The organism is uncultured Tenacibaculum sp. (assembly GCF_947504135.1).
Lineage (GTDB): Bacteria > Bacteroidota > Bacteroidia > Flavobacteriales > Flavobacteriaceae > Polaribacter.
The window spans coordinates 115,343-228,956 of the sequence record NZ_CANNGG010000005.1 but is presented as its reverse complement, the minus strand read 5'-3'; the positions used below and the strand labels follow the sequence as shown (position 1 = coordinate 228,956).

Annotated in this window: 117 protein-coding genes and 2 tRNA genes (1 of these 119 only partly in view); 56 read left to right on the top strand and 63 right to left on the bottom strand. The window is 32.1% G+C overall.

Annotation, left to right across the window (positions count from 1 at the left end):
• Position 1: 1 nt before the first annotated feature.
• Positions 2 to 75, bottom strand: a tRNA-Asn gene (locus Q0663_RS11850).
• 271 nt (positions 76 to 346) lie between these two features.
• Between Q0663_RS11850 and Q0663_RS11845 the strand changes: the two genes are divergently transcribed.
• The 4 genes from Q0663_RS11845 (at position 347) to Q0663_RS11830 (ending at position 6,108) form a co-directional block, all read left to right on the top strand.
• Positions 347 to 3,073: a 2-oxoglutarate dehydrogenase E1 component gene (locus Q0663_RS11845; protein WP_299011285.1), complete on the top strand. Its 2,727-nt coding sequence runs from the start codon at positions 347 to 349 to the stop codon at positions 3,071 to 3,073.
• 117 nt (positions 3,074 to 3,190) lie between these two features.
• Positions 3,191 to 4,399 (top strand): 2-oxoglutarate dehydrogenase complex dihydrolipoyllysine-residue succinyltransferase, encoded by a 1,209-nt coding sequence (gene odhB / locus Q0663_RS11840; RefSeq protein ID WP_299011283.1) that lies wholly within the window; start codon positions 3,191 to 3,193, stop codon positions 4,397 to 4,399.
• 143 nt (positions 4,400 to 4,542) lie between these two features.
• Positions 4,543 to 5,208 carry a hypothetical protein gene (locus tag Q0663_RS11835; protein WP_299011281.1) on the top strand — a complete coding sequence of 222 codons (666 nt, stop codon included), beginning with the start codon at positions 4,543 to 4,545 and terminating at the stop codon, positions 5,206 to 5,208.
• Between the two features lie 528 nt (positions 5,209 to 5,736).
• Entirely contained in the window at positions 5,737 to 6,108 is a 372-nt protein-coding gene (locus tag Q0663_RS11830) for a VOC family protein (RefSeq protein ID WP_299011279.1), read from the top strand.
• Between the two features lie 59 nt (positions 6,109 to 6,167).
• On the opposite strand, the gene Q0663_RS11825 is transcribed toward Q0663_RS11830, so the two are convergent.
• From Q0663_RS11825 to Q0663_RS11795, 7 genes are all read right to left on the bottom strand, one after another.
• Complete coding sequence (locus Q0663_RS11825; RefSeq protein ID WP_299011277.1) at positions 6,168 to 6,371, bottom strand: hypothetical protein; 204 nt, start codon at positions 6,369 to 6,371, stop codon at positions 6,168 to 6,170.
• A 36-nt stretch (positions 6,372 to 6,407) separates the two neighbouring features.
• On the bottom strand, positions 6,408 to 7,721 hold the full coding sequence (gene sufD, locus Q0663_RS11820; RefSeq protein ID WP_299011275.1) for a Fe-S cluster assembly protein SufD: 1,314 nt from the start codon (positions 7,719 to 7,721) through the stop codon (positions 6,408 to 6,410).
• A gap of 97 nt (positions 7,722 to 7,818) precedes the next feature.
• The gene (gene sufC / locus Q0663_RS11815; protein ID WP_299011273.1) at positions 7,819 to 8,571 is read right to left on the bottom strand and encodes a Fe-S cluster assembly ATPase SufC; all 753 of its coding nucleotides are present in this window, start codon (positions 8,569 to 8,571) and stop codon (positions 7,819 to 7,821) included.
• Positions 8,572 to 8,647: 76 nt separating this feature from the next.
• Positions 8,648 to 10,096 carry a Fe-S cluster assembly protein SufB gene (sufB, locus tag Q0663_RS11810; protein ID WP_299011271.1) on the bottom strand — a complete coding sequence of 483 codons (1,449 nt, stop codon included), beginning with the start codon at positions 10,094 to 10,096 and terminating at the stop codon, positions 8,648 to 8,650.
• A gap of 40 nt (positions 10,097 to 10,136) precedes the next feature.
• Positions 10,137 to 10,487, bottom strand: a complete 351-nt coding sequence (locus Q0663_RS11805) for a four helix bundle protein (protein ID WP_299011269.1) — start codon at positions 10,485 to 10,487, stop codon at positions 10,137 to 10,139.
• A 40-nt stretch (positions 10,488 to 10,527) separates the two neighbouring features.
• Positions 10,528 to 10,857, bottom strand: a complete 330-nt coding sequence (locus Q0663_RS11800; RefSeq protein WP_299011266.1) for an iron-sulfur cluster assembly accessory protein — start codon at positions 10,855 to 10,857, stop codon at positions 10,528 to 10,530.
• Positions 10,858 to 11,069: 212 nt separating this feature from the next.
• Positions 11,070 to 11,828: an MbnP family protein gene (locus Q0663_RS11795; protein ID WP_299011264.1), complete on the bottom strand. Its 759-nt coding sequence runs from the start codon at positions 11,826 to 11,828 to the stop codon at positions 11,070 to 11,072.
• A gap of 206 nt (positions 11,829 to 12,034) precedes the next feature.
• Here Q0663_RS11795 and thiL point away from each other — a divergent pair, with 206 nt between their 5' ends.
• From thiL to Q0663_RS11750, 9 genes are all read left to right on the top strand, one after another.
• Positions 12,035 to 13,084 carry a thiamine-phosphate kinase gene (thiL, locus tag Q0663_RS11790; RefSeq protein ID WP_299011262.1) on the top strand — a complete coding sequence of 350 codons (1,050 nt, stop codon included), beginning with the start codon at positions 12,035 to 12,037 and terminating at the stop codon, positions 13,082 to 13,084.
• Between the two features lie 157 nt (positions 13,085 to 13,241).
• Positions 13,242 to 13,712: a peptidoglycan-binding protein LysM gene (lysM, locus tag Q0663_RS11785; RefSeq protein WP_299011260.1), complete on the top strand. Its 471-nt coding sequence runs from the start codon at positions 13,242 to 13,244 to the stop codon at positions 13,710 to 13,712.
• A 154-nt stretch (positions 13,713 to 13,866) separates the two neighbouring features.
• On the top strand, positions 13,867 to 14,766 hold the full coding sequence (locus Q0663_RS11780) for a DMT family transporter (protein WP_299011258.1): 900 nt from the start codon (positions 13,867 to 13,869) through the stop codon (positions 14,764 to 14,766).
• A gap of 31 nt (positions 14,767 to 14,797) precedes the next feature.
• Positions 14,798 to 15,664, top strand: a complete 867-nt coding sequence (locus Q0663_RS11775) for a YicC/YloC family endoribonuclease (RefSeq protein ID WP_299011256.1) — start codon at positions 14,798 to 14,800, stop codon at positions 15,662 to 15,664.
• Positions 15,665 to 15,666: 2 nt separating this feature from the next.
• Positions 15,667 to 16,269 (top strand): guanylate kinase, encoded by a 603-nt coding sequence (gene gmk, locus Q0663_RS11770; protein WP_299011252.1) that lies wholly within the window; start codon positions 15,667 to 15,669, stop codon positions 16,267 to 16,269.
• 24 nt (positions 16,270 to 16,293) lie between these two features.
• The gene (gene nadD / locus Q0663_RS11765; protein WP_299011250.1) at positions 16,294 to 16,878 is read left to right on the top strand and encodes a nicotinate (nicotinamide) nucleotide adenylyltransferase; all 585 of its coding nucleotides are present in this window, start codon (positions 16,294 to 16,296) and stop codon (positions 16,876 to 16,878) included.
• Between the two features lie 48 nt (positions 16,879 to 16,926).
• The gene (locus Q0663_RS11760; RefSeq protein WP_299011248.1) at positions 16,927 to 17,790 is read left to right on the top strand and encodes a M23 family metallopeptidase; all 864 of its coding nucleotides are present in this window, start codon (positions 16,927 to 16,929) and stop codon (positions 17,788 to 17,790) included.
• Positions 17,791 to 17,805: 15 nt separating this feature from the next.
• A complete protein-coding gene (locus Q0663_RS11755; RefSeq protein WP_299011246.1) occupies positions 17,806 to 19,302 on the top strand; it encodes a GH3 auxin-responsive promoter family protein in 1,497 nt (498 codons plus the stop codon).
• A gap of 9 nt (positions 19,303 to 19,311) precedes the next feature.
• Positions 19,312 to 19,869: an MOSC domain-containing protein gene (locus Q0663_RS11750; protein WP_299011244.1), complete on the top strand. Its 558-nt coding sequence runs from the start codon at positions 19,312 to 19,314 to the stop codon at positions 19,867 to 19,869.
• A 3-nt stretch (positions 19,870 to 19,872) separates the two neighbouring features.
• Here the strand turns inward: Q0663_RS11750 and Q0663_RS11745 are convergent, their stop codons facing one another.
• The 4 genes from Q0663_RS11745 to Q0663_RS11730 all read right to left on the bottom strand — a co-directional run bounded on the left by Q0663_RS11745 (position 19,873) and on the right by Q0663_RS11730 (position 22,971).
• A complete protein-coding gene (locus tag Q0663_RS11745) occupies positions 19,873 to 21,435 on the bottom strand; it encodes a S41 family peptidase (protein WP_299011243.1) in 1,563 nt (520 codons plus the stop codon).
• Entirely contained in the window at positions 21,422 to 21,853 is a 432-nt protein-coding gene (locus tag Q0663_RS11740; protein ID WP_047789925.1) for a dCMP deaminase family protein, read from the bottom strand. The genes Q0663_RS11745 and Q0663_RS11740 overlap by 14 nt, the downstream gene beginning before the upstream one ends.
• 65 nt (positions 21,854 to 21,918) lie before the next feature.
• Positions 21,919 to 22,500: a HupE/UreJ family protein gene (locus Q0663_RS11735; RefSeq protein ID WP_047789926.1), complete on the bottom strand. Its 582-nt coding sequence runs from the start codon at positions 22,498 to 22,500 to the stop codon at positions 21,919 to 21,921.
• A gap of 9 nt (positions 22,501 to 22,509) precedes the next feature.
• A complete protein-coding gene (locus tag Q0663_RS11730) occupies positions 22,510 to 22,971 on the bottom strand; it encodes an Lrp/AsnC ligand binding domain-containing protein (protein WP_047789927.1) in 462 nt (153 codons plus the stop codon).
• Positions 22,972 to 23,033: 62 nt separating this feature from the next.
• On the opposite strand from Q0663_RS11730, the gene Q0663_RS11725 reads away from it, so the two are divergent.
• Both Q0663_RS11725 and Q0663_RS11720 read left to right on the top strand, forming a co-directional pair.
• Positions 23,034 to 24,290, top strand: coding sequence for a Y-family DNA polymerase (locus Q0663_RS11725; RefSeq protein ID WP_299011237.1), 1,257 nt, complete (start codon positions 23,034 to 23,036; stop codon positions 24,288 to 24,290).
• Positions 24,291 to 24,315: 25 nt separating this feature from the next.
• On the top strand, positions 24,316 to 24,774 hold the full coding sequence (locus tag Q0663_RS11720; protein ID WP_299011235.1) for a LexA family transcriptional regulator: 459 nt from the start codon (positions 24,316 to 24,318) through the stop codon (positions 24,772 to 24,774).
• Positions 24,775 to 24,942: 168 nt separating this feature from the next.
• Here Q0663_RS11720 and Q0663_RS11715 read toward each other — a convergent pair whose 3' ends face one another.
• Entirely contained in the window at positions 24,943 to 25,353 is a 411-nt protein-coding gene (locus tag Q0663_RS11715) for a BrxA/BrxB family bacilliredoxin (RefSeq protein WP_028892207.1), read from the bottom strand.
• Between the two features lie 114 nt (positions 25,354 to 25,467).
• On the opposite strand from Q0663_RS11715, the gene Q0663_RS11710 reads away from it, so the two are divergent.
• The 6 genes from Q0663_RS11710 (at position 25,468) to Q0663_RS11685 (ending at position 32,219) form a co-directional block, all read left to right on the top strand.
• Positions 25,468 to 26,226, top strand: coding sequence for a TerB family tellurite resistance protein (locus Q0663_RS11710; RefSeq protein ID WP_299011231.1), 759 nt, complete (start codon positions 25,468 to 25,470; stop codon positions 26,224 to 26,226).
• Between the two features lie 123 nt (positions 26,227 to 26,349).
• Positions 26,350 to 29,757: an isoleucine--tRNA ligase gene (ileS, locus tag Q0663_RS11705; protein ID WP_299011229.1), complete on the top strand. Its 3,408-nt coding sequence runs from the start codon at positions 26,350 to 26,352 to the stop codon at positions 29,755 to 29,757.
• A gap of 4 nt (positions 29,758 to 29,761) precedes the next feature.
• A complete protein-coding gene (locus Q0663_RS11700) occupies positions 29,762 to 30,139 on the top strand; it encodes a TraR/DksA C4-type zinc finger protein (RefSeq protein ID WP_028892210.1) in 378 nt (125 codons plus the stop codon).
• A 46-nt stretch (positions 30,140 to 30,185) separates the two neighbouring features.
• Entirely contained in the window at positions 30,186 to 30,833 is a 648-nt protein-coding gene (locus Q0663_RS11695; RefSeq protein WP_299011228.1) for a hypothetical protein, read from the top strand.
• A gap of 143 nt (positions 30,834 to 30,976) precedes the next feature.
• Entirely contained in the window at positions 30,977 to 31,570 is a 594-nt protein-coding gene (locus Q0663_RS11690; protein ID WP_299011226.1) for a lipoprotein signal peptidase, read from the top strand.
• 46 nt (positions 31,571 to 31,616) lie between these two features.
• On the top strand, positions 31,617 to 32,219 hold the full coding sequence (locus tag Q0663_RS11685) for a DUF4230 domain-containing protein (RefSeq protein WP_299011224.1): 603 nt from the start codon (positions 31,617 to 31,619) through the stop codon (positions 32,217 to 32,219).
• Here Q0663_RS11685 and Q0663_RS11680 read toward each other — a convergent pair.
• Together Q0663_RS11680 and Q0663_RS11675 are read right to left on the bottom strand one after the other, a co-directional pair.
• Positions 32,216 to 32,629: a DUF6691 family protein gene (locus tag Q0663_RS11680; RefSeq protein WP_299011222.1), complete on the bottom strand. Its 414-nt coding sequence runs from the start codon at positions 32,627 to 32,629 to the stop codon at positions 32,216 to 32,218. The genes Q0663_RS11685 and Q0663_RS11680 overlap by 4 nt on opposite strands.
• Before the next feature lies 1 nt (position 32,630).
• Entirely contained in the window at positions 32,631 to 33,191 is a 561-nt protein-coding gene (locus Q0663_RS11675; RefSeq protein ID WP_299011220.1) for a YeeE/YedE thiosulfate transporter family protein, read from the bottom strand.
• 161 nt (positions 33,192 to 33,352) lie between these two features.
• On the opposite strand from Q0663_RS11675, the gene Q0663_RS11670 reads away from it, so the two are divergent.
• Complete coding sequence (locus tag Q0663_RS11670; RefSeq protein WP_299011218.1) at positions 33,353 to 34,345, top strand: Stealth CR1 domain-containing protein; 993 nt, start codon at positions 33,353 to 33,355, stop codon at positions 34,343 to 34,345.
• A 59-nt stretch (positions 34,346 to 34,404) separates the two neighbouring features.
• On the opposite strand, the gene accC is transcribed toward Q0663_RS11670, so the two are convergent.
• From accC to pdxA, 6 genes are all read right to left on the bottom strand, one after another.
• The gene (accC, locus tag Q0663_RS11665) at positions 34,405 to 35,751 is read right to left on the bottom strand and encodes an acetyl-CoA carboxylase biotin carboxylase subunit (protein ID WP_299011216.1); all 1,347 of its coding nucleotides are present in this window, start codon (positions 35,749 to 35,751) and stop codon (positions 34,405 to 34,407) included.
• Positions 35,752 to 35,840: 89 nt separating this feature from the next.
• Complete coding sequence (accB, locus tag Q0663_RS11660; protein ID WP_299011213.1) at positions 35,841 to 36,323, bottom strand: acetyl-CoA carboxylase biotin carboxyl carrier protein; 483 nt, start codon at positions 36,321 to 36,323, stop codon at positions 35,841 to 35,843.
• A 24-nt stretch (positions 36,324 to 36,347) separates the two neighbouring features.
• Positions 36,348 to 37,343 carry a beta-ketoacyl-ACP synthase III gene (locus Q0663_RS11655; protein ID WP_299011212.1) on the bottom strand — a complete coding sequence of 332 codons (996 nt, stop codon included), beginning with the start codon at positions 37,341 to 37,343 and terminating at the stop codon, positions 36,348 to 36,350.
• A gap of 150 nt (positions 37,344 to 37,493) precedes the next feature.
• On the bottom strand, positions 37,494 to 37,688 hold the full coding sequence (gene rpmF / locus Q0663_RS11650; protein ID WP_047789948.1) for a 50S ribosomal protein L32: 195 nt from the start codon (positions 37,686 to 37,688) through the stop codon (positions 37,494 to 37,496).
• Positions 37,689 to 37,696: 8 nt separating this feature from the next.
• Positions 37,697 to 38,233: a DUF177 domain-containing protein gene (locus Q0663_RS11645; RefSeq protein WP_299011210.1), complete on the bottom strand. Its 537-nt coding sequence runs from the start codon at positions 38,231 to 38,233 to the stop codon at positions 37,697 to 37,699.
• A 74-nt stretch (positions 38,234 to 38,307) separates the two neighbouring features.
• Complete coding sequence (gene pdxA / locus Q0663_RS11640; RefSeq protein WP_299011208.1) at positions 38,308 to 39,342, bottom strand: 4-hydroxythreonine-4-phosphate dehydrogenase PdxA; 1,035 nt, start codon at positions 39,340 to 39,342, stop codon at positions 38,308 to 38,310.
• Between the two features lie 63 nt (positions 39,343 to 39,405).
• On the opposite strand from pdxA, the gene Q0663_RS11635 reads away from it, so the two are divergent.
• From Q0663_RS11635 to Q0663_RS11615, 5 genes are all read left to right on the top strand, one after another.
• On the top strand, positions 39,406 to 39,993 hold the full coding sequence (locus Q0663_RS11635; protein ID WP_299011206.1) for a riboflavin synthase: 588 nt from the start codon (positions 39,406 to 39,408) through the stop codon (positions 39,991 to 39,993).
• 139 nt (positions 39,994 to 40,132) lie between these two features.
• Entirely contained in the window at positions 40,133 to 40,519 is a 387-nt protein-coding gene (locus Q0663_RS11630; protein WP_299011204.1) for a hypothetical protein, read from the top strand.
• Positions 40,520 to 40,543: 24 nt separating this feature from the next.
• Positions 40,544 to 41,386 (top strand): restriction endonuclease, encoded by an 843-nt coding sequence (locus Q0663_RS11625; protein WP_299011292.1) that lies wholly within the window; start codon positions 40,544 to 40,546, stop codon positions 41,384 to 41,386.
• Positions 41,387 to 41,397: 11 nt separating this feature from the next.
• Positions 41,398 to 42,771 carry an MBL fold metallo-hydrolase gene (locus tag Q0663_RS11620; protein WP_299011290.1) on the top strand — a complete coding sequence of 458 codons (1,374 nt, stop codon included), beginning with the start codon at positions 41,398 to 41,400 and terminating at the stop codon, positions 42,769 to 42,771.
• Between the two features lie 31 nt (positions 42,772 to 42,802).
• Positions 42,803 to 43,105 (top strand): hypothetical protein, encoded by a 303-nt coding sequence (locus Q0663_RS11615; RefSeq protein WP_299011202.1) that lies wholly within the window; start codon positions 42,803 to 42,805, stop codon positions 43,103 to 43,105.
• A 147-nt stretch (positions 43,106 to 43,252) separates the two neighbouring features.
• Here Q0663_RS11615 and Q0663_RS11610 read toward each other — a convergent pair whose 3' ends face one another.
• The 3 genes from Q0663_RS11610 to Q0663_RS11600 are packed head-to-tail and all read right to left on the bottom strand — an operon-like array spanning position 43,253 to position 46,925.
• Complete coding sequence (locus tag Q0663_RS11610) at positions 43,253 to 44,119, bottom strand: universal stress protein (protein ID WP_299011200.1); 867 nt, start codon at positions 44,117 to 44,119, stop codon at positions 43,253 to 43,255.
• A gap of 3 nt (positions 44,120 to 44,122) precedes the next feature.
• Positions 44,123 to 45,739 (bottom strand): BCCT family transporter, encoded by a 1,617-nt coding sequence (locus Q0663_RS11605; protein WP_299011198.1) that lies wholly within the window; start codon positions 45,737 to 45,739, stop codon positions 44,123 to 44,125.
• Between the two features lie 28 nt (positions 45,740 to 45,767).
• Positions 45,768 to 46,925, bottom strand: a complete 1,158-nt coding sequence (locus Q0663_RS11600) for a hypothetical protein (RefSeq protein WP_299011196.1) — start codon at positions 46,923 to 46,925, stop codon at positions 45,768 to 45,770.
• 381 nt (positions 46,926 to 47,306) lie between these two features.
• On the opposite strand from Q0663_RS11600, the gene Q0663_RS11595 reads away from it, so the two are divergent.
• Positions 47,307 to 48,749 carry a PAS domain S-box protein gene (locus Q0663_RS11595; RefSeq protein WP_299011194.1) on the top strand — a complete coding sequence of 481 codons (1,443 nt, stop codon included), beginning with the start codon at positions 47,307 to 47,309 and terminating at the stop codon, positions 48,747 to 48,749.
• 349 nt (positions 48,750 to 49,098) lie between these two features.
• Here Q0663_RS11595 and Q0663_RS11590 read toward each other — a convergent pair whose 3' ends face one another.
• From Q0663_RS11590 to Q0663_RS11535, 12 genes are all read right to left on the bottom strand, one after another.
• A complete protein-coding gene (locus Q0663_RS11590) occupies positions 49,099 to 49,746 on the bottom strand; it encodes a response regulator transcription factor (protein WP_299011192.1) in 648 nt (215 codons plus the stop codon).
• Complete coding sequence (locus tag Q0663_RS11585; RefSeq protein WP_299011190.1) at positions 49,743 to 51,602, bottom strand: tetratricopeptide repeat-containing sensor histidine kinase; 1,860 nt, start codon at positions 51,600 to 51,602, stop codon at positions 49,743 to 49,745. Before Q0663_RS11585 ends, Q0663_RS11590 begins: the two co-directional genes overlap by 4 nt.
• A gap of 374 nt (positions 51,603 to 51,976) precedes the next feature.
• Entirely contained in the window at positions 51,977 to 53,023 is a 1,047-nt protein-coding gene (locus Q0663_RS11580; protein WP_299011189.1) for a hypothetical protein, read from the bottom strand.
• Positions 53,024 to 53,033: 10 nt separating this feature from the next.
• Positions 53,034 to 54,050: a hypothetical protein gene (locus Q0663_RS11575; protein ID WP_299011187.1), complete on the bottom strand. Its 1,017-nt coding sequence runs from the start codon at positions 54,048 to 54,050 to the stop codon at positions 53,034 to 53,036.
• 12 nt (positions 54,051 to 54,062) lie between these two features.
• Positions 54,063 to 55,088, bottom strand: a complete 1,026-nt coding sequence (locus Q0663_RS11570) for a hypothetical protein (RefSeq protein ID WP_299011185.1) — start codon at positions 55,086 to 55,088, stop codon at positions 54,063 to 54,065.
• Positions 55,089 to 55,215: 127 nt separating this feature from the next.
• Entirely contained in the window at positions 55,216 to 57,294 is a 2,079-nt protein-coding gene (locus tag Q0663_RS11565) for a hypothetical protein (protein WP_299011183.1), read from the bottom strand.
• Positions 57,295 to 57,309: 15 nt separating this feature from the next.
• Positions 57,310 to 58,272 (bottom strand): hypothetical protein, encoded by a 963-nt coding sequence (locus tag Q0663_RS11560; protein ID WP_299011181.1) that lies wholly within the window; start codon positions 58,270 to 58,272, stop codon positions 57,310 to 57,312.
• Positions 58,273 to 58,282: 10 nt separating this feature from the next.
• Positions 58,283 to 59,125, bottom strand: coding sequence for a hypothetical protein (locus Q0663_RS11555; protein WP_299011179.1), 843 nt, complete (start codon positions 59,123 to 59,125; stop codon positions 58,283 to 58,285).
• A 68-nt stretch (positions 59,126 to 59,193) separates the two neighbouring features.
• A complete protein-coding gene (locus Q0663_RS11550) occupies positions 59,194 to 59,829 on the bottom strand; it encodes a hypothetical protein (RefSeq protein ID WP_299011177.1) in 636 nt (211 codons plus the stop codon).
• 94 nt (positions 59,830 to 59,923) lie between these two features.
• Positions 59,924 to 61,609, bottom strand: a complete 1,686-nt coding sequence (locus Q0663_RS11545; protein WP_299011174.1) for a hypothetical protein — start codon at positions 61,607 to 61,609, stop codon at positions 59,924 to 59,926.
• Between the two features lie 262 nt (positions 61,610 to 61,871).
• The gene (locus tag Q0663_RS11540) at positions 61,872 to 62,021 is read right to left on the bottom strand and encodes a hypothetical protein (protein ID WP_299011172.1); all 150 of its coding nucleotides are present in this window, start codon (positions 62,019 to 62,021) and stop codon (positions 61,872 to 61,874) included.
• A 253-nt stretch (positions 62,022 to 62,274) separates the two neighbouring features.
• A complete protein-coding gene (locus tag Q0663_RS11535) occupies positions 62,275 to 63,399 on the bottom strand; it encodes a hypothetical protein (RefSeq protein ID WP_299011171.1) in 1,125 nt (374 codons plus the stop codon).
• A 462-nt stretch (positions 63,400 to 63,861) separates the two neighbouring features.
• Between Q0663_RS11535 and Q0663_RS11530 the strand changes: the two genes are divergently transcribed.
• A complete protein-coding gene (locus tag Q0663_RS11530) occupies positions 63,862 to 64,182 on the top strand; it encodes a hypothetical protein (RefSeq protein ID WP_299011168.1) in 321 nt (106 codons plus the stop codon).
• A 179-nt stretch (positions 64,183 to 64,361) separates the two neighbouring features.
• Here the strand turns inward: Q0663_RS11530 and Q0663_RS11525 are convergent.
• A tRNA-Ile gene (locus tag Q0663_RS11525) sits at positions 64,362 to 64,435 on the bottom strand.
• A gap of 53 nt (positions 64,436 to 64,488) precedes the next feature.
• Positions 64,489 to 65,460 carry a polyprenyl synthetase family protein gene (locus Q0663_RS11520; RefSeq protein WP_299011166.1) on the bottom strand — a complete coding sequence of 324 codons (972 nt, stop codon included), beginning with the start codon at positions 65,458 to 65,460 and terminating at the stop codon, positions 64,489 to 64,491.
• 127 nt (positions 65,461 to 65,587) lie between these two features.
• Here Q0663_RS11520 and Q0663_RS11515 point away from each other — a divergent pair, with 127 nt between their 5' ends.
• The 5 genes from Q0663_RS11515 (at position 65,588) to Q0663_RS11495 (ending at position 72,774) form a co-directional block, all read left to right on the top strand.
• The gene (locus tag Q0663_RS11515; protein WP_299011164.1) at positions 65,588 to 66,196 is read left to right on the top strand and encodes a TetR/AcrR family transcriptional regulator; all 609 of its coding nucleotides are present in this window, start codon (positions 65,588 to 65,590) and stop codon (positions 66,194 to 66,196) included.
• A gap of 5 nt (positions 66,197 to 66,201) precedes the next feature.
• On the top strand, positions 66,202 to 67,563 hold the full coding sequence (locus Q0663_RS11510; RefSeq protein WP_299011162.1) for a TolC family protein: 1,362 nt from the start codon (positions 66,202 to 66,204) through the stop codon (positions 67,561 to 67,563).
• Positions 67,563 to 68,747: an efflux RND transporter periplasmic adaptor subunit gene (locus Q0663_RS11505; protein ID WP_299011160.1), complete on the top strand. Its 1,185-nt coding sequence runs from the start codon at positions 67,563 to 67,565 to the stop codon at positions 68,745 to 68,747. Before Q0663_RS11510 ends, Q0663_RS11505 begins: the two co-directional genes overlap by 1 nt.
• Before the next feature lie 21 nt (positions 68,748 to 68,768).
• The gene (locus Q0663_RS11500; protein ID WP_299011158.1) at positions 68,769 to 72,233 is read left to right on the top strand and encodes an efflux RND transporter permease subunit; all 3,465 of its coding nucleotides are present in this window, start codon (positions 68,769 to 68,771) and stop codon (positions 72,231 to 72,233) included.
• 70 nt (positions 72,234 to 72,303) lie between these two features.
• The gene (locus Q0663_RS11495) at positions 72,304 to 72,774 is read left to right on the top strand and encodes a regulatory protein RecX (RefSeq protein WP_299011156.1); all 471 of its coding nucleotides are present in this window, start codon (positions 72,304 to 72,306) and stop codon (positions 72,772 to 72,774) included.
• On the opposite strand, the gene Q0663_RS11490 is transcribed toward Q0663_RS11495, so the two are convergent.
• Positions 72,761 to 73,285, bottom strand: coding sequence for a hypothetical protein (locus Q0663_RS11490; RefSeq protein ID WP_299011154.1), 525 nt, complete (start codon positions 73,283 to 73,285; stop codon positions 72,761 to 72,763). The genes Q0663_RS11495 and Q0663_RS11490 overlap by 14 nt on opposite strands.
• 183 nt (positions 73,286 to 73,468) lie before the next feature.
• Here Q0663_RS11490 and Q0663_RS11485 point away from each other — a divergent pair, with 183 nt between their 5' ends.
• From Q0663_RS11485 to Q0663_RS11475, 3 genes are all read left to right on the top strand, one after another.
• Entirely contained in the window at positions 73,469 to 74,434 is a 966-nt protein-coding gene (locus Q0663_RS11485; RefSeq protein ID WP_299011152.1) for an NAD-dependent epimerase/dehydratase family protein, read from the top strand.
• A gap of 110 nt (positions 74,435 to 74,544) precedes the next feature.
• Positions 74,545 to 75,135 (top strand): thioredoxin family protein, encoded by a 591-nt coding sequence (locus Q0663_RS11480; RefSeq protein ID WP_299011150.1) that lies wholly within the window; start codon positions 74,545 to 74,547, stop codon positions 75,133 to 75,135.
• Positions 75,136 to 75,224: 89 nt separating this feature from the next.
• Positions 75,225 to 75,704, top strand: coding sequence for an ABC transporter ATPase (locus tag Q0663_RS11475; protein WP_299011148.1), 480 nt, complete (start codon positions 75,225 to 75,227; stop codon positions 75,702 to 75,704).
• Here Q0663_RS11475 and truB read toward each other — a convergent pair.
• Genes truB through mce form a run of 5 tightly spaced genes read right to left on the bottom strand, consistent with a single transcriptional unit; the run spans position 75,699 to position 78,775 of the window.
• Entirely contained in the window at positions 75,699 to 76,382 is a 684-nt protein-coding gene (gene truB, locus Q0663_RS11470) for a tRNA pseudouridine(55) synthase TruB (RefSeq protein ID WP_299011146.1), read from the bottom strand. The genes Q0663_RS11475 and truB overlap by 6 nt on opposite strands.
• On the bottom strand, positions 76,383 to 77,177 hold the full coding sequence (locus tag Q0663_RS11465; RefSeq protein ID WP_299011145.1) for an undecaprenyl-diphosphate phosphatase: 795 nt from the start codon (positions 77,175 to 77,177) through the stop codon (positions 76,383 to 76,385).
• A gap of 2 nt (positions 77,178 to 77,179) precedes the next feature.
• The gene (locus Q0663_RS11460; protein ID WP_274633365.1) at positions 77,180 to 77,422 is read right to left on the bottom strand and encodes a DUF3098 domain-containing protein; all 243 of its coding nucleotides are present in this window, start codon (positions 77,420 to 77,422) and stop codon (positions 77,180 to 77,182) included.
• A gap of 11 nt (positions 77,423 to 77,433) precedes the next feature.
• On the bottom strand, positions 77,434 to 78,312 hold the full coding sequence (locus Q0663_RS11455) for a permease-like cell division protein FtsX (protein ID WP_299011142.1): 879 nt from the start codon (positions 78,310 to 78,312) through the stop codon (positions 77,434 to 77,436).
• 58 nt (positions 78,313 to 78,370) lie between these two features.
• Positions 78,371 to 78,775: a methylmalonyl-CoA epimerase gene (gene mce / locus Q0663_RS11450; RefSeq protein WP_299011140.1), complete on the bottom strand. Its 405-nt coding sequence runs from the start codon at positions 78,773 to 78,775 to the stop codon at positions 78,371 to 78,373.
• Positions 78,776 to 79,007: 232 nt separating this feature from the next.
• Between mce and Q0663_RS11445 the strand changes: the two genes are divergently transcribed.
• The 6 genes from Q0663_RS11445 (at position 79,008) to Q0663_RS11420 (ending at position 83,403) form a co-directional block, all read left to right on the top strand.
• Complete coding sequence (locus tag Q0663_RS11445) at positions 79,008 to 79,664, top strand: hypothetical protein (protein WP_274633362.1); 657 nt, start codon at positions 79,008 to 79,010, stop codon at positions 79,662 to 79,664.
• Positions 79,665 to 79,798: 134 nt separating this feature from the next.
• Positions 79,799 to 80,314, top strand: coding sequence for a hypothetical protein (locus tag Q0663_RS11440; protein ID WP_299011138.1), 516 nt, complete (start codon positions 79,799 to 79,801; stop codon positions 80,312 to 80,314).
• Positions 80,290 to 81,045, top strand: coding sequence for an ATP-binding protein (locus Q0663_RS11435; RefSeq protein ID WP_299011136.1), 756 nt, complete (start codon positions 80,290 to 80,292; stop codon positions 81,043 to 81,045). Before Q0663_RS11440 ends, Q0663_RS11435 begins: the two co-directional genes overlap by 25 nt.
• A gap of 54 nt (positions 81,046 to 81,099) precedes the next feature.
• The gene (locus Q0663_RS11430) at positions 81,100 to 81,744 is read left to right on the top strand and encodes a response regulator transcription factor (RefSeq protein WP_299011135.1); all 645 of its coding nucleotides are present in this window, start codon (positions 81,100 to 81,102) and stop codon (positions 81,742 to 81,744) included.
• A gap of 21 nt (positions 81,745 to 81,765) precedes the next feature.
• The gene (gene rbfA / locus Q0663_RS11425) at positions 81,766 to 82,161 is read left to right on the top strand and encodes a 30S ribosome-binding factor RbfA (protein WP_274633358.1); all 396 of its coding nucleotides are present in this window, start codon (positions 81,766 to 81,768) and stop codon (positions 82,159 to 82,161) included.
• 39 nt (positions 82,162 to 82,200) lie between these two features.
• Entirely contained in the window at positions 82,201 to 83,403 is a 1,203-nt protein-coding gene (locus Q0663_RS11420; protein ID WP_299011133.1) for an ABC transporter permease, read from the top strand.
• 8 nt (positions 83,404 to 83,411) lie between these two features.
• Here Q0663_RS11420 and dusB read toward each other — a convergent pair whose 3' ends face one another.
• Positions 83,412 to 84,413: a tRNA dihydrouridine synthase DusB gene (gene dusB / locus Q0663_RS11415; protein WP_047789981.1), complete on the bottom strand. Its 1,002-nt coding sequence runs from the start codon at positions 84,411 to 84,413 to the stop codon at positions 83,412 to 83,414.
• Between the two features lie 65 nt (positions 84,414 to 84,478).
• On the opposite strand from dusB, the gene Q0663_RS11410 reads away from it, so the two are divergent.
• The 4 genes from Q0663_RS11410 to lepA all read left to right on the top strand — a co-directional run bounded on the left by Q0663_RS11410 (position 84,479) and on the right by lepA (position 88,775).
• A complete protein-coding gene (locus Q0663_RS11410; protein ID WP_299011128.1) occupies positions 84,479 to 85,231 on the top strand; it encodes a prolipoprotein diacylglyceryl transferase in 753 nt (250 codons plus the stop codon).
• Entirely contained in the window at positions 85,212 to 86,603 is a 1,392-nt protein-coding gene (locus tag Q0663_RS11405) for a radical SAM protein (protein ID WP_299011126.1), read from the top strand. The genes Q0663_RS11410 and Q0663_RS11405 overlap by 20 nt, the downstream gene beginning before the upstream one ends.
• Before the next feature lie 10 nt (positions 86,604 to 86,613).
• Positions 86,614 to 86,811: a hypothetical protein gene (locus tag Q0663_RS11400; RefSeq protein ID WP_073182094.1), complete on the top strand. Its 198-nt coding sequence runs from the start codon at positions 86,614 to 86,616 to the stop codon at positions 86,809 to 86,811.
• A gap of 167 nt (positions 86,812 to 86,978) precedes the next feature.
• Entirely contained in the window at positions 86,979 to 88,775 is a 1,797-nt protein-coding gene (lepA, locus tag Q0663_RS11395) for a translation elongation factor 4 (protein WP_047789984.1), read from the top strand.
• Positions 88,776 to 88,889: 114 nt separating this feature from the next.
• Here lepA and Q0663_RS11390 read toward each other — a convergent pair whose 3' ends face one another.
• Positions 88,890 to 89,588: a zinc metallopeptidase gene (locus tag Q0663_RS11390; RefSeq protein ID WP_299011122.1), complete on the bottom strand. Its 699-nt coding sequence runs from the start codon at positions 89,586 to 89,588 to the stop codon at positions 88,890 to 88,892.
• Between the two features lie 94 nt (positions 89,589 to 89,682).
• Here Q0663_RS11390 and Q0663_RS11385 point away from each other — a divergent pair, with 94 nt between their 5' ends.
• From Q0663_RS11385 to Q0663_RS11360, 6 genes are all read left to right on the top strand, one after another.
• Positions 89,683 to 90,714 (top strand): asparaginase, encoded by a 1,032-nt coding sequence (locus Q0663_RS11385; protein WP_299011120.1) that lies wholly within the window; start codon positions 89,683 to 89,685, stop codon positions 90,712 to 90,714.
• 253 nt (positions 90,715 to 90,967) lie between these two features.
• Positions 90,968 to 91,696, top strand: a complete 729-nt coding sequence (locus tag Q0663_RS11380) for a MotA/TolQ/ExbB proton channel family protein (protein ID WP_073182089.1) — start codon at positions 90,968 to 90,970, stop codon at positions 91,694 to 91,696.
• 7 nt (positions 91,697 to 91,703) lie between these two features.
• A complete protein-coding gene (locus Q0663_RS11375; protein ID WP_299011116.1) occupies positions 91,704 to 92,147 on the top strand; it encodes a hypothetical protein in 444 nt (147 codons plus the stop codon).
• A gap of 6 nt (positions 92,148 to 92,153) precedes the next feature.
• Positions 92,154 to 92,780: a biopolymer transporter ExbD gene (locus tag Q0663_RS11370; RefSeq protein ID WP_299011114.1), complete on the top strand. Its 627-nt coding sequence runs from the start codon at positions 92,154 to 92,156 to the stop codon at positions 92,778 to 92,780.
• Positions 92,781 to 92,798: 18 nt separating this feature from the next.
• On the top strand, positions 92,799 to 93,269 hold the full coding sequence (locus Q0663_RS11365; RefSeq protein ID WP_299011111.1) for a biopolymer transporter ExbD: 471 nt from the start codon (positions 92,799 to 92,801) through the stop codon (positions 93,267 to 93,269).
• Between the two features lie 89 nt (positions 93,270 to 93,358).
• Positions 93,359 to 94,027, top strand: coding sequence for a porin family protein (locus Q0663_RS11360; RefSeq protein WP_299011109.1), 669 nt, complete (start codon positions 93,359 to 93,361; stop codon positions 94,025 to 94,027).
• Here Q0663_RS11360 and Q0663_RS11355 read toward each other — a convergent pair.
• The 11 genes from Q0663_RS11355 to Q0663_RS11305 form a co-directional block, all read right to left on the bottom strand.
• The gene (locus Q0663_RS11355) at positions 94,022 to 94,621 is read right to left on the bottom strand and encodes a hypothetical protein (RefSeq protein WP_299011107.1); all 600 of its coding nucleotides are present in this window, start codon (positions 94,619 to 94,621) and stop codon (positions 94,022 to 94,024) included. The two genes, Q0663_RS11360 and Q0663_RS11355, sit on opposite strands and share 6 nt — an antisense overlap.
• On the bottom strand, positions 94,621 to 96,084 hold the full coding sequence (gene rpoN / locus Q0663_RS11350) for an RNA polymerase factor sigma-54 (protein WP_299011105.1): 1,464 nt from the start codon (positions 96,082 to 96,084) through the stop codon (positions 94,621 to 94,623). Before rpoN ends, Q0663_RS11355 begins: the two co-directional genes overlap by 1 nt.
• 83 nt (positions 96,085 to 96,167) lie before the next feature.
• Positions 96,168 to 97,601: an asparagine--tRNA ligase gene (gene asnS, locus Q0663_RS11345; protein WP_299011103.1), complete on the bottom strand. Its 1,434-nt coding sequence runs from the start codon at positions 97,599 to 97,601 to the stop codon at positions 96,168 to 96,170.
• 171 nt (positions 97,602 to 97,772) lie between these two features.
• Positions 97,773 to 100,139, bottom strand: coding sequence for an efflux RND transporter permease subunit (locus Q0663_RS11340; protein ID WP_299011101.1), 2,367 nt, complete (start codon positions 100,137 to 100,139; stop codon positions 97,773 to 97,775).
• 94 nt (positions 100,140 to 100,233) lie between these two features.
• On the bottom strand, positions 100,234 to 100,788 hold the full coding sequence (gene frr, locus Q0663_RS11335; protein ID WP_299011099.1) for a ribosome recycling factor: 555 nt from the start codon (positions 100,786 to 100,788) through the stop codon (positions 100,234 to 100,236).
• Between the two features lie 47 nt (positions 100,789 to 100,835).
• On the bottom strand, positions 100,836 to 101,546 hold the full coding sequence (pyrH, locus tag Q0663_RS11330; protein WP_299011097.1) for a UMP kinase: 711 nt from the start codon (positions 101,544 to 101,546) through the stop codon (positions 100,836 to 100,838).
• 266 nt (positions 101,547 to 101,812) lie between these two features.
• Positions 101,813 to 102,781: a translation elongation factor Ts gene (tsf, locus tag Q0663_RS11325; protein WP_239178107.1), complete on the bottom strand. Its 969-nt coding sequence runs from the start codon at positions 102,779 to 102,781 to the stop codon at positions 101,813 to 101,815.
• Between the two features lie 86 nt (positions 102,782 to 102,867).
• Positions 102,868 to 103,614: a 30S ribosomal protein S2 gene (gene rpsB / locus Q0663_RS11320; RefSeq protein WP_299011088.1), complete on the bottom strand. Its 747-nt coding sequence runs from the start codon at positions 103,612 to 103,614 to the stop codon at positions 102,868 to 102,870.
• 142 nt (positions 103,615 to 103,756) lie between these two features.
• Positions 103,757 to 104,143: a 30S ribosomal protein S9 gene (gene rpsI / locus Q0663_RS11315; RefSeq protein ID WP_028892298.1), complete on the bottom strand. Its 387-nt coding sequence runs from the start codon at positions 104,141 to 104,143 to the stop codon at positions 103,757 to 103,759.
• Positions 104,144 to 104,145: 2 nt separating this feature from the next.
• On the bottom strand, positions 104,146 to 104,601 hold the full coding sequence (rplM, locus tag Q0663_RS11310) for a 50S ribosomal protein L13 (protein ID WP_299011078.1): 456 nt from the start codon (positions 104,599 to 104,601) through the stop codon (positions 104,146 to 104,148).
• A gap of 191 nt (positions 104,602 to 104,792) precedes the next feature.
• A complete protein-coding gene (locus tag Q0663_RS11305) occupies positions 104,793 to 105,641 on the bottom strand; it encodes an OmpA family protein (RefSeq protein WP_299011075.1) in 849 nt (282 codons plus the stop codon).
• Positions 105,642 to 105,775: 134 nt separating this feature from the next.
• Between Q0663_RS11305 and Q0663_RS11300 the strand changes: the two genes are divergently transcribed.
• Positions 105,776 to 106,747, top strand: coding sequence for an FAD:protein FMN transferase (locus tag Q0663_RS11300; RefSeq protein ID WP_299011071.1), 972 nt, complete (start codon positions 105,776 to 105,778; stop codon positions 106,745 to 106,747).
• Here Q0663_RS11300 and Q0663_RS11295 read toward each other — a convergent pair.
• The 4 genes from Q0663_RS11295 to gpmI are packed head-to-tail and all read right to left on the bottom strand — an operon-like array spanning position 106,744 to position 110,425.
• Positions 106,744 to 107,514: a class I SAM-dependent methyltransferase gene (locus tag Q0663_RS11295; RefSeq protein ID WP_299011068.1), complete on the bottom strand. Its 771-nt coding sequence runs from the start codon at positions 107,512 to 107,514 to the stop codon at positions 106,744 to 106,746. The two genes, Q0663_RS11300 and Q0663_RS11295, sit on opposite strands and share 4 nt — an antisense overlap.
• 3 nt (positions 107,515 to 107,517) lie before the next feature.
• Entirely contained in the window at positions 107,518 to 108,336 is an 819-nt protein-coding gene (gene map, locus Q0663_RS11290; protein WP_299011065.1) for a type I methionyl aminopeptidase, read from the bottom strand.
• Between the two features lie 29 nt (positions 108,337 to 108,365).
• On the bottom strand, positions 108,366 to 108,896 hold the full coding sequence (locus Q0663_RS11285) for a thioredoxin family protein (RefSeq protein WP_299011063.1): 531 nt from the start codon (positions 108,894 to 108,896) through the stop codon (positions 108,366 to 108,368).
• 11 nt (positions 108,897 to 108,907) lie between these two features.
• Positions 108,908 to 110,425 carry a 2,3-bisphosphoglycerate-independent phosphoglycerate mutase gene (gene gpmI, locus Q0663_RS11280; RefSeq protein ID WP_299011061.1) on the bottom strand — a complete coding sequence of 506 codons (1,518 nt, stop codon included), beginning with the start codon at positions 110,423 to 110,425 and terminating at the stop codon, positions 108,908 to 108,910.
• Positions 110,426 to 110,571: 146 nt separating this feature from the next.
• Here gpmI and Q0663_RS11275 point away from each other — a divergent pair, with 146 nt between their 5' ends.
• The gene (locus Q0663_RS11275) at positions 110,572 to 111,075 is read left to right on the top strand and encodes a hypothetical protein (RefSeq protein ID WP_299011058.1); all 504 of its coding nucleotides are present in this window, start codon (positions 110,572 to 110,574) and stop codon (positions 111,073 to 111,075) included.
• A 56-nt stretch (positions 111,076 to 111,131) separates the two neighbouring features.
• On the opposite strand, the gene Q0663_RS11270 is transcribed toward Q0663_RS11275, so the two are convergent.
• Together Q0663_RS11270 and Q0663_RS11265 are read right to left on the bottom strand one after the other, a co-directional pair.
• Positions 111,132 to 111,392 carry a hypothetical protein gene (locus tag Q0663_RS11270; RefSeq protein ID WP_299011055.1) on the bottom strand — a complete coding sequence of 87 codons (261 nt, stop codon included), beginning with the start codon at positions 111,390 to 111,392 and terminating at the stop codon, positions 111,132 to 111,134.
• Positions 111,393 to 111,471: 79 nt separating this feature from the next.
• The gene (locus Q0663_RS11265; RefSeq protein WP_299011052.1) at positions 111,472 to 112,239 is read right to left on the bottom strand and encodes a M48 family metalloprotease; all 768 of its coding nucleotides are present in this window, start codon (positions 112,237 to 112,239) and stop codon (positions 111,472 to 111,474) included.
• 115 nt (positions 112,240 to 112,354) lie between these two features.
• On the opposite strand from Q0663_RS11265, the gene Q0663_RS11260 reads away from it, so the two are divergent.
• A protein-coding gene (locus Q0663_RS11260) for an aromatic amino acid hydroxylase (RefSeq protein WP_299011049.1) crosses the window boundary here: on the top strand, positions 112,355 to 113,614 show its 5' portion. The gene runs 498 nt beyond the window's last position; the window shows 1,260 of its 1,758 coding nt (coding positions 1-1,260); the start codon lies at positions 112,355 to 112,357; its stop codon lies off the right edge, out of view.

Sequence of the window (113,614 nt, the reverse complement as noted above, 5' to 3'; positions counted from 1 at the left end):
GCTCCTCAACCTGGACTCGAACCAGGGACCCTCTGATTAACAGTCAGATGCTCTAACCAACTGAGCTATTGAGGAATTTAAGACGTACTTGTCTTAAAATGCGAGTGCAAATTTAAGTTCTTTTTTTATATCTGCAAATTATTTTTTTAAAAAAATAAAACTAATTTTTCTTAATGCTGAATTTCAGTGCTTTATTTTGGTGGGAAAAGGTGTGTTTAACGCAAATTTAACAAAAACAAAAACTCGTTAAAGAGTTTAAAATTAGACTAAAAAGGAGTGCTGTTTTTGTTAAAAGTTGTACTTTTGTCAACATTATTCTTATAGATAGAAAAGTATAACAAAATATATGGACAAGTTTTCGTTCTTAAACGCAGCACATGCAGGTTTTATAGGTGATTTGTATGAACAATATCAAAAAAATCCTGATGCGATAGAACCAAGTTGGAGAAGTTTTTTTCAAGGATATGATTTGGCTAACGAGAATTACTCATTAACAGATGAAGAAGTTTCGGTAGAAGTCCCTGAAGAAGTACGTAAAGAGTTTTTAGTAATCGATTTAATCAATGGTTACCGTACACGTGGACATCTGTTTACCAAAACAAATCCAGTACGAAATAGAAGAACATACACCCCAACATTAGATATTGAGAACTTTGGATTAAATCAATCAGATTTATCTACAGTTTTTAGTGCAGGAGAAATTTTAGGTATAGGGCCTAAAAGTTTAGCAGAAATCATAAATTATTTAAAATCTGTATTCTGTGAGAGCATCGGAGTTGAGTATATGTATGTACGCAACCCTGAAGAGTTAAAATGGTGGAATGAGCGTTTAAACAAAAACGCAAACCATCCTAGTTATGATGTAGCATCTAAAAAGTATATTCTTACCAAATTAAACCAAGCTTCAACTTTTGAAAGTTTCTTACAAACAAAATATGTTGGGCAAAAGCGTTTCTCTGTTGAAGGTGGTGAAACCTTAATTCCAGGGGTAAGTGTAGCACTTAGAGATGCAGCTGAGTTGTATGGTGTAGAAGAGTGTGTGTTAGGAATGGCACACCGTGGACGCTTAAATACTTTGGTAAATATTTTCAAAAAGCCAATTCGCGATTTATTTAGTGAATTTGAAGGAAAAGATTTTGAAGATCAAGAAATTGATGGAGATGTTAAATATCACTTAGGTTTAACGTTAAGCAAAGCGTATCAAGGTGGACAAAAGATGAAGATGAATTTAGTTCCAAATCCATCTCACTTAGAAACAGTTGATGCAGTTGCAGAAGGAATTGTTAGGGCTAAAATAGATAAAGATTACAAAGGGAACGAAAATAAAGTACTTCCAATTTTAGTACACGGAGATGCTGCAATTGCAGGTCAAGGTATTGTATACGAAGTTGTGCAAATGGCACAGTTAAACGGATACAAAACAGGAGGTACTATTCACGTAGTAGTAAACAACCAGGTAGGATTCACTACTAACTACTTAGATGCACGTTCAAGTACGTATTGTACTGATGTAGCAAAAGTAACGTTATCTCCAGTACTACATGTAAATGCTGATGATGCAGAAGCTGTTTGTCACGCAATGGAAATGGCTGTTGAATATCGTATGAAATTCAACAAAGACATTTTTATTGATTTATTAGGGTATCGTAAATACGGTCATAACGAAGGTGATGAACCACGTTTTACACAGCCAAAACTATATAAAGCGATTTCTAAGCACAAAAACGCAAGAGAAATTTATGCTAATAAATTAATTGAAGAAGGAAGCATAACAGCGGACTACTTACAAAAAATTACAGATGAATTTAAGGCGCATTTAGAAGCTGAATTTACAGAATCTAAAAAGAAAGAAACGTCTAAAATTCAAGAGTTCATGCCTGATGTATGGGATGGGTTTGTACGTAAGCAATTACAAGATATGTTACAGCCTGTAGATACAACTTATTCGGTAGAAGACTTAAAAGGAATTGCAAGGGTTATTTCAAAAACGCCAGAAGGACATAAATTTGTTCGTAAGGCAGAGCGTATCTTAAAAGGACGTGAAAAAATGGTTTTTGAAGATAATTTGTTAGATTGGGGTACAGCTGAAAACTTAGCGTACGGTACGTTATTAGAAGAAGGATATGATGTTCGTATCTCTGGTGAGGATGTAGAAAGAGGAACATTCTCTCACCGTCATGCAATTATGCGTGATGAAGAAACCTTAGAGCGTGTTAATTTATTAAACACGAACCCTAAGAATAAAGGAGAGATGACTATTTACAACTCTCACTTATCAGAATATGGGGTATTAGGTTTCGACTACGGATATGCAATGGCAGCTCCAAATACCTTAACTATTTGGGAAGCTCAGTTTGGTGATTTTGCCAACGGAGCACAAATTATGTTCGACCAGTATATTTCTTCAGCAGAAGATAAGTGGAAGTTACAAAACGGATTGGTAATGTTACTACCTCACGGATACGAAGGTCAAGGACCAGAGCATTCATCAGGAAGAATTGAACGTTTCTTACAATCATCGTCAACTGATAACTGGACAATTGCAAACTGTTCTACACCAGCAAACATGTACCACATTTTGCGTCGTCAGATGAAGCGTGATTTTAGAAAACCGTTAGTTGTTTTTACTCCAAAAAGTTTATTACGTTTACCAAAAGCAGTAAATCCTATTGAAGATTTAGCAAACGGAGCTTTCCAAGAAGTAATTGATGATACGATTGACACATCAAAAGCTAAGAAAATGGTGTTCTGTACAGGTAAGTTCTATTATGACTTATTAGAAGAACGTGAAAAGCTTGGTAGAGAAGATGTAGCTTTAGTTCGTATAGAGCAGTTATTCCCATTACACAATGATAAAATTAAAGAAGTAATGGATAAGTATCCAAATGTAGAGCGTTATGTTTGGGCACAAGAAGAACCAAAAAATATGGGGGCTTGGAGTTATATGTTAGAACGTTTTGAATTAGCTAGGTTAGAATGTGCTTCGGAAGAGTATCGTTCGGCACCAGCAGCGGGTTCAAGTGCACGTTTTAAAAGACGTCATCAAGCTATTATAGATAAGGTTTTTGATTAAAAAATAAATGCGTTAGGGATAGAAGCAAGCTACCGTGTAGCGCGAAAAGCCCGACCCGATAGGGAAACGCTCAAATAAAAGAAATAAAATAATTCAGATATATAAAATTTAGAACTGATGGTTTTAGAAATGAAAGTTCCTTCTCCGGGGGAATCAATTACAGAAGTAGAAATTGCAACTTGGTTAGTTGAAGATGGTGATTACGTTGAGAAAGATCAACCAATTGCTGAAGTAGATTCTGACAAAGCAACGTTAGAATTACCTGCGGAAGAAAGCGGAATAATCACTTTAAAAGCTGAAGAGGGTGATGCAGTAGCGGTAGGAGCAGTAGTTTGTCATATTGATATGGATGCTGCAAAGCCAGAAGGAGCTGGAGCACCAAAAGCTGAAGCACCTAAGGCTGAAGAGAAAAAAGAGGCACCTAAAGCTGAGCCAGTTAAAGAAACATACGCAACAGGTACAGCATCTCCAGCAGCTAAGAAAGTGTTAGCTGAAAAAGGAATGAGTGCATCTGATGTTAAAGGAACTGGTAAAGACGGTCGTGTAACAAAAGAAGATGCTGTAAAAGCAGTGCCTTCAATGGGAACACCAGGAATGGGATCTCGTGGTACAGAGCGTAAAAAATTATCTATGTTACGTCGTAAAGTAGCACAACGTTTAGTTTCTGTAAAGAATGAAACTGCGATGTTAACTACGTTTAACGAAGTGAACATGCAACCAATTTTTGACTTACGTAACGAGTATAAAGAAGCGTTTAAAGCAAAACACGGTGTAGGTTTAGGATTCATGTCTTTCTTTACATTAGCTGTAGTAAGAGCTTTAAAAATGTATCCAGATGTAAACTCTATGATTGATGGAGATTACAAAGTAAGTCACGATTTCCAAGATATTTCTATCGCAGTATCGGGTCCTAAAGGATTAATGGTTCCTGTTATTAGAAATGCTGAAAATTTAACATTTAGAGGTGTTGAAAGCGAAGTTAAGCGTTTAGCATTACGTGCTCGTGACGGACAAATTACGGTTGATGAAATGACGGGTGGTACATTTACTATCACGAATGGTGGTGTATTCGGTTCTATGTTATCTACACCAATTATCAACCCTCCACAAAGTGGAATTTTAGGGATGCACAACATTGTAAATCGTCCAATGGCGGTAAATGGTGAGGTAGTAATTCAACCTATTATGTATGTAGCATTATCTTATGACCATAGAATTATCGATGGTAAAGAGTCTGTTGGATTCTTAGTAGCTGTAAAAGAAGCGTTAGAAAATCCAGTAGAGCTATTAATGGATAATAATCCTACCAAAGCTTTAGAAATGTAAATCTAGATTGTTAGAAATTCATACAATTAGATTTTTAGATATTGAAATCCCGTACATTTTGTACGGGATTTTTTTATACGTATAGGTTTTGATGTTTAGTTATAAATGAATATTTTGGTTGAATAACTGTTTAATTGCTTGAAATGAATAATATTGTATTGGTCGTTTGTTTACTTGTCTTTTCTTTGAAGGGCTACTCTCAACAAGCTGAATTTGAAAACGAATTTGGTAAAGAAAATGTAAAAATTTTAAACTCACTTTTAGAAGATTTTGAAACGAATACGTTGAAGAAGGAATATCCGAATGTTACATTAGAAGAAGCTTATAAAGAGTTTCTACAAACTATTGTTGAAGAAAATTATTCGATTCTGGAAAAAAGTAAAGCAAGGTTTAAAGATGATGATTTTAAACTACACATATACTGTGTTACAGATTCTACTTGGATTGAAAAAAGGCAGTTCTCTTCAGGAAAAAAAGGGTTTTTAATAAAAGAAAGATATAAATATTTAACAACAAGCAATACGATTGGATATACCAAATCAACTATATTTTGTTGTGATAATAAAGATAAAACACTTGAGCTTTTGAAAAAGAAAAGAGTTCAGGTAAACCTTTCAGGATTGTATATAAAGGCTTTAAAAAAGATATCTAATAAATCAGAATTTATTAAAAATTATCTTCACAATATCCAAATTACTGCTGATCCAATTCATCCCAATACGATGTCAAATTATATTCTTATGAATAATATTGATGTAAACGATTATTTTGTAAAAAGGATATTGTTTGTAAATAATGTTTACAGGTAAAACGATGTTTTTATTTTGATTTAATTTTTTTAGTAACTTTAATAGCTATAAAATCAGGTGATTGTGAAAGTTATTAAAGAAGGATTTACCGTTTATCATAATTTCCCCTATAAAGGCATTGTCTAACGAGGTTTTTAAAGCAATTACTCATCCTGAAGACTTGGTACATTGCTTGCCACTTAAATGTACTTGAGCGCTTAAAATAGGAGCTGAATACAACTTCTTTTTTGGTGAGCCTTACAATTGGCCTGGTGAAGTAATAAAATGTGAAGAGCACTGTTCTTTTTATATAAAAATGACCAAATCTGATAAAGATTGGAATCCTACAGCATTTGGTTTTGATTTGTATGAAAAGGATGATGGGGTGGGTTACTTGGGTACACTTTTTTCACACCGGTTGGATAGAGGAGTGTGATCATTTTAAACACTCTTCCTATTGTTGGGCATTGGTTGCTAAACGGACTTAAAAATTATGTTGAAAAAGGAATTATAATACCTTTTGAAGAAAGAAATTAAAAAGAAAATATTATGAAACTAGGGGCTTTTTCAGTCAGTTTATCAGTAAAAGATATTGATAAATCGAAAGAATTTTATGAAATGTTGGGGTTTACTGTTTTTGCAGGTCAAATAGAAAAGAATTATTTAATTATGAAAAACGGTAATTCATTAATTGGATTGTTTCAGGGGATGTTTGAAAATAACATTTTAACGTTTAATCCAGGTTGGGATGAAAACGCAAACAAATTAGAAGATTTTGATGATGTAAGAATCATTCAACAGCAATTAAAAGAAAACCACATCAAATTAAAAAGAGAAGTTGCATCGGGTACTTCAGGTCCTGGAAGCATTGTTTTTTTTGACCCTGATGGAAACACGATTTTAATAGACCAGCATGTATAAATGAAAAACGGAAAACCAATTTTGATTTTCCGTTTTTTTATCTTTTAAAGTGATAATTCTTATTTTTTACCAGCAAAAGAACTTAAGGCAATTGCTATAACACCAACGGCTATTGTAATGTATGAATTACTGTTGTCTTGTACTTTTATTAAATCTACATCTCCAACCGAAACTTGTGTTTCTGGTTGTACAAGAGTGTAAACTCCGTAAGCTAAAATTACGATTCCAGCTATTAGTACTATCGATCTAAAATTTTTGCTCATAATAAATTGTTTTTCATAAAGATATGAAAAAACAATTTATAGTTCAAAACCGATATTAACGCCTAATTTGTTGGCGATTAATTTGGTAATTCTTTTTTTAACTTCTGGTATTTTAACACTCTCTAAAACAGTATTAGCAAATGCATACATTAATAGTGCTTTTGCTTCCTTTTTAGGAATACCTCTTTGTTGCATATAAAATAATGCTTGATCATCTAATTGACCAATAGTACAACCATGAGAACACTTTACATCGTCAGCAAAAATTTCTAACTGAGGCTTTGCGTTTATAGTTGCTTTATCGCTAATTAAAACGTTGTTGTTTTGTTGGTAAGCATTTGTTTTTTGAGCTTCTTTTTCAACAATAACTTTACCATTAAACACACCAGTAGAACGATCGGTATAAATACCTTTATAGTCTTGGTGACTTTCACAGTTAGGCTCTATATGGTTTACCAAAGTATGGTGGTCTACATGTTGTTTCCCTTCAATAATAGTAATCCCTTTTAAGATAGAGTTAATGTGCTCCCCTTTTTGATAGAAATTTAAGTTGTTTCTAGTAATATTTCCACCAAAAGAAAAAGTATGCACAGAACAGGTGCTTTCTTTTTGTTGCTCAATGTACGTGTTGTCAACTAAAGAAGCATCATTGTTGTCATTTTGAATCTTATAATAATCTACTGTAGCATGTGTGTCTGTGTAAATCTCAGTCACAGAATTTGTTAATACAGCATTATTATTAAGATTTTGGTGACGTTCTATAATTTGAACATGTGCATTTTGTTCAACCACAATTAAGTTACGTGGCTGTAACATCGTTGCATGTTCTTTACCTGTAGTAAAGTTAATTATTTGAATAGGTTTTTCAACCTCCACATTTTTTGGAATATGAATAAACGCACCTTCAGTAGCAAAAGCAGTATTTAAAGATGTTAAATTATCTTGTTTTGCTATTTTGTTAAAATATTTTTCAACAACTGGCTTGTACTTTTCTTTTGAAAAAGCGGCAGATAATAAACAAACATCTTTTCCATCATGAGTAGTAGTTGATAAAAAAGAGCTGTATTTTCCATCTACAAAAACTATTTTATAGCTATCTATTTCGTGAATGAAATATTTTTTTACATCCGCAAATTCTACAGAAGCATCTCTATCAGGAAAAATACTATAATCTTCTTTTAAAATTGAATTTAAAGAAGTGTATTTCCAAGCTTCTAGCTTTTTAGTAGGAAAGCCTAGTTTTTCAAAATTTTGTAGTGCTTTTGTTCTTATTTCATGTAAATCTGAATTGATGTTTACATTGTCTTCAAAAGCTACGTATGATGATAATATTTTTTCTCTCAACTCCATTGTTTTTAGTTGTAAAGTTTATAAAGTATAAAAGTTTGTAAAGCTGAAAAGATGCTTGTTTTATGAGCAAATTTCCACTTTTTACTTCTCAACTTTTCTAACTATTAGCCTCTTCTTTAATCCAATCATACCCTTTTTCTTCTAGCTCTAAAGCAAGAGAAGCGTCACCAGTTTTAACGATTTTCCCATCGTGTAAAACATGTACATAATCAGGAACGATATATTCTAATAAACGTTGATAGTGAGTAATAACTACTACAGCGTTGTCTTTAGATTTTAATTTATTAACCCCATTAGCCACAATACGTAAAGCATCAATATCTAAACCAGAATCAGTTTCATCTAAAATAGCTAATTTAGGTTCTAACATAGCCATTTGGAAAATCTCATTACGTTTTTTCTCACCTCCTGAAAATCCTTCGTTTAAAGAACGAGATAAGAATTTACGATCGATTTCTAATAATTCTGATTTCTCACGAATCTTTTTTAGCATGTCTTTAGCAGGCATTTCTTCTAAACCTTGGGCTTTTCGAGATTCATTAATCGCAGTTTTGATAAAGTTCGTAACAGTTACCCCAGGAATTTCTACAGGGTACTGGAACGATAAGAATACTCCAGCGTGAGCTCTTTCTTCAGGAGCTAATTCGCTAATATCTATACCTTCTAATTCAATAGAACCAGCAGTCATTTCGTAAGTCTCATTACCAGCAATAACAGATGACAAGGTACTTTTACCAGCACCGTTTGGTCCCATAATAGCATGAACCTCTCCTGCTTTTACTTCTAGGTTAATTCCTTTAAGAATATCTTTATCTTCTACTTGTGCGTGTAAGTTTTCTATTTTTAACATGTTTCTATGTTATTTCGCTTTTTAATAAAAAGCATTTTTTATTATTTTGAAGTTTTCAAATTAACGTATTCGTTAATTATCCAACACTTCCTTCTAAACTAATTTCTAATAATTTTTGAGCCTCTACAGCAAACTCCATTGGTAATTTATTTAGTACTTCTTTACTAAATCCGTTTACAATTAACGCAATGGCTTTTTCAGTATCAATACCACGTTGGTTACAGTAGAATAATTGGTCTTCACCAATTTTACTAGTGGTAGCTTCGTGTTCTATTTGAGCAGATTTATTTTTTGCTTCAATGTAAGGGAAGGTGTGTGCACCACACTCATTACCCATTAATAATGAATCACATTGTGAGAAGTTACGTGCGTTTTCTGCTCTAGAATTGATTTGTACCAATCCGCGGTAACTGTTTTGTGATTTTCCAGCAGAAATTCCCTTAGAAATAATAGTTGACTTAGTATTTTTTCCTAAGTGAATCATTTTAGTTCCAGTATCTGCTTGCTGATGGTTGTTGGTAACTGCAATTGAGTAAAACTCTCCAACAGAATTGTTCCCTTTTAAAATACAACTTGGATATTTCCAAGTAATTGCTGAACCTGTTTCAACCTGTGTCCAAGAAATTTTAGCATTGGTTTCACACAATCCTCTTTTTGTCACAAAGTTGAAAACACCACCTTTTCCTTCTGAATCTCCAGGGAACCAGTTTTGAACTGTTGAATATTTTATTTCGGCATCGTCTAAAGCAATTAGCTCAACAACGGCTGCGTGTAATTGATTTTCGTCACGTTGCGGAGCAGTACATCCTTCTAAATAGGAAACGTAACTGCTTTCATCAGCGACAACTAAGGTACGTTCGAATTGACCAGTTCCTCCTTCGTTGATACGGAAGTAAGTAGATAGTTCCATCGGACAACGAACCCCTTTTGGAATATAACAGAAAGATCCGTCAGAGAATACTGCTGAGTTTAATGCCGCATAAAAGTTATCAGTTGGTGGAACAACAGAACCTATATATTTTTTTACTAATTCTGGATGCTCTTGAATAGCTTCAGAAATAGGCATAAAAATAATTCCTTTTTCAGCTAACGTTTCTTTAAAAGTAGTAGCTACAGAGACCGAATCCATTACAATATCAACTGCTACATTAGCTAACCTTTTTTGTTCTTCTAAAGAAATTCCTAACTTTTCAAAAGTCGCTAACAAATCAGGGTCTACCTCATCTAAACTGTTTAATTTAGGTTTTTGTTTAGGTGCTGAGTAGTAAGAAATATCTTGAAAACTCGGTTTTTTATAGGTAACATTAGCCCACTCTGGTTCTTCCATTTGTTCCCAAATTCTAAAAGCTTCTAAACGCCATTCAGTCATCCATTCTGGCTCATTTTTCTTTTTAGAAATGGCACGAACGATATCTTCGTTTATTCCATTAGGAAACTTTTCACTTTCAATATCAGTATAAAAACCATATTCGTACTCTTTGGTTTTTAACTCTTCTCTTAAATCGTCCTCGGTGTATTTACTCATAATCATTAAAAGATTGAAAAATTAAAAGATTTAATCAATCTCACTTTTTTTTTAAATAATTTATGAATTTAGATAATTGTTTTGAAATGCTTTCAACTTCAATTATTAATTCTTCTACCTTTTTTGGTTCTATTATATTTAATCTTTCACAAATTCGTAATAAACTCCTTACTTCTCCACTTGAGCCTTTTGCTATGTATAAAAAACGAACAAATTGTTTGTTAGATTGTAATTCAAATCCTTCTGCTATATTTAGAGGGATAGAAAGAGCAGCTCTTTGAACTTGGTCTTTAATGTTTTTATTAAATGTATTAGAACTTGTTACTTTATATATTTCGATTGAAAATTCAAATGATTTTTGATAAACTTCTAAATCTTCAAATCGTTTCATTTTGAACTTTCAATTTTTTAATCCTTTTGTTTTTCAATAATTATAGAGAAAAACTTTCTCCACAACCGCAAGTTCTGTTAGCATTAGGATTGTTAAATACAAAGCCTTTACCGTTTAAACCTCCAGAATATTCTAAAGTTGTTCCAACTAAGTATAAAAAGCTCTTTTTGTCTACAACAATTTTTACATCATTGTCTTCAAAAATTTTATCATTTTCTTGTTGGGTTTTGTCAAAAGTTAAGTCGTATGATAATCCTGAACAACCACCACTTTTTACTCCAACTCGAACAAAGTCGGTTGTAGTATCAAATCCATCATCCGTCATTAATTCAATGACTTTCTTTTTTGCTGTGTCTGAAACTTTTATCATCGTTTAAATAGATTAAATCTAAGTGAATTGCAAAGATAATGACAAAATATGATTTATATCATGTTTTGAAATGAATATAGTTATTAAACGATAAAATTTGTTTATACCTTAAATCTTAGTGTTGATTATTAGTAGATTGCTGTTAAAAACAAAGGTTGTTTGTAGAATTACTACTTGAAAAAAATGTGATTTTAAATTAAATTCAAGAAATTCTATTGAGAAATGGTTCCTAAACTAAAAACACCAGATTTTCCGTTTTCAGATATTAGTTTTTGAGTTTCAAAATCTGAAATTAAATCAGAGTTTTTCTCGTAAAGATTCCAGTCGTTAGGAGACTTAAACCAACCAGAAACATTCATTTTTACCTCAATAGTAGCGTTGTTTTTTAATACAATTGAACCTGTTTCGATTGAAAAAGAAGTATCAAGTATAGAGTCTTTATCTTTATCGTAGGCTCTTGCAGTATAAAATTTATAAGGATTTTGTATTCCTAGTGTGTCTTTATATTGACCATCTAACTGCATAAAATGGTATCCGCCACCTAATGAGTCGGGTACCTTCCATGAAGCGGTGGTTAAGTCGCTATACGCATTGCTAATATTAGCATTTCCAGAAAAGCCAAAAGTAAAAAATAATTTATAAGCACCTTCAGAAATCTTTTGGGGTAACGTGTAGGTTAGGCTATCCGTATTATTAATGTCTATTAATTTATAGTTATCAAACTTTGTTGTATCATTCGCCCCACTAATAAGAGAAACATTAGAAATTAAGTAACGTAATTTGCTTACTGTAAGTTTTGTTCCTAATTTGTTGGTGAATTCAGTGTTGTTTAAATCAGATTTTTCAATTAAAGTACCATCCCAGTTTTGAGTGAACTTTAGTTTTACTGATACATTTTTTATTAATTCATCATTATCTGAACTACAAGAAAAAAGAAGTATACTAAGAGCTAGCGTTAAAAAATATTTCATGTGTTTTTTATTAAAAATCAATGAAAGAAAACACTTTTTAATATGTGTGAAACAGTCATTAATTCATGACAAAAATAATAAACCTTCTTAGATTTAATACAGTTTTACTCGTTTATATTGCAGAGATATTATGTGGTTGAGAATCAAAATGAATGATAACTCAGGTTAAGTAAGGCTGTTTATCTACTTGTCATTATCTTTGCAACATGTTAGAAGATAAAAATCAAGAAAGAACTTCGTTAGCTGAGCTTGGAGAGTTTGGGTTAATAAACCATTTAACAAAGCATTTTAAAATGTATCATTCTTCAACAGTTAAGGGTGTGGGAGATGATGCAGCTGTAATTAGTGCGTCAGATAAAGAAACTGTAGTTACTACCGATTTATTAGTAGAAGGTGTACATTTCGATTTGAGTTATATGCCTTTGAAGCATTTAGGATATAAAGCGATAATGGTTAACTTATCGGATGTGTATGCTATGAATGCTAATGCAGAACAAATTACAGTATCTATTGCTGTATCTAATCGTTTTCCGTTAGAAGCTGTTGAAGAATTGTATGCTGGAATACAACTAGCGTGTGATACGTATAAAGTAGACTTAGTAGGAGGAGATACTACTTCTTCAACAAAAGGGATATTAATTTCTATTACAGCTATTGGGACTGCTAATAAAGAGGATATTGTATATAGAAATGGCGCAAAACCAACAGATTTAATCGTAGTTTCGGGCGATTTAGGAGGAGCATATTTAGGTTTGCAAGTGTTAGAACGTGAAAAGCAAGTGTTTCAAGTGAATCCTCAAAACCAACCTGATTTAGATAATTATACGTATATCATCGAACGTCAATTAAAGCCAGAAGCTCGTAAAGATATTCCTGAATTATTAAAAGAGTTAGAGGTAAAACCAACTTCTATGATAGATATTTCAGATGGATTGTCTTCTGAAATTATACACATCTGTACGCAAAGTAAAACAGGATGTAAGATTTATGAGGATAAATTACCATTAGATCCACAAGTAATTGCAACTTCAGAAGAGTTTAATATGGATTCTACAATGATTGCTTTAAGCGGAGGAGAAGATTATGAATTGTTGTTTACAGTTTCAATTGATGATTACGATAAGATAAAAGGAAATCCTAATTTAACAGTTATAGGTCATATTACTGAAGAAAATGAAGGAATGAATTTGGTAACACGTGCAAACCAAGAAATTGAATTAAAAGCACAAGGTTGGAATTCTTTTAATAAAGAGTAGAGGAGAACAAGATATAATAGGTTAAGCATCCATGTTTGGGTGCTTTTTTAGTTTTAAAGAGGCTTTTTTTAATTATTTTGGAATACGAGTTTTGGTATAAAAATTGTATATTGGTCAAACAGTAAAAAAGAATATTAATAAAAAATCAAAAAAGAGAATGGGAATTTTTTCATTTATTAAAAATGCCGGGGCAAAAGTATTCGGTATCGGGAAAACAACTGAAGAAGAAGCGGCTGAAAAAGCTGCAAAATTAGTAGATGCAGTAAATAAATTAGAGCTTTCTGTTGAAAACTTAGCTGTTAATGTGGAAGATGATAAGGCCACAGTAACAGGAGAAGCAGCAGATTTAGCTACTAAAGAAAAAGTAGTTTTAGTAGTAGGTAATACAGAAGGAATTGCTTCTGTAGAAGATAATATGACTGTTAAAGAAGTTGAAGTTATCGAAGAAGCTGCTATGGCACAATTTCACACTGTAGTAAGTGGAGATTCATTAAGCAAAATTGCAAAAGAGTTTTATGGAGATGCTATGAAGTACCCGGTAATCTTTGAAGCAAATAAACCAATGTTAACACATCCTGATAAAATTTATCCAGGACAAGTATTAAGAATACCACCTTTAGTGGACTAATCAAAAGTTAATCAACCAAAGGGAAAAGCACTGCATTTGCAGTGCTTTTTTAGTTTATATAAAAGAGGTATTTAAAGATTGGTATGGGGTAAAAAAATAGTAGAAAACAAGAATATTATCATCATCTTTGCACTTGTTTTTAAAACTATTAAAAATGAACCAAAGAGCGTTAGCACTTACTGCAGCATCTATCGCAACACTTATTTACGGGGTTACATTTACAGTAGCTAAAGAAGTGATGGAGGGATATATTCAACCATTTGGTTTTATATTGCTTCGTGTTGGTGGGGCTACTATGATTTTTTGGTTATTAGGGCTTTTTGTTAAAGCACCATCTATTGAGAAACCAGATTACAAACGAGTAGCAATGGCGGCTTTTTTTGGTATTGCTTTCAATATGCTTACGTTTTTTAAAGGATTAAGTTATACCACGCCGATCAATGCATCAGTTATGATGGTGACTACTCCTATTTTAGTATTAATTTTTGCTAGTATTCTTTTAAAAGAGAAATTAGTTTTAAGAAAAATAGCAGGAGTTGTAGTTGGTATGGTAGGAGCCATAATTTTAATAGCTTACGGGAATCCACTTAAAGGAGATGCAACTAATATGGTGCTAGGAAACTTTTTAGTATTCATCAATGCAGCATCGTATGGTATGTATTTGGTGGTCGTAAAAAAACTAATAGCAAAATACAATCCTATTGTTTTTGTAAAATGGCTATATCTTTTTGGGTTGATAATGGTACTACCTTTTGGTTTTTCTGAACTGTTAGAGGTACAGTGGCAAACAATGCCTGTTTCAATTTTCTTAAAAGTAGGCTTTGTAGTATTATTCACTACTTGTATTACTTACTTGTTTAACTTATTTGCATTATCAAAATTAAAACCCACCACAGTAAGTGTTTTTATGTATTTACAACCTGTGGTAGCAGCTATTTACGCATTGATCGTAGGTAGTGATCATTTAGATTTGGTTAAAATAGGGGCGGCATTATTAATCTTTTTAGGGGTGTTTTTGGTAACCAAACGTCCTGCTGAAACTCCCAATAAATAAACGTATCTTTGCGGATTATTAAACCGAAGTTATGATACAGTCAATGACGGGTTACGGTAAATCCGTACTACATTTACCCTCTAAAAAAGTAACAATCGAAATTAAATCTTTAAACAGTAAAAACTTAGATTTAAATACTAGAATTCCTTCATATTACAGAGAAAAAGAACTCAATGTTCGAAAAAAACTAGCAAGTAATTTGGTAAGAGGTAAAGTGGATTTTTCTATTTATGTGGAAATGACTGCAGATGAAACTTCAACTACGGTGAATACAGGTGTGGTACGAGAGTACATGCAGCAATTAAGAAATGTAACTCAAGTTGGAACTTCTGATGATGTTGAGTTAATGAAAATGGCTGTTAGAATGCCAGATGCTTTAAAAACTGAGCGTGAAGAGTTAGATGAAGAAGAGTGGAAGCAAATAGATACTCATATTGACGAAGCTTTAAAAGAAATTATTCAATATAGAACTGACGAAGCAAAATCGTTAGAAGAAGATTTTCAAACAAGAATACTAAATATTCAATCTGCTTTAGAAGAAGTTAAAAAGTTAGATGGTGATAGAATAGAGCATGTTAAAGAACGCTTACAAAAAGCATTAACAGATTTAAAAGTTGAGGTTGATGAAAATCGTTTTGAACAAGAGCTGATTTATTATTTAGAAAAGTTAGATATTAACGAAGAAAAAGTACGTTTAGCTAATCACTTAGAGTATTTTTTACAGCAATTAGCAACAGAAGATTCTAATGGAAAAAAATTAGGATTTATCGTACAAGAAATCGGAAGAGAAATCAACACAACAGGATCAAAAGCTAATTTTGCACCAATGCAAAAATTAGTCATCCAAATGAAAGACGAGTTAGAAAAAATAAAAGAACAAATTTTAAACGTTTTATAAGAATGTCGAAAGAGTTTAAAGGGAAATTATTTGTGTTTTCAGCACCATCAGGTTCAGGTAAAACTACTATTGTACGTCATTTGTTGGCAAAAGAACGTTTTAATTTAGAGTTTTCAATTTCTGCGACTTCAAGAGCTCCAAGAGGAGAAGAAGTTGATGGAAAAGATTATTATTTTATTTCAGCAAACGAATTCAAGCAAAAAATAAAAAACGACGAGTTTTTAGAGTGGGAAGAAGTGTATCGTGACAATTTCTATGGAACATTAAAAACAGAAGTTGAACGAATTTGGGCGCAAGGAAAACATGTAATTTTTGATATTGATGTTGTTGGAGGTTTACGTATTAAAAAGAAATTTCCAGAAGAAACCTTAGCTGTGTTTGTAAAGCCACCAAGTGTTGATGAGCTAAAAATTCGTTTAAAGAAAAGAAGTACCGAAAGCGAAGACAAGATTAACATGCGTATTGCTAAAGCTTCGGTAGAATTAGCAACAGCACCACAGTTTGATAAAATCATTAAAAATTACGATTTACCAGTAGCATTACAAGAAGCAGAAGATTTAGTAGATGATTTTTTAGGAATAGAAAAGGAAGTGAAAAACGAATAAAGAATAAGTCTAGTATCTATAAATATGAAAAACATCGGATTATACTTCGGAACTTTTAATCCAATTCATATTGGGCATTTAATTATAGCCAATCATATGGTTGAGTATTCTGATTTAGATGAAATTTGGATGGTGGTTACGCCTCATAACCCCTTTAAAAAGAAAAGCTCATTGTTAGATAACCATCATCGTTTAGATATGGTATATTTGGCTACAGAAGAATATGAGAAGATTCAACCATCAGATATAGAATTTAGGCTTCCTCAACCAAATTATACTATCAATACATTAGTGCATATTTCTGAAAAACATCCAAGTTATAAGTTTAGCCTAATTATGGGAGAAGACAACCTGAAAAGTTTGCATAAATGGAAAAACTATGAGGTAATTTTAGAAGACTATAATATTTATGTTTATCCTAGAGTTTCTGAAGGAATTGTTGAAAGCCAGTTTAAAAATCACGAGAAAATTCACAGGGTTGATGCTCCAATAGTGCAAGTTTCTTCAACCATGATTCGCAAAGCCATAAAAGAAGAAAAAAACTGCAAACCATTGCTGCCATTTAAGGTTTGGAAGTATATAGATGAGATGAACTTTTATAAAAAATAGTTTCGCCATTTTTTCGTTGTATATTTGAATCCCAAACAAGTATAAAACGTGTCAAAAAACAAGAAAAAAAGAAAGCTTAAACAGAAGCTTACAGATAAGTATAGGCTTGTAATTTTAAACGAAGATACATTTCAAGAACGATTTTCTTTAAAGCTATCAAGATTAAATGTGTTTGTTTTTAGCGGAGTGTTTTCAATACTTCTTATTATTTTAACGACGCTATTAATTGCGTTTACAGGAATACGAGAGTATATTCCTGGTTACTCTTCGACAGCATTAAAAAAGAAAGCTACCAGATTAACTTATGAAGCGGATTCTTTAAAAAACAGGTTAGCAATTATAGAAAGTTATACCAAGGCGTTAAAACCAGTTTTAACGGGTGATATAGAGCCTGAAAAAATAGACTCTATAACAACTGAAATGCAAACAATTGTAATTGATGAAACTAAACTACAAGCAACAAAACAAGATTCACTTTTTAGAGAGAAAATTGATAATAAAGATCTCTTTCCATTGTATGAAGGAGGAGAGAACAGAATAAAAAATGTATTCTTTTCACCTTTAACGGGTACCATTTCTCAACCCTTTGATTTGAATGAAAAGCATTACGCAATTGATATTGTTGCACAAACAGACACCCCAGTAAAAGCTGTTGCGGATGGTACGGTTATTTTAGCAGAATGGACAGCAGAAACAGGATATGTAATAACCATACAACATTCCAACGAATTTATATCAGTATATAAACATAACGGAACCTTATTAAAGCAGCAGGGAGATGTTGTGAAATCAGGAGAAGCAATCGCAAGCGTAGGTTCTACAGGAGAACTAACCACAGGCCCTCATTTACACTTTGAGTTGTGGAATAATGGGTTTCCAGTAAATCCAACAAACTATATAGATTTTCAGTAAATAAGAAAAAAGATAATGAGCATAAAATCAATACTAGCAATTCCATTTGCGAAAATTGTTCGTAAACAAGTATATAAATGGGCAAATAACCCACACAAAACTCAAGAAAAAGTTTTTGAATATTTGGTTACTGAAGGGTGTAAAACAGCATTTGGAAAAGATCATGATTTTGTATCAATCAACAATTACGAAGATTTTAAAAAAAGAGTTCCAATTAACGATTATGAAGGCTTACGTCATTATGTAGATAGAGTTGTAGCAGGAGAAGAAAATGTTTTGTGGAAAGGAAAACCTTTATATTTTGCAAAAACATCAGGAACAACTTCAGGAGCAAAATACATTCCTATAAGTAAAGAATCAATGCCCACACATATCAAAGCAGCTCGAAATGCTTTGTTGTTTTACATAACAGAAACAAACGATGCTAGTTTTGTTGATGGGAAGATGATTTTTTTACAGGGAAGTCCAGTTTTAGAAGATAAAAACGGCGTAAAATTAGGTCGTTTGAGTGGTATAGCAGCGCACTATGTCCCAAATTACCTCTTAAAAAATCGTTTACCAAGTTGGGAAACCAACTGTATTGAAGATTGGGATACCAAAGTAGATAAAGTAGTTGAAGAAACCTTGCCAGAGAATATGACGGTGATTAGTGGAATTCCGTCATGGGTACAAATGTATTTTGAACGCTTGAAGGAGAAAACCGGAAAAAATGTCTCTGAACTCTTTCCAAACTTTAATTTCTTTGTGTATGGAGGTGTAAATTTTGAGCCATACAAGAACAAGTTTGAAGCGTTAATTGGGAAAAAAATAGACTATGTAGAATTGTATCCAGCATCTGAAGGGTTTATTGCATATCAAGATTCGCAAACCGAAAAAGGTATGTTATTACAGTTAAACTCAGGAATGTTTTATGAATTTATTCCAGCAAATGAATTTTTTGATGAGAATCCAACAAGAATTTCATTAAAAGACGTTCAGTTAGGAGTAAACTATGTTATTATCTTAAATACTTCTGCTGGTTTATGGGGGTATAATATTGGTGATACGGTAGAGTTCACTTCTTTAAAGCCTTATAGAATAAAAGTAACAGGACGTATAAAACACTTTATTTCTGCTTTTGGGGAGCATGTAATAGGTAAAGAGGTTGAAAAAGCGTTGAATGATGCTATAAAAGGAACTGATGTGAATGTAAGCGAGTTTACAGTAGCACCGCAAGTAAATCCTGAAAGTGGATTACCTTATCACGAGTGGTTTATAGAGTTTGAAAACGAACCTGAAAACTTAGATGAACTAGCATCTAAAATAGATACATCGACGCAAGAGCAGAATGTATATTATTTCGATTTAATTGAAGGTAAAATTTTACGTCCTCTTATAATTAGAAAAGTGAAAAAAGGAGGTTTTCATGAATATATGAAATCCATTGGAAAGTTTGGAGGTCAGAATAAGATTCCGCAATTATCAGACAACCGAAAAATTGCGGATGTATTGCAGAATTTTTTAATTGAATAAAAAAGTAAAATGAAAATTGTAGCCACTAACATTGGAGAAAGAAAAGAAATCGATTGGAAAGGAAAAACTGTTACTACAGGTATTTTTAAGTTTCCTGTTGATAAACCTATTTTTTTAGATGTTGAAAAAGTAAAAGACGATGCTATTTGTGACAGAGAACATCATGGAGGAATAGACCAAGCAGTATATGCCTATTCAGAAAATCATTATGCATATTGGAAAGAGTTATACCCAAGTTTAGATTGGAAACATGGAATGTTTGGTGAAAATCTGACTGTTTCAGATTTAGAGGAAAGTCAATTGCACGTGGGAGATACTTTTAAAGTAGGAGAGGTTATTATTGAAGTAACGAAGCCGCGTCAACCTTGTATGAAACTAGGGGTACGTTTTAATGAAATGAAAATTGTAAAACAATTTTGGCTGCAAGATTTACCAGGAGTTTATTTTAAAATATTGCAAACAGGTTTTGTGAAATCAGGTGATGAGTTTGAGCAAATAAAAAGCTGCCCTCAAAACCCAACGATTTCTGAAGTGTACGCTGAAAAAAGAACTAAAAAAGGAATGTAAGTTTTACTTAGCTTCCAGCTCAAACACTTTTTGCAGCATTTTATCATCTTGCTGATCTACTTTGTATAAACCTTCATCACTAAACAATTCACGAGCAATTAATACTCTCAAATTGCTGCGAAGTTGATTTTTTGTTCTTTCAGGAAGTCTGAAATCTTTAATTTCTTCTAGAAATTTGTTAGAAACGCTATGGTCTTTATCAAAGTTTTTAATAAAATCATCTACCGTTATAGACGCTAATTTTTTACGATTATCATCAACGTATGAAAAAGCGAAATCATTTAAAGGACGGAAGAAAATTGTAGGAATGTAAGAAGAGGTGTCTACCGCAACAAAATGATCTGGGATAATTCCACCACCACCATATACTACTTTACCTTTAGGAGTTGTGTATTTTAAGCTATCAATGGTTTTAATACTATCTTTGGTAAATAACTCTCCATTTTCTAATCGAAGTTCAAAATCGTGACTGTATTCTTCGGCATCAGCTTCTTTTTTGTAAGGTTTTTGAATAGAGCGCCCTGTTGGGGTATAATATCTAGCTGTAGTTAATCGTACAGCAGAACCATCTCCTAAATCCATTTCCTGTTGTACTAACCCTTTACCAAAAGAACGACGCCCGATAATAATTCCCTTGTCATTATCTTGTAATGCACCTGCTACAATTTCAGAAGCAGACGCAGAGTTTTCGTCAATTAGAACATACAATCCACCATGTTCAAAATCGCCTTTTTCAGTAGCGAAAGATTTTACAATATCACCTTTGTTGTTTTTTGTAAATACAATCAGTTTTTCATCTTCTAAGAATTCGTCAACAATATCATTAGCAATATCAATAAAACCACCACCATTTCCGCGAAGATCTAAGACCAAATCAGTCATTCCTTTGGTGAGTAATTTGTTTAAAGAAGATTTAAACTCAATATAGGTGTTACGAGCAAAACGATCTAGTTTTATATAACCAATACTATCGTTTAGCATGTATGCAACATCAACGCTTTTAATATTTACTTTACCACGATTAATAGTGATATCAAAAACACTATCATTTGTTTTTCTATAAATTTGTAAATCAACTTTAGTGTTTGGTTTTCCTTTTAAAGCTTTCATTATTTGGGAAGTTTGCAATTTTTTCCCATAGAGTGTATCCTTGTCTGCAAGTAAAATTCTATCTCCAGCTTTAATTCCTGCTTCAATACTTGGGCCACCCTTAATAGGTTCTATAACGGTAATAGTATCACCGATCATACGAAATTGAACACCAATTCCTACAAAATTACCTTGCATATTTTCGGTAACCAATTGTAAGTTTTCCTTAGGTATATATACTGAATGAGGATCTAATTTACCTAACATTTCTGCAATCGCTCCGTCTAACAATTCATCAGTGTTAACATCATCAACATAATCACTTTGAATGTAATCAATCAAACGTTTTATTTTTCGTTCACTTGATGAGCTTTTTCCAATAAGACTGCTTGAATTTCCATTGCTAAAAAAGGTTCCGATAAGAATACCGAAAATTACAGCAATAGATAAATATATAGGTAGATTATTCTTGTTCATAAGGTAAATACGTCAGTTCAACACCTGCTTTTTCTAAAAAATCTAATCCTGATCGGTCTTTGTATGCTTGGGCGTATACTACACGTTTTATTCCTGCTTGATGTATCAATTTACTACATTGTTGGCAAGGAGAAAGTGTAATATATAAAGTAGCACCTTTACACGATTGAGTTGAAGAAGCTACTTTTAAAATAGCATTGGCTTCGGCGTGTAATACATACCATTTGGTGTATCCTTCTTCATCTTCACAATAGTTTTCAAAACCAGAAGGAGTACCATTATAACCATCAGAAATAATCATTCGATCTTTAACAATTAAGGCGCCTACTTTTTTACGAATACAGTGTGAAAGTTGTCCCCATTCATTTGCCATTTTTAAATAGGCAATGTCATATTTTAATTGTTTTTTCTTCAAAATTTTCAGTACGATTTTTCTTAGATAAGCTAAGGTAGTTAGATTTGTGTTAGTTAGGCGTTAATTTTTTACCAAAAAACACGGTCAAACATCATTTGTAAAGCAAAACCAATTACGATTGACGACATGATTAAAATCCAATCACGACGATTTACACTAAAGATTGATTGTACTAAAGCACCAATTAATAAAATTCCTAATACAATAATAATTTGTGCTACTTCTACACCTAAAGCAAACTCCAATAAAGGTAAAAATTTATCAGAAGTTTTACCAATCATAATTTTAAAATAGTTGGAAAAACCAAGTCCGTGAATTAATCCGAAAAATAAAGCAAAAAATAAATTCTGATTTTCTTTTCCTACCGATGCTTTTTTGGCAGTTAATACATTCATTAACCCTGTAATAAAAATAGTTAACGGAATTAAAAATTCGATTAAATCTGCTCGTACATTTAAAATTCCGTAGGCAGAAAGTGCTAGCGTTATCGAGTGTCCAATGGTAAATAAAGTGATTAACCATAAAACTTTTGTCCACTGTTTAAATTGATACACAACAGCTAATACAATTAAGAATAAAATATGGTCATAGGCTTTAAAGTCTAATACATGAAACAAGCCCATTTTAAAGTAGAAGATAAAATCGTTCATTAGGGGTTTTTAAATTTTTATTTGTCGATCTATTTGTTGGTCTAAAGATATAAAAGTTTCGGTTCTTGAAACTCCTTTTATGGTTTGAATATCCTTATTTAACAAATGCATTAAGTCTTCGTTGTTTTTACACAGTATTTTGATGAAAATAGCATAGTTACCAGTAGTGTAGTGGCTTTCTACAATTTCAGGAATTTCTTTTAGTCGTTTAATTGCAGAAGAGTATAAGCTAGAAGAATCTAAAAACACACCAACAAAAGCGGTAGTAGTATACCCTAAAGCTTTTGGATTTAATATCATTTTATAACCATCAATTAAATCCGATTCGTCTAACTTTCTTAATCGTTGATGAATGGCAGCGCCAGATATACCTACTTCTCGGGCGATACTTAAAATAGGCGTACGAGCATCTTTTACAAGACGTTTGATAATTATTTTATCAATTCCGTCAATTTTTAATTTTCTAACCATGAAACAAAAATAAGGAAAGTTAGTTAGAGTTCATTTTTTCAATATTCTGTACCTTTACAATTATGTATGCGTTGGTAGATTGTAATAACTTTTATGTTTCTTGCGAACGGGTTTTTAATCCGAATTTGCAAGGAAAACCTGTAGCTATTTTAAGCAATAACGATGGGTGTGTTATTTCAATGAGTGACGAAGCAAAAGACTTGCAACTTCCATTTGGAGCTCCAATTTTTAAGTGGGATCAGTTTTGTAAAAACAATAATATCTCAGTGCTATCGTCAAATTATCCGTTGTATGGTGATATGAGCGCTAGAGTGATGAAAATTTTAGAACAATTTTCTCCAGATGTAGAAGTATACTCTATTGATGAAGCATTTTTACAATTCAAAGGTTTTAATGAATATAATTTTAATTCTTATGGAACTGAAATAAGAAGTAGAATTTTACAATGGACGGGTATTCCAACTTGTGTAGGAATTGCACCTACAAAAGCATTGAGTAAAGTAGCTAATAAAATTGCTCGAAAATTCTTAAAAGAAACAGGTGGAGTGTGTGTGATTGATTCCGAAGAAAAAAGAATAAAAGCATTAAAATGGACTTCTATAGAAAATGTTTGGGGAATTGGAAGAGGGATACAAAAAAGACTACAAGCTAAAGGATGTGTAAAAGCGTATGATTTTACACAGTTAAGTGATGATTGGGTACTGAAAAATTTATCGATTACAGGTTGGAAGTTGAAAAAAGATTTAGAAGGAGATCCTAAAATACAACTAGATGAACCTGCTAACAAAAAAACAATAGCAACAACCCGAAGTTTTGAATATACATTTTCGGATCTAGATAATATTAAAGAAAGAATTTCAACGTTTGCTGTAAGTTGTGCAGAAAAATTACGAAAGCAAAACTCAAGTTGTCATATGATAATTGTGTTATTGCGTAGTGATTATCATAAAAAAGAAACTGAACAACATCGAGCAAGTAAAACAGTTGTACTTCCATACCCGACAAACTCTACATTAACAATAAGTAAAAGCGCGGTACAAGCAGTAACAACTATTTTTAAAGAAGGAATACACTACAAAAGAGCAGGAGTCATTGTAACAGGATTGGTGCCTTCAGATAATTATCAATTAGATATGTTTGCAAGTGAAAACCCGAAGCACGCTTCTTTAATGAGTGCGATTGATAAAATTAATCAGACTTATAAAGCAGATAAGATTAAATTAGCCAATCAAGATTTACGGCGTACTTGGAAGATGCGTCAAGAACGATTATCACCCAAGTACACAACTAATATTAACGATATTATCAAGGTAAAGTAAGTTTAGTTAAACAACAAACAATAAGATGTTACGAAAATTAAAACAAGTACAAGCATCAGAAGCATTGACATTTTTTTTACCGAAAGAATTAAATGAAACCGAAGGAGCTATCTTTATGGATATAGGTATTTCTGCTGGATTTCCTTCTCCTGCAGATGATTTTAGAGAAACTCGTATTTCGTTAGATGAGGAGCTTATTAGAAATAAAGAGGCAACTTTTTTTGCACGAGTAAGTGGTCAATCGATGATTGGTGCTGGTTTGGATGATAATGATTTGCTGGTGATTGATAGAAGTATTCCGCCAACCAATAATAAGATAGCGGTTTGTTTTTTAGATGGAGAGTTTACGGTAAAACGTTTGCGAGTTGAAGGAGGAGAAGTTTGGTTGAAACCTGAAAATCCAGATTATCCTATTATAAAAATCACTGAAGAAAATAATTTTATCATTTGGGGAATTGTCACCAATGTGATTAAGAAAGTTTAGAAGTGAAAAGAGACCGCTTCGCTGTTAGATAAAAGAATTAAGACAGTTTTATCAAAAAGATCAAGAGTCATTCCGAACTTTTCGTAAGGAATCTTAAAATAAAAAATCCAGCAATTTGCTGGATTTTTTTGTCTTTGTTCTTTAGCCTAAAAGTCTTGCTTCTAAAAATTAACAAAACTCGTCGTAAGCAGCTGCTAAGTTTTGAGCAATTGCTTCAGCAGAACGACCCTCGATATGATGACGCTCTAACATGTGTACTAAATTTCCGTCTTTAAATAAGGCGATTGCAGGTGATGATGGAGGGAAAGGAATCATATATTCTCTTGCCTTCGCAGTAGATTCTTTTTCTACCCCTGCAAAAACAGTTGTTAAATGTGTAGGAGTTTTATCTGCCCCTAAAGAAGCAATAGCTCCTGGTCTTGCAGTACCTGCAGCACATCCACAAACTGAGTTTACCATTACTAACGTAGTTCCTTCTTTTGCTAAAGCATTGTCAACATCTTCAGCAGTATATAAAGCTTCAAAACCAGCGTTGATTAATTGGTCACGCATTGGTTTTACTAATTCTTCTGGATACATATTTTTGAATTAAATTTTAAAGCAAAGATACTGTTTTTCATGGCAACAATCAACTTCAAATAGCTATGGTTGTAGTTGCTTAAAATTTTATCTTTGCACTTTTAAATTTTATAAATGGGAAAATTTGCAAAATGGCTTGGGGCTGGAGCAGGCTTTACGTTAGGAGGCCCTATTGGAGCTATTGTAGGATTTGTTGTGGGGAGTTTTATTGATGGAATTTCAGTAGAAGATTTTAAAGAAGAACAACAAGAATATCAAAAAAGACAACATGAGGGAACAAGAGGAAGAGCTACTTCAGGAGATTTTGAAATTAGCTTATTAATCTTAGCATCGGTAGTTATAAAAGCAGATGGGAGAATAGATCAACGCGAATTAGATTATGTTCGTACGTATTTTGTGAAAATGTACGGTAAAGAACGAGCAAATCATGCATTTAAATTGTTCAACGGAATTATTAAAAAGCAAATTTCTACACGTCAAGTTTGTTTACAAATTCGTCAGTACATGTCGCATGCTACGCGATTACAGTTAGTCCATTTTTTATTCGGAATAGCGCAAGCTGATGGACAGGTAACGAGTAATGAGGAGCAAGAAATTAGAAAAATAGCAAGTTATTTATACATTAATGAATACGATTATTCATCAATAAAAGCAATGTTTTATGATGAGTCTGATAGCGCTTATAAAATGCTAGAAATAACAAAAGAAGCTACTAATGATGAGGTGAAAAAAGCGTATCGAAAAATGGCTAAAAAGCACCATCCAGATAAATTGCAAAACTTAGGAGAAGAGCATAAAAATGGAGCTAACGAAAAGTTTCAAAAAATTCAAGCAGCTTACGAACAAATTAAAAAAGAACGAGGAATTAATTAGTTTGTTTCCTTAAAAATAGAATTCACAATAAAAACGCCTTTTTTAAGGCGTTTTTTTATATCTCAAACTCAACAATTACAAGAAAATACGTAATTTCGCACATTCAATTAATAAACCGACAAAATGAGTAAGAAGTTTACTGAATACAAAGGATTGGATTTACCAAAAGTAGCAGAAGAAATATTAAACTATTGGGAAGAAAACAACATCTTTGAAAAAAGTATTACTACACGTGAAGGAAATGAACCATTTGTGTTTTTTGAAGGACCACCTTCAGCAAACGGTTTACCAGGAATTCACCACGTAATGGCACGTGCCATTAAAGATATTTTTTGTCGTTATAAAACCCAAAAAGGATACCAAGTTAAGCGTAAAGCAGGTTGGGATACGCATGGGTTACCTGTAGAATTGGGTGTTGAAAAAGAATTAGGAATCACTAAAGAAGACATTGGAACAAAAATTACCGTTGAAGAATACAACGAAGCGTGTAAAAAAGCGGTAATGCGTTACACTGATATTTGGAACGACCTAACCCAAAAAATGGGATATTGGGTAGATATGGAAGATCCATATATTACTTACAAACCAAAATATATGGAATCGGTTTGGTGGTTGTTAAAGCAAATCTATGATAAAGATTTACTGTATAAAGGATATACCATTCAACCGTATTCACCAAAAGCAGGAACAGGATTAAGCTCGCATGAGTTAAACCAACCAGGAACCTATCAAGATGTTACGGATACTACAGTAGTAGCTCAGTTTAAAACAATCAAAGAAACGTTACCAGAGTTTTTACAAGTTGAAGGAGATGTGCACTTTTTAGCATGGACAACGACTCCATGGACACTTCCTTCAAACACAGCATTAACGGTTGGCCCAAAGATTGAGTATGTTTTAGTAAAAACATTCAATCAATACACATTTGAACCAATTCAAGTGGTGTTAGCGAAAAACCTGGTAGGTAAACAATTTGCTGGAAAGAAGTTTAATGAAGTTGAAGACGTAGCTGAATTAGCAAATTATGCAGAGGGAGATAAGCAAATTCCATATGCAGTTGTAAAAGAATTTATAGGAAAAGACTTAGTAGGTATTAAATACGAGCAATTATTACCATATGCTCTACCATACCAAAATCCAGAAAATGCTTTTAGAGTAATTTCAGGAGATTTTGTTACAACTGAAGATGGTACAGGTATTGTACACACAGCACCTACGTTTGGTGCTGATGATGCGTTGGTTGCAAAACAAGCAACTCCAGAAGTGCCACCAATGTTAGTGTTAGACGAAAATGAGAATCCAGTTCCTTTAGTAGATTTACAAGGGAAATTCCGTCCAGAAATGGGAGAATTTGCAGGTAAATATGTGAAGAACGAATACTATACTGATGGTGAAGCACCAGAAAAATCGGTGGATGTTGAGTTAGCAATTCAATTAAAAGAAGAAAACAAAGCCTTTAAGGTTGAAAAATATGTACACAGTTATCCTAACTGTTGGCGTACCGATAAACCAATTTTATATTATCCGTTAGATTCTTGGTTTATCAAGGTAACTGATGTAAAGGATAGAATGTTCGATTTAAACGAAACCATCAACTGGAAGCCAAAATCAACTGGAGAAGGACGTTTTGGTAACTGGTTAAAAAATGCGAATGATTGGAACTTATCGCGTTCTCGTTTTTGGGGAATTCCATTACCAATTTGGCGTACTGAAGATGGAACAGAGCAAATTTGTATTGGTTCTGTAGAAGAATTGAAATCAGAAATTGCAAAAGCTGTTGAAGCAGGTGTAATGACTGAAGATATTTTTGCTGATTTTGAAGTAGGAAACATGTCTGAAGAGAACTATGATAAAATCGATTTACATAAAAATGTAGTCGATAAAATTACCTTAGTTTCTACATCAGGTAAACCAATGAAGCGCGAAAGTGATTTAATTGATGTATGGTTCGATTCAGGTTCTATGCCATATGCACAATGGCATTATCCGTTTGAAAATAAAGAATTAATAGATACTAAAGAAAGTTACCCAGCGAACTTTATTGCAGAAGGAGTAGATCAAACTCGTGGATGGTTCTATACGTTACATGCAATTGGAACGATGGTGTTTGATTCTGTAGCTTATAAAAATGTTGTATCTAACGGATTGGTGTTAGATAAGAACGGACAAAAAATGTCAAAACGTTTAGGAAATGCGGTAGATCCGTTTACTACATTGTCAGAATTTGGTCCAGATGCTACGCGTTGGTACATGATTTCAAATGCGAACCCATGGGACAACTTAAAATTTGATATTGCAGGAATAGAAGAGGTAAAACGTAAATTCTTCGGAACTTTATACAATACCTATTCATTCTTCTCATTATATGCGAATATTGACAATTTTACGTATAGCGAAGCTGAAATTCCAATCAACGAAAGACCAGAGATTGATCGTTGGATTTTATCTGAATTAAATACGTTGGTTGATAAGGTTGATAAATTCTATGCAGATTATGAGCCAACCAAAGCAACCAGAGCAATTTCTGATTTTGTACAAGATCATTTAAGTAATTGGTATGTGCGTTTATGTAGAAGACGTTTCTGGAAAGGAGAATATGCACAAGATAAAATTTCAGCATACCAAACATTGTATACATGTATGTTAACGGTGGCTAAATTAGGGTCTCCAGTAGCACCTTTCTTTATGGATCGTTTATATAAAGATTTAGTAAACGCTACATGTGTAGAGGATTTTGAAAGTGTACACATTGCAGAATTCCCTAAGTATAATGCTGATTTAGTAGATAAATCATTAGAGCGTAAAATGGAAAATGCACAAACGATTTCATCATTAGTTTTATCTCTTAGAGCTAAAGAAAAAATCAAAGTACGTCAACCATTACAAAAAATAATGATTCCAGTATTAGATGCAGTTCAGAAGGAAGAAATTTTAGCAGTTGCAGATTTAATTAAGTCAGAAGTAAACGTTAAAGAGATTGAGTTATTAGACGATGCTTCAGGAATTTTGGTGAAACAAATCAAGCCAAACTTCAAGGCTTTAGGTCCGAAATTTGGTAAAGATATGAAGCTGATAGCGAATCAAATACAAGGATTTACACAAGAAGACATCTTCAAAATAGAAAAAGAAGGAGAAATTTCTGTGGAAATTAATAATAAAATGATTACTTTAGAAACCGCTGATGTAGAGATTTCATCAAAAGATATCGAAGGGTGGTTGGTAGCAAATGCAGAAGGGTTAACCGTTGCTTTAGATGTTACGATAAACGACGAATTACGCAAAGAAGGTGTGGCAAGAGAATTGGTAAATAGAATTCAAAACGCACGAAAAGACACAGGTTTAGAAGTAACCGATAAAATAAAATTAACCATTTTACAAGCTGATGATTTAAGAGAATCGGTATTGGCAAATGAAAACTACATTAAAGCAGAAACATTAACAAACGAATTAGTTTTTGTTGATGATTTAAATAATGGTACAGAAATTGAGTTTGATACCATTAAAAGTAGAATGTTAATTGAAAAAATATAGCATTATGGATGATGTTAAAATAAGATATTCAGATAGTGATTTACAAGAATTTAAAGAAATCATCTTAAAGAAAATTGAAAAAGCAGAAGAAGATTTAAAATTATTACAAGCTTCTTACAAAAACGGATCTGATAACGGTACCGATGATACTTCTCCGCAATTTAAGTCGTTTGAAGAAGGATCGGATACAATGGCTAAAGAAGCAAACATGCAATTAGCTATTCGTCAAGAGAAATTTATTAGAGATTTAAAGAACGCCTTAGTTCGTATTGAAAATAAAACCTACGGTATTTGTAGAGTTACTGGTAAGTTAATTCAAAAAGAACGTTTAAAATTAGTGCCTCATGCTACGTTAAGTATTGAAGCAAAACGCAAGCAATAAACCTTAGAAAATTTATATAAAGCCTCTTTTAAGAGGCTTTTTTTGTATGAAGAAATATGTGTTCTTATTATTTATAGTCGGTAATCAACTTCTTTTTAGTCAAGAAAAAGTAGTGCAGAAAAGAAGTATGCTGGTGCATGAACTTGAAGTACTTACTTACGGATTAGATGATATTGTTGTAGAGAATTCTGAAAATAATCAGTTAGAGGTAACTCTGTTTGATGAAAATCCGCATACACATAATATCCTTTTTTATGAGGAAAATGAGATTTTAAAAGTAAGTTTTGAACTGAATATTTCCCTATATCAAGATGAGGTTTTTAGAAAGTACATTACAAGAAGACTTGAAAGAGCTCGAGTAGTAATAAAAGCTCCAAAAAATAAGCATATTACAATCCATGGTAAAACTATAGGAGTGACTTCAAAAAGCTATGAGGGAGATTTAGATGTGTATATTGAAAGAGGAAACATAAAATTGAATACCATTTCAGGAAATATAAAAGCACACCTTTTTCAAGGAAATGTATTTGCAGATGCATTTAAAACAGATTTAAACCTAACTACAAATAAAGGAGTAATTCTAGTTAATGACGAAAAGAAAATTTCTCCATTTCTAAAGCAAAATTCATCATCATCCAAAATAATTACCGTAAATTCTATTCATGCTAATATTACTGTGAAAAGAAAGGATTAATATAAGTTTGATTAAAAAAAACTACCTCTTTCAAACTATATAAAGACGAATATGACGAAAAGTATAGGGTGCTTTTTTCTAAAAAATAACTGTAAAAAACATAAGAATAGTTTTCTTATTTTTGTTTCCATTAATTTGAAATAATGTCTAAAAAACACATCGCAATACTTACCGTAGTTTTGGCAATTTTAATTGACCAAATAAGTAAAATATATATCAAAACTCATTTTCAACTAGGAGAAGAAATCATTGTTTTTAACGATTGGTTCAGAATCCATTTTACCGAAAATAACGGTATGGCTTGGGGATTTGAATTCGGTGGAAAAGCAGGTAAATTATTTTTAACATTGTTTAGAATAGTTGCGGTTACCGGTATTGTGTATTGGTTGTGGCAAACCATTAAGAAAAAAACACATACAGCAGTAATTATAGCAATATCACTAATTTTAGCGGGAGCAGTGGGTAATATTATCGATTCTGTTTTTTACGGAGTAATTTTCGATTCGTCATACCACAACGTCGCTACGCTTTTTTCTGATAATCCTTACGGAGAATTATTTCACGGTAAAGTAGTTGATATGTTGTATTTCCCAATTTATCAAGGAGAAAACTTTACATTTTTCAATGCTATTTTTAACGGAGCAGATTCTTGGATAACCATCGGAGTTGCGTTATTATTCATATTCAATAAGCAAGCATTTCCAAAGGAGGAAGAAGAAACAAAGAAGGTTTCATAAATCTCACTTTCATTTACTTTTTTTATATTTATAGAAAAAGAAAACTATGCGTTTACTAAAATACCTTGCTGTTTTTGTACTAGGATTTTTAATTGCAAAATTTTGGTATGAAAAGAAGGAGGAAAAGTATGAACAAGAAGAAATTCAAGTTGTTTTAAATGGAGTTCAGAACCTGAGTAAGTTGGTGGTTTCAGAAGGAAGTTTTTCTGAAATGTATAGCTTTACAGATGCCAAAAAATACTTTTACGGATACCTTACGTTTGAAAAAAAAGCAATGCTTTCTGTGAATGCAAAGGTTGAGGTTGGTTATGACTTATCAAAATTAGAAATTCAGATAGATAGTGTAGGGAAACAAATCATTATCAATAAAATTCCTGAAGAAGAAATTCTCATCTCTCCCGATATTAAATACTTCGATTTACAACAAAGTCAGTTCAATACATTTTCTAAACAAGAATTGAATAAGCTTAATGCTAAAGCTATAGAAAAGATTCAATCAACAATTACAGTGTCTCGATTACAAAAAGACGCTAAAACACGGTTATTTGAAGAATTATCGAAAATTTACCAACTTTCTAAAATTTACAATTGGAAAGTGGTTGATAATACCAATTCAAAGGTTTTTGACTCGTTGTTGTTAAAAGATTAATGAGGCAATTTCTTACTCAACAAACCGTAAATAAAAGCACCTAAAAGAGCACCTAAAAGCACAATAATCATTGGTGCTATTCCATGTCCGATTAACACAAAAATAGGGCCAGGACATGCACCTGCTAACGCCCAACCCAATCCGAAAAGAGTTCCACCAACTAAAGTTCTAATAAAACCTTTTTTCTTTTCTTTAATATTGATTTGGTTACCTAAGTAATCTTTAATTTTTCCACTTTTAAAGAAATACATAAACACTGCAGAAATAGCTACGGCAGAACCAATAATTCCGTACATGTGAAATGATTGAAACTTAAACATTTCATAAATTCGATACCAAGAAACAGCTTCTGATTTTGATAAAATAATTCCGAAAATTATACCAATAACTAAAAATTTCAAATTCTTCATCTTAACCAAATATTAAAGGGAAAAGTACCCAAATCATAATTAAACCACCTATAAAAAAACCAATTACTGCAATTAAAGAAGGTAACTGAAAGCTACTCAATCCTGTAATAGCGTGCCCTGAAGTACAACCGTCTGCGTAACGCGTTCCGAAACCAATTAAAATTCCGGCAACTAACAAAAAGGCAAAACCTTTTAAGGTTAACATGTTTTCTATACTATAAATTTCATTTGGCACATACGTTTTTCCAGCATCAGCAAAACCTAATTCAGCTAATTCGTTAACGGTGGTAGGGTTTAAATCAACTCCTGGTGCAGCAGATAAAAAGTTAATAGCTATATATCCTCCAATTAATAAACCAACTAAAAATACAATAGCCCAATCGCGTTCTTTCCAGTCTTTTTTAAAATAATCAGATACTTTGCCGGCACCTGCCATAGTACACATGGTTTCTAAGTTAGTAGATACGCCAAAGTTTTTTCCGAAGTAAAAAAATAAGAAAAGTATCAACGAAATAAGTGGTCCAGATACATACCAAGGCCAAGGTTGTAAGATAAAATCCATTTAACAGAGTTGTTTTATAAAGTGCAAATATAAAGTATAATTCTTGTTTAAAAGTTTGTATACAAAGAATACATGGCTCTATATTTTCTCATTAATTTAGAGAGTTTATTTAAAAAGAAGTACTTTTGAACCCTAGAAAGTTTACTTAATTTTAGTATAAGATGGGAATAGATTTTGTGGTTACTTGGGTTGATATGGATGACCCTAAATGGATTAAAGAGTTTTCAAAATTTTCTGATAAAATAGATAATTCTGTTAACGAAAAATCAGAAGCACGTTTTCGTGATCACGGTTTTTTAAAATATTGGTTTAGAGGTGTTGAGAAGTTTGCTCCTTGGGTTAGAAAAATTCATTTTGTAACTAGCGGACAGAAACCTGAATGGTTAGATGAAAATCATCCTAAGATTAATTTAGTAAGTCATTCTGATTTTATTCCAGAGGAATATTTACCAGTTTTTAACTCTAATTTAATTGAGATTTATATGCACAAAATTCCTGATTTATCAGAGCAATTTGTGTATTTCAACGACGACTTTTTTATTATAAACGATGTTCCTGAAACGCGTTTTTTTGAAAATGGATTACCGAAAGATATTGCCACTTTTAGAACCAATACAGGTATTTCTCAATTCGAGAAAATGTTAAAAAATAACATTCGACTTATCAATAAACATTTTGATAAGAAAGAAGTTTTTAAAAGAGATCATGATAAATGGTTTCACCCTTCGTATGGTTCAAGAGCAAGAATAACAAAATTATTAAGGTACTACAATAAATTTGTAACACTTCGTACTCCACACAACGCACAGCCTTTTTTAAAGTCTACTTTTGAAGATGTTTGGAAACACTGTGGAAATGAACTTACAGGAATGTCTACACACAGATTTAGAAGCGATAACGACTACACGCCTGAGTTATTTAAGACTTGGCAGATTTGTAAATCTAACTTTATACCGTATAATACGTATCAAGATACCAAGATGTTTTCTTTGGTTATAAAGTCGAAACAAGCAATTAAGGCTGTTAGAGAACAATCGTATAAACTGGTTTGTTTAAACGATAATATACACATAAGAAACTACGATAAAGTAATGCAAGAAATACACGATGCTTTTGAGAGTATCTTGCCTGAAAAATCAAGTTTTGAAAAATAGGAGGTAGTAGAACCTTTTACATTAAAAAAGCCTAATGTTTAAAAACATTAGGCTTTTTTTTATGATTGTTTTTCCATTTCAAAATCTTCCATGAACTTAGTGGTATAATTACCCGCTACGTAATCTGGATGATCCATTAATTGTCTGTGGAAAGGAATAGTTGTTTTTACACCTTCAATAACATACTCATCTAATGCACGTTTCATTTTGTTGATTGCTTCTTCACGAGTTTGTGCAGTAACAATTAACTTAGAAATCATAGAATCGTAGTTTGGTGGAATCATATACCCAGCGTATACGTGAGTGTCGATACGAACACCATGACCACCTGGAGCATGATAAGAAATTATTTTTCCTGGAGCAGGTCTAAATCCGTTATAAGGATCTTCTGCGTTAATTCTACATTCAATTGAATGTAATTGAGGCTTGTAGTTTTTACCTGAAATTGGCACACCAGCCGCAACTAAGATTTGTTCACGAATTAAATCGTAATCAACAACTTCTTCCGTAATTGGGTGTTCTACTTGAATACGAGTATTCATTTCCATAAAGTAGAAGTTACGGTGTTTATCTACTAAGAACTCAACTGTACCAGCACCTTCATACTTAATGTATTCAGCAGCCTTTACAGCAGCAGCTCCCATGGCATCACGTAATTCTTCTGTCATGAATGGAGAAGGAGTTTCTTCAGTTAATTTTTGGTGACGACGTTGAACTGAACAATCTCTTTCAGATAAGTGACAAGCTTTACCGTAAGAATCACCTACTACTTGAATTTCTATATGGCGAGGCTCTTCAATTAACTTCTCCATATACATATCGTCATTTCCAAAAGCAGCTTTAGATTCTTGTCTAGCAGAATCCCAAGCATCTCTTAAATCTTCAGCTTTCCAAACAGCACGCATTCCTTTACCTCCACCACCAGCAGAAGCTTTTAACATTACAGGATATCCTGTTTCTTTAGCGATTTCTTCACACTCTTCAAAAGTGGTGATTACACCGTCACTACCAGGTACACAAGGTACACCCGCAGCTTTCATGGTAGCTTTAGCATTCGCTTTATCTCCCATACGGTCAATCATTTCAGGAGAAGCTCCGATGAACTTAATATCGTGTTCTTCACATAATCTTGAAAACTTAGCATTTTCAGCTAAGAAACCGTATCCTGGGTGGATTCCGTCTGCGTTTGTAATTTCAGCAGCAGCAATGATACGATCCATTTTTAGGTATGATTCGCTACTTGGAGCAGGTCCAATACACACTGCTTCGTCAGCAAATCGTACGTGTAAACTTTCAGCATCTGCTTTAGAGTAAACAGCCACTGTTTTAATACCCATCTCTTTACAGGTTCTAATTACACGTAGCGCGATTTCGCCTCTATTGGCAATTAATATCTTTTTAAACATGTCTTTTAGTTTATGAGTTTATTGGGTTTAGCTGTTTAAGAGTTTAGCTATGTGCTAAACTTCTAAACGTAAAACTTCTAAACCAAAAATTATGATGGGTCTACTAAGAATAATGGTTGATCAAATTCTACTGGAGAAGAGTCATCCACTAATACTTTAACGATTTTACCAGATACTTCTGATTCGATTTCGTTAAATAATTTCATTGCTTCAATAATACAAACAGTATCACCAACTTTTACTTCAGTTCCTACTTCAGCAAAATTAGGTTTATCTGGAGAAGGCTTTCTGTAGAAAGTACCAATGATAGGTGATTTTATAGTTACATATTTTGAGTCGTCTTCAGTGTTAGCAGGAGCAGCTGCAGCTGGTGCTGCTGGTTGAGCAACAGGAGCTTGAGCCATCATTTGAGGAGCTTGAGCCATAGGAGCAGCAGCTTGAATAATAGTAGTTTCAGCAGCCTCGCTTCCAGTTTTAATGGTGATTTTAATATCTTCCATTTCTAGCTTTACTTCACTTGCACCTGACTTTGCTACAAATTTTATAAGACTTTGAATTTCTTTAATGTCCATTTTCCTAAATTTTAGTTGTTTAGTTTATGAGTTATATGCCCATTTTAAGTAGATAGCTCCCCAAGTGAAACCACCACCAAATGCGGCAAAAATTAAATTATCTCCTTTTTTCAACTCTTTTTCATAATCGGCAAGTAATAACGGTAAAGTAGCAGAAGTAGTATTTCCGTACTTGTGAATATTCATCATTACTTTATCTTCTTCTAAGCCAACTCTGTTAGCAGTAGCTTCGATGATTCTTTTATTAGCTTGATGTGGAACTAACCACTGAATATCTTCTTTTGTTAAGTTGTTTCTGGTTAACATTTTTTCAGAAACATCTGCCATATTTGATACGGCAAATTTAAACACTGTTCTACCTTCTTGATGTACAAAGTGTTGTTTGTTTTTTATGGTGTTTTCTGATGCTGGTAAGATTGAACCACCTGCTTCGATTTTTAAAAATTCACGACCAATACCGTCACTTCGTAAATATTCGTCTTGTAAACCAAATCCATCAGTATTAGGTTCAAATAAAACAGCGCCTGCGCCATCACCAAAAATGATACAAGTAGCTCTATCAGTATAATCAATAATTGATGACATTTTATCAGCACCAATTAATAATACCTTTTTATAACGACCACTTTCAATATACTTAGCAGCAGTAGACATACCGAATAAGAAACTAGAACAAGCAGCCTGTAAATCGTATGAAAAAGCATTAACCGCTCCAATTTTAGAGGCAGTGTATGCTGCTGTAGAAGCTACTGGCATATCTGGTGTAGCGGTTGCTACGATTACCATGTCTATTTCTTCAGGGGTTGTATTTGATTTTTGTAGTAAATCTTCGGCTGCTTTAATAGCCATGTAAGAAGTTCCAAGACCTTCTCCTTTTAAGATTCTTCGTTCTTTGATTCCTGTTCTGCTGGTAATCCATTCATCGTTGGTATCTACCATTGTTTCTAGCTCTTTGTTAGTTAGAGCGTACTCGGGAATATATTTTCCTACCGCCGATATAGCTGCAGTTATTTTAGTCATAGTTGTTTGTTTTGTAGTAAAACGAGTTTTCAAAGTAATGAAAATTATTTCACTTTTTTGTAGAAAAAAACATCAAAAAATACATTTTTTGATGTAAAAACATAAAAAAACCCTCAAAATAGAGGGTTTTTTAATTTTTTAAACTAGTTCTTAAGCCTCAGCAGCAGCGCTTTCTAATACTACTTGACCTCTGTAATAAAGTTTTCCTTCATGCCAGTGAGCTCTGTGGTATAAATGAGCTTCTCCAGTTGTAGGATCAACAGCTATTTGAGGTACAGAAGCTTTATAGTGAGTTCTTCTTTTATCTCTTCTAGTTTTAGATATTTTTCTCTTTGGATGTGCCATTTTATGTCTTATTTATCTGTTAGTAAATCCTTTAATTTATCCCATCTAGGGTCTGTTGACTCTTCCTCAACAGGTTTTTCTTCGTTTATTCTTAATTCTTCTAATTTTCTTAAAGCATCTGATTGCATAGTGCCATCAGCAACATTTGGATGTATTCTCTTGCTTGGTACTGATAACACAATTAGCTCATATATGTATTGAGCTACATTTACTTGATAAGCTTCATGTGGAAGTATCAAAATTTCATCGTGTTCGTCATTAAACTCAGGTCCAAACTTAACAACTAAATTTAAATTACCATTAATAGGTAAATCAAATAATTCGTTAGTAATATCACAAGGAACGTTAACTGTTCCACTGATGTTAAAAGATAGTTCCAATAAAGTACTTTTTTTAACAAATGTAATATCGGCTTTTACGTTAGAGTTTTTAAACTCGTCAAACTGAAATGCTTCAAAGAACGTTTTGTCAATTTGATATTCAAACAAATGACTTCCTTCTTTTAAACCTACAAAAGGTATGTTGAATTGTTTTAAGTCTTTCATCTACAACTATCAATTTGAGCGTGCAAAGATATAAAAAATGTTTTTACTTTTATATTTTGTGTAAAAAAAATGCACTATTTTACGTTTAAAGCATTTTTAGTAAGTTCTTGATACTCTTTTCGGTTCTTAAATATTTGTAATGAGGTAAATAAAGCTTCTTTAAACGACGTTTCATTTGCTTTATTTTTACCTGCAATATCAAATCCCGTTCCGTGATCTGGAGAGGTTCTTACTTTAGCTAATCCTGCGGTGAAATTTACACCATTTCCAAACGATAAAGCTTTGAAAGGAGCTAACCCTTGGTCATGATACATGGCTAAAACACCGTCAAATTGTTCGTAAGTTTTAGAACCAAAGAAACCATCAGCTGCATAAGGTCCAAAAACTAATTTACCAGATTCTTTAATTTCGGCAATCGTTGGGCGAATAATTTCATCGTCCTCAGTACCTATAATTCCGTTATCTCCACAATGAGGATTTAGTCCTAAAATGGCAATTTTAGGTTTGTTGATGTTGAAATCTTGCTTTAATGAATTATACATAATTTCAACTTTCGACTTGATAAGCTCTGGAGTAATGGTTTCGGCAACCCTTGAAACAGGAATATGTCCTGTTATTAAACCAATACGTAATTCATCCGTCATTAAAATCATCAAGCTTTTTCCGTCTATGTTCTCTTCCAAGTATTCTGTATGACCAGGGAACTTAAACTCTTCTGATTGTATATTCTCTTTACTAATAGGAGCGGTAAGTAAAACATCAACTTGATTTTTCTTTAAAGCAGCTACTGCTCCTTGCAAAGATTTTAAAGCATATTTACCACCTTCTTCAGTAATTTTACCTAAATCAATTTTAACCTCCTCTTTCCAAACATTCAATAAGTTGACTTTTCCGTGAACTAATTTATCTATCGAAGTAATTCCGTGGACACTATTATTAAGATTCAACGCTTTTTTGTGGTATGAAATCAGTTTGTTTGAAGCGAACAACACAGGGGTACAGAAATCTAACATTCGTTTGTCTTCAAAAGTTTTTAAAATAATTTCGATACCAATTCCGTTGATGTCTCCAACTGAAATTCCAACAATAATTTTGTTTGCTTTATCCATAGTTTACTTTCGTAGGTAAAGTTGTATTTTTGATGCTAACAAAAGTAACTAAATTTTTATAGAATGTTTACCGGAATAATAGAAACTCTTGGAACGGTTAAAGGAATAGAGCGTGAAAAAGAAAATTTACACCTTACAATTCAAAGTACAATTACCAACGAGTTAAAAATAGATCAAAGTGTGGCTCATAATGGAGTTTGTTTAACAGTAGTGGCAATTAATAATGATGAGTATACCGTTACAGCAATAAAAGAAACTTTAGATAAAACCAATATTGGCGATTTACAAATAGGAGACGAGGTAAACCTTGAAAGAGCGATGAAATTAGGGGCTCGTTTAGACGGTCATATTGTACAGGGACATGTAGATAGGACAGGAATTTGTAAAAGTATTGAAGATGCTGATGGGAGCACGGTTTTTACTTTTTCTTACGATTTTGATGGAAGTAATGTAACGATTGAAAAAGGTTCTATTACCATTAACGGAGTGAGTTTAACAGTTGTAAATTCTAAAAAAGATGAATTTAGTGTGGCAATAATCCCTTATACCTTTGAGCATACTACGTTTAAAAATTTTACAATTGGCAGCAAGGTAAACTTAGAGTTTGATGTTATAGGAAAGTATGTTGCTAGACTAACTCAATTTAGATAATAGGAGAAAACCTCCAACAATTATAAAAACCATAAATATATTTCGATATGTTTATGGTTTTTTCTTTTTTTATGATAAAAATCATGAAAATCAGCGTGTTATATCCGTATCTTTGAGAAAGTGTATAAAACTATAAGTTATGGATATATCGGTTTTTTTGTTGAAATTTTGGGGCTGGTATTGTATTATTTTCTTCTTTGTTTTGAGTTTTAATCCGAAAAGGGTAAAACAAATAGTAGATAACTTACAAGATGCCCGATTCTTAATTATCCTTTCGCTTTTTGCAATTATTATAGGGTTGCTTAATGTGTTAGCTCATAATATTTGGGAACCAAACATTAAACTATTAATAACCTTATTTGGTTGGTTAGCCTTAATTAAAGGAATTATTCTCTTCACTTTTCCAAAACAAACCATCAACTTATTAAAACAAACCAATTTAAAGTTTATACAAGCATTGTATGTTTTGCTTTTCTTTTTGGGGTTGTTTTTATTAAATGAAGCTTACGGAATTGTGCCTTTTTAAACTGAATTTGCATTAAATATGAAAATGAATACTGATAAAATCTCAATAGTAAAGAGTTCTGGAGAAGTCGTACAGTTTGCACTCACCAAGTTAAAAAAATCTCTAAAACGAACTGGTGCCGATGATGAAGTGGTAGCTTCTATTTTAGAAACCGTTCATGATGAATTGTATGAAGGAATAACCACAAAAGAAATTTATAATAGAGCCTTTGCTTTATTGAAGAAAAAGAAAAATGTATTTGCTTCAAGGTATAAGTTAAAGAAGGCTATATATGAGTTAGGTCCCACTGGTTTTCCTTTTGAACATTTTATAGGAGCTATTTTAAAGTATTCAGGATATAAGGTAGCTGTAGGAGAAATTTTACAAGGTGAATGTGTACAGCACGAAGTAGATATTGTAGCACATAAAAACAATGAAACTACTGTTGTAGAGTGTAAGTTTCATAGTGAGGAAAGTCTCGTTTGTAATGTTAAAGTTCCTTTATATGTTCATTCTCGTTATCGCGATGTTAAAAATCATTGGAATACATTTAAAAAACACGATACAACGTTAACTCAAGGTTGGGTTGTAACGAATACAAGGTTTACTAAAGATGCGACTGAGTATGGTAATTGTGCTGGATTGTACCTGTTAAGTTGGGATTACCCTGTAGGAAATAGTTTAAAGGATATAATTGATCGTTTAGGGTTATACCCTATTACGGTTTCAACTTTACTGACAAATAGAGAAAAGCAGTTTTTATTAAATAGAGATGTAGTACTGTGCAGAGAGTTAATAAAAGATAGCTTTTACTTAGATCATTTAGGGGTTTCTGATACTAGAAAGAAAAGAATTCTTGCAGAAATACAACAATTGTGTAACGCTTAAAACAAGTAATGATGCTTAATTTTGCTAAAGTTCATTTTTTAGGAGCAGCAGGTACAGTTACAGGATCAAAGTTTTTGCTCGAAGCGTACGGTAAGAAAATTTTGATTGATTGCGGTATGTTTCAAGGACTCAAAGAGCTTAGAGAGTTAAATTGGAAAGAACTTCCTGTAGATGTAAACCAAATCGATATAGTACTATTAACACACGGGCATCTAGATCATGTAGGGTTTTTACCTAGGTTGTACAAACAAGGATTTAGAGGAAGGATTGTTGGAACAGCCCCTACTTTAGCGATTGCAGGAATTATTTTAGAAGATAGCGCAAAGATTCACGAGGAAGAAGCAGAAAAAGCAGCTCTAGAACATTATAGTAAACATAATCCTGTACTTCCTTTTTATACAATTGCTGAAGCTGAAAAAACAATAACCTTATTTGAAGCTGTAGAGGAAGGAGAATGGATTTCTTTTTCAGATGAAATATCATATAGATTTCAATACAACGGACATATCATTGGGGCTACTTTCATAGAATTAAATATCAACAAAAAGCGATTTGTGTTTTCTGGAGATATTGGAAGGCAAAATGATTATTTGTTAGAAAAACCCAAAAAACCTGAGTGGGCAGATTATCTTTTTTTAGAAAGTACATATGGTCATAAACTGCATCCTACAGAAGATATAGAAGAAATTTTATCAGAAACGATTAAAAAAACCATCGTGCAAAAAGGAAATTTAATCATTCCTAGTTTTGCTGTTGAGCGTTTGCAAATGTTAATGTATGTTTTATGGAAGTTGTATAAGAAAAATAAAATCCCAAACATTCCCATTTTTGTAGATAGCCCGATGGGGAATAATGTTTTAGAGGTTTTTAAACGATATCCGCAATGGCATAAATTATCGATGGATGAATATGTAGCTATGTGTAATCACGTTACTATTTTAGAATCGTATAGAGAAACTTGGGAAACTATTGATGTTCCGAGATCTAAAATAATAATTGCAGGAAGCGGTATGGTAACTGGTGGTAGGGTTTTAACTTACTTACAACAAATGATTGATGATCCTACTACGACGATTCTGTTGGTTGGGTATCAGGCAGAAGGAACTAGAGGAAGACAATTACAAGAAGGATGTCATGAAATAAAGTTCTTTGGACGATATTTTCCTGTAAAGGCAAGAGTTAAAAGTATAGAAAGTTTATCTGCTCATGCAGATCAGCAAGACTTGTTAGATTGGTTAAGTGAGATAAAAAACATACCAGAAGAAGTGTTTCTTATTCATGGAGAACAAACAGCTTTAGATGTTTTTAGGGTGAAAATACAAAAAGAGAAAAATTGGAATGTTTGTATTCCAAAATTACATGCTATAAAAGAGTTAATGATATAAAACGAAATGTTTAATCGTAAAAGCTAGCTCAATGAAAACAACAAACACATATGTAAAATATGTTGAATGGTTGAGTGCAGAAGATATGCATTCAACCTCAAAACAATGGCTGTCTGAACTTTCTTTTTTGAAAGATGAACAACTCTTTTTTGAAGATTTAATTAGAAAGTATATTTTTGAATTAATAGCTCCTGATCAATTTAAGGGAACAACTAAAATAGTTGAAGAGTTAGGGAAATCTAGAAAAAAAACGGACGATTTAATTAAGCTTGTAGAGGCTCATGAAAGAGGGTTAGAAGTAATGATAGATGGAGTAGATCGAAGAAGTTTATAAAAATGAACATCGAAGATTAATTATTGAAGTAAGTGAGTTCTTAAAAGAAACTCTTTTTAATACTGTGAAAGAAATCGCAAAATTAGAGAAAAAAAGAATTGAGTAATAAAAAAACGGAGCTAATAATTAGCTCCGTTTTTTTTTGTTTTATGAGGTGATATAACGTTTAACTACCCATAGAGGTACGTGTAAATCTTGTGTAAACAATTCTTCAGTAACACTTCCTACTAAAAGAGAAGTAAAGTTGTTATGTCCTTTGTCAGCAACGAATAAAATGTCTGTTTTATCTTTTTCGGCAATAGTTCTAATTTTTTCAGGAATACTGTCATCACCTGCAGAAGCTTTAAGAGTTTCTATATGTTTAGCTTTTGTTTTTTGAAGTAATTTTTCAAACTGTGAATCAACGTGTTTTTCTACTTTTTCTCGAGCTTTATCAACTTTTATGTAAGGAAAAAATAGCTGAGGTATTTTAAAAACATTCAGCGCTTTTAACGTAGATTTTTGTTTTGAACTCATGTCTGAAGCGGTATGAAATGCTTTTAGTGAGGCTGATGAAAAATCAGTAGCAACCATAAGGTTTTCTGGATTTAGGTTTGCTTCCTTAGGAATAGAAAGAATATTGCATTTTGCCATTCGTAATAACTTTCCTGAAACAGAACCAGAACCTTTATAGGTGTTTTTATTACCTAGAATAATTAAATCAGCATGATATTTATTGGCAACATAACTGATTAAACTTTCTGTATAAGCATCATCAGAAACTAATAATTCATAGTTGCAGTCGGCATTAAAATGTTTACTTATGCTACTTTCAAGTTCTTCTTCAATAATTTCTTCAATATTAATGTTTTCTAACTGTTCAGAGAATAAGTTGCTTATTTCATATTTTTTTACATTATGAATAAAATATACATTCTCTGTTTCATGGTTTTTTGCAAGCATGCTACAATACTTAATAAGTGTAACATCTAGTTCGGAAAGATCTAAGGCAACTAGTATATTTTTAATTTTCATAATTTAAGATTTTTGTTTTTTCGAATCTATTAATCTTTTCACAGTTTCCTGGTATTCTTCCTTTTCTTTTTGGTTTAGACGTTTTATATGTTCTTTGTAGTCTTCTTTTAATCCTTTGTAAAGAGAATAACACATGAGTAGCAAAAGTAAGGTAAAAGGAAGTCCGGTTGCAATAGAAGCAGTTTGTAAAGCTTTTAAACCTCCTCCTAATAATAAAACAGCAGCCACAGCACCTTCTGCAAGTGCCCAAAATATTCGTTGCCCTACAGGAGCGTCAATTTTTCCTCCAGAGGTTAAACTATCAACGACTAAAGAACCAGAATCTGATGAGGTAACAAAGAAACTAGCGATGAGCAAAATTGCTATTATATTTAACGCCATTGAAAAAGGAAAGCCTTCTAAAAACACAAAAAGAGCAGTTGCAACATTGTCATTCACACCCTCTGCAATAGTGGGGTCTCCTCCTAAAATTTCGTGTAATGAGGTTGCTCCGAAAGCAGTAATCCAAAACAAGGTAATTAATGTAGGGACGATTAATACTCCAAGAATAAACTCTCTAATAGTCCTTCCTTTAGAAACACGTGCGATAAACATACCTACAAAAGGAGACCAAGCTATCCACCATCCCCAATAAAAAATAGTCCATGAGTTTTGCCATTCTGTTCCTGTATAGGCTTCAGCCCAAGTAGAAAGATTGATTAAGTCGTTTACATAACTACCAGTATTTTGTACAAACGATTTTAAGATGAAAATAGTGGGACCTAAAATTACTACGGCAAGTAATAATAATACTGCAATACGCATGTTCATTTCACTTAAAAACTTTACTCCCTTATCAACTCCTGAAATTACTGATATGGTGGCGATTAGTGTGATTCCGACAATTAGCCATATTTGTAATGAAATTCCTGAATCTAAACCAAAAACGTGCTCTAAACCAGCAGCTACTTGTTTAACACCTAACCCTAATGAAGTTGCTAAACCAAAAACAGTAGCTAAAACAGCAAAAATATCTATAATATCACCAATTCTACCATGAATTCTATCCCCTAAAAAAGGATAAAATACTGAACGAATAGTTAAAGGAAGCCCCCTAGAGTATGTAAAATAAGCTAAGGATAAGCCTACTAATGCATAAATACCCCAAGCATGCAATCCCCAGTGTAAAAAAGTAACATTCATGGCTTCTTTAGCAGCAGCAGCTGTGTTTGGATCGGCTAAAGGAGGCGAAGAAAAATGATAAACAGGTTCGGCAATACTCCAAAAAAGTAGCCCAATACCCATACCAGCACTAAAGAGCATAGAAAACCAAGAAGTAGTTGAAAATTCTGGTTTTGCTTTAGCTCCACCAATACGTAAGCTTCCGTATTTACTAAAAGCTAAGTAGAGCATAAAAGCAACAAAAATGTTTACAGCTAAAATGAATAGCCAACCAGTTTTATTTGCTATAAAATTTTGTGCTGTATCAAAATAGGATTGAGCTCTTTCTTTAAAGAGTAACGTTAAAGCTACACTTAGTATTATTACTATTGAAGAAGTGAAGAATACAGGACCGTTAACTTCAAGTCCAAAAATCGATTTCCTCTCGTCACTTCTAATTATTTTTTTAGCTTTCTTCATTTGTTGATGATTTGTCTCGTTCATATAATTAAAAATAATATCCGATGTTTATGTTAAATCTCATGTCCCAGTCAGCATTAGGTGTTCCGTTTGCTAAAGCATTTGTCCATACAGGGCCTAACCAAGGATGATCTTTTCCTGCGGCAAAGTCTACATAAGTATAAACATTACCAGCTGTTACCAAGAATCCAAAAACATTCATAATACTGTCTTCAAAATTCTCAGCTGTTTTATCCATATAACCAAAGTCATTATAAACTTGTATGCTAGAAATAGGTTTCCATTTTACAGGGAAGGTATATGCAGCGCCTAAAGTATATGTTGTTGCTTCTGTTGCAGTAAGGTAAGGAGCTCCATAAGCAGTTAAGGCTATAAGATCTTTATAAGTAGTATTTTTTGTGTTGTATTTGTATTTAGATACTTGCGCTTTAGCATCAAAATTTTTTGCGTTTAGTAGGTAGTGTAAGGCAAAGGCATAATGACTAGAAGTATCTTCAGTGTCTAAATTATAGAGACCACCATATTGTGCGGAAAAACCTATTTTGTGTTGTGTGTTTTTGTTTCCGAAGTGATAATTTACCTTACCGTTTAATTGATTTGTTTCTTTATATCTTAAATCTAGGTTTCCATCACCATCAATGTCTATTGAGGCAACATCGTATGAGTATCGGCTGTCGGAAACATCAGAGTTGCTTCCAAAATTAAGTTCCTCAGCATTTTTAAAAAAGGCCAAGGCGTATTCCCATTTTTTCCCTTTATGGGTGAATTTCACTCCCATATCATGGTCGTCTTCTAAACCTAAATAATAGTTGATGCCAAAAAACCAACTATGAGAGTTGTACTGAGTATTACCGAAGGGTACTTGTGTTAATCCTAATTGAATATTGTCTTTTTCGTTAAAGTCATATCCTAACCAACCTTGTTTAAGCATGCTACCTCCAAAACTTTGCGAGTAAAAACGATACTCGGCATTAAGTTTTATTCCTTTGTATTTAGCTTTAGCATTAATCCTGAAGACATCGAAACCGAAATCGCCTCCACGCTTTTTTTGTCCATCTTTCCAAGAAGATAGATTATAGTTAAATCGTAATGCCCCGCCAATTTTAACCTTAGGTTTTTCTTGTGAAAACATAGCTGTAACAAAAGAAAAAGCGACTAAGACTAGGCTTTTTTTTGAGAAATTCATTGTTGTAATAATAAATGTGAAGAAAGTGTGCTTGTAAAAAGTACATTTTCATGTTTAAGAGTTAAGGGAAACTCTTTTTAGCTTGATAAAAAGGGATTTTTATTCAGAAGGAGGGATGAATTTGTTGGATTGATTTCTGAAAACCAAAAAGTTAAAGCTGAAAATTCTTTTGTTCTTTTTGTCTTTTAGTTTTTTTATCATAGGCAGCAAAGATAATTATTAAAAAGGGGTTTTCAAAAAATAGACTTTTTTGAGTGATTTGAAAAAAGGACAAGTATTGTTTTTTGATTAAAAAATATCGGTTTAAGATGTTTTAAATGATGATTAGCATTTTTATGTTTTTAAATTTCAATATATTAGTGTATTAAATATCGTGTATAGATGAAAACCTCAATGGAAAGAAAGAATTTGTATGGCTATATTATAAATAGTAGCATGGTTGTAGCGTTAGGTATTATTTATTTGAAACAAATAAATTTTAATACTAGTGATGTTTGGTGGAATTGGATTTCATTGGGGCTAATCGTTGTTATTTTAGGGATGTTAACAACTGTGTTTTTTATTTTAAGAACACAGCTTAAAGCAAAAAAGAAATCGGAAGAAGAATTGTTAAAAAGTCAAAAATTACTGCACTCGATAATAGAGAATACTACCAATGCAATTTCCGTAAAGAAAATAAACGGCGAGTATATGTTGGTAAATAAGAAGTATCAATCAATTTTTGAAGCCTATGATAAAGATTTAATAGGAAAAACCGATCATGATATTTTACCAGAAGAATTAGCTGATAAATATCTTGATGCCGATTTAGAGGCAATGAAGTTGGGAAGAGAAATTCAAGTAGAAGAGGTAATTAAACAGTCTGATGGAGAGCATACGTATTTATCAGTAAAGTTTCCTTTGTTTGATATCTCTAACAGAGTGTATGCTATAGGAAGTATATCAACAGATATTACAGAAAGGAAAATGATTATGGAGTCGCAAAAGACAGCCGATACCTTCTTCAATATCTCTACAGATAGTTTAGTAATTGCTACCAGTGAAAAATTTTTAAGAGTCAATCCTTCGTTAAGCAATCTTTTAGGATATACAAAAGAAGAACTTTTGAATACTCCATTTGCTACTTATATTTTTCCTGAGGATCTGGAAAAAACAAAGGAGGCAATTAACAAATTAGAAGAAGGAGCAACTTTGGTGAGTTTTCAAAGTCGATGGATATGTAAGGATCAAAGTATTAAATGGTTGTCATGGAATGCTACTTCTGATACGGCTACTGGAACATTATATGCTGTAGTTAGAGATATTACCAAAGAGCTGTTGTTGCAAGAAGAGAATGAAAGAAGAATGAATGATTTGTATGAGAACCAGCAAAAGTTGAATATGATTATAGAAAACATTAGTGACGGGGTTTTGGTAGCAAACACTGATAAGCAAGTTATATTGGCTAATGAGGTTGCAAATGAGCTTTTTGGTATTGAAGATGATTCCCAAATATCAATTGATTTTTCAGATCATTTTAAGGTGTTAAATCCATATGATGGAAAAGTTTTTCCAGCACAAAATTTATCTGCAGAATTGGCATTGCTAGGTAAAATTACCAACGATATTGATGTATTGTTATTGAATAAAGAGACGAATGCTATTAGGAGAGTTTTACTGAGTGGAAGGCCTATAATAGATAATGAAAACAACATAGCAGCAGTTGTTGTAACTATTAAAGATATAAGTAGGTATAAAAGATTAGAGGCAGAATTAGAAAAAAAAGATCAAGAGTCAAGAAGGAGAATTGGATTTAAAAGTAATCAATCAAAAAAGGAGGAATAATATTATCGTTGAGTTACCTGCAAAAACTATTTTCCTTTAGTTTTTTGGTAGTGGTTAGGGGGTGCCGATAAGCAAAGGAGGTTTCTAATAATGTTAGTTTTATTGATGTTTGTAAGGGAAGTGTTTGTTTTTCAGAAGATTAATTTTATCTCGGTTTTTTATTTACTTTCATTTTACTTTATATAATCTTTAAAATGTTGCGGGCGTTTTAAATATTATGTAAGTATGTAATTGTTGCAATTTATGTAAAACATCTATTTTTCTTATATAAATTAAGGATTGTGAAATTAAGATAAGCATTAGTTTGTAATGAATCTTAAGCCTATAAATATTGCTATAGATTAAAGTTTTATATTAAGCGTTTCTTCTTTGCTAAGGTAATCGCTTCAATCTTTGAGTGTACTTGTAGCTTCTTATATATATTTTCAATATGCTTTCTAACTGTTGATGGTGAGATAAACAAATTTTCAGCTATTGAGGTATATGGTAACCCTGTTGCTAATTGTTCTAAGACTTCAATTTCTCTACTTGTTAGTTTTACATTTTCTTCTTCATCCTTTTGTAGAGATAAAGGAGTGCGTAAAAGATTTAGTGTTTTAAGAGCTATAGATGGAGTCATAACAGCGCCACCAGTAAGGGTTTTTGTGATAGCGTTATAAAGAGTTTTTGGTTCGTCGTCTTTTAATAAATAACCATCTGCTCCTGCTTGTATTGCATTAAAAATTTGTTCGTCATTATCAAAAACAGTAAGCATAATTATTTTTACTTGCGGATATTTTCGTTTTATCAAGGCAGTGGCTTCTATGCCATTTTGTTTGGGCATATCAATATCCATTAATATCAGGTCAGTATTTTTATTTTCGCTAAGTTTTTGTATGCATTCTAATCCGTTGTTGGCTGTAAATACGATGCTTATATCTTCAAAAAAAGAGAGGCTTTCTTTGGTGCTTTTTATTAAAAAAATATTATCATCTACAATGGCTACTCTAGTTTTCATACCTTATGTATTGTTGTTTTTGGAATTATAAAACAAAATGAAACTTCAACCCCTTTTTCTAGTTCAGTTTGTATGTTGAGTTGACTTTTTAATTCTATGGATCGTTTTCTCATATTCAATAATCCATTGCCTAATTCTACGTTTTTTTCTAAAAAGCCTTTGCCGTTATCTTTTACAGAGAAACATATATTATCTTCCTTTTTATAAATATGGATGATTATTTGTGAAGCTTTTGCATATTTAAGAGCATTATTGGTAGCCTCTTGAATAATGCGAAATGCATTCAGTCCTTGTAAGGACGTAAAGGTTACGTCTTCAGGAAAATTTTCATCTACATTAACAGTTATATTAGTTTTATTTTGTGATTGTTTCGCTTTTTCGATAAAATTTGCAATTCGAGAGTGTAAATCTTTAATAGAAATATCTGATTTATTCATTGCCCAAACGGTATCTCGTAGTTCTTGCGTAGTTACTTTTGCAAATTTTTTAATAGTATCTAATTTGCTAGTTAATTTTTCATCTTTGTCAGAAAGATAATATTTAATAGTATTAATTGCAGCAACAATAAAAGATAATTGAGCTCCAATGTTATCGTGTAAATCTCTTGAAATAGATAATTTTTGTTCTTGTAATTTGTTTTGATATTCTATTTTTTCAATAGCAAGTTTTAGTTCATTTTCTCTTTGTTGTTTAATATTTTTTAGCACTTGTTGTTTGTATAATAAAAAACCAATGACACTAATAATTACCGCTAAAGTAGTTAACCCGAAAATCCATAAATTTCTATTTTTTAAATGAAGTTTATTTTTTGCAATTTCAGCTTTTTGTTGTAGTATTTGATTTTCTTTTTCAACTGTTTCGTATTTAGTTGTAATTTCTTCTATATTTTTTAATTTTTCTATATTGTATAAACTATCGTTAAGAATGTTAAATGCTTTAAGGTTATTAAAAGCCTTTTTATAATTATTAACATCTTCATAGTTTTTCATCATTTGCTGATAGTTATAGCGTTGTATGTCTGGAAATTTAATTTTTTTTGCAATAGTGTTGCTTTTTTCAAAATAATTATTAGAAAGTTTATGTTTTTTTACTTCTTTGTAATACTCACCCAAAGCAGTATAATTAAGCATTAGTGCAAATTCATCTTTTCCTTTTTGACGAACTTTTAAGGCTTGGTGTAAGTAACTTTCAGCCTTTTTATAGTTTTTAATAAGGAGTTGATTATTACCAAGAAATTCTAGCGAGTAACCTATGCCAAGAGAATCGTTTCTTTGCTGTTGTATTTGTAGTGATTTTAGAAATCTTTTATTAGCTTCTGTATAATTTCCTTCAGCATTAAAAACCGCTCCACTTTCATTGTTAATTCGGGCAATTCCTTCTAAATTAGAATCGTTTTGATATAAAGTTAATGCTTTGTCATAAAAATATAAAGCCCTATCTGATTGTTGTAATTTTCTGTACATTCTAGCCATATCATCGTATAACAGCCCTAACTTTTTGTTATCATTACTTTGTTCCAATTCTTTTAAAGCTTTATGGTAATAAACGGAAGCACTATCTATATTTCCTTTTTTTCCTAATGAAAGACCTATTGTTCTTAAAAAATCTCCCTTATTAATCTTGTCATTGTTTTTGTTAGCAAGCTTTAAACCAAAATGGGCTAACTGTATAGATTCATCAAATTTTGTTGTATATATTTTCTTAATGTTTTCTTGTAGAAGGTTAATTTTTTTGTTGTAGTTAGGTTCTTTTTGTACAGTTAGTTTAATACTATCTAATAAGGTTAATCTTTGTGAATGTAAATTCAGTGAGAAAAAAACTATAAAAATAATCGTTATGATCTTTTTTAATTGCATGAAATACATTAGTTTATTTTATGTAAATGTATTAATTTATTCTTTATTAACTATTTGTTTTTAAGTAGTTTTAATGAGGTTATGAGTAGTTGTTTAAGAGAGCCGACCACTATTTCTAACTCTTTTTTATTTTTGAAGGCAGAAATTTTTTGTTCAATTTCTATCAATTGTTTGTTAATAATTGTGTCGGTTTTTATTTTGTCTTCTAGAGTTTTTGTGTTTAGAACTTTAAAGTGGTTTTGTAGTTCTTTGTTGTTAAGTAGATGAAGATTATTGTATTCGGAAAAAAAATTAGAAGTAGCTTTATAGTAATTCCTAAAGAACAAAAAATTAGTATAAATAAAAGAGTAAGTGCAATCATATATTTAAAATTATTATTTTCTTCTTTTTATTTTTAACCATTTTATGGTTGCCCAAATTATAATGATAAATAAAATACTTATTATAATAATGGGTGAATAGGTAACAAAAAGAACTAATAAAGTAGGAAAACTAATCCAATAAGAGTCTTTTACATCATAAGGGCTTTTAATTTCAATTGGGTTGTATGTTAAGTTATTTAAAGGTAAAATAGCTAATTTATCAACAGTTATAAATAAATTTTCGGCTTCTAATAAAATATTTTCAAAAGAAAAGGCCTCCTCTTTTTGGTGATACGTAATAACTAAATTGTCTTTTGGTGTAGGAGAAAAATTAGTCTTTGTGCCTGTGTATAGTTTATGTGTTTCATTATAACGAAAATCAAATCCTGAGGAAAGTCCTTTTATGTCAGAATCGTTTAACCCGTCCATTAATTCAATGTAAAAATCACCATGTTTTATGGGGTTTTTCCATACACTTCCGCTCTCTAACAGATAAATAAATGCATTTTTACTTTCGCTTTCATAACCTTTCTTTACTCTTGCATTGTTGGTGTTTACAATGAAATACACTTCTACTTTTTGTAGCTCGTTTGGGGTGAATTCCATGTTCCAAACTTTCCAATTATCGCTAAATGGTATTGTTTTTTTGTAATTTTTATTGAGTTCTGGGTGTGCTTCTTTAAATAACGGTAGCAAATTGTTTTTGACTCTTATTTTAAATTGGCTTAATGAATCTAAAGTAACGTGGTTAAGATAGTTGTCTCCACCAGCATAGATGCCATTGGTAGGATACCCCATTTTGAATCGTAAAGAATCATTTGTTGTATTACGAAACCAATATACTCCTTTTACCACTGCAAAACCTTTATATAACTGAATGTATATGTTTTCTTGTTGCATTTGCACTTTTTTAAAAGAGAGAGAGTCTTCGGGATATAGCATTGTAAATACGGTTCCACCAGCATTCCAAATACCAGGTTGCGCAGCGTTACTATATGCCTTGTTTATAAAAAACATAAAAATGATACTTAAAAGAAGCTGTGAACCTATTTTTTTCATAACAGAAGATTTATATAGTTTCATTAAACAAGTATATATTGTGTGAGTTAAAATTTACTGCAATAAGAATAGTAATGAACGATGCTTTGTGCAAATCAATAATATCGTTTGATTTTACTTTGTTGTATATGTTTTCTGACACATCAATGTTTCCATTATTAGTAACTAAACGAAACTTGGTTGCGTTTCTATTGGAAGTGATTTTAAGTTTGTCATTAACCTGAACTGTTGTTATTTGTTTGAGTTTTCCATTTCTAAAAAACGTTGCATAGTTATTTATTTCTATAAGTAGTTTAAATGAAGCATATACAAAAGCAACAAGTACAGGAATTATAAAAATAAAAATACCTTGCCATAACAATAATAACAGTAATGCAAATGCTATTACAAAAATTAATCTTTTTCTCATTTTTTTCCAAAATATCTTTTTAACTACATCTACTTCTTTTTGACTCATTGGCATAGTTTTACTTTTATTTGGAATGAAATTAAGGGTGTTATTAACTTCAATCGATTGCTGATGGTTCTCTAATATAGTAAATGTTAAAACCTCTTTGTTTTTTGGACTTACTTCTAAATATATTTTGTCTCCTATAGTAGCTTTTGAATATACCGTGTAAGGAATACTGTGTTCTTGAATGTCAACACTTATATAATATGAAGTTTTAGTGGTAGTACTATTTGAACGATTACCCGCTCTTGAGGTAAAGCTTTTTGAAGAAGAGGTGTGTTTATCTATTCGTTTATCGGTAATAATTCCTGTATAGCAATGTTTAATTCCTTTTTTTAAATCAATGTAGGTACTCCAAAATGTGTACACTATAATACTTAAGAAGAACAATAAAAAAATAGCAAAAACGATTATAGGAATTGTACTAAATTTTGCGGGCTTTAATACATTTTTAAAAATAAAAAAGAATATACCACCTACAAAAATTAAGAAAATAACCAAGAAAACATACTGCTGACTAATTTTTTTCTTATCTTTAGAAGAAAGCGGTTTTATTTCATAATTATTTTCTGTCATAGTTAAAAATGTTTATTTAGGAATTTTGATATATTTAAGATGTTCTACCAATTCTAAATACGTGTTTTCATTATACTTTGTGTCGCCAACGATATTGCCATTTTGTAACGTTGTTCTAAAAAACTGAATAGTTGCTATGTTTTCTTGCTTGATATTTACATTGGCTGTGGCATATTTTACCTTGTTACCTAAGGTGTCTTTCTTGTAGGAATAGATGGTTATTTGGTAAGGTTCTATCTTGTCTAAATGCTTTTCGTAAAATTGCCAAGTTTGATTGCTATATTGCTCTAAGTTAAAAGGGATATTATCTTTTGGTGCCTCTTTATTAAATCGTTGAATACCTTTATTTATTCTGCTTGTAGCATTATTCTCTTCAATAATTTTAAAAGCAATATCTACTATTTCTGTATATATAAATGCCTTGTAATTAGTGCTAGGTTCTGTATGGGATAAAATTTCTTTATCTTCTAAATAGAAGTGGTTAGAAATTACATCTTCTTTAGCTTTATGTTTTTGATGATGTACTTTTTTATACAAATTACCTTTTTGGGTATAATAAAATGTAGTTATAGAATTAGTATCATTTATATTAGCTATAATGCTTTGTAGCTTATTGTTTTGATACTCATATTTTATATGATTTTTTTTCCCTTTTTTTAAATAGATGCGCTCTTCTATTAAATTATGCTGTGTATCATAAACATATTGATGTTTTCTGTTTAAATTAGAATTACGATGTTTAATTATTCTTTTGCGTAAAAGACCTTTTTTATAGTTACTGCTTAATTTTAACCAATCGCTACTCGTATTGCTTTTTCTTTCGTAGCTTTTTATGGTACCATCAGTGTTGAAATTGTAGCTAACTTTTTCGGTTTGTATTGCTTTTTCAGAATGTAACGTATACGTTACCATCTCAACTTTTTTAACCGATTGTGTAAATCCGTAGTCTTTAGCTGTAATCTTTGGTAAAGATTGTGCAATAGCATTACAATTTAATACTAAAAAAATGACTGTAATAAATTTAATTTTTAGGAGCATATTGTTTTTTAGTTTTTTTTTATTTATATTTTTTTAGATGCTTATCTTATATAAATCTTTAACTGCGTGGTCTTTATTTACTTTATTGATAGTTATTTTTTTGCCAAACTTTGTTGTGCATTCTCAATTATTTCTGAGGCATTGTTTTACTATTTGCAGGATTGTAGCCGTTTGCATAATTTACAATTAGTTGACCGTTTTTAAACTCACCATAGGTTTGAGTGAAGGTTTTAATATCTGTTCTAACACCTAAACCCGTAATATATCCATTCTGGGCAAATGCTCCAGAATACACATAGGTTGGTGTTTTAAACATTCCTGAATAATTAATTTTACCATTGCTATCCCAGTCGCCTACATAAAAGTTTTTGTTAGCCCACCTGTAAGCGCCTGCCTTATATGGTAGTCCGTTTTTAAAGAAGCCAACATATACATCTCCTTGGTTGTATTTAAAGGCACCATACCCATTTTGGCAGTTTCCTAAGCAATTTTTACCGGTTGATTTTTTCTGTAAATAATCAGTAAAAAGATTGGTGGTTAATTTACCTTGTGTGTAAATACCCGCCTGAAAAGTTTTGTTGTTTTTAACGTAATACCCATAACCGTGTTGTTTGCCATCTTTCCAATGCCCATAATACTGCTCGTTGAGTTTATTCCAATAATAAATTCCAAAACCATTACGATACCCATTATAAAAATCACCGTCATAACGATTACCATTGGCAAAGAAAAATTGTGCATAACCGTGTAGTTTACCACTTTTGAAAAAGCCAAACACTTTGCTACCGCTATTAAAAACATAGGTGCCATAACCATTGGTACAGTTACCTTTTATGCAAGCATTGTCTGTTTTATTATTTTGAGGTTGAGTAGTATTAGTTTTGCCTGAAATTTTATCGGTAGAAATATTAAAATAACGTCCTTTGTTAAATACGCCGGGTTTTGAATTAGCAAAGTTACTTAATACATAAGTTGGAACATTACTGGTTGAAAACACGTAGTCTTTTGTCCCTTCAATATATCCTTCAATTTTATAATCCTTAAACCGTATACCTGCTATAAAAAAGCTTACGTGTTCTTTGTCTTCTGATGGGATATACCAAATTGAACTTCCTCTAGAGGTCATAGAAATTGCAGGGTATGCCTTGGTTTCTTTACTAGTATTTTGCAGTGCGCTTTCTGCAAAATAAACATCTTTACTTTTAGTATCTCTAGCAATGATATTTTTATATTCTGATTGGTATTTCCACTTTCTGTAAGAAAGAATTGATGGGATGCCTCGCTCTATACACATTGCTGATTTACCGTCACTAATAATACTATTTTCTGACTGTAGTAAAAATTCAAAAGGAATTGTAGTATTTAAAGTTATTGATGTGTCAAGGGCGTTTCTCGCAATGTAATAAGTGTTCGTTAATGGATTAAAGAATATATAATCGTTGTTAAATTTGTTCCATAGCGACGTATTGTCTAATTTACCATTGATATATAAATGAGGTATGGCCAAACCGCCTTTTAAGTTTAAGTCGCCCGTAGTTTTTTTAATTTGTGCATTTTTTTCAAAATCTTTATATTCACTATGATAAATAATGCTTCTGTTATATTGGTGTAACACATTACCTGCAGCATTGGTTTCTGTTCTTTGTATCCAGTTACCTTTAGAATCGTATTGATATTTAAAAAATGTTTTACTGTTATTTTGGTTTGCTTTTCTTGCTGTTAGCAACCCGTTTCTGTAATATTCAGTTTTAGTAGTTGGTAGTTTATCTGTTTCTTTAGATGTAATAGTTACTATAACCAAATCACCTTGTTTTATATAACTATATTTTTCTGTTTTGTAGCCGTAAATTGCTTTTTTAATTCTGTTTTGTGCATCGTATTCATAAATTTTTCCTTCGTCGTAAATAAGATTTCCGTTAGCATCATATTTGAAATTGAGTGTTTCTCCATTGGTGTAAGTTACTGATATGGGTCTGTTATAATTGTCAAATTTTATATGTATTCTATGTTTTATATCTAACCAATTACCCTTATTATCGTAAAAAGTAAAACTGTCTTGAAATACATCACCCTTTAGATGTGTTTTATCTAAACTAGCACCTTTGGGTAATGGATTAACAGGAGCGTTTACCCAATTTATAGTTTGTGCTTCAGCTACAAGTGTCTTTAATAAAAATATGATAATGAGTGTGTAATATTTTTTCATTTTTTTATGGGTGTTTTATTTTAAACGAGCTACTTTTTTTTCAAAAAACACATCAAAATTGGTGCTACCACTTTCGGATCCATCTGCATAGATTAGTTTTTTAAATACCAATCGTCTTATATGCATATTATATTGTTTGTCTATTTGCAAACGCTTTATCCAATCGCCCGTTTCGTTTCTACTTTCTGCAGGAATAGTAAAAATGGTTCTTGTGGTGGGTTTACCTTGTAGTTCACCCATAAGTTTGACAAATGAATCAGGTTCTTGTTCTTTTAATTTTCGCATTTTTAAGGCATAGTTTAATGCGTTTTCATTTACTTCGATATCTAAATCATTATGATGATAAGCCTTGTAAAAAGTAACTATCGGTTCTCTGCCCAAATAGAATGATGCAAATTTTTCAGTTCCATCGTAAACAGTATAACTTTCAGTAATTTTACCATTTACACTAGTTTCTTTAATACGACTGTAATTTTTATTATGGTTAAAATAAGTTGTCATTCTCCCCCCGTTGGAGTATGATCTTTCTATTGAATTTACCAAACCATTTTTATACGTATACGTATCTGTAAAATTTGAAAACTTGCCATTCGCTACAATTTTTGTGAGTTTTTGATTGGTGTTATAATGTAATTTTTGTTTGTTATTAAAATTTACTGATGAAGCATACGTGTTTATACTGTCTAACAAGCCATTATTATATTCATAATTAGTAGCTGTTTCGCTAGCGTATTTACCAGATATTTTAAAATACTTTTGTATAATAAATCCTTCTTTGTTAAAAGAATACACTTCTATCATTGTTGGTTTGTATGATATGCTATCTACTTTGTAATAGGCTATATTTACTTGTTTTACCTGTTTTTTAAAACCGAATGATTTCCAATGAGTTTGTGGTGGTATTAGATAGTCATTTGTTTTTTGACTATACGTTTTAAAAACATTGATAACAAACAGTAAAACGATTATTTTTTTCATCTTATTCATATTAGTTTTTATATGTTATAGTACGTTTGGTAATAGTAGTATATAACCACTTATTATTTTTCATTTGATATGTTTTACGTACTATCCAATTATAATTATCATCATATTCATATTCAAATTTTTGGTAGGGTTCACTGTCTTTTTCTATATTTATAAGTTCTTTATAATCAGTTTCATCACCAAACACTTCTACCTTCCTACTTCTATAGTTGTATTTTGTTGTTGTGGTTACACCCAAATTACCAATAGTACGCTCAAGAGGTTTTTGAAGTGCATCAAATTTTAAATGTTCTGTTTCTACGGGTGTTTTAATGTTCTCTTTATAGTATTCTTTTTTTAAACTTTTTGTAGCGTAATTGTACCAGCTTTTAGTTTGCGAGGATATTTTTTTATTTGAGGTAAAAACTGTTTCTTTAATATAATCATTATCATTTCCTTGATAGGTTACTTCAAAAACATCTGGATTGGTATTGAGTAAATATCTTTTTACGACAATTTTATCTACATTAAAAGAACCATAGCTGTACTGGCGTTCTTCAATCATCTTTTCTTTCACTGTATTAAAGATGGTAATCGTTTTTATTTGGTTGCCATTCGGGTTTGTATAGTTTATCCGTACATCAAAACTCATTTCTTTCATTGGCTGATTTATAAAACGATAGTCCGTTAATTGGTAGGTGTTATTCCAGCTCCAATATTCTTTAGAAAAAGGATATTCTTTGTTTTCATCAATTTCAAAGACCTCTTTAGTCATTGTTTTTATTTGAGAAAAGTCAACCACATCAATAGTATTCTTAAAACTCCAGTCAGGTGGGTAATAAGCAATTTCATTTTGAGCTACCAAAAAATAACTTGTTAGCAAAAAGCATAGTGTTATGAAACGATTTATAAATAATTGCATTTTTTAAAATTTTATTGTTGAATATTTATTTTTGAAGTGTTATAAGAAGAAAGTATGGCACTCAATATCAAAAAAGGGAATATGATAATGACAGAGCCCCATAAATTATCGGGTGTAAAAGTTTTAGGAAAATTTTTTACCACAAAAAATAGCAACGCTGCACCCATAATAATGGATATATGAAGTATGAGTATATTTGGCGTAAACATCCCAAAACCAACAGCTAATGGTTGCTCTGTTTTATGGAGGTAAATCCGTTCAACCAATACGAATAATAGATTGCTATTAAAAAACCAATTTTTAAAAAATAGCACTTCCATATTAATTAAAGTAAGTTCATTATTTTTCCAGTTTGCTATAAATCCAAAAAAGACAATAATAAAAATGAAATAAACTACCATTATAAATAAAGAGCTAAAAATGGTTTCTCCTTTCTTGATGTTAACTATGGAATTTTCATTTTGTTTATAACAAAACCTATCGACAATAATTCGTATTAGTTCACTAAACCAAAAAAAGTAAATAATATAAAAAACGGTAGATTGCCCATTTACTACCGAAAGTAAGGTTAATAGCGTAAATATGATAAAATCCCACTTTCGGTTGTGTTGCAATGTTCGTTCTAATATAGATAGCAATGGTTTCATTGTAGTATCAAGCTATAATTTGGCTTTATTTCGTTATGTTAGTTAATGGAACTGTAGTTAGTGTTTTGTTTTTCTAAACCTATTAAATTGTATTTTAGTTAAATACTACTGGTATCCAGTCCGTTTTTATAATTTTACCTTTATTAGCAGCACCTGTTCCGTTACATATTGGGCATACTTGCTTTGTATACCCATCAACATACCTTATTTCTTTATAAACTTTTTGGGCAGGTATATAGTTTGATTTGTATACGTGTTTATCGTAATAAACTCCTTTTACCGTATAAGAATCATTTGTATATTTTGCAGGAATGGTATAAACATGTTTTTTTGTTTCTTTATAAATTGGCACTCGTATTGTTTTCTCACAGGATTGATTGTTGTCGGCAACATAATCATGTTTCACATAAACTTTTTCGTTGTTAGTAATTTTGGCTTTTATATTAGGGTTGTCGGAAAAAACCGTGATATACTTTTGGGTGTTATTCACACTTTTTATTTTCGTAGTACGGTTAATACTTTCTATATAAACTATATCACCTACTTTTAACTCATTAATTTTGGTTTCAAAACCATTTTTTATTCGTCCTGTAAGGCCTCTTCTACCCTTATGAGAAAAACCTTCTATTGGCATAACATCCCAAATATTCTCATATTTTGTCACCGAGTTACCAAAAATATGCTTTGTGTTCTTGGGATTTCCGTTTTCAAACAATCCGTAGTCGGCATCAACATCATGCCTGTAACCGCGATGATATCTCACTATTTTTGTGCGGTAGCCAATACCGTGAAGTTTTCCGTTTTTAAAGTGCCCAACTTCCAAAAAAGTTCCATCACCTGGTTTGTTATTATCTTGCGGAATCATATGTACCCCATAACCGTTTAAAGTATCAATACCGTGGCTAACTAAGGTCGCAATATTATATGAATAGACTTCAAAATCGGTTTGTCTTTTCAATTGCAGAATGTCTGGCTTTTCATTGGCATGCGCTTTTATTTTAAATTTAATTTCTTTGTCAATGATTACTACCCAATAGTTTTCTTGTGTCTTTTTGTCTTCCATAAACAATACAGAACCATTAGTTACATCCTTTTTAGTTGGATAAATAAACCCTGTCAGCTCGAGGTCATTCTCATAATTATAATAACTTCCCGTATGGTCGTAACCATAGTATCGGTCATTTTCATTATTTGCAGGAGCATAATATGATGGGTTTTTCGACGAAACATAATCGACACGATTTCTACCGTACTTTGGATGCTTTTTATAAAAATATCTTTCTTTATAAGGTAAGTCAACAATCTTATTTCCGTCAGGGTCAATTTCCACAAACCGATTAACCCCAGGTTCGCCTTTATCTTCTACAACGCCATTCCAAAAGTTACCATTTTCATAAAACATTGGGTTTCGAAGTATATTATTTCCATTTTCAATATTATAATCATAATTCAACTGTTCATTTGAGGCGTAATATCTAGTACAAAATGGAAATTGCCCGTCAAAGAGTCCTGAATTATACCTAACCTTAGTGCTATAAAGAGCCATACCATGGTTAATAAAGTCTATTCGTTTGTATTTTTTCTTGTTTTTTAAGCTCTTTCCTTTACTGTTAGCTTTTTCAAAGTGTGTACGATACGCTCTGTATTTATTGAATTTAAATTCAGAAAAATCGTAAATAGACGATAACTTGATGTCATCATAAATAAATGATTGAGCATTAACCGTATTTAAACAAGCTGTTATGCTAATAAATGTTACAATAAAAAAAAGTTTTTTCATTTTAAATGAGGTTTAATGATTGTGCTTTCAGCTTAATTCAGCTTTGCTCAGTAAACTACGAAATAGAACATATAAATCTGCATTGACAATAGTAGCATCGTTTAGATAAATTATAAGCATGCCAGGTACTTATGATACGCTCACCTCTATATTCTCAAAATGTTGATAACCTTCATGATACTTTGTGTTTGCGACTGTGTCTACCTAACGACCTAACCTTGTATCTGCCTAAATCATTTTTTTATTGATCGGTTGTTGGTTATCAGTTAATTAAGTTAAAACAGGGGTCGTCTCTGTAAGTAAACATTTCAATTTTACCTGTTTGTTTACTTATTTTAATTACAGTACCGTCAATTGGATGCTTTTTATTATATGTTTGATATGTATTTGTTCCGCCTGATTGTATTACCATGTTATGCCTCACTAGTAAGACTTGATTAGCTTAAAATCATAGGAGATCACCATTACCATTAGTAAAATACTCGAATGTTATTCTGTGTTTTTTTTAAATCTTTTTTCTTAATATGCTTACGGAATTCTTGCGCATAACTTGTGCTTATTATAAGAATAAGCTACGATATGCATGCCTCCTTAATTTTAACTTTCATAATAATTGATTTTTTTGAATATTATTTATACGGAGTCTTAAAAAACAAACACTAATGTTAAAAAAACTTTCGGTTAAACTCATTCACATGATGTTTTAAAAACTTTGTAATAGCTTGTGCTACACCTTTTTCGTATTTATTAGCGTTTACTTTTATTAATGCAGTGTTTTCTACCGAAATATTATCTGCTCTATACATTTTTCCAAAAGCAGTTTCTATGCCTATATAATCTGTGTCGGTTTTTGCAAAAGCTTGTATTTTTTCTTTACCTACTACGTCATTTATTTGTAAATCTTTTTTTAGTACTCCCGTGTACGTACCAAGTGGCGAACTACCAATATTATGTTTTCCTGACACAAAATCTATTGCCGAAACACATAAGTAATTTTTCTCCTTTGATTTTCCTGTCAATCCTATTTTGGTAGTAAACGATTTGTTTTTTACTCTACTTTTTACATGCTCATACGCAGCAATACGTAAATTGGTGTTAGCAGTAATCTTTGCTCCCCTACCTTGATATGGCTTTTTTACGTCAAGAAATAACACATATACATCTGCATTAATAATGGTAGCATCATTTAATTCTGACGATAATTTTGAATATGTACGTATTTCACTAGTAATGCTATTACGTCCGTCATCATTTTTTAATCTATTGATACTTCCTAAAAATCCACCTTGCTTTTTCTTACCGTCATTGGTAAATCCTTTTACAAAAAAAACAGTATTTTTAGGGTAAACAGTTATCATACCAGGAACCTCTGATAGGCTCATTTCCATATTTTCAAAACGTTGATACCCTTCATAATACTTTGTGTTTGCGGCTGTATCTCCATTCAGTACATTAAATCCTTTTGATTTTAAATCTTGTATAAAATTTTGGTAAGCATCATCTGTTATTTGTTGTAGTGTAGTAGCAGGAATATCCATACCTACAGCTAAAGAAGCTTTTGTTTTACCAGATAATGCTCTCCCCATAAAACCACCATTTGTTTTTGTAGTTTTTAGATTATATAGCTGATAGTTTACTGAAAAATTAGCGATATAAACATCTTTAGATTTAAATTTTCTAGAGCCGTAAGCACCGCGTTGTTCTTTGGGTTTAAAGTCTCCCAAGTTTTGAGAATTAGTAGTGAGTAAAGAGCCTAAGCCTAGCATTAATATAAATAATCTTGTTCTCATAATTATTTTTAGATTTTGTGTAGCAAAATACCCATAAATGTAATGCTAAAAAATAGGGCATCTGTACCATTTTTATGTACGAACAAAAGAGGTGAAGATGTTTTTATTAACTCCTAAACACAGGAAATCGATTAATTTGTTGTTTGCTATGCCAAGTAATTCATACTTGTAAAGGATTCGGAAAAAACTTATTGATTTTTAACTACTTGTTAAAGTGCTTATTTATAGTGACTTTTTTTGTAGATACATATGAAAAATTGTAGCTGTTTTTACTTTTACTAACATAATAGAGTATTTAGATTAACTGACGTTTGAATCTTGATTTTAAATAATATATTCAGTTCAAAATATAAATGTTACTTGTTTATTATTTATCTCTGTAATATCTCCTTTTATGTATTTGTAAATTTCGTAACTTCTTTTTGTATCTATTAATTCTAAATCAAATTCCCAATTTTCATATTGCATACCTATTTTAAAGTGTTGAATCCGCATGAAGGAAAGGTTTTCCCAGTACAAAATCTACCTGCTGAATTGGCTTTAGGAGGTAAAATTACCAACGATATTGATGTACTGTTAATGCACAAGCAAACAAATGAGATTAGAAGAGTTTTGTTGAGTGGAAGACCTATAATAGATAATGAAAATTATATTGCTGCTGTAGTTGTAAAGATTAAAGATATTAGTAGGTATAAAAGGTTAGAGGCTGAATTGAAAAAGAAAGATCAAGAATCAAGAAGAAGAATTGTATTTAAAAGTAATCAATCAAAAAAGGAGGAATAATATCATCGTTGAGTTACCTGCAAAAACTATTTTCCTTTAGTTTTTTGGTAGTGGTTTGGGGGGCGATAAGCAAAGGAGGTTTCTAATAATGTTAGTTTTATTGATGTTTGCAAGGGAAGTGTTTGTTTTTGTGGTTTTTACGAAACAAAAAAGCTTCACAAAAAGTGAAGCTTTAAAGGTGGTCCCACATGGGCTCGAACCATGGACCCCCTGATTATGAGTCAGGTGCTCTAACCAACTGAGCTATAGGACCTGTTTTATTTGGAATGCAAAAATAAAAACTTTTTTAAATAAACAGCTATTTTTTTACACTTTTCTACTCATTAAATTTTCACCGAACACGCGTAAACCCTCTTTTTGTTGCTCACTAATATTTAAGTGTTCAAGACATTCAAAAGCCTTATTTGTGTAGTACTCAATAAGTTTAAAAGTTTCTTCAGGAATATTGTTGTTTCTAAATATGGTTGAAACTGTGGCTATTTTTTCTGAATTGTTTTTTTCTTGTCCGTTGTATAAATTTAATAAACTTTCTTTATCGTCAGGATTGGAAACTTCCAAAGCTTTTAAGTATAAGTAGGTTTTTTTGTTTTCTATAATGTCGCCACCTACTTGTTTTCCAAAAGATTCAGGATCCCCGAAAGTATCTAAATAATCATCTTGTAATTGAAAAGCGATACCTAAATTTAATCCGTAGTTATATAAATGTTGTGCCTCTTTTTCATCAGCTTTAGCTACAATAGCGCCCATTTTTAACGCAGCAGCAACTAAAACAGATGTTTTCAAGGTGATCATTTTGATGTATTCCTCAATGGTAACATCGTTTCTTGTTTCAAAATCAACATCCAATTGCTGTCCGTCGCAAACCTCTAAAGCAGTTTTGCTGAATAACTGTGCTAGTTTTTGAAATACTGTAGGCTCATAATTTTCAAAATATTGATATGCCAAAATCAGCATAGCATCTCCAGAAAGAATAGCTGTATTGATATCCCATTTTTCATGAACAGTTTCGTTTCCTCTACGTAAAGGAGCATCATCCATAATATCGTCATGCACTAAAGTAAAGTTGTGAAAAACTTCAACAGCTAATGCAGCAGGTAATGCTTCTTTGTAATTGCCCGAAAAAATATCAGCAGCAATAAGAGTAAGTACAGGACGAATTCTTTTTCCTCCTAATTGAAGTATATAATCAATTGGTTCATAAAGGTTTTTAGGTTCTCTAGAAAATTTATGAGATTCTAAATAAGCTATAAAGTCTGATTGATATGATAATATGTCCAAATCTGAAAATTTTTTGTAAAAATACGGTAAACAAAAATTCTAATGGTAAGTCTGTATTAAAAAAAGATTAAAACTAAGGAAACTTTTTTTGTTTCTTAAGTTTCCTGTTGTATTTTTGCCCTCGATTATGAGAAATAAAATTATTAATAAAGCAGGAGAAATGTTTTTAACCTTAGGGTTTAAAAGCACAACGATGGATGATATAGCGAAAGAGCTTGGGATGTCTAAAAAGACATTATACAAGTACTTTCCTAATAAAACCTCTTTGGTAGATGTTAGTACCGAGGCAGTTCATAACACAATTAGTGAAACAATTAACGCAGTTAAAAGTCAAAATTATAATGCTGTAGAAGAAGAATTTGCTGTAAAAGCAATTTTTAAAGAGATGCTTAAAAATTCAAAAGCATCACCTATGTATCAGCTTAAAAAGTACTACCCAGAAACCTATGCAAAGTTAATGGAACGTGAGGTGTGTATGTTTAGAGATTGTATTGTAAGTAATTTAACCAAAGGAATTGAACAAGGATTGTATAGAGCAGATATTGACAAAGAGCTAATGGTGAATTTTTATTTTACCTTGGTTTTTGGAGTTTTTGAAAGCGAATTATATGGAGACGAAGTTCAAGAAATAATGAAAATTGAATATGAGATATTAGAATATCATATCAGAGCAATTGCCACTGAGAAAGGAGTAAAAGAACTAGAAAAACAACTAAGAATTACGAATCAAAATTAAAAACAATGAAAAAATACATAAGCAGTGTATTTATATTCTTTTTTATAGGGAGTATTATAGCCCAAGAACAAGAAAAAGAAATGAGCTTATCAATGCAAGAAGCAATTGATTATGCTATAAAAAACAGTTACGATAACAAAGTTTCTTTAAATAATATTGAGGCAGCAAAAAAGAAAAAATGGGAAACAACCACAATTGGTTTGCCACAAATTAATGGAAAAGTAGATTATCAAAATTGGTTAAAACGACAAGTTTCATTTTTACCAGCAGAGTTCACAGGAGGTGAACCAGGTACTTTTGAACCAGTAACATTTGTCCCAGAACAAACCATGAACGCCTCTGTAACACTGACTCAGTTAATTTTTGATGGTTCGTATTTGGTAGGATTACAATCAGCAAAAACATACTTGAAAATTTCAGAACAAGCAAAGGTAAAAACAGAGTTATCAACACGCGAAGCTGTTATTAATGCTTATGGAAATGTATTAGTTACAGAAAAGTCAATTGAAATCTTAGAAAATAACAAAAAGATATTAGAGAAAAACTTGAATGAAACCCAAAAAACGTATGATAACGGGTTAACAGAGTTGGAAAATGTAGAACAACTTCAAATTACTTTAGGAAATGTTGAAAGTAATTTAAGAAATGCTGAGCGATTAAAAGAAATAGCATATCAAATGCTGAATGTTTCATTAGGAAATTCAATTGATACTCAGCTAACTTTAACCTCTACTTTAGATAATTTAGTTGTAGAGAATACTGATTTAAGTTTATTGGCAAGCCAGTTTAATATTGATAATCATATTGATTTTAGAATTGCTCAAAACGACAGAGAAAGTAAGCGTTTGTTAATGAGGTTAGAGCAAAGTAAGGCTCTGCCAAGTTTATCTGCTTTTATAAACTACGGGGCAAATGCAAACTCAGATGATTTTAGCTTTTTAGATAGCGGCCAAAAATGGTATGATTACTCTTTATTCGGAGTAAGTTTAAACGTGCCTATTTTTAGTTCTTTCGGAAGAAGTTCAAGAACAGCGCAAGCTAAAATAGAATTAGAGAATGCTGATATCCGATTAGAAGAAGCGAAGCAAAAATTAAATCTCCAAGTTGAAACTGCTAAGAGCGAATATCAATTAGGAATAGAAAACTATGAAACTGCTAAGAAAAATTTAGCCTTAGCAGAGCGCATTGAGAAAAAGCAACAAGTAAAGTTTTTTGAAGGAATTTCTTCAAGTTTCGATTTGTTACAAGCGCAAAATCAGTTATACACACAGCAAAACAATTACGTACAATCAATGTTGAACGTAATAGCCAAAAAAGCACAGTTAGAAAACGCATTAAATATACCACTAAAACAAAATCAACTATAATGAGAAAAATATATTCACTATTCGCAATTACATTGCTTTTGGCTTCTTGTGGAGGCAAAAAAGAGCAATCGGTACAAGATGTAATTGCATCTAACGACTTAGCTAAAATTCGAGAGAAAAAAGCAACATTAGAAGATAAAATACAGGTATTAACTGAAGATATTAAACTTTTAAATAGTAAAATATCTGAGTTAGATACCAATAAAAAAGTTCCTTTAATCACTGTTCTTTCAGCAAAAGAAGAAGTGTTCGACCATTATTTAGAACTACAAGGAGATGTTCAAACAAAACAAAATGTACTAATTTATCCTGAAATGCCAGGGCTTTTAACGCGTATCTACGTAAAAGAAGGACAGTATGTTAACAAAGGACAAGCCCTAGCAAAGATTGATGATGGAGGTTTGGCTAATCAATTAGCACAAATTGAAGCGCAAGCAGCTTTAGCAGAAACAACCTACAAACGTCAAGAGCGTTTATGGAATCAAAAAATAGGATCAGAAATTCAGTATTTACAAGCAAAAACAAATTACGAAGCACAAACCAATGCTGTTAGTCAGTTAAGAAGACAATTGGCAAAGTCGGTAATTACTGCGCCTTTTTCAGGAGTAATTGATGATGTAATAAAAGAGCAAGGAACAGTGGTAGCACCAGGCATGGGTTCAGAAGTTTTTAGAATAGTAAACTTAAAAAATATGTATATCGAAACCGATGTACCTGAAAGCTATATTACGTCTATTAAAAAAGGGAAAAATGTAGAAGTTGAGTTTCCTGTATTAGGAGAAAAATTGACTTCTAAAATTCGTCAAGCAGGTAATTTTATCAATCCAGCAAACAGAACATTTAAAGTAGAAGTTGAGGTTCCTAATAAAGATGGAAACATCAAGCCAAATTTAACAGCGAAGTTAAAAATCAATGATTATTCTAACGAAAAGGCAATTCTAATACCACAAAGTATTATTTCAGAAAATGCGAATGGCGAACAATATGTGTACGTAGTAGAAGATATCAAAGATCAAATAGGGACTGCTAAACAAACAATTATAACTACAGGAAAAACACAAGGAGACATTATTGAAGTTTTAAGCGGAATTGAAAGTGGGACAAAAATTATTGATGAAGGAGCGCGTAGTGTTAAAAACGGACAAGAAGTTAAGATTTTAACAGTTTCAAAAGACGCGAAATAACCCACAAAAGTTATACAACTCATGACTGAAAAACAAAAAAAGCAAGTAGATAAAGAATTTGGTTTATCATCTTGGGCAATAAATAACAAAACAACCATCTATGTAATGATGGTTATGATACTTATATCAGGTATTTCCGCATTTTTAAGTATGCCAAGAGAGAGCTTTCCAGAAGTTAAAGAAACCAAAATTTATGTTAGTTCTTTATATCCAGGGAACACTGCAGAAGATATTGAAAAACTAATTACCGATCCGTTAGAAGACAGACTAAAAACGGTGAGTAATGTGGTTGAAATAACTTCTACATCACAAGAAGATTACTCGATGGTAGTAGTTGAATTTGATGAAAACATTACAGTTGATCAAGCAAAACAAAAGGTAAAAGATGAAATAGATCAAGAAACATCTGGTGAAGATTGGCCTACATTTAACGGGGCTAAAGTAGAACCGAATGTTTTTGAATTGAGTCTTTCTGAAGAAATGCCAATTTTAAATATTAATATTTCTGGAGATTATCCTGTTGATAAATTAAAAGAATTTGGTGAATATTTAGAAGATGAGATAGAAGATTTACAAGAAATAAAAAAAGTAGATATCCGTGGTGCTGAAGAAAAAGAAGTTGAAGTAGCGGTAGATATTTACAAAATGATGGCAGCTCAGGTAAGTTTTCAAGACGTTATCAATTCCATTAACGGAGGAAACTTAACCATGTCGGCAGGTAATTTAATTGCCAGTGGTCAACGACGTACAGTGCGTATTTTAGGAGAGATTGAAAATCCGCAAGAGTTACAAGATTTTGTTGTGAAATCTGAAAAAGGAAATTCTATTTACTTAAAAGATATTGCTAAAGTTTCTTTTAAAGATAAAGATAAAACTACGTACGCTCGTGAATTCGGAGCAGCTGTGGTGATGCTAGACGTGAAAAAACGATCAGGAAAAAACATGGTAGAGGCGGCTGAAAAAATTCAAAAAATTGTTGAAGAAGCCAAAGCAAATGTTTTTCCAAGGAACTTAAAAATAACCATTGCTAACGATCAATCTTCAAAAACTATTGGTCAGGTAGATGATTTGGTAAACAACATCATTTTTGGGGTAATTCTGGTAGTATTAGTGTTAATGTTCTTCTTAGGGTTCAAAAATGCCTTATTTGTTGGATTTGCAATACCAATGTCAATGTTCATGTCATTAATGATATTGAGTTGGTTAGGATATACCATGAACACCATGATTCTTTTCGGATTAATTATGGGATTAGGTATGTTGGTAGATAACGGTATTGTAGTTGTAGAAAACGTATACCGTTTAATGGATGAAGGAATGCCAAGGATTGAGGCAGCAAAGAAAGGAATTGGAGAAATCGCATTTCCAATTATCATCTCAACGGCAACAACTGTGGCTGCATTTATTCCGTTAGGAATGTGGCCAGGAACGATGGGGCAGTTTATGATATACTTCCCTGTAACATTATCTGTAGTATTAGGTTCATCATTATTTGTAGCTATTTTCTTCAACTCAGTGTTGGTATCACAATTTATGAGTGTTGAAGATAAAAACATGCCGTTAAGACGTATTATCATCTTATCATCAGTAATGGCAGTGATAGGATTATTAATAGCATTTTTAGGCGGAACTTACCGAGCATTAGGAACTGTAATGATTTTTACAGCGATCATGTTGTGGATGTACCGATTGTTTCTTAGACCTTGGGCAAACGCTTTTCAAAACAGCGTGTTGCCACGTTGGGAACGTATGTATGAAAAAACACTTCGCGCAGCTTTAAAAGGTTGGAGACCTTATATTATTTCTTTAGGAACATTAGTTTTATTATTTATAGCTTTTGGAGGTTTTGGAGCTTCAGTAGGAAGCCAACGTACAAAAGTAGAATTCTTCCCAGATAATACTCCGAATCAGATTATTGTATATATCGAGTATCCGCAAGGAACCGATATAGAAAAAACAAATCTGATTATGAAAGATATAGAAGAGCGTGTGTATAAAATATTAAACGCACCTGAATATGTGAATAATGGGTACAATTTCATGGTAGAAAGTGCGGTTTCTCAAGTAGGAGCAGGTTCTGGAAATCCGCAAACTGATGGAGGTTCAACTGCAGAAATGCCCCATAAAGGTAAAATAACGGCGTCTATGCGTGAATATAAATATCGTGAAGGGGCAGATAGTAAGGAGTTGCAAAGAAAAGTAACCGAAGCCTTACGTGGAATTTATCCAGGATTAGAAATTTCAGTAGAAAAAGAAGCTGTAGGACCACCTGTAGGATATCCAATTAATATAGAGTTAGAAGGAAACGATTACGGAGAATTAATTACCACTGCTGAAAAAATGCGTGAATTTATCAACACTAAAAGTATCGCAGGTATTGATGAGTTAAAGATTGATGTAAACAAATCGAAACCATCAATGTTGGTAAATGTTGATCGTAAAAAAGCAGGAGAATTAGGAGTGAGTTCATCGCAAGTAGGTAATCAGCTACGTAATGCTATTTTTGGTTCGAAAGCAGGAGTTTACAAAGAAGACGGAGATGATTACGATATTTACGTTCGCTTTAATGAAGAAAATAGATATAACAAAAGTGCTGTTTTCAATCAGAAGATCACTTTTAGAGATATGGCTACAGGAACCATTAAAGAAATTCCGATATCTGCAGTAGCAGAACAAACTAATACTTCAGGTTTTAGCGCCATTAAGCACAAAGATGTTAAAAGGGTGGTAACAGTTTATTCAGCATTAGCTCCTGGTTATACAGATGCGGCTGCAATTGTATCTAAAATTCAGCAAGAAATGAAATCGTTTACTGAAAAACCAGATTCAGTAAAAGTGGATTATACAGGGCAAATCGAAGAGCAAAATAAACAAATGGCTTTCTTAATGAAAGCGTTTTTTGGCGGACTAGGGTTAATCTTTTTAATCTTGATATTTCAATTCAATTCGGTTTCAAAACCAGGAATCATCATGTTAGCTATTTTCTTGAGCTTAATTGGTGTTTTTGGAGGATTAATCATTACAGCAAAACCATTCGTAATTATGATGACGATGATGGGTATTATTTCCCTTGCTGGTATTGTAGTAAATAACGGAGTGGTACTGCTAGATTATACACAATTATTAATAGATCGTAAAAAGGTGGAGCAAGGACTTGCTCCTGATGAATATGTAGATGTACGTACTTTAGGAGAAGTCGTAATTAGAGGAGGTAAGGCACGTTTACGTCCAGTATTATTAACGGCGATTACCACGGTTTTAGGATTAATCCCGTTAGCAACAGGGTTAAATATTAACTTCTTTACATTGGCAAGTGAGTTAAATCCGCACATATATGTAGGTGGAGATAATGTAGTGTTCTGGGGGCCTTTAGCATGGACAGTTATTTACGGACTATTCATTGCTACTTTCTTAACATTAATAGTAGTACCAATATTATTCTACTTAGTCACCAAGTTTAAAATGTGGTTACGTAGCGTTCTATAATTGATTTTTTGTTAACTGTAAAAAGGGTTAAAAGTAATTTACTTTTAACCCTTTTTTATATTTTCGTACTATGAACAAACCGGTTTTTACAGTTGAGGAAATAAAAAGGAAGATGGAGCACTATTGTGTATATCAAGACAGGTGTCATAAAGAAATAGAAACAAAATTAAAAGAATACCGGTTGATTCCTGAAGCGAGAGAACATATTTTATTACACTTACTAGAGCATAATTTTTTGAACGAAGAACGTTTTTCAAAAAGTTTTGCAAGAGGAAAGTTCAGAATAAAAAAATGGGGAAAAGAACGAATTGTTAGAGAGTTAAAGTTTCGAGATATTTCTGCTTACAATATAAAATCAGCATTGAAAGAAATTGATGAAGAAGAATACATCAAAACCTTATATGAATTAGTTGATAAAAAGAATGCATTGGTTAAGGAAACTAATAAGTTTAAGCGAAAAAAGAAAATAGCCGATTACTTATTGTATCGAGGCTTTGAAAGTAATTTAGTATACGAAGCTTTAAAAACTATTGATTCTTAAATAAGCTATCCAGATTAATTTCACTATCAAACTTTTTCTTAGCGTACACAGTATTTATTTTGTCGTTAACGCTACCAAAAATCACCATAATTTTTTCTACTTGATTATTTACTTCACTAGCAGAAATAGAAGGAATCAACGTCATATCCGCCAAACGTAAAGTTTCATTTTCAAAAACATTAATACGAGCTTTAAAGGCAGGTGTTTTTAGCGATTCTATATTTAAACTGTCCTTTAGTTGTTTTGTAAGTGTTTTTAACTCTAAAGCGTTGTTTAAAGCTTCAGTAGGAGTTGTGTTTTTCAACTCTTGCAAAAAATCCTCAACAATAAAATATTCTTTCCAAGGCTTAATTTCGTCAACGTACTTTTCATTTATTTTAGAGTAATCAGTATGCTCAATCGAAATGTTCATTTCAGTTTTAGTAGGTAACTCTTCTTTTTGCTCATTCTTTTTTTTACAAGAAGTAATTAAAAAAAATAATGAAGCAATAACAAATAAAAAACGACTCATTTTAATAAAATAATTAAGCGATAAAAGTACATATTTTACTTGGTATTCTTTACAGAATTAAATTAGAAGTTTGAAATCAGTAAATTAGCTATCCCTTTTGTAGATAGTTAAAAAAGAGCAAATGCTTTTTGCGAAATCTTAAATTTAATAACTTTGCAAACATCTATTTTTGAATAATTTAAAATGAGTGAAACGATATTAATTTTAGGAGCTTGCGGGCAAATAGGAACAGAATTAACCCAAAAATTACGTGCTATTTATGGGACAGATAATGTAATAGCCTCCGATATTAGAGAAGGGGATTCAGAAATGATGAGTTCAGGACCTTTTGAAATTATCGACGCTACCAATCAAGAGCAAATTTTAAATGTTGTTCAAAAATATAAAGTAACCCAAGTGTATTTAATGGCTGCAATGTTATCAGCAACTGCTGAAAAGTACCCATTAAAAGGTTGGGATTTAAACATGACTTCGTTGTTAGCGGTGTTAGAGTTAGCAAGAGAAAAATATATTCAAAAAATATACTGGCCTAGTTCTATGGCAGCGTTTGGACCTACTTCACCAAAAATGAATACGCCACAGCAAACCATTATGGAGCCTTCTACCGTTTACGGAATTAGTAAGGTTGCAGGAGAACATTGGTGTAATTATTACCACGATAAGTACGGTGTAGATGTAAGAAGTATTCGTTATCCGGGAATTATCAGTTGGAAAACATTACCAGGTGGAGGTACTACGGATTATGCGGTAGATATTTACTTTGATGCCTTAGAAAAAGGTACTTTCGAATGTTTTTTATCTGAAAACACTCGCTTGCCAATGATGTATATGGATGACGCTATCAATGCAACCATTCAATTAATGCAAGCGGATGCTGAAAAGATTAAAACAAGAACTTCATACAATTTAGCGGCAATTAGTTTTACGCCAAAAGAAATAGCTACTGAAATTAAAAAATACATTCCAGATTTTACCATTACGTACAACCCAGATTTTAGACAAGCGATTGCTGATAGTTGGCCTCAGGTAATAGACGATTCGGCAGCAAGAAAAGATTGGGGCTGGAGACATCAGTTCGATTTAGCCTCAATGACTAAAGATATTATTACGAGTTTACAAGCTAAAGCCGAAGAATCAGCTGAGGTGTAAGGTTATATTCTTTCTTTCGTCTATGGTATTCAAGTTTTATAGTAAAGTGTAACTTAGGTTACGAATTCTGTGTTATAGAAGAAATATTTTTGCAATAGAATATACTACCAATGAAAAAAATTATTGAAGAAAGCTTAGAAAGAGCATTGTCATATACTGAGTATAGAAACTTGGTAAGTACTTTGTTAACTGAAGGGAAATCTACAGGACCTAATCAGTCAGAAGATTTGTTAAACTACAGTAAGTTAAACGACAAACGTATGAAGCGTTTGGACAAAACGATTCAACTTACTGAGGAGACCATCGCTAAAATTAAAGATGTAAAAGAACCGCAAACTTGGTTGGTGTTAACCGAAGGTTGGTGTGGTGATGCAGCACAAAACATTCCTGTAATTCATAAAATCGCCGCTGAAAATCCGAATATCAATTTTAAATTGGTTTTACGAGATGAAAATTTAGAGTTGATGGATGCTTTTTTAACCAACGGTGGAAGATCCATTCCGAAATTGATTGCTTTGAATGAAGAGAAAGAAGTGATTAATACTTGGGGACCAAGACCAACAATAGCTACACAAATGGTTGCTGATTACAAAGCGAAAAATGGAAGTTTAGATGCCGAATTTAAAGAAAACTTACAAGTTTGGTACAATAAAAATAAAGGAGAAAATACACAAGAAGATATTATCTCTATGCTTCAATAAATAACAAGAAAAAATAAATAATTCCCCTTTTTGATTTTATTCAAGAAGGGGATTTGTTTTCTGTATCTTTGCGCCCATAACGAATTAATATGTTTGTAGAATTCAATACCTTATCAGAAGAAGCCAAAGTATGGGTATATCCATCAAGCCGAAAATTTTATCCTCAAGAAATTGATGAATTAAAAGAAAAATTGCAAAGCTTTGTAGAAGCATGGAAACAAGATGATGCTGATTTTAAAGCTTCTTTTGAATTGAAATACGATCGTTTTATTGTTTTTTCTGCGGAAGAAGATGCTCAATTAACCAATGCAGACATTGACCAACAAGTTGCTTTTATTTTGCAACTACAGCAAGAATATGAAGTTGAGTTGCTAGACAAAATGAACGTGTGTTTTAAGCAAGGAGAGTTCATCCAATACAAAGATGTAAAAGAGTTTAAAACATTGCTTAAAAAGAAGTCAGTATCCGCTAAAACAGTTGTTTTTGATAATTTAGTACAAACAAAAGGCGAATTAGAAAATTACTGGGAAGTACCTATTACTGAAAGCTGGTACAATCGATTTTTATAAGCTTTCTACAAACTCATCAACACTCTGCGCATTGTCTACCGAAAAATCTCCAATTTTGGTTCTTCGTAATACAGATAAATGTGCTCCAGAATTTAACGCTTCCCCATAATCGTTAGCAATAGAACGAATATAAGTTCCTTTACTACATACGATTCTGAATTCAACATTAGGTAAATCAATTTTGGTGATTTCAAACTCGTTGATTTCCACTTCGCGAGCTTTGATTTCAGTAGTTTCACCCTTTCGAGCTAATTCATATAAACGTTTTCCGTCTTTTTTAATCGCAGAGAAAATAGGTGGTTTTTGCTGAATTTTACCAGTAAATTGCTCTGTAGTTTTGTGTAATAACTCTTTTGTGATATGTTCCGTAGGAAACGTTTCGTTGATTTCTGTTTCTAAATCGTAACTAGGTGTGGTAGCACCAATAACAAAAGTACCTGTATATTCTTTTATCTGACCTTGATATTCGTTAATGTTTTTGGTTTGTTTACCTGTACAAATGATTAATAAACCAGTAGCTAACGGATCTAAAGTTCCTGCATGTCCTACTTTAATTTTTTTAATATTAAAGTGCTTACGAATATGCCAACGAAGCTTATTTACCACTTGAAAAGAAGTCCATTCTAATGGTTTGTCGATCAATAAAATTTGTCCGTTTTTGTAATCTTCCGCAGTCATTTAGAAAAATAAAGAATAGCCAATGGCAATTAAACCTACAATAGCACAGTATAATGAGAAATATGATAATTTACTCTTTTTAACTAAGGCTATCATCCAAGTACATGCTAATAATCCAGAGATAAAAGCAGCAACAAACCCAGCAGACAAAGGAACAATCTCTGAACTCTGAAAATTAATATCACCACTTAAAATATCTTTGGCAACTTTTCCTAAAATTAATGGAACCACCATTAAAAAAGAAAAACGAGCTGCTCTGGTACGATCTACACCTAATAATACTGAAGTTGAAATCGTAGCTCCTGAACGAGAAATACCAGGTAACATAGCAATAGCTTGTGAAATACCAATAATTACTGCGTTTTTAAAAGAAACACTTTTGTTGGTGTTTTTAGCTTTATCTGCTAATAAAAGTAATACAGAAGTTACTAAAAGCATGAATCCTACTAATAAAATTTTTCCACCGAAAAAGCTTTCTAACTCTTTTTCAAAAGTAAGTCCAATAACTACAGCTGGAATCATCGATAAGATAATTTTTACTGAAAACTGCATTTCTTCATTCCATTTAAATTGAAATAAACCTCTAAAAATCTCAGCAATTTCTTTTCTAAACACTACGATAGTACTTAATGCTGTTGCAGCATGTAATACGACGGTAAAAGTTAAGCTCTCTTGAGGTACAGAGGTGTCTCCAAAAATAGCTTTGGCTAATTCTAAATGTCCACTTGAAGATACTGGTAAAAATTCAGTAAGTCCTTGAATTATTCCAAGGATAATCGCTTCTAATAAATCCATGCTTATTTTTTAGGATTGGCAAAAATAGCATAAATTTCTATACCCAATCCGATAATTACCAAGGTAGGAGCTAAGCGAATTCTTTGCCAGTTGTAAATATCAGGATTAAAAACGTTAGGATCGTCACTACCGCCACCTGCCATTAAAATAAATCCTAAGGCAATTACGGCAATACCAATTAACATAATCATGTAATTTCTTTTACCGAATAAAAATTCTTGATTTGGTGAATTATCTTTTTTCATAAAATAGTTTACTAATAGTATAAGTCGTTTGTTTGTAGGTTTAAAAAGCGCTGTGTGGCAAAGAAAGTACTAATCCATGTAATAAAAAATGCAACCAATATAACTCCACCAGCTACATACCCTAAAGCAACGTAATCTTTAAGTAGTTCTAATGTAGGGATGTATTTGTCTACATAATAAATTAAAATACCTAATCCGCTTATTGCTATAAAAGCACCTAATAGTCCTAGTTTTATACTTTGCCAAATAAAAGGTTTACGAATAAAACTTTTTGTAGCGCCTACCATTTGCATGGTTTTTATATTGAATCGTTTTGAGTAAATTGACAATCGGATAGAGCTGTTTATTAAAATAATAGCAACTAACCCAAAAAAACCACTCAATACTAACAGCCAAAAACTAATACGTTGAATATTTTTGGTAAGCAATTGTACTAATGGTTTGTCATAACTTACTTCAGCTACAAATTTGTTTTTATCAAAAGATTTTTCAAGCTCACTCATTTTTTCAGGAGTTACAAAATCTGCTTTCAGATAAATGTCTATTCCATTTTTTAACGGATTATCTCCCAAAAACTGTAAAAAATCTTCGCCTAAATCTTTTTTATATTCTTTGGCAGCGTCTTCTTTAGAAATATAAACCACCTTATTAACAAACTCTTCTTTTTTAATAGCTTCTTTAAGACTTTTAATGTTTTTGTCAGCTACTTCATCTTTTAAGAAAAGCGTCATAACTACTTTTTCCTTAAAGTGATTCGCAACTTTTGTTGATTTTAAAAGAACTAAACCTAAAACACCAATCATAAAAAGTACAAGTGCAATACTTACTACTACTGATATGTATGAAGATTGTAATCGGCGTTTTTGAAAAGAATCAAAAGAGGTTGTCATTAGTAAATACTGATTTTAAGGCGTTGCAAGATACAAATATTTAATTTTTAAATACTTCCTATTCTTCTATCTCTTGACATAACTCTATAAGTACACCATTAGTAGTTTTAGGATGTAAAAAAGCTACTAGTTTATTATCGGCTCCTTTTTTAGGAGTTTCATTCAAAACTATAAAGCCTTCATTTTGTAAACGTTTAATTTCTTCTTTTATGTTATCAACCGCAAAAGCAATGTGATGAATTCCTTCTCCTTTTTTTTCTATAAACTTGGCTATAGGGCTATCAGGCTTTGTAGCTTCTAATAATTCAATTTTATTAGGCCCCGATTTAAAAAAAGAGGTTTTTACTCCTTCACTAGCAACTTCTTCAATTTTATAATGAGCTTCACCAAAAAGAGAAGCAAATAAAGCATTCGATTTTTCTAGGTCCTTTACGGCTATACCAATATGTTCAATTTTGTTCATAGGGTAAAAGTATAAAAAACTCTTCTTAAAAGCTTCATAAAAAACAAGAGTATATGACACGGAAAATAAACAGTTTAAATATTGAAGCTTTTAGGGTGTTTTTCCCTTTTGTAAGTATTGTGAGTGTTGTTAAAAGGTTGAAAACATAGTTTTTAATGAGGTTTTTTTAAAAGAATAGCTTTTTTTATTAAAAATTAACCTCCTATATTTAAGAAATTTTAAAACTTTTTTTGTGAAAAAAATAAATCTACTACAACTACTATTTTTAACTGTGATGATGAGTGTTGCAGTTTCATGCGATAATATCAATCATAAATGTGATTGTGACGATTGGCAATCTCAAGTGCCTGAAGGAACATTTTGTTATGCAAATCAAGGAAGACCTTCAAACATGTTAAAGTATAAAGAAATTATAAGCATGCTTGAATCGTATGATGAAACTAGAAAAGAAGTATTAGAGAAATCGTTAGGATTTGAAGATACAAGAGTAAATAGTTATCCAATTCAACAATTAAAAGATTACTTGGGGTATATAGAGAGTTTGTGTGCAGAAAAAGAAATTCCATTAACGGGAATTAATATTATTTCGGCTGCTTATCCTGAAAATTATTCTGGATCTAAATCGGCAGGTTATCAAACACTAATTTTTATGCCAACGACAACTATTGATGGTGAAGAGTTTGTAACCTTCGATCCGTTAAAGTCTAAAAAAGGAGCACCTACAACTTTTAAATCTATTTTAGCGAAAAGAGGGTATCATTGGTCTTATGACAAAAGTAGAGTTTCTAAAGAAGCGCAAAAAGCAGGAATAATGAATTTTAATTCAATGCAAGATGATTTAGAAGATAGTTCAGGGGCTAATAGGTTAAAACCAACACCTCCATATTAATAGGTTAATAAAGTATGTATTATTTATGTCTTATATTTATTGGTATCTCTTCAATTTTATATATATACAGGTATGTTAAAGATTCAGCTTTAAAAAAAACAAGGTTTTTTTTAGTATATCTAATATTAACGGCTTTGGTAGAAGCTATCATAAATTTTGTAATAAATATTGGTGTTCATAATACAAACTATATATATAATGCATATAGTTTAATTGAGTTTAATTTACTCTTCATGTTTTACTATGAAGTATCTAATGATAAAATTACAAAAAAGACTATAATAAGTTCATTTACATTGTTTAATGTAATAAGTTTTGGGTGGTTTTGGTACCATGATTTTAATTTTTCTCTTTTTAATTCATTTGTTATAGTACTTGGTGCATTTTTAATGGCGACAATATTATTTTTATCATTGAGAGAACTTTTGTTGTCAGATAAAATAGTAAATTACAAAACAGATGTAATATTTTGGATTACTACTGGATTGCTGCTGTATTATTTAGGATCTATACCTCTTATGGCAATACATAGTTTTATGGAAAAGGGAATGGCCTTTTTTCAAATACACAACATACAATTTGTAGTAACTATTTTCTTGCATAGTTGTGTTATAATAGGTTTGATATGGAGTTGGAAGAAAGTAGAATAATAATTGTTGTAATAGTCACAATCTTAACAATTTTGGGAGTTGTTTTTTTAGTGGTATTGTTTACTGTATTTCAAAATCGTAAGAATAAATTATTATTAGAGCGTGCTGAAAATAAAAAGCGGTATGAACGAGAAATCGCTGAAACTCAAATAGAAATACGAGAAGAAACTTTACGAAATATAAGCTGGGAGTTGCACGATAATATAGGGCAACTCCTAACTTTAGCTAGAATACAACTACAACATGCTTCGCCTGAAAATATGGGGGAAATCTCTGAAATTATTGCGGAAAGCCTAACAGAAGTTAGAGCGCTGTCAAAAATTATTAACCCCGATTTTATAAATAATATAAAACTAAAAGAAGCAATAAACTTAGAAGTAGAGCGATTTAATAGGTTAAATTATATTGATGCTAAGTTAACAATTGTAGGAGAAGAACAAGAGATTAATCAAAAGCATGGGATAATTATTTTTAGAATACTTCAAGAATTTTTTTCAAATACTATAAAGCATTCGAAAGCCTCTCAATTAGAAGTCTTCTTGAATTATAAAGAAGATTCTGTCGAAATTAAAGCGCAAGACAACGGTGTAGGTTTTGATATGGTAAGAGTAGGTTTAAAAGGTATAGGTTTGCAGAATATAAAAGCAAGAGCAAAATTGATAAATGCAGAAGCAAAATTTAAATCAGCACCTAAAAAAGGAACTTGTTTAATAATAAATTATTATATTTAACGAGCCTTAGTGTATATCCCCCAACAACAAATACTAACCTAACTCATTGAAACTATGAAATACTCAGTTGTTGTTGTAGATGATCATACGTTATTATCACAGGCTATTGAAGGTATGGTAAACACCTTTGATAAATTCAAAGTGCTTTACACTTGTAAAAACGGAAAAGAGGTTGAAGAAAAATTTTCTGCCTCACCTAAAAATATACCTGATTTAGTTCTAGTAGATGTAAATATGCCTGTGATGAATGGTATTGAAACTACTGAATGGATTGTGGAAAATTATCCGCAAGTACATGTCATGGCCTTATCTGTTGAAGATGCCGATGGCACTATTTTAAAAATGTTAAAGGCAGGAGCTGTTGGTTACTTGCTGAAAGATACAAAAAAAGAAATATTAGAAAAGGCGCTTCTAGAAATGATGGATAATGGCTTTTATCATACAAAAAATGTCACAACTTTATTGCTAGACTCAGTTTCTGGAAAAAAAGAGAGAAATAATCTAGCGTTTAAAGCAAATGAAATTACTTTTATGAAGTTGGCTTGTTCAGAGTTGACCTATAAAGAAATTGCCGAAAAAATGTTTCTAAGTCCGAAAACGATTGACGGTTATCGCGATAGTTTATTTACAAAATTAAACGTAAGAAACAGAGTAGGATTGGTAATGTACGCGATAAAAAATAAAATTTATACTCCGTAATTTTATGCTTAAATTTGCAGCATGGAAGAAACAAATAGACAACGAAAAATTGCAGGAGTATTGCAACAAGACTTGGTAGACGTTTTGCAACGTGCTGCGCAAGATGGAATGAAGGGAGTGATTATATCGGTATCTAAAGTTTCGGTTACTGCCGATTTAGGAGTAGCTAAAGTGTACTTAAGTGTATTTCCTTCAGAAAAAAGAGATGAGATTATTGATGGGGTGAAGTCTAATACTCCTTTAATCCGTCACGAATTAGCAAAACGAACAAAAAATCAACTTAGAAGAATGCCAGAACTGTTATTCTTTGGAGATGATAGTTTAGATTATATTGAAGATATTGATAAATCCTTAAAAGGAGAAGATGTCGATCCAATAAAAAATCCAGATATCTTACCTCGTCGCCAAAAACGTTAATAAATTTTCTTTACTTTGGCTAGCTAAATTTATTAATCGTTGAATTTTTCACTATACATAGCTAAACGATACTTGTTTTCAAAAACTAGTACTAACGCGATTAACATTATTACTGCAATTGCTGTGTTTGGTGTTGTAGTAGGTACTTTGGCTTTGTTCGTGGTTTTATCAGGCTTTTCTGGTTTAAAAACTTTTAGTGATTCTCTGTTAAATGCATCTGATCCTGATATAAAAATAACAGCGGCTCAAGGAAAATCTTTTGAATATTCAACAAAACTTCATGAAATTCTTCAGCAAGAAGAAGGTGTAAAGGCGTATTCAAAAGTTGTAGAAGAAAGAGTCTTTTTAAAATATAAAGACAGAGATCATATTGCTCAAATAAAAGGAGTAGATACTAACTATTCATATATAATTCCTACAGATTCAATACTTACTGTTGGTACCTGGATAGACGAGCAGTATAAAAATACAGCTGTTATAGGTTACGGAATATCATATAAACTATCATTAGGGATTTTTAATTTTGGAGAGCCTTTACAGATTTTAGTTCCTAAACCAGGAAAAGGATTTATCAATGCAAATAATGCTTTTAGATCGGTTTCAACACAAGTAGTCGGAGCATATACTGGTTCAGAAGAGTTTCAGAATAAATATGTGTTTACCGAGCTCTCCTTGGCACAAGAATTACTTGGTTATAATGAAAATCAAATAACTGGAGTAGAATTAGCGTTGGAAAAAGGAGTTGATTTAGATTCATTTCAAGAAAAACTACAAGCTTCTTTGGGAGAAGGTTTAAAAGTACAAACTCGAGCACAGTTAAACACTTTGTATTATAAAGTAATTAATACTGAAAACTTTATATCCTACCTAATTTTCACATTGATTGTAGCTATTGCTTTATTCAACGTAATAGGCTCAATAATAATGATGATTATAGATAAACGACAAAACCTAAAAACATTATTTAATTTAGGTAGTAGTATAGAGGAAGTAAAAAAGATATTTGTTTATCAAGGTTTTTTATTGACTATGGTAGGGATGGTAATAGGGGTCGTTTTAGGAACTCTTTTAGTGTTAATTCAGCAACAATTTGAATTATTAATGATAACTGAAAGCTTAGCTTATCCAGTTGAGTTTAAATTAGTGAACTTGCTAGTGGTTATTGTTACAATTTCGGTTTTAGGTTATTTAGCAGCTAAAATTGCAAGTTCAAGGATTTCAAAAAGTTTTATTGAACGATAAGTTTTTATTTACCCTATTTCAGGAATCGTTGCATTTCCAAACTTAGCTTGTACTTCGTCAAAAGCAGCAAAAACATCTTTAGGATCGTCAGAGGTAACCATTTTCATTCTGTGTTCTTTAAAATGTGGAATTCCCTTAAAATAGTTTGTATAGTGTCTTCTTGTTTCTACAACACCTAAATGTTCACCTTTCCAGTCAATAGACATTTCTAAATGACGACGAGCCATATCAACACGTTCAGAAATTGTTGGTTTAGATAAATGTTCGCCAGTTTTAAAATAATGTTTTACCTCATTAAAAAACCAAGGATATCCAATAGAAGCACGACCAATCATACAGCCATCTAATCCGTATTTGTCACGCATTTCCATAGCTTTTTCAGGAGAATCAACATCTCCATTTCCAAACACAGGAATATGCATTCTTGGGTTGTTCTTTACTTCAGCAATTGGAGCCCAGTCAGCATTACCCTTGTACATTTGAGCACGCGTACGCCCATGAATAGAGATTGCTTTACAGCCAACATCTTGCAAACGTTCGGCAACTTCAACAATTCGAATAGAATCATGGTCCCAACCCAAACGAGTTTTTACAGTAATAGGCAAGTTGGTGTGTTTAACCATGGCTTCGGTAAGTTTTACCATCAAGTCAATATCCTTTAAAATTCCAGCCCCAGCTCCTTTAGAAACTACTTTTTTTACTGGGCAACCAAAATTAATATCAATAATATCCGGATTCGTTTTCTCAACAATCTCAACCGAACGTAACATAGAATCTAAATTTGCGCCAAAAATTTGAATCCCCACGGGGCGTTCCTTTTCGTAAATATCTAGCTTCATTACACTCTTTGCTGCATCGCGAATCAATCCTTCCGAAGAAATAAATTCAGTATACACCACATCAGCACCGTTTTCTTTACATAAAGCTCTAAACGGTGGATCACTCACATCTTCCATTGGCGCTAATAACAGCGGGAAATCAGGAAGTTCTATGTTACCTATTTTTATCATGCTGCAAAGTTACTTTTTTTTAAGTAATTATGTATATTTCGCTTTTTAACTCACAAACTTTTTTATTGAAACTTCCTTTTGAGCCTATTTTGTTCGGTTACACGATTAATATTCATCTTGTTTTAGAATATTTAGCATTTTTTTTAGCTTTTCGTTATTATGTTTTCTTGCGTAAGAAAAAAGAAGACGATATTTCTTCTCAGAATAGGTTGTCAATTATTTTAGGAGCTGCAGCTGGAGCTTTAATTGGTTCTCGATTGGTGGGAGTGTTAGAAAATCCTTTAGTCTCTTTTTCTACAGAAAACATAATTCAAATTTTGAATACAAAAACAATTATGGGAGGCTTGTTTGGTGGCTTGTTAGGTGTTGAAATTGCGAAAAAAATAATAGGAGAAACAAAATCGTCGGGTGATTTGTTTGTGCTCCCAATAATTGTAGGAATTTTTATAGGAAGGATAGGGTGTTTTCTTTCTGGAATTAATGAATTTACTTATGGAAGAGAAACTGCTTCTTTCTTAGGTATGGATTTAGGGGATGGAGTATTAAGGCACCCAGTTGCATTATATGAGCTTGTGTTTTTAATAGGGTTATTCATCAGTCTAAAATACCTAAAGAAAGAATACATTTTACAATCAGGAGAACTTTTTAAGTTTTTTATGTTAGCTTATTTTGGTTTTCGCTTTTGTATAGAGTTTTTAAAACCCAATACTTTTTTAATTTTTGGTTTAAGCACTATTCAAATACTATGTATAGTTTGTTATGTATATTACACAAAATTTATAATTCTAAAAATAAAAAATGCCAGAAAGAAAATATAACTACTACGATTTTACATTGAGTTTATGTCCTGAATGTTTAAAAAGAGTAGATGCCAAAATTGTATTTGAAGACGACAAGGTTTATATGCTTAAGCGTTGTAGAGAACATGGAAGTTCAAAGGTGTTAATAGCAGATGATATTGAATATTATAAAAATATCAGAAACTATAACAAACCTAGTGAAATGCCCTATACGTTTAATACAAAAACAGATTATGGATGTCCTTATGATTGCGGATTATGTCCAGATCATGAACAGCATTCATGTTTAACCGTTGTTGAGGTTACCGATAGATGTAATTTAACTTGCCCTACTTGTTATGCAGGTTCATCACCTACGTATGGACGCCATCGAACACTAGAAGAAGTAAAAGCGATGTTAGATGCTGTGGTGAAAAATGAAAAAGAACCTGATGTAGTACAAATCAGTGGAGGAGAGCCAACGATACACCCTCAATTTTGGGAAATTTTAGACTATGCAAAATCACTTCCTATCCGACATTTAATGTTGAATACTAACGGGATTAAAATAGCGAAAGACGTTGCTTTTGCTGAACGATTGAAAACCTATACACCCGATTTTGAAATTTACTTACAGTTTGATTCCTTTGAAGATAGTGTGTTGAGAGAGTTGAGAGGAGCAGACTTGAATGAAATTCGCAGGCAAGCAATCGAAAACTTGAATAAGTTAAATCTATCAACAACTTTAGTAGTTACGCTTCAAAAAGGATTAAATGATCACGAAATAGGTAAAGTAATTGATTATGCTTTGCAACAAAAGTGTGTGAGAGGGGTTACGTTTCAACCAACACAAATAGCGGGAAGGTTAGAAAGTTTTAATCCTGAAACGGATAGAATGACACTTACTGAAGTTAGAAGAAAAATAATGGAGCAAACAGACGTTTTCAATACAGACGATTTAATTCCAGTACCGTGTAATCCTGATGCTTTGGTAATGGGATATGCTTTAAAATTGGGAGGAGAAGTGTTTCCTTTAACTAGATATATCAATCCTAATGATTTGTTAGACAATAGTAAAAATACCATTATTTATGAGCAAGATGAAGCATTGCATGGAAAAATGATAGAGCTATTTAGTACAGGGAATTCTGTTGAGGTGGCAGAAGAAAATTTAAAATCAATCATGTGTTGTTTGCCTAATATTGATGCACCAGAGCTAGGGTACGATAATTTATTTAGAGTGATAATCATGCAATTTATTGATGCTTATAATTTTGATGTACGAGCGGTAAAAAAATCATGTGTACATATCGTAGATAAGAATAATAAAATTATTCCTTTTGAAACAATGAACTTGTTTTATAGAGATGATAAAAAAGAATATTTAGAAAAGTTAAGACAAGAAATATAAGAAAAAGGATATGGTATTTTTAGAAGTAGGCGATCTTTCAGGTTTATTCGTAATTATAGGTTTAATTATGTTTGGTCCACCCGTGTTACTAGCTGTTATTGGAGCAGCTATTAGAAAAAAAAGTAAAACAGCTTCAAAAATATTTTATATACTAGCTGTTTTGTATCTGATAATCGGATTAGGTATATGTGGTAGTATGCTTACCTAAATAAGAGTATAATTTTCGCTATTTATTTTGTTTGTAGTAGCCTGCAAATAAAGTATCTTTGCAAATTACAAGTAGTTAGAATTACGACGAATGAATCCATTCTATATATTGAGCTAATAAAAGTTTATGTTAGATGTTTAGAAATGGCTTGAGAAACTTTACATTGAATGAAGAACATTAGAAATTTTTGCATAATTGCACATATTGATCATGGTAAAAGTACCCTTGCAGACAGATTGTTAGACTATACAGGGTCGGTTACTGAGCGTGAAAAACAAAATCAGTTACTTGATAACATGGATTTAGAACGTGAACGTGGAATTACCATTAAATCACACGCTATTCAGATGGACTATGTTTATGAAGGTGAAGATTATATATTAAACCTAATTGACACTCCTGGTCACGTAGATTTTTCTTATGAAGTTTCTCGTTCTATTGCAGCATGTGAAGGAGCATTGCTAATTGTAGATGCAGCACAAAGTATACAAGCACAAACTATTTCTAACTTATACCTAGCGTTAGAAAATGATTTGGAAATTATTCCAGTATTAAATAAAGTAGATTTACCTTCAGCAAACCCAGAGGAAGTAACAGATGATATTGTAGATTTATTAGGGTGTGAGCCAGAAGATGTAATTCACGCAAGTGGAAAAACAGGTTTTGGAGTAGATAATATTTTAAAGGCAATTATTGAAAAAATTCCTGCACCGAGTGGAAATCCCGATGCACCTTTAAAAGCATTGATTTTTGATTCAGTATACAATTCGTATCGTGGAATTGAAACCTACTTTAGAGTAATTGATGGTTCTATTAAAAAGAATCAACAAATAAAGTTTATGGCTACAGGTAGACAGTATGGAGCCGATGAGGTAGGGACCTTAAAACTAAGTCAAGTTGTAAAAAACGAAATTAAAACTGGAGATGTAGGCTATTTAATTACAGGAATTAAAGCAGCGAAGGAAGTAAAAGTAGGAGATACTATTACCGATTTTGCCAATCCAACTACAGATAGAATTGAAGGGTTTGAAGATGTAAAACCAATGGTATTCGCAGGAATTTACCCTGTAGATACTGAAGATTACGAGGAGCTACGTGCTTCAATGGAAAAGCTACAATTAAATGATGCTTCCTTAGTTTTTCAACCAGAAAGTTCAGCAGCACTTGGTTTTGGTTTCCGATGTGGATTCTTAGGAATGTTACACATGGAAATTATTCAAGAGCGTCTAGAACGTGAATTTAATATGACGGTAATTACTACGGTTCCTAACGTAAGTTACCATGCATTCACGAAGAAAAATCCTGATGAGGTTATTATAGTGAATAACCCATCAGATTTACCAGATCCATCAAAGTTAGATAGGGTGGAAGAACCATTTATCAAAGCTTCAATCATTACCAAGGCTGATTTTGTAGGACAAGTAATGTCACTTTGTATTGAAAAAAGAGGACAGATTGTAAATCAAACCTATTTAACTCCAGAGCGAGTTGAATTAATTTTTGATATGCCATTGGCAGAAATTGTTTTTGATTTTTATGATAGATTAAAAACGGTATCTAAAGGTTATGCATCGTTCGATTACCATCCAATAGGAATGCAAAAGTCGAAGTTAGTTCGTGTAGATATGTTACTTAATGGGCAAATAGTTGATGCGCTTTCAGCTCTATTACACGATAGTAATGCGTATTCAATAGGAAAACGTATTTGTGAAAAGTTAAAAGAACTGATTCCACGTCAACAGTTTGATATTCCAATTCAGGCAGCTATTGGAGCAAAAATTATAGCTCGTGAAACCGTAAAAGCTTTACGTAAGGATGTGACAGCTAAGTGTTACGGAGGAGATATTTCACGTAAACGTAAGCTTTTAGAAAAACAAAAGAAAGGTAAAAAACGTATGCGTCAAGTAGGAAATGTAGAAATTCCACAGCAAGCGTTTATGGCAGTGTTGAAGTTGAATGACTAGTTTTTTAGAAATTAGTAAAGATAGACAAGAACATAGAAAAAAACCGTTTTGATGAAATCAAAACGGTTTTTTTAATTATTGTATTATCAAATTTCCAAATTGTTACATTGAATTTTAATCCCTATTTCCTAAAACTTGTAAGGCCCAATATAAAAGCATTGCCAAAGAACCGAGCGCAGCTACTAAGTATGTTCTTGCAGCCCATTTTAAAGAATCTTTTGATCCTGCTAGCTCTTCACGAGTTACCATGTTCTTGTTTTCTAGCCAAGCTAAAGCTCTATTACTTGCGTCATATTCCACAGGTAAAGTAACAAAACTAAAAATTGTACCTAAAGCCATAAAAGCCAAACCAGCTAATGCGATGTAAAAACCAATACCTGTGCTTCCAGAGGCAGCACCAAAAGCAATACCACCAATTACCATCCATTGAGAGAAACGAGAAGTAATACTTACCATAGGTACAAGTTTAGAGCGCATTTGTAAGTACTGATAAGCAGTGGCATGTTGTACAGCGTGTCCAACTTCGTGTGCAGCAACAGCCGCTGCAGCAGCATTACGTTGGTTGTATACAGCTTCACTTAAATTAACGGTTTTGTTTTGAGGGTTGTAATGGTCGGTAAGTCTACCAGGGGTAGAAATTACTTGTACATCATAAATACCGTGGTCTGCTAGCATTTTTTTAGCAATTTCTGCTCCGCTCATTCCATTACGTAAGTGAACTTGCGAGTATTTTTTAAATTTACGTTGTAAAGTGTTACTAACTAACCAACTGAATAAAGATATTATACCTATCAGTACATAAAATCCAATCATAATTTATATAGTTTTAAAATTTTGTATCATTTTTGCTAGATAAATTTACAACATAAATTATTCCAAATTAGTTAAGGAAATTAAAAATGTCAAAATGGCAACACAACCTAAAATTTTAATAGTTTATACAGGAGGAACCATTGGTATGGTTAAGGATTATAACACTGGAGCTTTAAAAGCTTTCGATTTTAGTCAAATTTCTAGTAAGATTCCAGAATTACAACAATTAAACTGCGAAATTTCTACTGTTTCTTTTGATGAGCCGATTGATTCATCAAACATGAGTGTGGAGTATTATATTCAAATAGCAGATATAATTTCTGATAATTATGACAAGTTTGACGGATTTGTTGTGCTAACAGGGTCAGACACGATGTCGTATACTTCATCAGCAATTAGTTTTATGTTTGAAAACCTACAAAAACCTGTGATCTTTACAGGATCGCAGTTGCCTATAGGAGATTTACGTACCGATGCTAAAGAAAATTTAATAACCTCGATTCAAGTAGCATCAGCCTATGAAAATGGCAAGCCAGTAATACAAGAAGTAGGGTTGTACTTTGAATATAAACTGTATAGAGCTAATAGAACTACTAAAATAAATGCAGAACAATTTGAAGCATTTGCCTCGATGAATTATCCGCCTTTGGCAGAGAGTGGAGTGCATTTAAACTTTAGTTATCCGTTACTATTAAAATCTAATGAGGGAGACAAAGATTTGGTGGTAAGAAAGAATTTAGATAATCATGTAGCAATTTTAAAACTATTCCCAGGCATTACAGAATCGGTAGTAAGAAGTTTTATGAACATTCCAGATTTAAAAGGAATTATCTTAGAAACATATGGATCAGGAAATGCTCCTACCGAAAAATGGTTTGTTGATTTACTTGAGTATGCTGTAAAAAGAGGTATATATATTGTTAATGTAACTCAATGTACAGGAGGAAGTGTTATTTTAGGACATTATGAAACAAGTTCTGAATTGAAACGCATTGGAATTGTTGACGGTAAGGATATTACTACTGAAACAGCAATAGCAAAAATGATGTATTTGTTAGGAGAAGAGCTGTCAAAAGAAGAATTTAAGCATTATTTTGAGAAATCTCTTAGGGGAGAAATGGCTTAAATTGTAAATAAATCGTTAAATTTACAGTTGTAACTACTTGAATTACTAAGGGAAAGCGTTAAAAAAAAGCTTAGTAGTATAAATACTAGAGATTTTTTTTAATCTACCAACATTTTTTTGTTACTTGCCACTCTGAAAAATTTAAAAACGTAATAAGTACAAGAAAAGAATTACTTATTTGTAAAAAAATAAGTTTTTAGCAGTAAAATTTGTATTTTTAACCCGTTAACTATTTAAAATTAATTATAACAAAATGAAAAAAGTAGTAAATATCCTAACTATTGCAGGATTTATGTTTTTAGGAGCTATTCAATCAACTTATGCTCAAGACGCAGCGGCGGCAGAAGGATCAGAAACTTTCCACCAAATTTTAAAAAGATATTTTATTGATGGAGGACCAGGTTTTATGGGAATTGTATTAGTAGCTTTGATTTTAGGTTTAGCTATCGCAATTGAGAGAATTATTTATTTAAATATGGCTACAACCAATACTAAAAAATTAGTTGCTAGTGTTGATGAAGCTTTAAGCTCAGGAGGAGTAGAGGCTGCAAAAGAAGTTTGTAGAAATACAAAAGGACCTGTTGCTTCAATCTTTTATCAAGGTTTAGAAAGAGCAGATGAAGGTTTAGAGGCTGCTGAAAAAGCTGTAGTAGGATATGGAGGAGTACAAATGGGATTATTAGAAAAAAATATTTCTTGGATTTCATTATTTATTGCTTTAGCACCAATGTTAGGATTTATGGGAACTGTAATTGGTATGATTGGAGCTTTTGATTCGATTGCAGTTGCAAATGATATTTCACCAGCAGTAGTAGCAACAGGTATTAAAGTAGCACTTTTAACTACGGTATTTGGTCTTATTGTTGCAATTATTTTACAAATTTTTTATAACTACATTATTTCTAAAGTAGACAGTATTGTAAACAATATGGAAGATGCTTCTATCTCTTTAATCGACTTATTAGCTAAGTATAAAAAATAATAGAAGTATGAAAAACAATAAATTAATAACAATATTAGTTGCATTACTCTCTCTTGTAGGTATAGTCTTATTTATGGTTGTTATGGGAGCTGATGCAGAAGATCCTGTTGCAATATCAGATGCTGTTTCTCCACTAGTAACCTACTCTCTTGTATTACTAGGTTTAACAGCAGGTGTAACAGTATTAGCTTCTATTTTGAGTTTGTTTAAAAACCCAGCAGCATTGAAAAAAGCTTTGCTTGGTTTGTTAGGAATGGGAGTTTTATTAGTAATCTCATACATATTAGCTAGTGATGGACAAGTTTTAGGAGCTACTAATGAAGTTGTAGCTGAAGCTGGTAGTAGTGTGTCTAAAAATACAAGTACAGGTATTTGGTTAAGTGTTATCTTAATAGTGATCGCAGGAGGTTTCTTCGTGTGGGATTTATTAAAAGGATTAGTTAAATCATAGATTATTATGGCAAGAAGAGAAAACCCAGAAATTAATGCAGGTTCGATGGCAGATATTGCCTTCTTGCTACTTATCTTTTTCCTTGTAACAACAACGATGGATGTGGATTCAGGTATTCCAAAAAAATTAGCTGAAAAAACTGAAGTTGAACCACCAATAGTTAAAGAAAAAAACATCTTTCAAGTTAGTATAAACCGTAACAATCAATTATTAGTTGAAAATGAAGTTATGGAATTAAAAGACTTAAAAGATGCAGCTATTAAGTTTATAGATAATGGTGGAGGTATTGGTAACCCAATGCCAGGGAAAGAAGCTGGAGCAGCTTGTGACTATTGTAAAGGTGAGAAGGATCCAGAGTCATCAGATCACCCTAACAAAGCAATTATTTCTGTAGAAAGTGATAGAGGTACAGAATATGGTACTTATGTCTCTGTTCAAAATGAATTGTTAAGAGCATATACTGAGTTACGTAATAGATTATGCCAAGAGAAATATGGTATGAGTTTCGATGAACTTGAAAAGGCTTTTATTGATAGTGCAAGAAAAGATCAGGCTTTAAGAAAGAAAGTAGAAGATATTAAGACGAGTTACCCTCAGATTATTTCAGATACTGATCCGACAAATGTTAAATAATAAAACAATATAAAGAGTATGTCTAAGTTTAGAAAAAAGAAGAAAGGAATGCCTGCTTTATCTACGGCGTCTTTACCAGATATTGTTTTCATGTTATTATTCTTTTTCATGGTTACAACTACCATGAGAGAGACAGATTTATTAATTGATTCACCACGTTTACCAAGTGCAAGTGAAGTAAAAAAACTTGAGCGTAAAAGTTTAGTGAGTACAATTTATGTTGGTAAGGCCAAAGACTCCAAGTATGGTACAGGATATAATAGAATTCAGTTAAATGATAAGATTGCTACACCAGATGATGTGCCTTCTTTTATTTATCTTGAAAGGGACAACGTTTCTGAAGCAGAAGTACCATTTATGACAACTTCTATTAAAGCAGATAAAGAGTCGAGTGTTGGTACATTAGCTGATATTCGTGAGAAATTAAGAGATGTTAATGCTCTTAAACTAAGTTTATCTACTCACAAAGGAAATGTAATTAATAAGTAATAATTACTTTTAAATAAACAAGAAAAGAGCAATCAATTGATTGCTCTTTTTTTATACAAAAAGATTATTTTTATCGTTACATAATTATTATGAAGGATATAGTATTTATTTTTTTTGCTGCATTATTTTCTATTAATGCTTTTTCTCAAAGAGATTCTCTTAACATAGGAGATAAATATCTTGAAGATCAGTTGTATATTGATATAACTTATAACTTGATACAGAAACAGCCAAACGAATTGGAGAAAACAGGCTTCTCATATGGTTTAGCATTGGGATATATGAAAGATATACCATTTAATAGAAGTGGAAAGACTGCTTTTGCAATAGGTATGGGGTACAGCTATGATTCTTTTGATCATGGTTTGAAAGTGATTAAAGATAATGGTAATTATGAGGTGGATCCTGACATAACTTCAAATAAAATTAAACTTCATAATCTAGAAATGCCCATTCAATTTAGATGGCGTTCTTCCGATGCTAATACTTATTCTTTCTGGAGGTTTTATGCAGGAGTTAAAATAATATATAATGTAATTAATGAATTTCGATATAAGTTGATAGACCAAGATTTTAGTTTTTCAAATATAAATAACTATAATAAATGGCAAACAGGTTTAACATTATCTGTAGGTTATGGTACTTTCAATTTTCATGTGTATTACGGTTTGACCCCTATGTTTAAAAACGCGACACTAAATGGTAATTCTATTGATAGTAGAATAGTTAAAGTAGGGCTAAGTTTCTATCTGTTATAATATATAGTAAGCTAAAAAAGGGCTAAATAAGCCAATAAAAAAGCCTACATACACTTCTTTTAACGTGTGAGCTTTTAATTGCAATCTAGAGCTTGCTAATAGTCCAGAAAGCAATATTAAAATAGTTATAAGATGAAGTATTTGTACTGCTTGTAATTGTTGAAATAGTAAAAAGTATCCGATAGCGATTCCCATAGATAATAAATGTAGACTTCCTTTTATTTTAAACAGAAATAGCATATAAATAAAACCAAGTCCGAAAACAGTTCCGTAGAATAAATAACTTAAGTCTTTAACGATACTCATATTCGAGAATAGTTTTCCTAAGAGCATAAATAAAGTCATCATTAAAAATACTGGGAACTTTCGTTCTTCTATACTATGTACTCTAAATGTTTTTATATATCCGATGGATTTAAGAAACACAAGTAATAACAGCGGAATTAGATAAGTAGCAACAAACACTACAGAAACAACCGTAAATTGTTGTTGTTTATTGAGTGCTATAGGTGAAAATATAAAATACAAAAGAATGCCTATAGTAGGCATTACAATAGGGTGTAATATGGTAGATATGAATTTATGCCAACGCATTAAATCTCTTTACGTAAACGAGCAACGGGAATGTCTAATTGCTCTCTGTATTTGGCTACCGTTCTTCTTGCAATAGGGTATCCTTTCTCTTTTAAAATTTTAGAAAGTTTTTCGTCTGTTAAAGGCTTACGCTTGTCTTCTTCACTTATAACCGTTTCTAAAATCTTTTTAATCTCTTTGGTAGAAACATCTTCTCCTTGGTCGTTTTTCATTGACTCAGAGAAAAAATCCTTAATTAACTTCGTTCCGTAAGGGGTAGATACATATTTGCTGCTAGCTACACGAGAAACCGTAGATACATCCATGTTAATTTCATCAGCAATATCTTTTAAAATCATAGGTTTTAGCTTGCGCTCATCACCTGTTAAAAAATATTCTTCTTGACGGTGCATAATTGCATTCATCGTTACTAAAAGTGTTTGTTGACGCTGTTTAATAGCATCAATAAACCACTTTGCAGCATCTAACTTTTGCTTGATAAAAAGCACTGCATCTTTTTGTGATTTGGTTTTCTCTTTAGAATCTTGATAGCCCTTCAACATATTGTTATATTCTCTAGAAACATGTAATTCAGGAGCATTACGTGAGTTTAAAGTTAAATCTAAATTTCCATCAATAATTTTGATTGAAAAATCAGGTACTATTTGCTCAGCAATTTTATTATTGCCTGCATAAGAACTCCCTGGTTTTGGGTTTAATCGACTTATTTCATGAATAACATCTTTAAGCTGTTCTTCAGAAATATTATATTTTTCTAATAATTTTTGATAGTGTTTTTTTACGAAATGATCGAAAGATTCTTCTAAAATTCGAATTGCTAAAGCTCTGCTTTCAGTTTCAGTTTTCGACTTTAACTGAATAATCAAACATTCTTTTAAGTCTAAAGCTCCAACACCTGTAGGGTCTAGTTTTTGAACAACATTGACTAAAACATCTTTAACTTTTTCTTCCGTAGTAAAAATGTTTTGAGTAAAAGCCAAATCATCAACTAAATCAATAATATCTCTACGAATGTAACCACTATCGTCTATGCTACCTACTAAAAATTCGGCAATAGCACGTTCATCGTCATCAATTCTAAAGGTGTTTAATTGATTGTTTAACGATTGATGAAAACTAGTACCAGCCGCATAAGGAACTTGTTTTTCTTCATCGTCTGATGAATAGTTATTCGTTTGTGTTTTATAACTAGGATATTCGTCGTCACTTAAATATTCATCAATATTAATGTCATCGGTATCAATCTTTTCATTGCCCGAATCATCATAATCAATATCGTTGGCTAAAGTATCTTCAAAATTCTCAGGTTCATCTTTACCTGTATCTAAAGCAGGATTTTCTTCAATTTCTTGTTTCAAACGTTCTTCAAAAGCTTGCGTAGGCAATTGAATTAACTTCATCAACTGTATTTGTTGTGGAGATAATTTTTGAAGTAATTTTTGATGTAAACTTTGTTTTAGCATATATACAAAGATATGAAATAGGACAAAAAAAATCGCCATCCGTTGAGGAATGACGATTCTTATTTATAAGTTTTATGAATTTTTTAAAACTCAGCGTTTTGAGGTGTTCTTGGAAATGGAATTACATCACGAATATTACTCATTCCAGTTGCAAATAAAACTAAACGCTCAAAACCTAAACCAAATCCAGAATGTACTGCGGTTCCAAATTTACGAGTATCTAAATACCACCATAACTCCTCTTCTGGGATATTTAGTTCAGCCATTTTTTCTTTTAGAACATCTAAACGTTCTTCTCTTTGCGATCCTCCTACCATTTCACCAATTCCAGGGAATAATACATCCATTGCGCGAACTGTTTTTCCATCTTCATTTAAACGCATGTAGAATGCTTTAATGTTTGCTGGATAATCAAATAAAATTACCGGACATTTAAAGTGTTTTTCTACTAAATAACGCTCGTGTTCAGATTGTAAGTCCACACCCCATTCGTTTACTGGGAACTGGAATTTCTTCTTTTTATTTGGCTTAGAATTACGTAAAATTTCAATAGCTTCTGTATAACTTACACGTTTAAAGTTGTTGTCAACTACAAATCGTAATTTTTCTAGTAAGCCCATTTCACTACGCTCTGCTTGAGGCTTCTTTTTCTCCTCTTGTGCTAAACGACTATCTAAAAAGGCTAAATCGTCTTGACAGTTATCTAAAACGTATTGTAATACATACTTGATAAAGTCTTCAGATAAATCCATGTTTGCATCTAAATCGTTAAATGCAACCTCTGGTTCAATCATCCAGAATTCAGCTAAGTGACGCGTAGTGTTTGAGTTTTCAGCTCTAAAAGTAGGTCCGAAAGTATATATTTTACCTAATGCCATCGCATAGGTTTCACCTTCTAACTGACCAGAAACTGTTAAATTGGTTTCTTTTCCAAAGAAATCTTTAGAGTAATCTATTTCACCCTCTTCATTTACAGGAGCGTTGTTTGCTTCAAATTGAGTTACTTTAAACATTTCACCAGCACCTTCAGCGTCAGAGCCTGTAATTATTGGAGTATTTACATAGTAAAATCCGTTTTGTTGAAAGTACTGATGTACTGCAAATGATAATGCTGAACGTAAACGCATTACAGCACTGAAAGTATTCGTTCTTACACGTAAATGTGCATTTTCACGTAAAAACTCTAAACTATGTTTTTTAGGCTGAATAGGGTATTCATCAGGGTTTGAGTCTCCTAAAACTTCTAAATTAGTTACCTGAATTTCTACAGTTTGTCCTTTTCCTTGACTTTCAGTTAAAGTACCATGAATACTTACTGCAGCTCCAGTATTTATTCTTTTTAATAAAGTTTCGTCAGCATTTTCAAAATCTACAACACACTGAATATTATTTATAGTAGAACCATCATTTAGAGCAATAAAACGATTGCTTCTAAAAGTTCTTACCCATCCTTTTACGTGTACTTCTTGTAAAATCTTGTCAGATTGTAATAATTCTTTAATGCTACTTCTTTTCATCTGTTTTAAATATGATAATTTGTTGATGTATCGACAGTGAAATTTAATCATCTCACTGTGTGTTTTATAATTACCTACGTCATCGACGTTTAAGTCTTCAATAAAATCAAGCAAAGATACTTTTTTGCTATTAATTGAGCAATGAAGACAGGGTAAGAATGTACTGGATGTTTACTTATCTTCGTCTTTTGGAGGCAGAATTTTAAACTTAGTTTCTTTTAAAACTTTTTTGTTAGCTATTTTCTTTTCAAAAGAAAGAAGAAGAGAAGGTAATAACAATAAGTTTGAAACCATCGCTAATAATAATGTCACCGATACTAATCCACCTAATGCTATTGTTCCTCCAAAACTAGAAACTGTAAACACCAAGAATCCGAAGAAAAGTACAATAGAAGTGTAAAACATACTTACACCTGTTTCACGTAAGGCAGAATATACCGCAGGTTTAATCTTCCAATTGTTACTTAACAGTTCTTGTCTATACTTAGCTAAAAAGTGAATTGTATCGTCTACAGAAATACCAAAAGCAATACTAAAAACTAAAATAGTTGAAGGTTTTATAGGAATGTCTAAAAAGCCCATCAATCCACCAGTAATTAATAAAGGCAGCATGTTAGGTATTAATGAAATTAATATCATTTGAGACGAACGGAACATCCACGCCATAAAAATTGAGATTAATATGATAGCTAACGATAATGAAATAACTAAGTTTTTAATTAAATAGTTTGTTCCTTTTAAGAAAACTAAGGCCTTTCCTGTTAATGAAACGTTGAAGCTTTCATTAGGAAATTGCTTGTTTATTACAGCCTGTAAACGTTCTTGAATAACATCCATTTTATCAGTACCGATGTCTTTCATAAAAGTAGTGATACGAGCATAGCGACCTGTACTGTCTACAAAATTCTTTAGCATTCCAGAATTACTATCTGAATTTTTGGTGTAAGCAAAAATATAACTCTTTTCTTGACTTGTTGGTAATTGGTAATATTTTGGGTTGCCATTATAATAGGCTTGCTTAGAGTATTTTACTAGGTTAGTAACAGAGATAGGTTTTGAAAGTTCTGGAAAAGTTTCGATAGCTTCATTTAGTTTTTCCATCTTTTTTAAGGTAGAAAGTTTCATAACACCTTTTTCTCTCTTAGTGTCAATCAAAATTTCTAGCGGCATAATTCCTCCAAACTCAGATTCAAAAAACTTAATGTCCTTATAAAACTGTTTCCCTTTAGGCATATCTTCAATTAAACTACCCGATACACGTATTAAGTATAGTCCAATCATACTTAAAATTATCACTGAAACCGTGGTAATATATATAGCAATTCGTTGTTTTCTTACCATGTTTTCCATCCAGTTTACTACATTTTCCATCCATTTTTTCTCTAAATGGTTTAAATGCTTTTGTTCTGGAAGAGGCATAAAACTGTAGATAATCGGAATGATTAATAAAGCTAAAATAAAGATACTAATGATGTTTATTGATGCTAAAACACCAAATTCACGCATTAATTGACTTTTTACAAAAATAAAGGTAGCAAAACCAGAAGCAGTAGTAATGTTAGTCATTAATGTTGCATTCCCAACTTTAGAAATAACACGTTGTAATGACTTTGCTTGGTTACCATGTTTTTTTACTTCTTGTTGATATTTGTTAATAAGAAATACCGCGTTAGGAACACCAATAACAATAATTAAAGGAGGAATTAAAGCAGATAAAACTGTAATTTCATAGCCTAAAAGACCGATAAAGCCAAAAGCCCAAGTAACTCCAATACCAACAACAAGTAAAGTGATGAACGTTGCTCTAAACGAACGGAAGAAAAAGAAGAAAATAATGGCTGTAATAAGTAAAGCACCTACTACAAAAATTCCCATTTCATCTGTAATGTTTTGAGAGTTCAAAGTTCTTATATATGGCATACCAGAAATGCGAACATCTACACTATGTTTCTTTTCGAAAGATTCAACAGTTGGAATTAATACATCCATTACGAAATCTCTACGAACAGGTGTGTTAACGATGTCTTTATTTAGATATATCGCGGTTTGTAAAACACCTTTGTCGTTGTATAATAAATTGTTGTAAAACGGAAGCTTCTCAAAAAGCTGGTTTTTAATTTCGGTAACTTCTTCGTTTGTAGTGGGTGCTTTATCAAATAAAGGTTCAATAACAAATTTACGTTGTTTTCTATCCGCTTTCAATTGCTGAACATCTGCAACAGAAACCGTGAAATCTACTTGAGGTAAACTATCTAAATCTTTTACCAGTTTGTTCCAAGCATTGAATTTTTCAGGGGTAAAAATCGTAGAATCCTTAACTCCAAGTATAACTAGATTTCCTTCCTCACCAAAAATTTCTAAAAACTTATTGTATTCAATATTTACTTCGTGATCGGTAGGTAGTAAGTTTGCTTCTGTATAAGAGAAGCGCATGTGTTTTGTTTGGGTGACTAAGAACCCAGTTATAAGAGCAATAGTAAGTAAAACTAAGTAACGATTTCGCAATATAAAGCCTGCGATTTTAGTCCAAAAAGTCATCCAAAAAAATTTTAGCAAATTTATGCTAAATGAACTAATTAAACGAAAAAAGGGCGTTTTAAAACGCCCTTTTTCTATTATTTTTTTAAAGAAATTAAACAGTCATAATTTCCTTTTCTTTAACGAGAAATTTATCGTCAATTTCTTTCACAAAATTATCAGTTAAATTCTGGATATCAGCTTCAGCATTCTTTTTCATGTCGTCAGAAACGTCTAGTTTTTTGATGTCATTATTGGCTTCTTTACGAGCATTACGAACTCCTACTTTAGCATGTTCAGCTTCGGCTTTAGCTTGTTTAGCTAAATCTTTACGACGTTCTTCTGTTAATGGTGGAACGTTAATGATAATATTTTCTCCATTATTCATTGGGTTAAAACCAAGATTAGCAAGCATAATTGCCTTTTCTATTTCTTGTAACATGTTTTTTTCCCAAGGTTGAATTGAAATTGTTCTAGCGTCAGGTGTATTTACGTTTGCTACTTGTCCTAACGGAGTAGCAGAACCATAATAATCTACCTGTACATTTGCTAACATTGCTGGAGATGCTTTACCAGCTCTGATGCTACGCAATTCTTTTACTAAATGCTCAATAGCTCCATTCATTGCCTCTTTGGCCGAATCTAAAATAAAATCAATTTCTTCAGTCATTTTGTTCGTATTTAAAACCTCAAACAGTATGAGGATAATTTTTTAGTTTATTGGTTGTCAACTATTGTTCCAATATTTTCTCCAGAAATTAGCTTTAATAAGTTTCCTTTGGTGTTCATATCGAAAACAATAATAGGTAACTTGTTCTCTTCACTTAATGTAAAAGCCGTCATGTCCATTACTTTTAAGCCTTTGTCAATTACGTCTTTAAAGGTAATGTTTTCATACTTAACAGCATCTTTGTTTTTTTCAGGATCAGTATTGTAAATACCATCTACTCTGGTTCCTTTTAAAATAGCATCAGCATTAATTTCAATCGCTCTTAAAACTGCAGCTGTATCTGTAGTAAAGTAAGGATTTCCAGTTCCTCCACCAAAAATAACAACACGTCCTTTTTCTAAATGTCTGTTTGCACGACGCTTAATGTAAGGCTCTGCAATTTCTTTAATTTCGATAGCGGTTTGTAAACGGGTGTGAATACCTTCGTCTTCTAAGGCACTTTGTAAGGCTAAACCGTTAATACAAGTTGCTAACATACCCATATGATCTCCTTGAACGCGATCCATACCATTACTAGCACCAGCAACGCCTCTGAAAATATTACCACCACCTATAACAATAGCTACTTCTATGCCTTTATCTACTACTTCTTTAATTTCTTGTGCGTATTCTTTAAGTCTTTTTGGGTCGATACCGTATTGGCGCTCTCCCATAAGTGCTTCACCACTTAATTTTAAAAGGATTCTTTTGTATTGCATTTGTTTTGTTGAAAGTTGTGCAAAGCTACATATTTTTTTTGAGAGTTTTATGCGGAAAATGTAGGAGAACGTTTACGATTACGATACGTATAAAAAAAATGATAGTAGACATTTAAACGTATTTATCAAGTAAGTTTTCTTTTCCATTATAAGAGGATAAAAATTTATTATAAAAATATATAATTAGGTATTAATGTTCTAAACCTTTTATATACAAAAAAACCACCCAAAAAATGGATGGTTTTCTATAATATGGTTGTTGAGAATTATCCTAAAGTAACCCTTACGAAGTTTTTAACTTCAACGTTACCGTAAGAAGAAACGTATTCTGCAACAGTTTTCTTTTCGTCTTTAATAAACTTTTGATCTAATAAACATTGTTCTTGATCTAAAGTTGTGTTATCAGAGATAAATCGTTCCATTTTACCTGGTAAAATTTTATCCCAGATTTGTTCTGGTTTACCTTCAGCTTTTAATTGCTCTTTAGCTTCTTCTTCAGCTTTCGCTAAAGCTTCATCAGTTAATTGTAAACGAGAAACGAATTGAGGAACGTTTTTTAAAGTTTTACCTAAACGTACTAACTCTTCGTTATCTTTTTTGATAGCAGCGATTCTAGCTTCAGTTTCAGAAGCTACGTAAGCAGGATCAAAATCTTTGTATGATAAAGAAGTCGCTCCCATTGAAGCAGCTTGCATAGCTAAGTCTTTAGTTAACTCAGCAGCATTATCTACAGCAGCAGTTAAACCTACCATTGCAGCAATTTTACCAACGTGAGTATAAGCTCCTACGTATGGTGCTTCAATTCTTTCGAAAGCAGTGATATCGATTTTTTCACCGATAACTCCTGTTTGCTCGATTAATTTTTCAGCAACAGTTACACCACCAAAATCAGCAGCTAAGAACTCTTCTTTTGTTTTGTGGTTAAAAGCGATGTCAACAAATTCTTGCGCTAATGCTTTGAATGAATCGTTTTTAGCTACGAAATCTGTTTCACATGCTAATACGATAGCAACACCATATGTGTTGTCATCGCTAATTTTAGTGATTGCCACACCTTCAGTAGACTCACGATCTGCTCTTTTAGCAGCAATCTTTTGTCCTTTTTTACGTAAAATTTCAATAGCTTTATCAAAATCACCTTCAGCTTCTACTAATGCTTTTTTACAATCCATCATACCAGCTCCGGTAGTTTCTCTTAATTTCTTTACGTCTGCAGCGCTAATTTTTACTGACATTTCTATCGTTATTTTTTAATTGTAATTAATTGTTGTAAGGTATAAAAATTTAAAGGCTTCAATGTGATGAAACCTTTAAATTAAAATTATTTTGCTTCTTCTTTTGCAGGAGCGTCAGCTGCTTTTTCAGCTTTAGCTTTTTCCTTATCAGCTTTTCTTTCTGTTAAGCCTTCAGCAATTGCATCAGTTACATACGATAATACTTTATCGATAGATTTAGAAGCATCATCATTTGCAGGAATTACAAAATCAATCGGTCTTGGATCAGAGTTTGTATCAACCATTGCAAAGATTGGAATGTTTAATTTTTGTGCTTCAGCAACAGCAATGTGTTCTTTCTTTACATCAATTACAAATAAAGCTCCTGGTAAACGAGTCATATCAGAAATTGAACCTAAGTTCTTTTCTAATTTTTCACGTTGACGGTTAATTTGTAATTTTTCTCTTTTTGATAAAGCGTCGAAAGAACCATCAGTCTTCATTCTATCAATAGAAGCCATTTTCTTTACAGCTTTACGAATAGTAACGAAGTTTGTTAACATACCACCTGGCCAACGCTCAGTAATGTAAGGCATGTTTACAGCTTTAGCTTTTTCAGCAACGATATCCTTAGCTTGCTTTTTAGTTGCAACGAATAAGATTTTACGTCCTGAGTTGGCTATTTTTTGTAACGCAGCAGAAGCTTCGTCAATTTTAGCTGAAGTTTTATACAAATCGATGATGTGTACACCATTACGCTCTGTATAGATATATGGAGCCATGTTTGGGTTCCATTTTCTAGTTAAGTGTCCAAAGTGAACACCACTTTCTAATAATTCTTGAATGTTTGCCATTTTAATAAATGTGTTTACGTTCTGTTTTCGCAATATTTCAGTAGTTATTAAGTCTGAAATATTTAGATACTAAACTGTTAAAAATTGATTTATAAATAACAGTCTCGAAACATTTAAATACTGAAACAAGTACAGTAAAATATTAACGTTTAGAGAACTGGAATTTCTTACGTGCTTTCTTCTGACCGAATTTCTTACGTTCAACCATTCTTGGATCACGAGTTAATAATCCTTCTGGTTTTAATACAGCTTTGTTTTCTTCGTTAATTGATACTAATGCTCTAGTGATTGCTAAACGAATAGCTTCAGCTTGACCAGTAACACCACCACCGTATACGTTTACTTTAATGTCGTAAGCCTCTAAGTTTTCAGTTAACATTAAAGGTTGTTGAACTTTGTATTGTAAAGTTGGTGTAGTGAAATAGTTTTTAAACTCTCTTTTGTTGATAGTGATGTTTCCACTTCCTTGAGAAACATAAACACGAGCAACAGCTGTTTTTCTTCTACCTATTTTGTGTACAGTTTCCATAATTATTTAAGATCGTTAAGGTTAATAGTTTTAGGTTTTTGAGCTTCTTGATCATGCTCTGTACCTGCGTAAACATATAAATTTTTGAATAACGCGCTACCTAAACGGTTTTTAGGTAACATACCTTTTACTGCTTTTTCGATTAATCTTGTAGGATCTTTTTCGAACATTTCTGTAGCAGTTAATGATCTTTGTCCTCCTGGGTAACCTGTGTGACGGATGTAAGATTTATCTGTCCACTTTTTACCAGTTAGGTTAATTTTTTCAGCGTTGATAATAACAACGTTGTCTCCACAATCTACGTGAGGAGTATAATTTGGCTTGTACTTACCTCTAATAAGTTTTGCAACTTTAGAAGCTAGACGACCCAATGTTTGCCCGTCCGCATCAACTAAAACCCACTCTTTGTTTACGGTAGCTTTATTAGCTGATACTGTTTTGTAACTTAATGTGTTCATAATTACACGATTAGTTTTTGTTTATTAATAATTAAATTTTATCCTTTAAAAAGGTCTGCAAATGTACGATTAATTATTTGATTGACAAATAGCGTGTTAGTTTAATTTTTCTGCTGTTTATTTTAATTAAGTAAAGAGCACAAAAAAAGCGTGCTCATAAGCACGCTTTTTCGACATAGTATGTTTTTAAACTACTCTACCTTCTGATCTAATAAATCAAAGAATTGATTTAATCTAGGTAAGATAATAATTTTTGTACGTCTGTTTTTAGCTTTGTTAGCAGGACTGTTGTTTTCTACTAAAGGAACATAGCTACTCCTACCTGCAGCAATTAATCTTTCTGGTGCTACATTGTATTTTCCTTGTAATTCACGAACAATAGCAGTAGAACGTAAAACGCTTAATCCCCAGTTATCTTTTAATACAGAACCAGCAGCAACAGGAGTGTTATCAGTATGTCCTTCTACCATTACATCCATTTGAGGTTGTCCGTTAACTACGGTTGCAACTTTTTCTAACACTTTAGAAGCTTTGTCGTTGATAGTGTAGCTTCCGCTTTTAAATAATAATTTATCAGAAATTGAAATAAATACTACTGTTTTTTCTACATTTACTTCAATATCTTCGTCATCAATACCGTCTTGTAATTCTCTCTTTAAGTGGAATGCAACTACTAAGTTTAAAGAATCTTTTTTAGAAGCAGCCTCTCTAATTTTGTTGATGTACTTATCTTTTTTGCTTAACTGAGATAATGTTTCTTTAATGTTGTCATTAGCTCCTTGTGTTAATACAGTTAAGTTTTCTACCTGTTGTAAGGTGTTTTCTTTGTCTTTCTTTAATTCAGTTACTCTAGACTCTAAAGAGAAAGCCTTTTCTTCACAATTTTCTTTCTCAACCAAGCATTTAGTTAAGTTAGCTTTTACTGCTAATAATTCTTCTTTTGTTTGTTCATGTTTAGCCTTAACAGCCTCCAATTCTTTTGTAGAAGCACACGATGCTAATAAAAGAGCGGCACTAAGGAATAAGAATACTTTTTTCATTTTGATTCTATGTTTTATATGTATTATTAATAATTAATAGTTGAGCAAATTTATAAAAATGAAGACACAAAAAAGAGAATTAACAATCTTTTATGAAGATTGAAAGCACTAATTTTGTGGCAAATTTTTTTAACATGATCAAAAAAGTAACGCTTATAATAGTTTCATTATTGTTGTTTATATCTTGTAAAGAAGAAAAAAAAATAGAGGAGACTAAATTACAGGGAGGTGTTTTTGGAACTACTTATCATATAACTTACATGAGCAGTAAAAATTATCAAAAATCTATTGATAGTTTGTTTCATTTAGTGAATAAGTCACTGTCAACCTATATGCCTACCTCTGATATTTCAAAAATTAACCGAGGAGACACTACTGTAGTAGTTGATGATATGTTTGTTGAAGTGTTTGAAAAGGCCAAAAGAATTTATAAGGAAACTGACGGATATTTTGACCCTACTATTGGTAGGTTGATAGATGCATACGGATTTGGCTCAGGAAAAGAAAAGAAAGATTTAACTTCGGAAGAAATTGCAGCTTTGATGGAGAATGTAGGATTTGATAAAGTTAGATTACAAGATAGAAAGGTGTATAGAGATAGTGAAAATATTGAGTTTAATGTAAATGCTTTTGCTAAAGGATACGGAGTAGATATTGTTGGAAGGTTTTTAGAGTCGAAAAACATTCATGATTACTTGGTGGAAATAGGAGGTGAGATTAGAGCTAGAGGTACAAAAGAAGGGAAATTATGGAAAGTGGCTATTGAGAAACCAAATGTTGATGGCACACGCTCTATTCAAAAAGTAATTGAATTGGATAATGAGTCAATGGCAACTTCAGGGAATTATAGAAAATACAAGGTAAATGCAGAAGGAAAGAAAATAGTACACACGGTAAATGCAAAAACAGGATTAGCAGAGGAAAGTAATTTGTTAAGTGTGTCGGTTCGTTTAAAAGGAGATTGTGCGGATGTAGATGCGTATGCAACTGCTTTTTTAGCAATGGGTTTAGAAAAAACAAAGGAGTTTCTCAAAGAACATCCAGAATTAAAAGTAGTGTTGTTGTATCATAGCGATACAGATGAATTAGCAGAATTTGAAAACTAGTTTTTATAACATACAGGCAAAATTTCGCCTTTCATTAATGCAAATCGTTCTAGTTTTTCTGGAGCGATTTTTTTTGTGTAGTCTATTTCATCAACTGTAAATCCTATAGAGCGTAACTTATTAAAGTAATCACGTCCGTACACACGAACATGGTCGTACTGACCGAAGATTTTTGCACGTTCTTTAGGGTTGGTTATTGAATCGTCTTCAAAAGTGATTTCTCTAGATAAATCCTGCGGAATTTGAAAAATTCCAAATCCACCAACTTTCATTACTCGATACAATTCTTGCATCGCCTTTGTGTCGTCAGGGATATGTTCCAGCACATGATTACAAAACACTACATCAAAAGAGTTGTCTTCAAAAGGAAGATTGCAAATATCTGCTTTTACATCTGCTATAGGTGATTCTAAATCGGATGTTGTGTACTCTAAATTTTGCTGTTTTCTAAAAAGATCTAAAAAACATTGCTCAGGGGCGATATGTAATACTTTTAACTTTTTATCGGAAGTAAAGAAGTTGCTTTCCTGTTGTAAAAAAAGCCACATTAAACGATGTCTTTCTAGTGAAAGGGTGGAAGGAGAAAGTGCGTTTTTACGTTGAACTCCATATCCGTAAGGTAAAAACTTTTTGAATGATTTTCCGTCAATCGGATCTGTAAAGTTATCTCCTTTTAACCACCAAGTAATAATGGGACGAGCCCAATAACTGGCTTTGATTAATATAGGTCTAGGAATAGTATTAAGTATCGTTTTAAATAAAGACACAAATTATATAACTAATGGTTGTTGTCTAAATTCGTCTTCTTCGTTACTTTCAATACCTAAAGCATCGTAAATATACTTAAAGGTAGATAGTAACTCTGGTTTACCATTAACTATGGCTACATCATGTTCAAAGTGTGCTGATGGTTTACCATCTAAAGTTGTAATTGTCCACCCATCACTATGTTGACGGATTTTATGAGTTCCCATATTGGTCATAGGTTCAATAGCAACTACCATACCTTCAATAAATTTTTTACCACGACCTCTGCGTCCATAGTTAGGCATTTCTGGGTCTTCGTGCATCTTACGACCTAAACCGTGCCCTACCAGTTCACGAACAACACCGTAGCCATGTTTTTCAGTAAAGTTTTGAATAGCAAAACCTACATCACCAACACGATTTCCTACTTTTAGTTCACGAATACCTACATATAAACTTTCTTTAGTGATATCAAGTAGTTTTTGAGTTTCAGGAGTAATTTCACCTACAGCAAACGTGTAAGCGTGATCTCCGTAAAAATCATTTTTTATAGCACCACAATCAATAGAGATGATGTCACCTTCTTGTAAAGGTGTGTTGTTTGGAATTCCGTGAACTACTTGAGAGTTAGGACTCATACAAAGTGTGTTAGGGAAATCGTATAAACCTAAAAAACCAGGAATAGCACCTTGCTCACGAATAAATTCTTCGGCAAGTTTATCAAGATATAATGTAGTAACTCCAGGTTTTACTTCTTTGGCAAGCATACCTAAGGTTTTTGATACTACTAAAGCACTTTCGCGCATTAATTCAATTTCTTCTCTAGTTTTTGGTTTAATCATGGTAAAAATATTGAGGCGCAAATTTACAGTTATTTTTGATATGGATGTTTGTATTCTTGACCAGATAGTATTTTTAAGAAATCTTCTTCAACTGAGCTACCTTCAATAGCGTGTTCTACAAAACGACCAACTTCTTTTCCGTCTTTATAAAAAATGAAGGTTGGAACTCGAATTACATTGAAACCTTCTTCTAAACCATTAGCTTTTTTCTGACGGTTTACTGTAATTAATTCAAGGTTTTTATAATCGAATTCGGCTTCGTCTAAGATTTTATAAAAATTAGGAATCTCTCTTTTACTATCTCCACACCAAGTTCCCATAAAGCTTTTTATTTTTATGTCTTTTAAATATGGTTTTAGTTTTTCTACGGTAGCTTTATCTGTTTCGTAATATGAATAAAAATCGTTAAACCACTCACTTCCGTGTGGTTCTTGTTGAAAATCTTTTTTAGTAGCAATACCAACTAAATTTCCATTTTCATTTTTTGTTGCTAGGTTCTTTGGTGTCGATGCACAAGAAACAATAAGTAAGGCTACAAAAAGGTACACGATTTTTTTCATAAGATATATTTTTAAATAAGCGAATGTTGTGTCATTTCTTTAGGTTGTTCAATACCCATTAATTTTAAAATAGTTGGAGCAATGTCGCCTAAAATACCACTTTTTATTGATTTTAACTCCTTGTCAATTAAAATCATAGGAACAGGATTGGTAGTGTGCGCTGTATGTGGTGTTCCGTCTGGATTAATCATCGTTTCACAGTTTCCGTGATCAGCAATTAAAATAGTGGTATAGTCATTATTTAACGCAGTTGTTACTACGTCTCCAACACAATTGTCAACTGCTTCACAAGCTTTAACAGCAGCTTCAAAAACACCTGTATGACCAACCATATCACCATTAGCAAAGTTTAAACATACAAAATCAACATTACCGCTTTGTAGTTCAGGAACAATAGCGTCGCGAATTTCATAAGCACTCATTTCAGGTTTTAAATCATAGGTAGCTACTTTAGGAGATGGACAAAGCAAACGTTTTTCTCCTGTAAATTCATCTTCTCTTCCGCCAGAGAAAAAGAAAGTAACGTGTGGATATTTTTCTGTCTCAGCAATCCTAATTTGACTTTTTCCAGCTGACTCTAATACTTCACCCAAAGTGTTTTCAATGTTCTTTCCATCGTAAATAACATGGATGTTTTTAAAAGTATCGTCATAGCTTGTCATGGTAACAAAATATAACGGTAATTTTTTCATGTTGAATTCAGGAAAATCTTTTTGACTTAAGGCTTCGGTTAATTGACGTCCTCTGTCAGTTCTAAAATTGAAGAAGATAACAACGTCGTCTTCTTTAATGTTTGTTTTTGGTTCATTGTTTTCATCAACCATTATGATTGGTTTGATGAATTCATCGGTTACGCCTTCGTCATAGCTTTGTTGAATACTAGTTAAAGCATCCGAAGAAAGTGAGCCTTTTCCGTTAACTAAAGCATCGTAAGCAAGCTGCACGCGTTCCCAACGATTATCGCGATCCATTGCGTAGTAACGACCAGTGATTGTTGCCAACTCACCTGTGGTTTCTTGCATGTGCTCTTGAATGTCGTTGATAAAATATTTTCCTGATTTAGGGTCGCAATCACGTCCGTCAGTAAAAGCATGTAAATACACGCTTTTTAAACCGTAATCGTTTGCAGAAGTAAGTAATCCTTTTAAATGATCGACATGAGAATGAATTCCACCGTTAGAAACCAATCCTAAAAAATGAATGTTTTTGTTGTTGGTTTTAGCATACTCAAAAGCTTTTACTAGTTCGGTTTCTTGTGCAAGTGTACCCTCTTTTACGGCTTTGTTTATTTTAGCTAAATTCTGATATACAATTCTACCAGCACCTAAGTTCATGTGTCCTACTTCCGAATTTCCCATTTGTCCTTTAGGTAATCCTACATGTTCACCGTCAGTTCTTAATTCTGCATTCGGAAATTTATCATATAAAGAATTGATAAATGGTGTTTTTGCATTGTATATAGCTGATACTTTTGGATCTTGGGTAATTCCCCATCCATCCAAAATCATAAGTATTACTTTCTTGTTCATGTTGCAAATTTACTTCTTTGAATTAAAATACCTGTAATGAATATGTATTAAACATAAAAAATGATTTGAGTTAATATTTGAATGAAAAGAGATAATCGTGAAGTTGTTACCTATGTAGTTTTGCGGTGTAACTTAAAAACAATATTATGAAAAAAATAGTTTTATTAGTATTAGCAATAACAAGTTTTACAATGGTAAAAGCTCAGGTAGGAGAAGGAACAAATTGGTTAAAGATGGGTATTCATGGTGGTTTACCAGTAGGTGATATGTCTGATATTTCGTCTTTTGCATTAGGAGCAGATTTAAAATACCAATTCTTAGATGCAGATAGTTTTGCTATTGGAGTATCAACAGGATATACACATTATTTTGGTAAAGAAGAAGGATTGCTTCAGTTTGCTGATGTTGGAGTTATTCCGTTAGCAGGATTGTTTAGGTTTTACCCTACAGAAAACTTTTTCTTAGGAACCGATATTGGTTATGGTTTCTTAACCGAAGGAGATGAAGGAGGTTTTTATTACAGACCAGAAATAGGATACCATGATGACGAATGGAATATTTACGGATACTACCAAAGTGTAGCTACAGATGGTATTGAGCCGACTTCGATTGGAATTGGAATTAACTATAATATCGTTCAAGGTAAATAATACAGTTAGATAAATAAAAGTAAAAGTGACACTTGCTAGCAGGTGTCACTTTTTTATTATAGTAGGTTTATAAGGTAAAACAATATTGAAAAGATGACAACTAGAAAAACGAGGTTTTTTATCCATACAATCTGATTTTCTCTTTTTGTTTTTATACGGATTTCTTCCAGTTGCTTTTTACTAGCAGATTTTTTAAAGTGCAGCGTATCATCATTTTCTTTTTGAAATCGTTCAAGCTTTTCAAAAGCACTTACTCTTTTTCTTTTGTTGTTTTTTAAACTGGTTATCATTGCTGATACTGATCCTCCAAAACCCATAGCAAATAATTTTTGTGTTATACTTATTAGTGTTCTTAATTAGTCTTTTGTTACAGAAATCATAAGATTGAAAAGACTTTTATTTTCTGTACTTACGTATAGCTTCTTTAATTTTTTCAATTCTATTTTCAGGATCAGGATGGGTACTTTGAAATTCAGGAACTCTATTTGGACCAGCTGCAGCTTTTAAAATTTCCATTACGCCAATTAAGTTTTCAGGATTATACCCCGCATCAATCATTAATTTTACGCCTAATTCATCACTTTCTAGTTCGTCGCCACGACCGTTTTTTAATAAAGTTTGTTGTCCAATACTATTCGCTAGTTCTCCTAAATCAGCACCGACAGAAGCTCCCATGGTTAAAAGTTTCCAAAAATTGGCATCGGTAATTCGTTCGTTAGAATGTTTCCCTAATACATGGCCAATTTCATGTCCTAAAACTCCTGCTAATTGATCTTCGTTTTTTAATTGAGAAAACAGAGCATGGGTAATAAAAACCTGTCCGCCTGGTAAAGCAAAAGCATTAATCGTTTTTTCGTCTCTTAATAAATGAAAATCGAACTGATAACCAGATTTTTTAGCAACTGTGTTGTTCACGAGCTTTGCGCCAACTTTGTCTACAAGTGCTTGAGCGTTTTCGTTAGGATACAAACCTCCATGCTGTTGAGTCATTACAGGAGCTTGTTGTAATCCAATAGCAATTTCTTGTTCTGGAGATAAACTAACTGCTTGTGTTTTCCCTGTATAAGGGTTTACCTCTTGTTGACTGCATTTACGTAGATAAGCAAAAGCAACAATAGCTATACCTACAAGCAAACGAGTTTTTAAACCTCCTTTAATTTTCATCAATAAGTTATTTTATTAGTCCCGAAAGTAAAAGTACAAAATATATAATTTAACGGATATCAATTTTTTGTGAACTATAAAAAACTTAAATTTACACAGCAAAACAAACAACATTATGGAGTCTCACTTTGAGTTAAACGAAGTTACTAAGAAGTTACCCGAGCATTTACATAAGTTCGTAGTAAAACAACCGTATGATGAATATACGGCTCAAAACCAAGCTGTATGGCGTTATGTAATGCGTATGAATGTAGATTATTTAGGGAAAGTAGCGCATGCTTCGTACTTAGATGGATTGAAAAAGACAGGCATTTCCGTTGAGAAAATTCCTCACATGCAAGGAATGAATCGTATTTTGAAAGAAATAGGTTGGGCAGCGGTATCTGTTGATGGTTTTATACCACCAAATGCTTTTATGGAGTTTCAAGCATACAACGTGTTAGTGATTGCATCTGACATGCGTACGATAGATCATATTGAATACACGCCAGCTCCTGATATTATTCATGAAGCTGCAGGACATGCACCAATTATAGCAAACCCAGAGTATGCTGAATATTTACGCCGTTTTGGTGAAATTGGCGCAAAAGCGATTTCTTCAGCAAAAGATTACGAAATGTATGAAGCTATTCGTTTGTTGTCTATCTTAAAAGAAGACCCTAACTCTACTCAAAAAGATATTGACGAAGCACAAGAAAAAGTGGAGTGGTTACAGGATAACATGGGAGAACTTTCAGAAATGGCTCAAATTAGAAATTTACACTGGTGGACAGTGGAGTATGGATTGATAGGGACCCTAGAAAATCCAAAAATTTATGGAGCTGGATTGTTATCTTCTATAGGAGAAAGCAAATGGTGTATGAAAGATGAAGTAGAAAAAGTTCCATATACATTAGATGCTGCTAATGTAAGCTTTGATATTACAAAACCTCAACCTCAATTATTTGTTACGCCAGACTTTGCTCATTTAAGTTTGGTATTGGAACAGTTTGCTAATAAAATGGCTATCAGAACAGGAGGGTTGAAAGGGATTGAAAAACTTATTGATTCAAAAAATTTAGGAACTATCGAGTTAAGTACAGGTATTCAGGTATCGGGTGTTTTTACAAATGTAATAACTGATGAGAATAATAAAGCCATTTACGTACAAACAACTGGTCCTACTGTGTTAGCAAATAGAGATAAAGAATTGATAGGTCACGGAACAAATTATCATGCAGAAGGTTTTGGAAGTCCAATAGGAAAGTTAAAAGGGATTAATATTCCAATAGAGAATATGAGTCCGCGAGATTTGAAAGCTTATGGTATTTATGAAGGAGAACAGATTACCTTAGAGTTTGAAGGAGGGATAAAAGTAGTAGGAGAAGTTATTACG

What these genes read in the sequence shown, in the direction of transcription:
- lysM (WP_299011260.1), top strand. Translation starts at nt 13,242, where the DNA reads ATGGGAATTTTTTCATTTATTAAAAATGCCGGGGCAAAAGTATTCGGT.
- Q0663_RS11285 (WP_299011063.1), bottom strand. Translation starts at nt 108,896, where the DNA reads ATGAAAAAAATCGTGTACCTTTTTGTAGCCTTACTTATTGTTTCTTGT.
- thiL (WP_299011262.1), top strand. Translation starts at nt 12,035, where the DNA reads ATGTTAGAAGATAAAAATCAAGAAAGAACTTCGTTAGCTGAGCTTGGA.
- sufC (WP_299011273.1), bottom strand. Translation starts at nt 8,571, where the DNA reads ATGTTAAAAATAGAAAACTTACACGCACAAGTAGAAGATAAAGATATT.
- Q0663_RS11565 (WP_299011183.1), bottom strand. Translation starts at nt 57,294, where the DNA reads ATGAAAAAATATTACACACTCATTATCATATTTTTATTAAAGACACTT.
- Q0663_RS11700 (WP_028892210.1), top strand. Translation starts at nt 29,762, where the DNA reads ATGGATGATGTTAAAATAAGATATTCAGATAGTGATTTACAAGAATTT.
- Q0663_RS11495 (WP_299011156.1), top strand. Translation starts at nt 72,304, where the DNA reads ATGAACAAACCGGTTTTTACAGTTGAGGAAATAAAAAGGAAGATGGAG.
- Q0663_RS11355 (WP_299011107.1), bottom strand. Translation starts at nt 94,621, where the DNA reads ATGCGTTGGCATAAATTCATATCTACCATATTACACCCTATTGTAATG.
- Q0663_RS11270 (WP_299011055.1), bottom strand. Translation starts at nt 111,392, where the DNA reads ATGGGTTTTGGAGGATCAGTATCAGCAATGATAACCAGTTTAAAAAAC.
- rpsI (WP_028892298.1), bottom strand. Translation starts at nt 104,143, where the DNA reads ATGGAAACTGTACACAAAATAGGTAGAAGAAAAACAGCTGTTGCTCGT.
- Q0663_RS11625 (WP_299011292.1), top strand. Translation starts at nt 40,544, where the DNA reads ATGAATACTGATAAAATCTCAATAGTAAAGAGTTCTGGAGAAGTCGTA.
- gpmI (WP_299011061.1), bottom strand. Translation starts at nt 110,425, where the DNA reads ATGAACAAGAAAGTAATACTTATGATTTTGGATGGATGGGGAATTACC.
- accC (WP_299011216.1), bottom strand. Translation starts at nt 35,751, where the DNA reads ATGTTTAAAAAGATATTAATTGCCAATAGAGGCGAAATCGCGCTACGT.
- Q0663_RS11780 (WP_299011258.1), top strand. Translation starts at nt 13,867, where the DNA reads ATGAACCAAAGAGCGTTAGCACTTACTGCAGCATCTATCGCAACACTT.
- sufB (WP_299011271.1), bottom strand. Translation starts at nt 10,096, where the DNA reads ATGAGTAAATACACCGAGGACGATTTAAGAGAAGAGTTAAAAACCAAA.
- Q0663_RS11305 (WP_299011075.1), bottom strand. Translation starts at nt 105,641, where the DNA reads ATGAAAAAAGTATTCTTATTCCTTAGTGCCGCTCTTTTATTAGCATCG.
- Q0663_RS11750 (WP_299011244.1), top strand. Translation starts at nt 19,312, where the DNA reads ATGAAAATTGTAGCCACTAACATTGGAGAAAGAAAAGAAATCGATTGG.
- Q0663_RS11610 (WP_299011200.1), bottom strand. Translation starts at nt 44,119, where the DNA reads ATGAAAATTAAAAATATACTAGTTGCCTTAGATCTTTCCGAACTAGAT.
- ileS (WP_299011229.1), top strand. Translation starts at nt 26,350, where the DNA reads ATGAGTAAGAAGTTTACTGAATACAAAGGATTGGATTTACCAAAAGTA.
- Q0663_RS11340 (WP_299011101.1), bottom strand. Translation starts at nt 100,139, where the DNA reads ATGACTTTTTGGACTAAAATCGCAGGCTTTATATTGCGAAATCGTTAC.
- mce (WP_299011140.1), bottom strand. Translation starts at nt 78,775, where the DNA reads ATGAACAAAATTGAACATATTGGTATAGCCGTAAAGGACCTAGAAAAA.
- Q0663_RS11435 (WP_299011136.1), top strand. Translation starts at nt 80,290, where the DNA reads ATGGAGTTGGAAGAAAGTAGAATAATAATTGTTGTAATAGTCACAATC.
- Q0663_RS11725 (WP_299011237.1), top strand. Translation starts at nt 23,034, where the DNA reads ATGTATGCGTTGGTAGATTGTAATAACTTTTATGTTTCTTGCGAACGG.
- Q0663_RS11670 (WP_299011218.1), top strand. Translation starts at nt 33,353, where the DNA reads ATGGGAATAGATTTTGTGGTTACTTGGGTTGATATGGATGACCCTAAA.
- rbfA (WP_274633358.1), top strand. Translation starts at nt 81,766, where the DNA reads ATGGAAGAAACAAATAGACAACGAAAAATTGCAGGAGTATTGCAACAA.
- Q0663_RS11485 (WP_299011152.1), top strand. Translation starts at nt 73,469, where the DNA reads ATGAGTGAAACGATATTAATTTTAGGAGCTTGCGGGCAAATAGGAACA.
- Q0663_RS11615 (WP_299011202.1), top strand. Translation starts at nt 42,803, where the DNA reads ATGAAAACAACAAACACATATGTAAAATATGTTGAATGGTTGAGTGCA.
- Q0663_RS11680 (WP_299011222.1), bottom strand. Translation starts at nt 32,629, where the DNA reads ATGAAGAATTTGAAATTTTTAGTTATTGGTATAATTTTCGGAATTATT.
- Q0663_RS11480 (WP_299011150.1), top strand. Translation starts at nt 74,545, where the DNA reads ATGAAAAAAATTATTGAAGAAAGCTTAGAAAGAGCATTGTCATATACT.
- Q0663_RS11695 (WP_299011228.1), top strand. Translation starts at nt 30,186, where the DNA reads ATGAAGAAATATGTGTTCTTATTATTTATAGTCGGTAATCAACTTCTT.
- Q0663_RS11620 (WP_299011290.1), top strand. Translation starts at nt 41,398, where the DNA reads ATGCTTAATTTTGCTAAAGTTCATTTTTTAGGAGCAGCAGGTACAGTT.
- tsf (WP_239178107.1), bottom strand. Translation starts at nt 102,781, where the DNA reads ATGTCAGTAAAAATTAGCGCTGCAGACGTAAAGAAATTAAGAGAAACT.
- Q0663_RS11505 (WP_299011160.1), top strand. Translation starts at nt 67,563, where the DNA reads ATGAGAAAAATATATTCACTATTCGCAATTACATTGCTTTTGGCTTCT.
- Q0663_RS11745 (WP_299011243.1), bottom strand. Translation starts at nt 21,435, where the DNA reads ATGAACAAGAATAATCTACCTATATATTTATCTATTGCTGTAATTTTC.
- odhB (WP_299011283.1), top strand. Translation starts at nt 3,191, where the DNA reads ATGGTTTTAGAAATGAAAGTTCCTTCTCCGGGGGAATCAATTACAGAA.
- Q0663_RS11585 (WP_299011190.1), bottom strand. Translation starts at nt 51,602, where the DNA reads ATGCAATTAAAAAAGATCATAACGATTATTTTTATAGTTTTTTTCTCA.
- Q0663_RS11755 (WP_299011246.1), top strand. Translation starts at nt 17,806, where the DNA reads ATGAGCATAAAATCAATACTAGCAATTCCATTTGCGAAAATTGTTCGT.
- Q0663_RS11375 (WP_299011116.1), top strand. Translation starts at nt 91,704, where the DNA reads ATGAAAAACAATAAATTAATAACAATATTAGTTGCATTACTCTCTCTT.
- Q0663_RS11380 (WP_073182089.1), top strand. Translation starts at nt 90,968, where the DNA reads ATGAAAAAAGTAGTAAATATCCTAACTATTGCAGGATTTATGTTTTTA.
- pyrH (WP_299011097.1), bottom strand. Translation starts at nt 101,546, where the DNA reads ATGCAATACAAAAGAATCCTTTTAAAATTAAGTGGTGAAGCACTTATG.
- Q0663_RS11390 (WP_299011122.1), bottom strand. Translation starts at nt 89,588, where the DNA reads ATGATTGGATTTTATGTACTGATAGGTATAATATCTTTATTCAGTTGG.
- Q0663_RS11570 (WP_299011185.1), bottom strand. Translation starts at nt 55,088, where the DNA reads ATGCTCCTAAAAATTAAATTTATTACAGTCATTTTTTTAGTATTAAAT.
- Q0663_RS11560 (WP_299011181.1), bottom strand. Translation starts at nt 58,272, where the DNA reads ATGAAAAAAATAATCGTTTTACTGTTTGTTATCAATGTTTTTAAAACG.
- Q0663_RS11805 (WP_299011269.1), bottom strand. Translation starts at nt 10,487, where the DNA reads ATGAAACGATTTGAAGATTTAGAAGTTTATCAAAAATCATTTGAATTT.
- Q0663_RS11595 (WP_299011194.1), top strand. Translation starts at nt 47,307, where the DNA reads ATGAAAACCTCAATGGAAAGAAAGAATTTGTATGGCTATATTATAAAT.
- gmk (WP_299011252.1), top strand. Translation starts at nt 15,667, where the DNA reads ATGTCGAAAGAGTTTAAAGGGAAATTATTTGTGTTTTCAGCACCATCA.
- Q0663_RS11540 (WP_299011172.1), bottom strand. Translation starts at nt 62,021, where the DNA reads ATGGTAATACAATCAGGCGGAACAAATACATATCAAACATATAATAAA.
- Q0663_RS11510 (WP_299011162.1), top strand. Translation starts at nt 66,202, where the DNA reads ATGAAAAAATACATAAGCAGTGTATTTATATTCTTTTTTATAGGGAGT.
- sufD (WP_299011275.1), bottom strand. Translation starts at nt 7,721, where the DNA reads ATGGAGTTGAGAGAAAAAATATTATCATCATACGTAGCTTTTGAAGAC.
- nadD (WP_299011250.1), top strand. Translation starts at nt 16,294, where the DNA reads ATGAAAAACATCGGATTATACTTCGGAACTTTTAATCCAATTCATATT.
- Q0663_RS11775 (WP_299011256.1), top strand. Translation starts at nt 14,798, where the DNA reads ATGATACAGTCAATGACGGGTTACGGTAAATCCGTACTACATTTACCC.
- Q0663_RS11720 (WP_299011235.1), top strand. Translation starts at nt 24,316, where the DNA reads ATGTTACGAAAATTAAAACAAGTACAAGCATCAGAAGCATTGACATTT.
- Q0663_RS11500 (WP_299011158.1), top strand. Translation starts at nt 68,769, where the DNA reads ATGACTGAAAAACAAAAAAAGCAAGTAGATAAAGAATTTGGTTTATCA.
- Q0663_RS11690 (WP_299011226.1), top strand. Translation starts at nt 30,977, where the DNA reads ATGTCTAAAAAACACATCGCAATACTTACCGTAGTTTTGGCAATTTTA.
- Q0663_RS11360 (WP_299011109.1), top strand. Translation starts at nt 93,359, where the DNA reads ATGAAGGATATAGTATTTATTTTTTTTGCTGCATTATTTTCTATTAAT.
- rpoN (WP_299011105.1), bottom strand. Translation starts at nt 96,084, where the DNA reads ATGCTAAAACAAAGTTTACATCAAAAATTACTTCAAAAATTATCTCCA.
- Q0663_RS11515 (WP_299011164.1), top strand. Translation starts at nt 65,588, where the DNA reads ATGAGAAATAAAATTATTAATAAAGCAGGAGAAATGTTTTTAACCTTA.
- rplM (WP_299011078.1), bottom strand. Translation starts at nt 104,601, where the DNA reads ATGAACACATTAAGTTACAAAACAGTATCAGCTAATAAAGCTACCGTA.
- Q0663_RS11655 (WP_299011212.1), bottom strand. Translation starts at nt 37,343, where the DNA reads ATGACTAAAATAACTGCAGCTATATCGGCGGTAGGAAAATATATTCCC.
- Q0663_RS11460 (WP_274633365.1), bottom strand. Translation starts at nt 77,422, where the DNA reads ATGAAAAAAGATAATTCACCAAATCAAGAATTTTTATTCGGTAAAAGA.
- Q0663_RS11710 (WP_299011231.1), top strand. Translation starts at nt 25,468, where the DNA reads ATGGGAAAATTTGCAAAATGGCTTGGGGCTGGAGCAGGCTTTACGTTA.
- Q0663_RS11385 (WP_299011120.1), top strand. Translation starts at nt 89,683, where the DNA reads ATGGCAACACAACCTAAAATTTTAATAGTTTATACAGGAGGAACCATT.
- Q0663_RS11845 (WP_299011285.1), top strand. Translation starts at nt 347, where the DNA reads ATGGACAAGTTTTCGTTCTTAAACGCAGCACATGCAGGTTTTATAGGT.
- frr (WP_299011099.1), bottom strand. Translation starts at nt 100,788, where the DNA reads ATGACTGAAGAAATTGATTTTATTTTAGATTCGGCCAAAGAGGCAATG.
- Q0663_RS11370 (WP_299011114.1), top strand. Translation starts at nt 92,154, where the DNA reads ATGGCAAGAAGAGAAAACCCAGAAATTAATGCAGGTTCGATGGCAGAT.
- Q0663_RS11800 (WP_299011266.1), bottom strand. Translation starts at nt 10,857, where the DNA reads ATGATAAAAGTTTCAGACACAGCAAAAAAGAAAGTCATTGAATTAATG.
- Q0663_RS11545 (WP_299011174.1), bottom strand. Translation starts at nt 61,609, where the DNA reads ATGAAAAAACTTTTTTTTATTGTAACATTTATTAGCATAACAGCTTGT.
- Q0663_RS11795 (WP_299011264.1), bottom strand. Translation starts at nt 11,828, where the DNA reads ATGAAATATTTTTTAACGCTAGCTCTTAGTATACTTCTTTTTTCTTGT.
- Q0663_RS11405 (WP_299011126.1), top strand. Translation starts at nt 85,212, where the DNA reads ATGCCAGAAAGAAAATATAACTACTACGATTTTACATTGAGTTTATGT.
- dusB (WP_047789981.1), bottom strand. Translation starts at nt 84,413, where the DNA reads ATGATAAAAATAGGTAACATAGAACTTCCTGATTTCCCGCTGTTATTA.
- Q0663_RS11490 (WP_299011154.1), bottom strand. Translation starts at nt 73,285, where the DNA reads ATGAGTCGTTTTTTATTTGTTATTGCTTCATTATTTTTTTTAATTACT.
- Q0663_RS11605 (WP_299011198.1), bottom strand. Translation starts at nt 45,739, where the DNA reads ATGAAGAAAGCTAAAAAAATAATTAGAAGTGACGAGAGGAAATCGATT.
- accB (WP_299011213.1), bottom strand. Translation starts at nt 36,323, where the DNA reads ATGGACATTAAAGAAATTCAAAGTCTTATAAAATTTGTAGCAAAGTCA.
- lepA (WP_047789984.1), top strand. Translation starts at nt 86,979, where the DNA reads ATGAAGAACATTAGAAATTTTTGCATAATTGCACATATTGATCATGGT.
- Q0663_RS11535 (WP_299011171.1), bottom strand. Translation starts at nt 63,399, where the DNA reads ATGAGAACAAGATTATTTATATTAATGCTAGGCTTAGGCTCTTTACTC.
- Q0663_RS11265 (WP_299011052.1), bottom strand. Translation starts at nt 112,239, where the DNA reads ATGAAAATTAAAGGAGGTTTAAAAACTCGTTTGCTTGTAGGTATAGCT.
- Q0663_RS11580 (WP_299011189.1), bottom strand. Translation starts at nt 53,023, where the DNA reads ATGAAAAAAATAGGTTCACAGCTTCTTTTAAGTATCATTTTTATGTTT.
- Q0663_RS11300 (WP_299011071.1), top strand. Translation starts at nt 105,776, where the DNA reads ATGATCAAAAAAGTAACGCTTATAATAGTTTCATTATTGTTGTTTATA.
- Q0663_RS11600 (WP_299011196.1), bottom strand. Translation starts at nt 46,925, where the DNA reads ATGAATTTCTCAAAAAAAAGCCTAGTCTTAGTCGCTTTTTCTTTTGTT.
- Q0663_RS11830 (WP_299011279.1), top strand. Translation starts at nt 5,737, where the DNA reads ATGAAACTAGGGGCTTTTTCAGTCAGTTTATCAGTAAAAGATATTGAT.
- Q0663_RS11400 (WP_073182094.1), top strand. Translation starts at nt 86,614, where the DNA reads ATGGTATTTTTAGAAGTAGGCGATCTTTCAGGTTTATTCGTAATTATA.
- Q0663_RS11645 (WP_299011210.1), bottom strand. Translation starts at nt 38,233, where the DNA reads ATGAAAGACTTAAAACAATTCAACATACCTTTTGTAGGTTTAAAAGAA.
- Q0663_RS11430 (WP_299011135.1), top strand. Translation starts at nt 81,100, where the DNA reads ATGAAATACTCAGTTGTTGTTGTAGATGATCATACGTTATTATCACAG.
- map (WP_299011065.1), bottom strand. Translation starts at nt 108,336, where the DNA reads ATGATTAAACCAAAAACTAGAGAAGAAATTGAATTAATGCGCGAAAGT.
- Q0663_RS11685 (WP_299011224.1), top strand. Translation starts at nt 31,617, where the DNA reads ATGCGTTTACTAAAATACCTTGCTGTTTTTGTACTAGGATTTTTAATT.
- rpsB (WP_299011088.1), bottom strand. Translation starts at nt 103,614, where the DNA reads ATGGCAAACATTCAAGAATTATTAGAAAGTGGTGTTCACTTTGGACAC.
- Q0663_RS11675 (WP_299011220.1), bottom strand. Translation starts at nt 33,191, where the DNA reads ATGGATTTTATCTTACAACCTTGGCCTTGGTATGTATCTGGACCACTT.
- Q0663_RS11575 (WP_299011187.1), bottom strand. Translation starts at nt 54,050, where the DNA reads ATGACAGAAAATAATTATGAAATAAAACCGCTTTCTTCTAAAGATAAG.
- Q0663_RS11735 (WP_047789926.1), bottom strand. Translation starts at nt 22,500, where the DNA reads ATGAACGATTTTATCTTCTACTTTAAAATGGGCTTGTTTCATGTATTA.
- Q0663_RS11275 (WP_299011058.1), top strand. Translation starts at nt 110,572, where the DNA reads ATGAAAAAAATAGTTTTATTAGTATTAGCAATAACAAGTTTTACAATG.
- Q0663_RS11365 (WP_299011111.1), top strand. Translation starts at nt 92,799, where the DNA reads ATGTCTAAGTTTAGAAAAAAGAAGAAAGGAATGCCTGCTTTATCTACG.
- Q0663_RS11715 (WP_028892207.1), bottom strand. Translation starts at nt 25,353, where the DNA reads ATGTATCCAGAAGAATTAGTAAAACCAATGCGTGACCAATTAATCAAC.
- truB (WP_299011146.1), bottom strand. Translation starts at nt 76,382, where the DNA reads ATGACTGCGGAAGATTACAAAAACGGACAAATTTTATTGATCGACAAA.
- Q0663_RS11475 (WP_299011148.1), top strand. Translation starts at nt 75,225, where the DNA reads ATGTTTGTAGAATTCAATACCTTATCAGAAGAAGCCAAAGTATGGGTA.
- Q0663_RS11550 (WP_299011177.1), bottom strand. Translation starts at nt 59,829, where the DNA reads ATGAAACCATTGCTATCTATATTAGAACGAACATTGCAACACAACCGA.
- asnS (WP_299011103.1), bottom strand. Translation starts at nt 97,601, where the DNA reads ATGAAAAGAAGTAGCATTAAAGAATTATTACAATCTGACAAGATTTTA.
- Q0663_RS11835 (WP_299011281.1), top strand. Translation starts at nt 4,543, where the DNA reads ATGAATAATATTGTATTGGTCGTTTGTTTACTTGTCTTTTCTTTGAAG.
- rpmF (WP_047789948.1), bottom strand. Translation starts at nt 37,688, where the DNA reads ATGGCACATCCAAAGAGAAAAATATCTAAAACTAGAAGAGATAAAAGA.
- Q0663_RS11590 (WP_299011192.1), bottom strand. Translation starts at nt 49,746, where the DNA reads ATGAAAACTAGAGTAGCCATTGTAGATGATAATATTTTTTTAATAAAA.
- pdxA (WP_299011208.1), bottom strand. Translation starts at nt 39,342, where the DNA reads ATGGATAAAGCAAACAAAATTATTGTTGGAATTTCAGTTGGAGACATC.
- Q0663_RS11730 (WP_047789927.1), bottom strand. Translation starts at nt 22,971, where the DNA reads ATGGTTAGAAAATTAAAAATTGACGGAATTGATAAAATAATTATCAAA.
- Q0663_RS11635 (WP_299011206.1), top strand. Translation starts at nt 39,406, where the DNA reads ATGTTTACCGGAATAATAGAAACTCTTGGAACGGTTAAAGGAATAGAG.
- Q0663_RS11465 (WP_299011145.1), bottom strand. Translation starts at nt 77,177, where the DNA reads ATGGATTTATTAGAAGCGATTATCCTTGGAATAATTCAAGGACTTACT.
- Q0663_RS11455 (WP_299011142.1), bottom strand. Translation starts at nt 78,312, where the DNA reads ATGACAACCTCTTTTGATTCTTTTCAAAAACGCCGATTACAATCTTCA.
- Q0663_RS11825 (WP_299011277.1), bottom strand. Translation starts at nt 6,371, where the DNA reads ATGAGCAAAAATTTTAGATCGATAGTACTAATAGCTGGAATCGTAATT.
- Q0663_RS11630 (WP_299011204.1), top strand. Translation starts at nt 40,133, where the DNA reads ATGGATATATCGGTTTTTTTGTTGAAATTTTGGGGCTGGTATTGTATT.